General features: G+C 58.6%; 95 protein-coding genes and 5 pseudogenes (2 of these 100 only partly in view). 57 read left to right on the forward strand and 43 right to left on the reverse strand.

Going from position 1 to position 115,343, the window contains the following annotated elements; translation table 11 throughout:
* Positions 1 to 1,274: the 3' portion of an ABC transporter substrate-binding protein gene (locus tag F3H58_RS12455; protein WP_031233411.1), read on the forward strand. 7 nt of this gene lie to the left of the window's left edge; the window shows 1,274 of its 1,281 coding nt (coding positions 8–1,281); the start codon falls outside the window, past its left edge; it ends in the stop codon at positions 1,272 to 1,274.
* 253 nt (positions 1,275 to 1,527) lie between these two features.
* Positions 1,528 to 3,510, forward strand: a complete 1,983-nt coding sequence (locus F3H58_RS12460; RefSeq protein ID WP_149742403.1) for a phosphatase PAP2 family protein — start codon at positions 1,528 to 1,530, stop codon at positions 3,508 to 3,510.
* Between the two features lie 56 nt (positions 3,511 to 3,566).
* Here the strand turns inward: F3H58_RS12460 and F3H58_RS12465 are convergent, their stop codons facing one another.
* The 5 genes and pseudogenes from F3H58_RS12465 to F3H58_RS12485 form a co-directional block, all read right to left on the reverse strand.
* Positions 3,567 to 4,790 carry an MFS transporter gene (locus F3H58_RS12465; protein WP_149742404.1) on the reverse strand — a complete coding sequence of 408 codons (1,224 nt, stop codon included), beginning with the start codon at positions 4,788 to 4,790 and terminating at the stop codon, positions 3,567 to 3,569.
* Positions 4,790 to 7,220, reverse strand: a pseudogene (locus F3H58_RS27725) (TonB-dependent siderophore receptor). The gene F3H58_RS12465 and the pseudogene F3H58_RS27725 overlap by 1 nt, the downstream one beginning before the upstream one ends.
* 109 nt (positions 7,221 to 7,329) lie before the next feature.
* The gene (locus tag F3H58_RS12475; protein WP_149742405.1) at positions 7,330 to 8,298 is read right to left on the reverse strand and encodes a FecR family protein; all 969 of its coding nucleotides are present in this window, start codon (positions 8,296 to 8,298) and stop codon (positions 7,330 to 7,332) included.
* An 84-nt stretch (positions 8,299 to 8,382) separates the two neighbouring features.
* Entirely contained in the window at positions 8,383 to 8,889 is a 507-nt protein-coding gene (locus F3H58_RS12480) for a sigma-70 family RNA polymerase sigma factor (protein ID WP_020808834.1), read from the reverse strand.
* A gap of 197 nt (positions 8,890 to 9,086) precedes the next feature.
* On the reverse strand, positions 9,087 to 10,235 hold the full coding sequence (locus F3H58_RS12485; RefSeq protein WP_149742406.1) for an ROK family transcriptional regulator: 1,149 nt from the start codon (positions 10,233 to 10,235) through the stop codon (positions 9,087 to 9,089).
* A 212-nt stretch (positions 10,236 to 10,447) separates the two neighbouring features.
* Here F3H58_RS12485 and F3H58_RS12490 point away from each other — a divergent pair, with 212 nt between their 5' ends.
* Positions 10,448 to 11,344, forward strand: a complete 897-nt coding sequence (locus F3H58_RS12490) for a glycerophosphodiester phosphodiesterase family protein (RefSeq protein WP_149742407.1) — start codon at positions 10,448 to 10,450, stop codon at positions 11,342 to 11,344.
* A gap of 133 nt (positions 11,345 to 11,477) precedes the next feature.
* Here F3H58_RS12490 and F3H58_RS12495 read toward each other — a convergent pair whose 3' ends face one another.
* Positions 11,478 to 12,227 carry an SDR family oxidoreductase gene (locus F3H58_RS12495; RefSeq protein ID WP_149742408.1) on the reverse strand — a complete coding sequence of 250 codons (750 nt, stop codon included), beginning with the start codon at positions 12,225 to 12,227 and terminating at the stop codon, positions 11,478 to 11,480.
* A gap of 95 nt (positions 12,228 to 12,322) precedes the next feature.
* Between F3H58_RS12495 and F3H58_RS12500 the strand changes: the two genes are divergently transcribed.
* Positions 12,323 to 13,231 carry an AraC family transcriptional regulator gene (locus tag F3H58_RS12500; RefSeq protein ID WP_149742409.1) on the forward strand — a complete coding sequence of 303 codons (909 nt, stop codon included), beginning with the start codon at positions 12,323 to 12,325 and terminating at the stop codon, positions 13,229 to 13,231.
* A 60-nt stretch (positions 13,232 to 13,291) separates the two neighbouring features.
* On the opposite strand, the gene F3H58_RS12505 is transcribed toward F3H58_RS12500, so the two are convergent.
* The 3 genes from F3H58_RS12505 to F3H58_RS12515 form a co-directional block, all read right to left on the reverse strand.
* Positions 13,292 to 13,861: a flavin reductase family protein gene (locus F3H58_RS12505; protein ID WP_188128900.1), complete on the reverse strand. Its 570-nt coding sequence runs from the start codon at positions 13,859 to 13,861 to the stop codon at positions 13,292 to 13,294.
* 11 nt (positions 13,862 to 13,872) lie between these two features.
* On the reverse strand, positions 13,873 to 14,208 hold the full coding sequence (gene fdxA / locus F3H58_RS12510; RefSeq protein ID WP_065655313.1) for a ferredoxin FdxA: 336 nt from the start codon (positions 14,206 to 14,208) through the stop codon (positions 13,873 to 13,875).
* A 104-nt stretch (positions 14,209 to 14,312) separates the two neighbouring features.
* A complete protein-coding gene (locus F3H58_RS12515) occupies positions 14,313 to 14,912 on the reverse strand; it encodes a superoxide dismutase (RefSeq protein ID WP_065655312.1) in 600 nt (199 codons plus the stop codon).
* Positions 14,913 to 14,996: 84 nt separating this feature from the next.
* On the opposite strand from F3H58_RS12515, the gene F3H58_RS12520 reads away from it, so the two are divergent.
* Positions 14,997 to 15,188 (forward strand): hypothetical protein, encoded by a 192-nt coding sequence (locus tag F3H58_RS12520; protein ID WP_149742410.1) that lies wholly within the window; start codon positions 14,997 to 14,999, stop codon positions 15,186 to 15,188.
* Positions 15,189 to 15,204: 16 nt separating this feature from the next.
* A complete protein-coding gene (locus tag F3H58_RS12525) occupies positions 15,205 to 15,564 on the forward strand; it encodes a VOC family protein (protein WP_149742411.1) in 360 nt (119 codons plus the stop codon).
* 221 nt (positions 15,565 to 15,785) lie between these two features.
* Here F3H58_RS12525 and F3H58_RS12530 read toward each other — a convergent pair whose 3' ends face one another.
* Positions 15,786 to 16,853, reverse strand: coding sequence for a linear amide C-N hydrolase (locus F3H58_RS12530; RefSeq protein WP_149742412.1), 1,068 nt, complete (start codon positions 16,851 to 16,853; stop codon positions 15,786 to 15,788).
* Positions 16,854 to 16,992: 139 nt separating this feature from the next.
* Between F3H58_RS12530 and F3H58_RS12535 the strand changes: the two genes are divergently transcribed.
* The gene (locus tag F3H58_RS12535; protein ID WP_149742539.1) at positions 16,993 to 17,793 is read left to right on the forward strand and encodes a hypothetical protein; all 801 of its coding nucleotides are present in this window, start codon (positions 16,993 to 16,995) and stop codon (positions 17,791 to 17,793) included.
* An 80-nt stretch (positions 17,794 to 17,873) separates the two neighbouring features.
* Positions 17,874 to 18,824 carry a bile acid:sodium symporter family protein gene (locus F3H58_RS12540; protein ID WP_020808814.1) on the forward strand — a complete coding sequence of 317 codons (951 nt, stop codon included), beginning with the start codon at positions 17,874 to 17,876 and terminating at the stop codon, positions 18,822 to 18,824.
* A gap of 49 nt (positions 18,825 to 18,873) precedes the next feature.
* On the opposite strand, the gene F3H58_RS12545 is transcribed toward F3H58_RS12540, so the two are convergent.
* Positions 18,874 to 19,929, reverse strand: a complete 1,056-nt coding sequence (locus F3H58_RS12545; RefSeq protein ID WP_149742413.1) for an aldo/keto reductase — start codon at positions 19,927 to 19,929, stop codon at positions 18,874 to 18,876.
* A gap of 185 nt (positions 19,930 to 20,114) precedes the next feature.
* On the opposite strand from F3H58_RS12545, the gene F3H58_RS12550 reads away from it, so the two are divergent.
* Both F3H58_RS12550 and F3H58_RS12555 read left to right on the forward strand, forming a co-directional pair.
* Positions 20,115 to 21,020 (forward strand): LysR family transcriptional regulator, encoded by a 906-nt coding sequence (locus tag F3H58_RS12550; protein ID WP_149742414.1) that lies wholly within the window; start codon positions 20,115 to 20,117, stop codon positions 21,018 to 21,020.
* A 30-nt stretch (positions 21,021 to 21,050) separates the two neighbouring features.
* A complete protein-coding gene (locus F3H58_RS12555) occupies positions 21,051 to 21,371 on the forward strand; it encodes a hypothetical protein (protein WP_149742415.1) in 321 nt (106 codons plus the stop codon).
* A gap of 13 nt (positions 21,372 to 21,384) precedes the next feature.
* On the opposite strand, the gene F3H58_RS12560 is transcribed toward F3H58_RS12555, so the two are convergent.
* The 4 genes and pseudogenes from F3H58_RS12560 to F3H58_RS12575 form a co-directional block, all read right to left on the reverse strand.
* Positions 21,385 to 22,755, reverse strand: a complete 1,371-nt coding sequence (locus tag F3H58_RS12560) for a hypothetical protein (protein ID WP_149742416.1) — start codon at positions 22,753 to 22,755, stop codon at positions 21,385 to 21,387.
* Between the two features lie 386 nt (positions 22,756 to 23,141).
* The gene (locus F3H58_RS12565; protein ID WP_149742417.1) at positions 23,142 to 23,927 is read right to left on the reverse strand and encodes a 2-keto-4-pentenoate hydratase; all 786 of its coding nucleotides are present in this window, start codon (positions 23,925 to 23,927) and stop codon (positions 23,142 to 23,144) included.
* Between the two features lie 22 nt (positions 23,928 to 23,949).
* Positions 23,950 to 24,768: pseudogene (locus F3H58_RS12570) on the reverse strand (fumarylacetoacetate hydrolase family protein).
* 277 nt (positions 24,769 to 25,045) lie between these two features.
* Positions 25,046 to 26,809 carry an ABC transporter ATP-binding protein gene (locus F3H58_RS12575; RefSeq protein WP_149742418.1) on the reverse strand — a complete coding sequence of 588 codons (1,764 nt, stop codon included), beginning with the start codon at positions 26,807 to 26,809 and terminating at the stop codon, positions 25,046 to 25,048.
* Positions 26,810 to 27,372: 563 nt separating this feature from the next.
* On the opposite strand from F3H58_RS12575, the gene F3H58_RS12580 reads away from it, so the two are divergent.
* On the forward strand, positions 27,373 to 29,133 hold the full coding sequence (locus F3H58_RS12580) for a glycosyltransferase (protein ID WP_149742419.1): 1,761 nt from the start codon (positions 27,373 to 27,375) through the stop codon (positions 29,131 to 29,133).
* 4 nt (positions 29,134 to 29,137) lie between these two features.
* Entirely contained in the window at positions 29,138 to 31,051 is a 1,914-nt protein-coding gene (locus tag F3H58_RS12585) for an HAD family hydrolase (protein WP_149742420.1), read from the forward strand.
* 180 nt (positions 31,052 to 31,231) lie between these two features.
* Here F3H58_RS12585 and F3H58_RS12590 read toward each other — a convergent pair whose 3' ends face one another.
* On the reverse strand, positions 31,232 to 33,109 hold the full coding sequence (locus F3H58_RS12590; RefSeq protein ID WP_149742421.1) for a glycosyltransferase family protein: 1,878 nt from the start codon (positions 33,107 to 33,109) through the stop codon (positions 31,232 to 31,234).
* 232 nt (positions 33,110 to 33,341) lie between these two features.
* On the opposite strand from F3H58_RS12590, the gene F3H58_RS12595 reads away from it, so the two are divergent.
* The 9 genes from F3H58_RS12595 to F3H58_RS12635 all read left to right on the forward strand — a co-directional run bounded on the left by F3H58_RS12595 (position 33,342) and on the right by F3H58_RS12635 (position 44,582).
* Positions 33,342 to 34,811, forward strand: coding sequence for a UbiA family prenyltransferase (locus F3H58_RS12595; protein WP_149742422.1), 1,470 nt, complete (start codon positions 33,342 to 33,344; stop codon positions 34,809 to 34,811).
* A 59-nt stretch (positions 34,812 to 34,870) separates the two neighbouring features.
* Positions 34,871 to 36,145 (forward strand): FAD-binding oxidoreductase, encoded by a 1,275-nt coding sequence (locus F3H58_RS12600; protein ID WP_149742423.1) that lies wholly within the window; start codon positions 34,871 to 34,873, stop codon positions 36,143 to 36,145.
* A 10-nt stretch (positions 36,146 to 36,155) separates the two neighbouring features.
* Complete coding sequence (locus tag F3H58_RS12605; RefSeq protein ID WP_286169466.1) at positions 36,156 to 36,893, forward strand: SDR family NAD(P)-dependent oxidoreductase; 738 nt, start codon at positions 36,156 to 36,158, stop codon at positions 36,891 to 36,893.
* A complete protein-coding gene (locus F3H58_RS12610) occupies positions 36,893 to 37,825 on the forward strand; it encodes an NAD-dependent epimerase/dehydratase family protein (RefSeq protein WP_149742425.1) in 933 nt (310 codons plus the stop codon). The genes F3H58_RS12605 and F3H58_RS12610 overlap by 1 nt, the downstream gene beginning before the upstream one ends.
* A 12-nt stretch (positions 37,826 to 37,837) precedes the next feature.
* A complete protein-coding gene (locus tag F3H58_RS12615) occupies positions 37,838 to 39,121 on the forward strand; it encodes an NAD(P)/FAD-dependent oxidoreductase (protein ID WP_149742426.1) in 1,284 nt (427 codons plus the stop codon).
* Positions 39,118 to 39,531 carry a GtrA family protein gene (locus F3H58_RS12620; RefSeq protein ID WP_149742427.1) on the forward strand — a complete coding sequence of 138 codons (414 nt, stop codon included), beginning with the start codon at positions 39,118 to 39,120 and terminating at the stop codon, positions 39,529 to 39,531. The genes F3H58_RS12615 and F3H58_RS12620 overlap by 4 nt, the downstream gene beginning before the upstream one ends.
* 96 nt (positions 39,532 to 39,627) lie before the next feature.
* Entirely contained in the window at positions 39,628 to 40,365 is a 738-nt protein-coding gene (locus tag F3H58_RS12625) for a methyltransferase domain-containing protein (protein WP_149742428.1), read from the forward strand.
* A 221-nt stretch (positions 40,366 to 40,586) separates the two neighbouring features.
* Positions 40,587 to 43,637 (forward strand): glycosyltransferase, encoded by a 3,051-nt coding sequence (locus F3H58_RS12630; RefSeq protein WP_149742429.1) that lies wholly within the window; start codon positions 40,587 to 40,589, stop codon positions 43,635 to 43,637.
* Between the two features lie 30 nt (positions 43,638 to 43,667).
* Positions 43,668 to 44,582: an NAD-dependent epimerase/dehydratase family protein gene (locus tag F3H58_RS12635; protein WP_149742430.1), complete on the forward strand. Its 915-nt coding sequence runs from the start codon at positions 43,668 to 43,670 to the stop codon at positions 44,580 to 44,582.
* Between the two features lie 26 nt (positions 44,583 to 44,608).
* Here the strand turns inward: F3H58_RS12635 and F3H58_RS12640 are convergent, their stop codons facing one another.
* The 10 genes from F3H58_RS12640 to F3H58_RS12685 all read right to left on the reverse strand — a co-directional run bounded on the left by F3H58_RS12640 (position 44,609) and on the right by F3H58_RS12685 (position 55,074).
* Positions 44,609 to 45,454: a glycosyltransferase family 2 protein gene (locus F3H58_RS12640; protein ID WP_149742540.1), complete on the reverse strand. Its 846-nt coding sequence runs from the start codon at positions 45,452 to 45,454 to the stop codon at positions 44,609 to 44,611.
* Between the two features lie 120 nt (positions 45,455 to 45,574).
* A complete protein-coding gene (gene rfbA / locus F3H58_RS12645) occupies positions 45,575 to 46,441 on the reverse strand; it encodes a glucose-1-phosphate thymidylyltransferase RfbA (RefSeq protein WP_149742431.1) in 867 nt (288 codons plus the stop codon).
* Positions 46,438 to 47,331 carry a dTDP-4-dehydrorhamnose reductase gene (rfbD, locus tag F3H58_RS12650; RefSeq protein ID WP_149742432.1) on the reverse strand — a complete coding sequence of 298 codons (894 nt, stop codon included), beginning with the start codon at positions 47,329 to 47,331 and terminating at the stop codon, positions 46,438 to 46,440. Before rfbD ends, rfbA begins: the two co-directional genes overlap by 4 nt.
* Before the next feature lie 4 nt (positions 47,332 to 47,335).
* Complete coding sequence (gene rfbB / locus F3H58_RS12655) at positions 47,336 to 48,391, reverse strand: dTDP-glucose 4,6-dehydratase (protein ID WP_149742433.1); 1,056 nt, start codon at positions 48,389 to 48,391, stop codon at positions 47,336 to 47,338.
* 2 nt (positions 48,392 to 48,393) lie between these two features.
* Complete coding sequence (gene rfbC, locus F3H58_RS12660) at positions 48,394 to 48,963, reverse strand: dTDP-4-dehydrorhamnose 3,5-epimerase (protein WP_149742434.1); 570 nt, start codon at positions 48,961 to 48,963, stop codon at positions 48,394 to 48,396.
* 231 nt (positions 48,964 to 49,194) lie between these two features.
* On the reverse strand, positions 49,195 to 51,261 hold the full coding sequence (locus F3H58_RS12665; protein ID WP_149742435.1) for an ATP-dependent helicase: 2,067 nt from the start codon (positions 51,259 to 51,261) through the stop codon (positions 49,195 to 49,197).
* A gap of 322 nt (positions 51,262 to 51,583) precedes the next feature.
* Positions 51,584 to 52,321 carry an ABC transporter ATP-binding protein gene (locus F3H58_RS12670; protein WP_149742436.1) on the reverse strand — a complete coding sequence of 246 codons (738 nt, stop codon included), beginning with the start codon at positions 52,319 to 52,321 and terminating at the stop codon, positions 51,584 to 51,586.
* The gene (locus F3H58_RS12675; protein WP_137454043.1) at positions 52,318 to 53,163 is read right to left on the reverse strand and encodes an ABC transporter ATP-binding protein; all 846 of its coding nucleotides are present in this window, start codon (positions 53,161 to 53,163) and stop codon (positions 52,318 to 52,320) included. Before F3H58_RS12675 ends, F3H58_RS12670 begins: the two co-directional genes overlap by 4 nt.
* A complete protein-coding gene (locus F3H58_RS12680) occupies positions 53,150 to 54,049 on the reverse strand; it encodes an ABC transporter permease (protein WP_149742437.1) in 900 nt (299 codons plus the stop codon). The genes F3H58_RS12675 and F3H58_RS12680 overlap by 14 nt, the downstream gene beginning before the upstream one ends.
* Positions 54,046 to 55,074 (reverse strand): ABC transporter permease, encoded by a 1,029-nt coding sequence (locus F3H58_RS12685; RefSeq protein WP_003521789.1) that lies wholly within the window; start codon positions 55,072 to 55,074, stop codon positions 54,046 to 54,048. The genes F3H58_RS12680 and F3H58_RS12685 overlap by 4 nt, the downstream gene beginning before the upstream one ends.
* Before the next feature lie 206 nt (positions 55,075 to 55,280).
* Between F3H58_RS12685 and F3H58_RS12690 the strand changes: the two genes are divergently transcribed.
* The 9 genes from F3H58_RS12690 to ligD all read left to right on the forward strand — a co-directional run bounded on the left by F3H58_RS12690 (position 55,281) and on the right by ligD (position 67,354).
* The gene (locus F3H58_RS12690; protein WP_003521787.1) at positions 55,281 to 55,994 is read left to right on the forward strand and encodes a FadR/GntR family transcriptional regulator; all 714 of its coding nucleotides are present in this window, start codon (positions 55,281 to 55,283) and stop codon (positions 55,992 to 55,994) included.
* A gap of 67 nt (positions 55,995 to 56,061) precedes the next feature.
* Positions 56,062 to 57,042 (forward strand): mannonate dehydratase, encoded by a 981-nt coding sequence (locus F3H58_RS12695; RefSeq protein WP_003521785.1) that lies wholly within the window; start codon positions 56,062 to 56,064, stop codon positions 57,040 to 57,042.
* 126 nt (positions 57,043 to 57,168) lie between these two features.
* Complete coding sequence (locus tag F3H58_RS12700; RefSeq protein WP_286169497.1) at positions 57,169 to 58,707, forward strand: ABC transporter substrate-binding protein; 1,539 nt, start codon at positions 57,169 to 57,171, stop codon at positions 58,705 to 58,707.
* 279 nt (positions 58,708 to 58,986) lie between these two features.
* Complete coding sequence (locus F3H58_RS12705) at positions 58,987 to 60,090, forward strand: hypothetical protein (RefSeq protein WP_149742541.1); 1,104 nt, start codon at positions 58,987 to 58,989, stop codon at positions 60,088 to 60,090.
* A 189-nt stretch (positions 60,091 to 60,279) separates the two neighbouring features.
* Positions 60,280 to 62,619, forward strand: coding sequence for a bifunctional diguanylate cyclase/phosphodiesterase (locus F3H58_RS12710; RefSeq protein WP_149742439.1), 2,340 nt, complete (start codon positions 60,280 to 60,282; stop codon positions 62,617 to 62,619).
* A gap of 184 nt (positions 62,620 to 62,803) precedes the next feature.
* On the forward strand, positions 62,804 to 63,697 hold the full coding sequence (locus F3H58_RS12715) for an SDR family oxidoreductase (RefSeq protein ID WP_149742440.1): 894 nt from the start codon (positions 62,804 to 62,806) through the stop codon (positions 63,695 to 63,697).
* Positions 63,698 to 63,740: 43 nt separating this feature from the next.
* Positions 63,741 to 64,028 (forward strand): hypothetical protein, encoded by a 288-nt coding sequence (locus F3H58_RS12720; protein ID WP_031233563.1) that lies wholly within the window; start codon positions 63,741 to 63,743, stop codon positions 64,026 to 64,028.
* Positions 64,025 to 64,858, forward strand: coding sequence for a non-homologous end joining protein Ku (gene ku / locus F3H58_RS12725; RefSeq protein WP_149742441.1), 834 nt, complete (start codon positions 64,025 to 64,027; stop codon positions 64,856 to 64,858). Before F3H58_RS12720 ends, ku (F3H58_RS12725) begins: the two co-directional genes overlap by 4 nt.
* 3 nt (positions 64,859 to 64,861) lie before the next feature.
* The gene (ligD, locus tag F3H58_RS12730; protein ID WP_149742442.1) at positions 64,862 to 67,354 is read left to right on the forward strand and encodes a DNA ligase D; all 2,493 of its coding nucleotides are present in this window, start codon (positions 64,862 to 64,864) and stop codon (positions 67,352 to 67,354) included.
* Between the two features lie 12 nt (positions 67,355 to 67,366).
* Here the strand turns inward: ligD and ku (F3H58_RS12735) are convergent, their stop codons facing one another.
* From ku (F3H58_RS12735) to F3H58_RS12745, 3 genes are all read right to left on the reverse strand, one after another.
* Positions 67,367 to 68,158: a non-homologous end joining protein Ku gene (gene ku, locus F3H58_RS12735; RefSeq protein WP_149742443.1), complete on the reverse strand. Its 792-nt coding sequence runs from the start codon at positions 68,156 to 68,158 to the stop codon at positions 67,367 to 67,369.
* Between the two features lie 90 nt (positions 68,159 to 68,248).
* A complete protein-coding gene (locus F3H58_RS12740) occupies positions 68,249 to 69,250 on the reverse strand; it encodes an inorganic phosphate transporter (protein ID WP_149742444.1) in 1,002 nt (333 codons plus the stop codon).
* A complete protein-coding gene (locus F3H58_RS12745) occupies positions 69,250 to 69,894 on the reverse strand; it encodes a DUF47 domain-containing protein (RefSeq protein ID WP_080858014.1) in 645 nt (214 codons plus the stop codon). Before F3H58_RS12745 ends, F3H58_RS12740 begins: the two co-directional genes overlap by 1 nt.
* 113 nt (positions 69,895 to 70,007) lie before the next feature.
* Between F3H58_RS12745 and F3H58_RS12750 the strand changes: the two genes are divergently transcribed.
* Positions 70,008 to 70,550 (forward strand): NUDIX hydrolase, encoded by a 543-nt coding sequence (locus F3H58_RS12750; RefSeq protein WP_059758602.1) that lies wholly within the window; start codon positions 70,008 to 70,010, stop codon positions 70,548 to 70,550.
* Between the two features lie 238 nt (positions 70,551 to 70,788).
* Here the strand turns inward: F3H58_RS12750 and F3H58_RS12755 are convergent.
* Positions 70,789 to 73,096, reverse strand: a pseudogene (locus tag F3H58_RS12755) (efflux RND transporter permease subunit); the annotation flags it as partial.
* On the opposite strand from F3H58_RS12755, the pseudogene F3H58_RS12760 reads away from it, so the two are divergent.
* Together F3H58_RS12760 and F3H58_RS12765 are read left to right on the forward strand one after the other, a co-directional pair.
* Positions 73,086 to 74,015: pseudogene (locus F3H58_RS12760) on the forward strand (sensor histidine kinase); the annotation flags it as partial. The pseudogenes F3H58_RS12755 and F3H58_RS12760 overlap by 11 nt on opposite strands.
* Before the next feature lie 108 nt (positions 74,016 to 74,123).
* Entirely contained in the window at positions 74,124 to 75,002 is an 879-nt protein-coding gene (locus tag F3H58_RS12765) for a DUF3313 domain-containing protein (RefSeq protein ID WP_149742445.1), read from the forward strand.
* Positions 75,003 to 75,004: 2 nt separating this feature from the next.
* Here the strand turns inward: F3H58_RS12765 and F3H58_RS12770 are convergent, their stop codons facing one another.
* The 7 genes from F3H58_RS12770 to F3H58_RS12800 form a co-directional block, all read right to left on the reverse strand.
* The gene (locus F3H58_RS12770; protein WP_149742446.1) at positions 75,005 to 75,877 is read right to left on the reverse strand and encodes a sugar phosphate isomerase/epimerase family protein; all 873 of its coding nucleotides are present in this window, start codon (positions 75,875 to 75,877) and stop codon (positions 75,005 to 75,007) included.
* Entirely contained in the window at positions 75,877 to 77,082 is a 1,206-nt protein-coding gene (locus F3H58_RS12775) for an NAD(P)/FAD-dependent oxidoreductase (protein ID WP_149742447.1), read from the reverse strand. The genes F3H58_RS12770 and F3H58_RS12775 overlap by 1 nt, the downstream gene beginning before the upstream one ends.
* A 57-nt stretch (positions 77,083 to 77,139) precedes the next feature.
* Entirely contained in the window at positions 77,140 to 78,084 is a 945-nt protein-coding gene (locus F3H58_RS12780; RefSeq protein ID WP_149742448.1) for a substrate-binding domain-containing protein, read from the reverse strand.
* 75 nt (positions 78,085 to 78,159) lie between these two features.
* On the reverse strand, positions 78,160 to 78,471 hold the full coding sequence (locus F3H58_RS12785; RefSeq protein WP_149742449.1) for a MocE family 2Fe-2S type ferredoxin: 312 nt from the start codon (positions 78,469 to 78,471) through the stop codon (positions 78,160 to 78,162).
* Positions 78,468 to 79,502, reverse strand: coding sequence for a sterol desaturase family protein (locus tag F3H58_RS12790; protein WP_149742450.1), 1,035 nt, complete (start codon positions 79,500 to 79,502; stop codon positions 78,468 to 78,470). Before F3H58_RS12790 ends, F3H58_RS12785 begins: the two co-directional genes overlap by 4 nt.
* A 171-nt stretch (positions 79,503 to 79,673) precedes the next feature.
* Positions 79,674 to 80,675, reverse strand: coding sequence for a LacI family DNA-binding transcriptional regulator (locus tag F3H58_RS12795; RefSeq protein WP_149742451.1), 1,002 nt, complete (start codon positions 80,673 to 80,675; stop codon positions 79,674 to 79,676).
* Positions 80,676 to 80,709: 34 nt separating this feature from the next.
* A complete protein-coding gene (locus F3H58_RS12800; protein ID WP_080853470.1) occupies positions 80,710 to 81,615 on the reverse strand; it encodes a hydrogen peroxide-inducible genes activator in 906 nt (301 codons plus the stop codon).
* A 211-nt stretch (positions 81,616 to 81,826) separates the two neighbouring features.
* On the opposite strand from F3H58_RS12800, the gene katG reads away from it, so the two are divergent.
* Positions 81,827 to 83,998: a catalase/peroxidase HPI gene (gene katG, locus F3H58_RS12805; protein WP_149742452.1), complete on the forward strand. Its 2,172-nt coding sequence runs from the start codon at positions 81,827 to 81,829 to the stop codon at positions 83,996 to 83,998.
* A gap of 107 nt (positions 83,999 to 84,105) precedes the next feature.
* Here the strand turns inward: katG and F3H58_RS27235 are convergent, their stop codons facing one another.
* Positions 84,106 to 84,282, reverse strand: a complete 177-nt coding sequence (locus F3H58_RS27235; protein WP_188128901.1) for a hypothetical protein — start codon at positions 84,280 to 84,282, stop codon at positions 84,106 to 84,108.
* Between the two features lie 216 nt (positions 84,283 to 84,498).
* Here F3H58_RS27235 and F3H58_RS12810 point away from each other — a divergent pair, with 216 nt between their 5' ends.
* A complete protein-coding gene (locus F3H58_RS12810) occupies positions 84,499 to 85,392 on the forward strand; it encodes a helix-turn-helix domain-containing protein (RefSeq protein WP_210246914.1) in 894 nt (297 codons plus the stop codon).
* 204 nt (positions 85,393 to 85,596) lie between these two features.
* On the opposite strand, the gene F3H58_RS12815 is transcribed toward F3H58_RS12810, so the two are convergent.
* Entirely contained in the window at positions 85,597 to 87,717 is a 2,121-nt protein-coding gene (locus F3H58_RS12815) for a TonB-dependent siderophore receptor (protein ID WP_149742454.1), read from the reverse strand.
* Positions 87,718 to 87,938: 221 nt separating this feature from the next.
* Here F3H58_RS12815 and F3H58_RS12820 point away from each other — a divergent pair, with 221 nt between their 5' ends.
* From F3H58_RS12820 to F3H58_RS12845, 6 genes are all read left to right on the forward strand, one after another.
* On the forward strand, positions 87,939 to 88,949 hold the full coding sequence (locus F3H58_RS12820) for an iron-siderophore ABC transporter substrate-binding protein (RefSeq protein ID WP_149742455.1): 1,011 nt from the start codon (positions 87,939 to 87,941) through the stop codon (positions 88,947 to 88,949).
* A gap of 2 nt (positions 88,950 to 88,951) precedes the next feature.
* Positions 88,952 to 89,989, forward strand: coding sequence for a FecCD family ABC transporter permease (locus F3H58_RS12825; protein ID WP_502706417.1), 1,038 nt, complete (start codon positions 88,952 to 88,954; stop codon positions 89,987 to 89,989).
* Positions 89,986 to 91,026, forward strand: a complete 1,041-nt coding sequence (locus tag F3H58_RS12830; protein ID WP_149742457.1) for a FecCD family ABC transporter permease — start codon at positions 89,986 to 89,988, stop codon at positions 91,024 to 91,026. Before F3H58_RS12825 ends, F3H58_RS12830 begins: the two co-directional genes overlap by 4 nt.
* Positions 91,023 to 91,832 carry an ABC transporter ATP-binding protein gene (locus F3H58_RS12835; protein ID WP_149742458.1) on the forward strand — a complete coding sequence of 270 codons (810 nt, stop codon included), beginning with the start codon at positions 91,023 to 91,025 and terminating at the stop codon, positions 91,830 to 91,832. Before F3H58_RS12830 ends, F3H58_RS12835 begins: the two co-directional genes overlap by 4 nt.
* Before the next feature lie 75 nt (positions 91,833 to 91,907).
* Entirely contained in the window at positions 91,908 to 92,189 is a 282-nt protein-coding gene (locus F3H58_RS12840) for a type II toxin-antitoxin system RelE/ParE family toxin (RefSeq protein WP_149742459.1), read from the forward strand.
* 54 nt (positions 92,190 to 92,243) lie between these two features.
* Complete coding sequence (locus F3H58_RS12845; protein WP_020009806.1) at positions 92,244 to 92,543, forward strand: HigA family addiction module antitoxin; 300 nt, start codon at positions 92,244 to 92,246, stop codon at positions 92,541 to 92,543.
* A gap of 21 nt (positions 92,544 to 92,564) precedes the next feature.
* Here F3H58_RS12845 and F3H58_RS12850 read toward each other — a convergent pair whose 3' ends face one another.
* Entirely contained in the window at positions 92,565 to 93,437 is an 873-nt protein-coding gene (locus F3H58_RS12850) for a helix-turn-helix transcriptional regulator (protein ID WP_149742460.1), read from the reverse strand.
* Between the two features lie 134 nt (positions 93,438 to 93,571).
* On the opposite strand from F3H58_RS12850, the gene F3H58_RS12855 reads away from it, so the two are divergent.
* From F3H58_RS12855 to F3H58_RS12880, 6 genes and pseudogenes are all read left to right on the forward strand, one after another.
* The gene (locus tag F3H58_RS12855; RefSeq protein ID WP_149742461.1) at positions 93,572 to 94,786 is read left to right on the forward strand and encodes an amino acid ABC transporter substrate-binding protein; all 1,215 of its coding nucleotides are present in this window, start codon (positions 93,572 to 93,574) and stop codon (positions 94,784 to 94,786) included.
* Positions 94,787 to 94,856: 70 nt separating this feature from the next.
* Positions 94,857 to 95,728: pseudogene (locus F3H58_RS12860) on the forward strand (branched-chain amino acid ABC transporter permease).
* A complete protein-coding gene (locus tag F3H58_RS12865; RefSeq protein WP_149742462.1) occupies positions 95,725 to 96,633 on the forward strand; it encodes a branched-chain amino acid ABC transporter permease in 909 nt (302 codons plus the stop codon). The pseudogene F3H58_RS12860 and the gene F3H58_RS12865 overlap by 4 nt, the downstream one beginning before the upstream one ends.
* Positions 96,630 to 97,358 (forward strand): ABC transporter ATP-binding protein, encoded by a 729-nt coding sequence (locus F3H58_RS12870; RefSeq protein ID WP_149742463.1) that lies wholly within the window; start codon positions 96,630 to 96,632, stop codon positions 97,356 to 97,358. The genes F3H58_RS12865 and F3H58_RS12870 overlap by 4 nt, the downstream gene beginning before the upstream one ends.
* Positions 97,351 to 98,073 (forward strand): ABC transporter ATP-binding protein, encoded by a 723-nt coding sequence (locus F3H58_RS12875; RefSeq protein ID WP_149742464.1) that lies wholly within the window; start codon positions 97,351 to 97,353, stop codon positions 98,071 to 98,073. The genes F3H58_RS12870 and F3H58_RS12875 overlap by 8 nt, the downstream gene beginning before the upstream one ends.
* Positions 98,074 to 98,089: 16 nt before the next feature.
* Positions 98,090 to 99,541: an aldehyde dehydrogenase gene (locus F3H58_RS12880; RefSeq protein ID WP_149742465.1), complete on the forward strand. Its 1,452-nt coding sequence runs from the start codon at positions 98,090 to 98,092 to the stop codon at positions 99,539 to 99,541.
* 23 nt (positions 99,542 to 99,564) lie between these two features.
* Here F3H58_RS12880 and F3H58_RS12885 read toward each other — a convergent pair whose 3' ends face one another.
* Positions 99,565 to 100,461: a choline sulfate utilization transcriptional regulator gene (locus F3H58_RS12885; protein ID WP_149742466.1), complete on the reverse strand. Its 897-nt coding sequence runs from the start codon at positions 100,459 to 100,461 to the stop codon at positions 99,565 to 99,567.
* A 94-nt stretch (positions 100,462 to 100,555) separates the two neighbouring features.
* On the opposite strand from F3H58_RS12885, the gene choX reads away from it, so the two are divergent.
* On the forward strand, positions 100,556 to 101,509 hold the full coding sequence (choX, locus tag F3H58_RS12890; RefSeq protein ID WP_149742467.1) for a choline ABC transporter substrate-binding protein: 954 nt from the start codon (positions 100,556 to 100,558) through the stop codon (positions 101,507 to 101,509).
* Between the two features lie 14 nt (positions 101,510 to 101,523).
* Positions 101,524 to 103,038: a choline-sulfatase gene (gene betC / locus F3H58_RS12895; protein ID WP_149742468.1), complete on the forward strand. Its 1,515-nt coding sequence runs from the start codon at positions 101,524 to 101,526 to the stop codon at positions 103,036 to 103,038.
* A 61-nt stretch (positions 103,039 to 103,099) separates the two neighbouring features.
* On the opposite strand, the gene F3H58_RS12900 is transcribed toward betC, so the two are convergent.
* Positions 103,100 to 103,567: a hypothetical protein gene (locus F3H58_RS12900; RefSeq protein WP_149742469.1), complete on the reverse strand. Its 468-nt coding sequence runs from the start codon at positions 103,565 to 103,567 to the stop codon at positions 103,100 to 103,102.
* A gap of 77 nt (positions 103,568 to 103,644) precedes the next feature.
* Positions 103,645 to 104,532: an AraC family transcriptional regulator gene (locus F3H58_RS12905; protein WP_125146201.1), complete on the reverse strand. Its 888-nt coding sequence runs from the start codon at positions 104,530 to 104,532 to the stop codon at positions 103,645 to 103,647.
* A 198-nt stretch (positions 104,533 to 104,730) separates the two neighbouring features.
* Between F3H58_RS12905 and F3H58_RS12910 the strand changes: the two genes are divergently transcribed.
* The 8 genes from F3H58_RS12910 to rbbA form a co-directional block, all read left to right on the forward strand.
* Entirely contained in the window at positions 104,731 to 106,197 is a 1,467-nt protein-coding gene (locus F3H58_RS12910) for an alpha-glucosidase/alpha-galactosidase (RefSeq protein ID WP_149742470.1), read from the forward strand.
* Positions 106,198 to 106,305: 108 nt separating this feature from the next.
* A complete protein-coding gene (locus F3H58_RS12915) occupies positions 106,306 to 108,393 on the forward strand; it encodes an ABC transporter substrate-binding protein (RefSeq protein ID WP_149742471.1) in 2,088 nt (695 codons plus the stop codon).
* Between the two features lie 87 nt (positions 108,394 to 108,480).
* Positions 108,481 to 109,488 carry an ABC transporter permease gene (locus F3H58_RS12920; RefSeq protein WP_003521727.1) on the forward strand — a complete coding sequence of 336 codons (1,008 nt, stop codon included), beginning with the start codon at positions 108,481 to 108,483 and terminating at the stop codon, positions 109,486 to 109,488.
* A gap of 1 nt (position 109,489) precedes the next feature.
* Positions 109,490 to 110,626, forward strand: a complete 1,137-nt coding sequence (locus tag F3H58_RS12925; protein ID WP_149742472.1) for an ABC transporter permease — start codon at positions 109,490 to 109,492, stop codon at positions 110,624 to 110,626.
* Positions 110,627 to 110,638: 12 nt separating this feature from the next.
* Positions 110,639 to 112,309 (forward strand): ABC transporter ATP-binding protein, encoded by a 1,671-nt coding sequence (locus F3H58_RS12930; protein ID WP_149742473.1) that lies wholly within the window; start codon positions 110,639 to 110,641, stop codon positions 112,307 to 112,309.
* 22 nt (positions 112,310 to 112,331) lie between these two features.
* Positions 112,332 to 113,705 carry an alpha-glucosidase/alpha-galactosidase gene (locus F3H58_RS12935; protein WP_078053907.1) on the forward strand — a complete coding sequence of 458 codons (1,374 nt, stop codon included), beginning with the start codon at positions 112,332 to 112,334 and terminating at the stop codon, positions 113,703 to 113,705.
* A 442-nt stretch (positions 113,706 to 114,147) separates the two neighbouring features.
* Entirely contained in the window at positions 114,148 to 115,212 is a 1,065-nt protein-coding gene (locus tag F3H58_RS12940; RefSeq protein WP_149742474.1) for an HlyD family secretion protein, read from the forward strand.
* A gap of 11 nt (positions 115,213 to 115,223) precedes the next feature.
* On the forward strand, positions 115,224 to 115,343 hold the start of the coding sequence (rbbA, locus tag F3H58_RS12945; protein WP_149742475.1) for a ribosome-associated ATPase/putative transporter RbbA. It continues 2,649 nt past the right edge of the window; only the first 120 of its 2,769 coding nucleotides appear in the window; the start codon lies at positions 115,224 to 115,226; the stop codon falls past the right edge of the window.

Consider the following 115,343-nt stretch of genomic DNA (forward strand, 5'->3'; position numbering starts at 1 on the left):
AATTGTTTTCGGGCGTCAGCGCCCTCGTAGTGGCCTCTGTCGCAGGTCTTGCGACGGCCCAGGCCGAGACCCGCACGATTACTTTCCTTTTTACGGATGACGACCAGGGTTATGTGCAACGCATGTCGGAACTCAGCAAGGAGTTCGAGACGGCCAATCCGGGTGTGAAGATCAATTTCGTGTCTTCGGGTTATGACGCGGTTTCCAAGCAGCTGCCGGTGCAGCTTGCGGTCGGCGAAGGTCCTGATATCGCCAAGATCACCGACTGGCAGCTTGCGCCCTATTATCTCGACATGCGCCCCTATATGAAGGATGCGGAAGCCTTCGCGAAGCTGCACGGTTCCAGCCTCAACCAGCTTCGCCTGCCGAATGTCAACGATCCGCAGTCGATCAACGGTTACATGGCGTCGCAGACGCTGAACCTGCCCTTCGTCAACAAGACGCTGTTCGAGCAGGCGGGCGAACCCTTGCCCGGCCCAACCGCGAAATTCAGCGAGATCGTCGAGGCTTCCGCCCGTGTCGCCAAGGCGACCGGCGTGCAGATTCCCTTCACCATGGACCGTTCCGGCCACCGCTTCTCCGGCGGCGCCTTTGCTTATGGCGCGACCTATGTGAAGGACGGCAAGTTCAGCTTCCCGGACGATGCGGCGAAGAAATATATCGCCGATATCTATTCATGGACGCAGAACGGCAGCTTCCCCAAGGAAATGTGGGGTGCGGCCGGCGGTTCGCAGTACAAGAACATGGGTGACGAATTCGTCAACGGCAATGTCGTGACCTATCTGGCCGGCAACTGGATGGTCAATCCGTTCCAGAACAAGATCGGCGACAGTTTCGAATGGACGGCGATCAATGCGCCCTGCGGCGAGGCCGGATGCTACGCCATGCCCGGCGGCACCGCCATTGTCGGCTTCAAGCGCACCAAATATCCCGAAGATGTGGCTCACTTCATCGAGTTCCTCGGCTCCGAAAAGGTGCAGCGGGAAATCGCCGAGAACTACGTCATCCTGACCGGCGCGGAGATCGTCGATCCGCAATACAAGCTGAAGAGCGAAGACGCCAAGGCGGCGATGAAGGTCTTCCTCGACAACAAGAAGAACGTGCCGCAGGCCGCCCGTGAGTTCGAACGCGCCAAGGGCGGCAGCGCCATGTATCAGCAGATCGTGCAGCGCATGAGCCAGCTCATCGTCGGCGAGTTGACGCTCGATCAGACCTACAAGGTTCTGGAGGATGACGTCGCCAAGATCAACGAGGCCGTCGCGGTCAAGAAATAACGGCCCGACCGTCCGCCTCCGGCGGAATGATGAAGCTCTCGAACGATATGCCCGGAGTGGTGCTCCGGGCATATCGCGCCGTTTCTTTCCGAAGGCGGCGCATTTTCGCTGGAGGAATTGCCGCAGGGAGCCGTTCCCGGCCGCCCATCGAAAAACTGAAATAGGCTCCGTTTAAACCTGACGATGAGGCGCGCGGAACGCCGCGCCGCCTGTTTTCGTCACGCGTCACTCGCTGAAAATCATAGGATTCGTCATGGCCAGACTGAAGATGTCGTCTTTCTTTTCCGCACGCTCGAGCCTGCTCGCCTCCGTCGCATTGCTGGTTCTGGTTCCGGGCGCGCAGGCGTTCGATCGCACCGGCCCGGCAGGTGAGGGTTATGCGATTACGGTGCCGGAACCAGCGGCGACATATCCGCTGCCGCTTGCCGACAATTATCGCAACCAGACCGGCAAGAATGAGAAGGGCGAGGCGGTTCGCGCCTATGATGACCGGGACAACCCGATCATTGAAATCCTCTCCGGTTTCAACCGCATCTGGACGCTTGGCGATGAAAAATGGGCGGATGGCGGCGCCAATGGCGATGGTCCGGCGGATTTCAGCCATGTAAAGATCGTCGATCCCGCCGTCTGGCAGGAAAACATGCGTTACGTGCTGTCCGTGACCGGTGAAAACCGCACGCGCGCTGCCGCTTTCGAAGCCTATATGAATGATCGCCGTTCGCAGGGTTACAGCGTCATCGACGGCATGGGGCCGCTTGCCGACTGGTATCGCGAAGGGGCGGGCGCAACGACGACGATCAATCATACGCTGGCTGATTTCGACCCGAACGAGGTCATCACCCGCAAGGAAGACGACAAGGGCACCGAGGCGGGTGCAGCCGATAGCGAGTTGAAGGATTTCGTCGCCTTCATGAAGGTCATTCGCGGCCCGGAGGGCACGACGTCGCCGGCGAAATATTTCTATTCCTCACCGCGGCCCTGGCGCATGAACGACAAAGGCGAGGTGATCGAGACCGGTAAGGAAACGATTGGCGACCGCAGCTTCGAAAGTCATGACAGCGATCCGGGCGTCATCGTGCCGGCGCTGAAATATGCGCGGGAAAATCGCGGGCGCGGCAAGGATGGCGGTTTTCCGAGCGGGCACACCAATGCCGCCTATCTGGCCGCCATTGCCTATGCCTATGCGGTGCCGGAGCGCTTTTCCGAATTGCTGACGGCTGCCTCCGAACTCGGCGAGAGCCGCATCGTCGCCGGCATGCATTCGCCGCTCGACGTGATCGGCGGCCGCATCACCGCAACCGCCATGGCTGCCGCCATGTTGCAGGACCCGAAAAATGCCGAGGCGAAGAAGGCCGCGCATGCGGCCTTGCAGGCCTATTTCACTAAGCGCCTGCCGCAGGGCCAGTCCCTTATCGATTTTGCCCATGGCGCAAAGCCGGATGTCGACCGCTTTGCTGATGCCGCAAAGAACGGGACGGACTATCGCAGGCGCATGACCTATTCCTTCAGCCGCGACAGGGCCGCAGGCGATGCGCCGATGATGGTGCCGAAGGGGGCGGAGGTCCTGCTGGAGACACGTTTGCCCTATCTCGATGCCGCCCAGCGCCGCGCCGTGTTGTTTTCCACCGGCATCGAGGCCGGTTATCCGCTGCTGGATGACAGCAATGGCTGGGGCCGCATCAATCTGGTCGCTGCCGCCAGCGGTTACGGCGCGTTTGACGGCGATGTCGAGGTGACGATGGACGCTGCCGCCGGCGGGTTCAATGCGACGGACAGATGGACGAACGATATTGCCGGGGCAGGGCGTCTCGTCAAATCCGGCAGCGGAGCGCTGACGCTTGGCGGCCATAACAGCTATGGCGGCGGCACCATTCTCAGGGAGGGAACGCTGGTGGCATCGTCCGCCGATGCGCTTGGAACCGGCGGCGTGCTGGTCAGCGGCGGTACGCTTTCGCTCGGCGGAGAGACGGATCTTGTCATCGGCGGCGACTATGCGCAGTCGGGCGGCACGCTGGCGGTCGATCCGCAGAAGGCTGCGCTTCGGATCAAGGGCAATGCGGTGCTGGACGGCGCTACGCTGAAGCTCGTTTTCGATGGCGACGCGCCAGCCACCGGCACGCGGTTCGACGTGATCACCGCCAACGGCCTGACCGGAACCTTTACCTCGATAGATGCGGGCAATGTGACGCTGCGGCCGGTCTATACCGGCTCGGCACTGTCGGTGGTGGTGGAATAGGCCGATGCACGAGGCCTGCCGGGCGCGGTTGAAGCAGCCGCGCCCGGAGGTTCGGTTCAAGAGTCCTGCCGCCGCATCAGCAGGAAGATGACCGGTGCGGCGAGCACCGAAACGATGGCGGCGATGATAAAGGAGGCCTGATAGCCGAATTTTTCGGCAATCGCGCCGGCGCCCAGCCCGCCGATCATGCCGACAACGCCGTCCATGCACTGGAACAGGGTGAAATCGACGCCTGCCTGCCGGGGGTCGGACCAGCCCATGAAGCAGGCGTAAAGCGCGACGAAGCCAATGGACATGATGCCCGACGAGCTTGCCACCGCAACCGCCATGACGACCCATTGCGAAATATCGCCGTGAACGCTGAAATAGGCGAAAAGGCACAACAGCGCCGTCTGCACGAAGATGGCGATGAGCAGGGTTCGTGATGCCCCGTAGAGGCGCACCAGCGTGCCGCCGAGCAGCGCGCCGGCGAAACCGACGATCATGCTGCCGACGCCATTCAGCGCGCCGATGGTGGCGAGATCGAAGCCGTAATCGACCAGAAACGGGCCGAGCATGGCGAGACCCCATTTCTGCGCGGCGACATAAACGGCCGCGACCAGAAGCCCGGTGCGGACTTCCCGTCGCCTGAGCGCGTTTTTGATCGATGGCAGGTGGTCCCGTGTTTGCGTGACCGTTCTTGCCGCCGGGCCGAGCAGGAAGGGGAGCGCGAGCAGGATGACGAGCCCGGCCATGACCAGCGTGGCGCTCGTCCAGCCGGCGCGCTCCACCAGCACCAGAAACAGGCCGGCGCCGATGGCGGAGCCGAGATAGGAGCCGCCCACCTGTGCGGCATTGCCCCAGCCATGATGCTCTTCCGCCAGCGTTTCGACCGCATAGCCGTCGCAGGCGATGTCGACTGTCGCCGTCACCAGCGCGATCACCGACAGGATGGCGATTGCGACGGAAACCGGCGACGGGCCGGTGAAAGCAAGAACAGCGAGGCCGCAGGCGCAGGCGGCGATGCCCGTGCCGACGATCACCCGCGACCGGTTCCTGCCGACGGGCGGCAGCCGGTAACGCTCCACATGCGGCGACCAGAGGAATTTCAGCGCCCAGGGCAGAACGACGAGATAAAGCAGGCCGATCTGGTCCAGCGGCAGTCCGGCGGTTCTGAGCACCGCCGGCAGGCCGAGAAAGGTCAGCCCGCCAATCACGCTCTGGCCGACATAAAGCCCGCCGACCGCCACGAAGACGGCGGCCGGCGACGGCTTGGTTGTGGCAGGGTTCTGCTGCAGCATCAGAAGCGATACCGGATGCTGCCGACGACCTTGCGGCCTTCGTCATAATAGCAGAAGCCCGTGGTGCAGACCTGTTTCACCTCGTCGAGAAGGTTGGTGGCATTGATCTGCAGTTTCACGCCTTCCAGCGAGGGCAGGGCCTTGCCGAGATCGTAGCGCAGCGAGGCATCGACGAAGGTGCGGGCCTCATTGTCGAGAATGGGCGTGTGCTGGTTGTCGCCGAAGCTCGATCCGAAATAACGCAGGCCCGCGCCGATGCCGAGACCTTCAAGCGCGCCGCTCTGGAACTCGTAATCGGCCCACAGCGAGAAGGTGTGATAGGGCGAGGAATTGAGCTGCTTGCCCACCGTTTCCGACGTCAGTTTGGTGATTTCAACGTCGTTATAGGAATAGGAGCCGATGAGGCTCCAGCCATTGTCGAGCGAGGCCGTGGCTTCGAGTTCCACGCCGCGCGAGCGCAGGTCGAGCTGGCGCAGCAGGTTGATGCCGGATGAGGTCTCGTAGACCGTCGCATTGTCCTGATCGAGATTGAAGAAGGCGGCGCTCAGCAGGGCGTTATATTGCGGCAGGGCATATTTCACGCCGAGTTCATATTGCTTGCCGACCGTCGGCTGCGCCTGGCCCGTAACCGTTCCCGTGGTGATGATGACGCCCGGATTGGCGACGAAGGAGGTGCCGTAGCTGACATAGGGCATCACGCCGCTGTCAAAGACATAACCGAGGCTGGCGCGGCCGGTCGTCTTGGTTTCATCGCCGTCATAGGTGGGGGCCGTTGCGTCTCCGACGGTCTGGGCCTGATATTCGGTGTCCAGCCAGTCGTGGCGGATGCCGGCCGTCAGGCGCCAGCGGTCGATTTCGACCTGATCCTGCGCATAGATGCCGAGCGTGTTCATCCGCTGGGTCAATATCAGCGATACATCAGGCGTATAGGTATAGGTGTCGGTGAACAGGCCCGGCCCGCTGCCCTGTTTCGAGGTGTAGGACATGTGGCTGAAGTCGATACCCGTCAGCAGCGTATGTTTCGCCGGGCCGGTGTCGAATTCGGTCTTCAGGTAATTGTCTGCTGAGACGCCTGCATTGTCCTCGATGGTGATGCCGGGATAATTGGCGAAGACCCATTGCTGGTCCGCCGAAAGGGCCGAATAACGCGCCTTGCTGTAGAAGGTGACGTTGTCGTTGATTTCATGCTCGAACTCATAGCCGGATACGCCATTGTTTCTGCTCGAAATCATTAAAACGGGAATCGCCGCCATAAACCGGCGTCGCGCCGATCGACTTGCCGTCGCTGCCGTAATTGTTGATGTATCCCCAGGTGCCGCCGGTGGTGCTGTCCATATATTCGCCGAGCAGCGTCAGCCTGGTGCCGGCATCCGGCTGGAAGGTGAAGGCGGGCGCGATGAACAGCCGGTCGTCCTTGATGGCGCTGATTTCGTTGCGGCCGTCGCGGGCCACCCCGGTCAGGCGGTAAAGCATGGTCTTCTCGTCATCGACGGCGCCGGAAAGATCGAAAGCGCCCTGCACGCGGCCGAAGGAGCCATATTGCAGCTCCACGTCGCGCAGCGTCTCTTCGGTCGGGCGTTTCGAGATGATATCGACAATGCCGCCGGAGCTGCTGGCACCATAGATGGAGGCGGCCGGGCCGCGCAGGATGGAAACCGCTTCCACGCCATAGGGCTCAAGCCGGGCGCTGCCGTTCTGGCTGCTGACCTGCCGCAGGCCGTCGCGGAAGATGCCGGTGGTGCTGAGATCGGTGCCGCGCACCTTGAAGGCGTCGAAACGCGGCTCCGCGCCATATTGGCCGATGCGCGCGCCGGGCGTGTAGTTCAGCGCTTCCGAGAGGTTCTGCGGCTTCAGGTCATCGAGCTGCTTGCGGCTGACGGTGGTGATCGACTGGGCGGTTTCGGCAACCGGCGTATCGGTCTTGGTGGCGGTGCGGCCGGATTTGCCGACATAGCCATTGCTCTCGATGATGCCCCTGGCGCCTTCAAGGCCGGTGCCCTGCACGGTGATCGGCGCAAGCAGGGTGCTGCCGGCGGCAGCCGAACCGCCGCTTTCGCCGGTCTGGCTGGCGGGATCGAAAATGCGGACGGTATTGCCGCCGGCCAATGCGTAGTTCAGTCCCGATCCGGCCAGAAGCCCGCTGACGGCCGCCGATACGCTGAGCGTGCCCTTGACGCCGGCCGTGCTGCGACCCCTGGTGATCGCAGAGGGGTAGACCATGCGCAGATTGGCCTGGCGGCCGAAGCTGAGAATGGCGTTTTCCAGCGGCCCTGCGGGAATGGAGACGGTGACAGTGGCGGGTGCGCCGCTTGCGGCGGGCGGTGTCTGCGCGCTGGCGGTCGTGGCGCCCGGACCTGCGGCGACGATACCCCCGATGATCGCCGTCGTCGTCAGCCAGAACCAGCCGCGTGCCTGCTTGCCCAAATTCATGTCATTCCCTCTCACTCGTGATCTCATGCCGCCCGCTGAAACGGGTCCTGATTGCCTAGAGTGAAAAGGCGGGCCGACTCCTGACGTCGGATTTGCGAAAAAAGTTATTTTATCGCGAGCGGACGAAAACCAGCATTCCGGAAAGCCGCGATACGGAAACGGGAAGGCTTTCTTCGAGAATGGTGAGCGCCTGATCCGTGTCCTTCAGGTCGAAGATGCCGGAGACGTGCTGCCTCGCCGCCGCCTCATCGAGGATGACGATGCGACCCCGGCGATATTGCGAGAGAATATCGAGAACCTCGCGCAGCTGCTGGCCGGAAAAGACGAGCTTGCCTTCGCGCCAGGCCATGCTGTTGGCGACATCCTTGCGGGCGCGCACCAGCCGGCCGTCACCGCCAAGGGTCACGGTCTCTCCGGGTGTCAGCACGGCGATCTCGGCGCCTGTGGTCACTTCCACCCGGCCTTCCTCCACCTGCACTTCCTGCGGCAGCGCGCCATTGCCGGTGCGCACCGAATAATGGGTGCCGAGCGCCTTTGCCGTCAGCGCTCCATCCTCGACAATGAAGGGCCGCTCCGGGTTTTTGGCGACATCGAAATAGGCTTCGCCGCGAAGAAGGGTGATGCGCCGTTCCTTTTGCGAATAATGAACCGCAATCGCCGTGTCGGTGTTCAGGCTGATGCGGCTGCCGTCTTCCAGCGAAAGCATGCGTGTTTCGCCGATTTCGGTGTAATAATCCGCCTGCCAGCGGTTCTTCAATCCGCTTTTCTCCGCAAACAGCGCCGCAAGCCCGATGAGGCAGAGACCGGCAATACCCGCCAGCATTGCCCGGCGAGGTCCGCGCCGTTTTCGCTGCTCGACCGGTGCAAGCTCTATATCGCCAAGCTCGCCCCAGAGGCTCTGCATGTCCTCATAGGCGCCAGCATGGGCGGCATCGGCCCGCAGCCAGACATGAAACGCCTCGCGCTCCGCTTCCGTCGCGTCTGCCGATTGCATGCGCGCCACCCACAGCGCGGCCTCTTCGGCCAGAGCGTCATCGGTCAAGCCGTTATCCTTCTGACCGTCCGGGCGCTTGTTCATGTCCTGATCTGCCGTTTGTTGCGTGCTGAGATGTGGTCCTTTTCCCTTATAGAGTGAAAAAGGATGCGAACACCTGATGCCGGTCTACATTTTTATTTGCGCGCGAACCTGACGGCAGTGCAGCAGCGCCTTGATGATGTGTTTTTCCACCATGTTGCGGGAAATGCCGAGACGGGCGGCGATTTCGCCATTGGAATGTCCATGCAGGCGGCTGAGCACGAAGACCTGCTGGCAACGCTTGGGCAGGGCCTCGATGGCCCGCGCCATTAAAATAAGGTGCTGCCGCCCGGCGACGATCCGCTCCTGCCCCGGCTCTTCGCAGGCAACGGCAAAGCCCGCTTCGTAAGGTGCGAATAACGGCCGCTCGCGCGACTGGCGAATGGCGGTCAGGCGGGCGACGGACCGGGCGATCTGGAAGAGATAGGCCTGTGGATTGTCGATCAGCGTCGCATGAGAAACCTCCAGCGCCCGCAGCAGGGTTTCCTGCATGGCGTCGGCGGCGTCTTCCCGGTTCTGCAAGCGCCGGCGGAAAAACCGCATCAGGCGGCTTTCCTCCTCGGCATCGAGAACCTGTAACAGGGCTTTGCTCATCAATCGACCCGGTGACGTATTGGCTTGGCGCATGAAGCAGCCGGATATGCTGCGTCATGTCGCGATAAACATGATAGTTGTAATCATATTTATCGTCTTCGGATGCAAGCTGCCAACCAGTAAAAAACCGGGGGCGAAATCAGGCTCAGGTTTCCGTGATGATTGTTGCGGGATTACATCAGGCCGCCTGGGCTGAGTTACAGGAAATAACGCACCCTGAGCGGCAACAGCGCTGCGCCGAGAGCCGAGGGATCGCCCTTAGTCTCGCCGAGAACCAGCTTCGCCTCCTTTGGCCCGACACCATAACGATGTTCGCGCCGGGAGGGCATGTGCGCGCGTTCGATCATCATCTGGCCCAGCGCACGCGGCAATTGCCCGCCAAAGACGATGGCCTGCGGATCGAGAACCGCGATCAGGCTCGCCACCAGCCTGTCCACCTGCGGCATCGTCTCGGCGAGCCACTCCTCGACGCCCGGCCATGCGGGGTCGAATTGCTGATAGAGCGCTTCGATGGAATGGATGTCGACGCCGTTTTTCTGGAGCGCGGCGATCAGATATTGCAGGGCCGGGCGTTTGGGCGATTCATCCGGGCTGTATATGCCGCTGAATTCGCCGGCATTGCCATGAAAGCCGTGAAACGGCTGGCCACCGAGGATCAACCCGCCGCCGAAACCGTAATTGAAGGACAGATAAGCGAAGGTCTGGCACCAGGAGCCGACACCGCGAAGGCTTTCACCGATCGCACCTGTGGTGGCATTGTTCTCCAGCCAGACCGGCAGCCGGAACCTCTCTTCGAGGATCGGCTTCAGGTCCATCAGCGACCAGTCGCGCAGGGGCTCCGGCGCATTGAAGGCGCGGTCCTCAGACACGAAGAAGCCGGACATTGAAAAGCCGAGGCCAAGCAGGCGCTCGCGCGGGATGCGATGTTCCGAGAGCAGCCTGTCGAGGGCCAGAGACAAGGCCGCAAGCGTCTCCTCCCTGTCCTCCGGAAGCATCTTCAGTTTTTCCTCGACAATCACGTCGCAGCGGAAATCGGCGATGCAGATCACCACGGAATCTGTGTTGATGGAAATGCCGAGCGAATAGGCTGCCTCCGGCACCAGTTCGATGGTGGGGCTCGGCTGGCCGCGGGTGCCCTTGAGCGGCGCCCCGGTTTGCAGAAGCCCGCGCTCCAGCAGGCCTTCGATCAGCCGGTGGACGGATTGCTGCGTCAGGTTGGTGTGACCGGTGATCGATGCGCGGGCGATGGGGCCGTGGCGGCGGATGATATCGAGAACGAGACGCTCGTTTTCGCTGGCAAGCGGCTGGCGGTCGAAGGTCTGGGGCTGGGTCTGATCCATGGTCATGGCTCTGGATAATGGCTGTGCGGGACGGCTGCAATGCGGACCACCGTGGCTGACATAACTTTTCATGGATCCTGTTATAAATATTACACTATGAGTGTATTAAATCCAGGCGGTCAACAACCGGTTCGCAGGAGCCGCCTCGGCCGCGGACAAGGGGAAAGTCTGACACCTGCAACCAGCGCCGGTAAACACAACGTCTGAAAGTGAAAATCATGCATCAAACCCTTGCCGCCTCTCGAAATACCTCCAGCCCCTGCAATGTCCTTGCGCTCTGCTCGCGCGACAATCCGGCCATTCTGACCATTGCCCATCGCGGTTTCTGGACCGCAACCGCCGAAAATTCGCTGGCTTCCGTCCGTGCCGCGGTTGCGGCGGGGGTAGAGATGATCGAGATCGACACGCAGGCGACGGCCGATGGCCGGCTGGTCGTCATTCACGACGGGACACTCGACCGCACGACGACGGGGAAGGGCGTCGTGAATGCGCTGCCCTTCGAGGTGGTCCGCGCTGCAAGACTGAAGGCCGGTGCGGGTGGCGATGCGGCCGAGGTGACCGATGAATGCGTGCCGACGCTGGAAGAATTGCTGGAAGAGGCGCGCGGCAGGATCGCCGTCAATATCGACACCAAATTCGCCCGCGATCTGCCGCTGGTCACGGAAACCGTGCTGCGGCTCGGTATTCAGGATCAGGTGCTGGTGAAGACCGATGTCGACCCGGAAGCCGCCCGTTTCGAGGTGCTGGATGCGCACTGGTTCGGCAAGATCCCGCATATGCCGATGTTCCCGGTGCGGAAGGGCAAGTTTGCGGAGGATTTGCGCCGTATCGAGGCGTTGCGTGCGCCGATGATCGAGGTGAAATTCACCGATATAGCCGATCTGGCCGAAGGTCGTGCGGAGATGGAGCGCCAGAACATCCGTCTCTGGATCAACACGCTCGACGTCGCCCATTGCCTCGATTTCAATGACACGTGCGCGCTGGCGGACCCTGAAGCCGTGTGGGGCGCTCTCGCTGAGGCCGGCGTCGGAGCGATCCAGACGGATGAGGTCGAAGCTTTTACCGGCTGGCTGAAGACGGCCCCCGGCGCGACGGGTAGAGCATGGGCAAGATGAGCAAGCGTCTCGAAGCGCCGTCGCCATCGTCCTGGTAAAGTCGATGGCAGATGTGTTGAAACATCTGCCATCTGCATATCAGCCGGCTGAAACGCCGCAACCGAGCAATGTCCGGTCAGGCCGCCATCGGTCGTCAGTTCGCCCGGGACAGCGCAATTGCATCAGGACCTGCGGGAAAACGAAGCTGGCCGGATAGGTCATGGACGGCGCTCCAGATCGCGTCGGCGACATCGCCTTCGCTGGTCGTCATGGCCGGTTTGGCGAAGCCTTCAAGGATTGGTCCTGCAAAGTCCATGTAGTCTTCCGGCAGCAGTTGCTCCAGCGGCAGGATGGCGTTTGTCGTGAAGCGGGTGGTCGGGGCATAACCCGGTTCCACCAGCTTCACCCGGATGTTGAAATGACCGAGTTCATGCGCGAGCGAACCGGAGAAACCCTGGATTGCCTGCTTGCTGGCGGTGTAGGCGGCGGCGAGCGGGAAGGAGGCGAGCGTCGCGCTGGATGTGACATTGATGATCGTGCCGGATCGGCGCTTTCGCATCTGCGGGATTATCGCCTGCGTCATCGCCATCACACCGAAGCTGTTGGTGTCGAAGATCGTGCGGATTGCCGACACGGGTGTCGCTTCAAAAGCGCCGACCATGCCGATGCCGGCATTGTTGACCAGCACATCGACCGGACCTGCCGCATCGATCAGCGCCGCGATGCTTTGTTCGTCCGTCACATCCAGCGGCAGGACGCGCAACCGGTCGGTGTCGCCAACGACGCGGTCGGGATCCGGATGCCGCATGGTGGCAACGACATTCCAGCCGCGCGAAAGAAAGAGCTCTGCAGTTGCCTTGCCATAGCCCGATGAGGTGCCGGTGATGAGGATCGTTCTGGTCATCATAATCTCCATTGTTCGATAGGACCGGAGATAGACGACCTGTTCTGGATGATATATGCTACGAACTCCGCAATTTATTATTGATCGTCCAGACAATGGATCCTCTTAGCGATATCATCGATCTTCTGCGGCCGAGCGCCGCCGTTTCGAAGCCGATTTCCGGACGTGGCCGGTGGGGCGTGCGTTACCGCGCCTATGACGCCCCGGGTTTTGCCGTGGTGCTGGCCGGTGCGGCGTGGCTTATGATCGATGGCCGGGAACCGCTGCGGCTGGCGCACGGCGATTTCCTGCTTTTGCCCTCCACGCCCGCCTTTTCGCTTTGCAGCGATACCGACGTCGACTGCATTCCGGTCGAGCCGCAAGATCAGGCGGTGCGGCATGGGGAACAGCAAGGGGAACCCGATTTCGTTGCGCTGGGAGGAAGTTTCACGTTCGAGCGGGTCAATGCGGCGCTGCTGCTTTCGTTGATGCCCGAGCTGATCCATGTGCCGGCGGGTGAGGGCGGAGCATCCCGACTGGCGCGTCTGATCGAGTTGCTGGCGGAAGAATGCACGCGCGAGGATGCGGGCAAAGAACTGATCATCCGGCGCATGCTGGAAGTTTTGCTGGTTGAAGTGCTGCGTCGGCCGAACGCGGGCAACGAGGCTATTCCGGTGGGACTGGTGAAGGGAATGCGTTTGCCGGGGCTTGCCCGCGCATTGTCCGCCATGCACGCCAATATCCGCGCGAACTGGACCGTCGGCGAACTGGCCGGCATCGCCGGCATGTCGCGCTCGGCCTTCGCGGCGCGTTTTCATGAAATGCTCGGCTGCGCGCCGATTGAATATCTGGCCCGCTGGCGGATGGCGCTTGCCAGGGACGCGCTGATGCGCGGGGTGAAGTCGCTCGACGATATTGCGGAGGAGATCGGTTATGAATCCGCCAGCGCATTCAGCACCGCTTTCCGCAGGAGAACGGGTGTCGCTCCGGGCAGCTTTGCCCGTGCGAACAGCGACAGGCACTGACTGCGCGGATTTTCTGCAGCCGTGCCGGTCATGGCGGCGGCGGGAGCCTTTTCGGACCATCTAGAGAGAGTGACGTTGATCCGTGCCGGTATAGGCGCGTTCGCTCCAGAGCAGGGCTCTGCGCAGCCGATCCGACATCGCTTCGGTTATGGCGCCCACGAACAGGATATGGTCTGCGGCGTCGATGGAACCGACAAGTTCGCAGTCCATGGACAGGAGCGCATCGGCAAGTCTGGGGCTTCCTGACGGCCAGGCATCCCAGTCTCCGATGCTGAACCGGTCCGGGTGATTTCCCTTGCCCGCAAAGACATCGGCAATCTCCTCCTGTCCTCTGGCCAGTGCCGCAACGGAGAAGCGTCGGCTCGCTGCGATGAGATCGACCATGCGGCTGCTGGCGTCGATGGAGATCATCAGAAGCGGCGGTTCTGCGCTGAGCGGCATGAAGGAGGTGATTGTGCGCCCAACCCGCTCTCCGGCGTGGCAGGCCGCAGCCACCGCCACGGTGAAGGTTAGGCCGGCCATTGAATCCTTGAATTCACGCGGGGAGATCATCGGAGAGGCGCAAGCTTTCAGCGGAACATGCGCGTGATTGACCACACCGCCATCGATCAGCCTGAGATTATGAGACATGGTGTGCCGGGCTAACCGCCCGCTCCCGGATTTTTCGAAAAAATGGACATCTTCGCTGCAGCGCCATTCATAATGTCGGCATTGTCAGGCGGTGACTTTTTCTCATGCACGCGCGGCCAGATGCCGGAATAATGGCGGTTGAGGTCGAGCCAGACATGCAGCCCCGCTTCGGTATCCGGCCGGATCGCCGCGGCGGGACATTCGCCCTCGCAAATCCCGCAGTCGATACATTGATCGGGGTGAATGACGAGCATGTTCTCGCCTTCATAAAAACATTCGACCGGACAGACTTCCACGCAGTCCATGTATTTGCAGGCGATGCAGTTTTCGGTGACGACATAGGGCATTGAGACGCTCGAAGGGAGTTGCAGCCGGACGGCGGCTGTCCGGCTGCGCCTGATCCGGCCGGCCGCCCAGGGCAGCGGGACCGGCCGGATCGGTGGGGCTCAAATCAAAGGCGGGCGGCGACCGCCTGCCAGTTCACCAGATTGTCGAGGAAGTTTTCGAGGTAAGCGGGGCGCTTGTTGCGGAAATCGATGTAATAGCTGTGTTCCCATACATCGCAGCCAAGAAGCGCCTTCTGCCCGAAGCACAGCGGATTGACCCCGTTTTCGGTGCGGGTGATCTTTAGCGAACCGTCGGTATCCACCACCAGCCACGCCCAGCCCGAACCGAACTGGGAGGCGCCGGAGAGGGCGAAATTCTGCTTGAACAGCGCGACCGAGCCGAAGGACTGCGTCAGCGCATCTTCCAGCACCTTGGGGATCGCATGATTTTCCGGCCCCATGATTTCCCAGAAGAGATTGTGGTTCCAGTGCTGGGAGGCATTGTTGAAGATGCCGGATTGCGCCACTGCACCCTTCTCATAGGTGCCCCGGACGATCTCTTCGAGGCTCCTGTTTTCCCATTCGGTGCCGACGATCGCCTTGTTGAGATTATCGACATAGGCCTTATGGTGAAGATCGTGATGGAACTTCAGCGTCTCCTCGGACATGCCCGAGGGGGCGAGCGCATCATGGGCATAGGGGAGGTCGGGAAGCTGGAAAGCCATGGAGTATCCTTTGTCAACTGTTCGCTCAAGAGCATGGAAAGAGCCTTGCGAAAACAAGGTGACAGTACTTCTAGGACCTCAACCATGGTTCAGGTCAAGAGGTTTTTTAAAGGCCACGCGACGCTGACGGGCAAGCGGGAAGAAAGCGCTTTTGGATCCGGTAGAGCGGCTCCGGCAGAGCAGAGCCACTATGCTCCACCGGTCTTAATGGCCTCTAAGACTGCCGTTCTGCTTGATATTTTGGCAGCGACTGCGCAGCATGCTTTCCGTTATTGATGAGAGGGAGAAAGTCTTGGCCAGAGCCGTTGGAATTGGTGGCGTATTCTTCAGAGCAGCAGATGCTGCCGGTCTGGCCGAATGGTATGAAAAACATCTCGGCATCGACGATCTGCATAAATCCGTGTGGCATCAGGAGGCCGGAATGACGATTTTTGGGCCTTTCGACAGAAATAGCGAATACTTCGGTCGTGCTGAACAGCAATGGATGATCAATTTCCGGGTGGATGATCTCGATGCTCTTATCGTGAAGCTGACGGCAGACGGCATCGAGGTTGAAACCCGCGCCGAATGGGATTCAGCGGTGGGGCGCTTCGCAAGGATACATGATCCGGAAGGTAATCCGGTGGAATTGTGGGAGCCCGCTCGGAGCTGACATTATTTGTGCGCCGCCGGATCGCCTCGAAGGTGAGTGCTTTACCTCGCGCCAGGGTTGACGCCGGATCGGTGGCCGCGCTGTTTCGACATGGGCTTCCGAGGAGGGCGGTCGCTCAGATTGCGATAAGCACAAGTCTGACCGACAGATTCTGATCCCTGTCCGGCGCGTCATGCCTTCTCAATCAACTGCTCATATGCCTTGCGGCACGATCGGCGCCCTCAAAGCCCGAGGAACTTGAAGGGTTTGGTGTCCTTCAGGCTCTCATTCGCCATACCCGAATAGATATGGATCTGATTGGGGCCGAGATCGAGTTTCTTGACCGCACCGGTTTCTTTCGAGAGATCGAGTTTCGTCATGTCGATCCAGAAGATATTCGGCGTCAGAGCCGATTCGAAGAAATAGAGTTTGCGTTTGTGATCTATCACCGTGCGCCAGCGGGTTGAGGAAATATTCGGCTGGTCTGGTGTGGTAATGCCGTAGGGAACGGAGACGTTGCGGATCACGCTGAAGACGCTCGCGATGGCTTCGACAGGATTCTCGCTCTTTGGAATGGCGTTGGCGTAGAAAGAGGCGCGGGCAAACCGGTCCGATGCGCGGTTGGTGCCCGGCAGCATGACAGTGCCGCCGATCTGCTGCCAATATTCGTTGAGCGCCAGCTGGTGGTCGAAGGTCGGCGAATTGGTCATCACCTGAAACTGACGCCCGTGATGGATGACCTGCTTGCCATCGATATATTCAACGATCGCGCTGTCGCCGCTCGCATCCGAAAGGGAAAGGTGCAAAGTTGCCAGACGCTCTTCACCGGGCACATTGTCGGTCACGATTGTGAAGGGGTTTTTCTCGAGCGCAGCGACTGCCTCTTCCACCGTCGCGAAATTGTCGAGTGCATATTGCGCCCAGGCCGCGATAGACAGACCCGGCGATTTGCCGTCATAGGCGGGATAGCTCGACTCAACCAGCCAGAGGACGTTTGCAGCAAGCCCCGCCTCATTCATGCCGTCCGTCGTGGAAATATCATAGCCCGATGCAATGACGCTGCCGTATTTCGAAGTCCATTTGACCGAATTCGGCCCAGCCTCGCCAGAGCGCTCCATGCCGCGGGGGAAGACCCAGATATTGGTTCCTACATCCGTTTTCCAATCCATCGACCGGGCCGTCATCACCTGATCATTTTCGCCCAGATAGACGAACCGCGTGCAGGCCTGCGCGACAGAGGTTGTGAGCGTCGCGATGGAAAAGATCGCGGCGGTGCAGGCGGAAAAAAACGGAAGGGTGCTCTGGCGCATGGGAACGTCTCCGGGTCTCGCGGTACAAATACAGCGTATGATAGAAGATCGGACTTGTTGGGGCGTGTCAAATAGGTTTAGCTGCAGGCGATCGGTTGGGGAGACGTCGTTGCTAAAATTATCAGCTTTTGCGGCCCTTATGGCTTTTTCTGCAAGCGCGGCCTCAGCCGCGGATCAACTCGGCTCCCTGCCCGCGAGGGTTGATGGCGCGGATTGGGCGTTTCAGGCAACGGGTTATCTGTGGGCGACGGGTTTGAACGGCAACATTTCGCCCTTCCGTCGAGCGCCGACGCTGCATGTCGAAAAATCTTTCTCCGACGTCATGGAGGATCTCAACTTCGGCGGGTTCTTGAACATCTGGGGCCGTTATGACCGCTTCGTCCTGTCCGGCGATCTAATGTATGTCGACACCACGGACAGCAAGGCGGCCGGGCCGCTGCCGGCGCTGCAAATCCCGGGTTTGCCCACCCTTCCGGCTGGCGCCACAATCGATGCGAACGTCGATACGCAGGAATTCATGGCGACATTACAGGCCGGTTACCGGATCGTGGATGCAGATGGATTTTCGCTCGACGCCTTGGCGGGAGCCCGCTTCTGGCATATCTCCAACGCGGTGGCGGTCACTGCCAGCCATCCCCTGATCGGCAGCGTATCCGCCACGTATAAGGAAAGCTTCGGGTGGGTTGATCCCGTGATCGGCGCGCGCGCCTTTTTCAACCTCACGGATAAACTCTCCGTGCAGGGACAGGTCGATATCGGCGGCTTTGGAGCGGGGTCGGATCTCACCTGGTCTGCGCTCGCGACGGTGAACTACATCTTCACGGACACACTGTCCGTCTCGGCAGGTTACAAGGTGCTCGACGTGGATTATTCAGACGACGGTTACGTTTTTGATTCGAGGCTGAGCGGGCCGGTGGTCGGTCTGACCTATCGGTTCTGACCCTTTTTCCCCCACTATGACCTTGACACGACACCCTTGCAGTCTAGACGGGGTCGCATGATCATATTGGGAGTATAGACATGAAAACACTGGCAGCCGTTTCGGCTTTTGTAGGCAAGACCTTTGCCGCCTGGGTCATCCTGTTCGCCGTGCTCGGCTTCTTTTTTCCGGATACGTTCAAGCAGATTGCGCCGTGGATCGTCACGCTTCTGTCGATCATCATGTTCGGGATGGGGCTCACACTTTCGGTCGACGACTTCCGGGAGGTCGTAAAAAGGCCGTTCGATGTGACGATAGGCGTGCTCGGCCAGTTTCTCATCATGCCACTTCTGGCGGTGCTGCTTACCCGCATCATTCCCATGCCGCCGGAAGTCGCGGCGGGCGTCATTCTGGTCGGCTGCTGCCCGGGCGGCACCTCTTCCAATGTCATGACCTATCTCTCCAAGGGCGATGTCGCCTTGTCCGTCGCCTGCACCTCGGTCACCACGCTTGCCGCGCCACTGGTGACGCCATTCCTCGTCTGGCTGTTTGCGAGCCAGTTCCTGCCGGTTGATGGCTGGGCCATGTTCCTCAGCATCGTCAAGGTCGTTCTGGTTCCGCTCGCCCTCGGCGCCGCCCTGCAGAAGCTGCTGCCCGGTCTCGTCAAGACCGCCGTTCCGGCATTGCCGCTGGTGAGCGTCATCGGCATCGTCCTCATCGTTTCGGCGGTGGTGGGAGGATCCAAGGCGTCCATCGCCCAGTCCGGACTGATGATTTTTGCCGTTGTCGTCCTGCATAACGGGCTTGGTTATCTCCTCGGTTACCTCGCGGCGAAGGCAACGGGCCTGTCACTTGCCAAGCGCAAGGCCATTGCGATTGAGGTGGGCATGCAGAATTCGGGCCTTGGCGCGGCACTTGCCACGGCTTATTTCTCGCCTCTCGCCGCGGTTCCGAGCGCCATTTTCAGCGTCTGGCACAATATTTCCGGCGCAATCCTGGCAAACTGGTTTTCCGGCCGGGTGGACGCAGGCTCCGCCAACAAAACCGCCTGAAGCTCACCATCTGTCAGGCCGCCCGTCGTTCAGGCGGCCTGACCCTGCCTTAGAACGGCATGTTCTGACGTGTTACGGCCGGTGGATTAAGCCGGGCAAACCCCTCCTGGCGCTGATACGGGAAGTGCGGATAGGGAGCAGTCGTCGCGCTTGCCTCGTCCAGCTTCGCTACCTGTGCGGACGTCAGTTGCCATCCCACGGCGTCGAGGTTCTGGCGAAGCTGTTCCTCATTGCGCGCGCCGATGATGACCGTGGAAACAGTGGGGCGTCTGAGCAGCCAGTTGAGGGCGACCTGCGGCACCGTCCTGCCGGTTTCTTGCGCGACAGCGTCGAGCGCATCGATGACGCGGTAGAGATCTTCATCATTAACCGGCGGGCCGAAGCTGGCAGTCTCATGCAGGCGGCTACCTTCAGGCAGCGGTGTGCCGCGGCGGATTTTTCCCGTCAATCGCCCCCAGCCAAGCGGGCTCCAGACCATTGCACCAAGACCCTGATCGGTGCCGAGCGGCATCAGATCCCACTCGTAATCTCGGCCAATCAGGGAATAATAGACCTGATTGACCACATAACGCGGCCAGCCATATCGATCCGCGACGGCAAGCGATTTCATGATCTGCCAGCCGGAAAAATTCGAGACGCCGGTATATCGCACCTTGCCGGAGCGGACGAGCGCATCGAGCGTCGACAGCACTTCCTCAACCGGCGTGAAGGCATCGAAGGCATGAAGCTGAAGGATGTCGATATAGTCGGTCTTCAGGCGGCGCAGGGCGTCATCCACCGCGCGCAGCAGCCGGAAGCGGGACGACCCGGCCTCGTTCGGCCCGTCGCCCATCGGCAGGCTGGTCTTGGTTGAGATCAGAACGCTGTCGCGCCTTCCCTTGACGGCTTCGCCGAGCACTTCCTCCGATGCGCCGTTGGAATAGACATCGGCGGTATCGAACAGGTTGACGCCGGCTTCCAGACAAATATCGATCAGGCGCCGGGCTTCCGTGGCGTCTGAATTGCCCCAGTTGCTGAAGAGCGGGCCTGCGCCGCCGAAAGTTCCGGTGCCGAAACTCAAGACCGGCACTTTCAGGCCGGAGTGGCCGAGATGACGATATTCCATGGGGCGTTCCTTTGTTGCTTCGAAATGGTCGCGGGCGGGGCTTTGGTAGCGCCGCGCTCTGTCCATCCCGTCATGATCTGGCAGATGAAGATTGCGATGCGTTTCAATCGCCGCCTGAAGATAGACGCTCACTCTTCAATGAAATAGAATGCCGAAAATACTATCACTTGTGAGATGAAGTCATCATGGCGCGACTGGAGATCAACCGGGCAGGGGAGATGGAAATCTTCGTGCGGGTCGTCGAACTCGGCGGTTTTTCCCGCGCGGCCGCGGCGGCGAACATGACGCCTTCGGCGGTGAGCAAGCTGATCGCACGACTGGAAAGCCGCCTGGGCGCGCGCCTGCTCAACCGTTCCACCCGACAGCTTCAGATCACGCCGGAGGGCTGCGCCTTTTATGAAAGGGCTACCCGCATCCTCGCCGATCTCGAAGAGGCCGAACGCGCCGCCGGTGAGGGCGAGCAGCCTGTCGGCCGCGTGCGGATCAACACCAGCGCGTCCTATGCAACGCATATTCTTGCGCCCATCCTGCCACGGTTTCTGGCGCTTCATCCGGGCATCACGCTCGATATCGTCCAGACGGATATGGTGGTTGATCTTCTTGCGGAACGCGTGGATGTCGCGGTGCGCGCCGGGCCGCTCAAAAGCTCAACTCTCGTTGCCCGGAAACTCGGTGAGACAGGGATGATCATTGCTGCCGCCCCGGATTATCTGGAGCGCTGCGGCGTGCCGCAAACCATCGCCGATCTGGAAGATCATAATCGGCTCGGATTTGGTTATGCCCGGTCAGTGGACGGGTGGCCGTTGCGGGATGCCGGGAAAACCGTCGTCATTCCGGCGACGGGGCGCGTGCAGGTCAGCGACGGCGAGGGCCTTCGCCGTCTTGCCCTTGCCGGTGTCGGGCTGGTTCGCCTTGCCGCCTTCACCGTGCGGGAGGATATCGCCGCCGGCCGGCTTGTCTCCGTACTCGATCATCTCGATACGGGTGAGACGGAGATGTTTCATGCCGTTTATGTAGGCCAACGGGGACCGCTTCCGGCACGTATTCGAGCCCTGCTTGATTTTCTCGGCGAATACGGGCGGGTGAAGTGACCTTCCCGGGATATTAAAAGTGCGGCCCGGATGGAGGCGGTATACTTTTCCACCAGTTACCGGAATCTCTGGGACACGATCAAAATCACCGATAGGATAAACATGATGGGACCGGTGACTGACAGCTTGCTGCCAACATCTGGAAGCGGATGGTCAACCCCGTTTTGGTGTATGGATGAGAAAGATTTGTGGAGCTTCCGCGATCACTCGGCAGCGCAAATTCAGAAGGCTGGGGCTGACGGAAAGGCGCACGTTATCCAGTGCCAGACCACTCTCGATCGCCTCGTGGAACTCGTCAATAATGCGACCTCCGAAGAAGCGATCGTCGTTGGTGAGTGGCCTTCCACGTGAAAAAAAACGAACTCTACGGTTTCCCACCGTAGAGTTCAGCGTGCGCTTTACGAAATGCGGCTATTCCTTCGGTGACCTCATGAATACCCGGCATTCCAGCGTGAAATTGCGTAATGTTTTCCTTCGCAATTTCCTCAATGGGCTTCTCGGATGCTAAATCCTGCAAGGCCTTCGCCTGAAGCGGATTATTGTGGTTGACATACCACATTCTTGTCTCGACATTCACCTGAAAGACCCAGATTCCGATGGTTAAGAGGATCGCACCAAGCAGCTCAACTGTATACTTTGGCGCGTTCTTCGAAACGATAATCCAAGAGAGGATCGGCACGAAAATTGTAAGTACCCCATAATGGATTGCGGACCCTGCCTCCCAACCACCTTGCATTTTTGCCCGACCGTAAGAGATCGCGGCCAACAGACAGACATAAATGGCAAGACATGCAAAGACCAGCAAGTCAGCGTCATCCAATTGCCTGCGTTTGAGCCGGACCACGATCGATATGATGGCAAAGATCATGAGAGATGTGACGACAACACGGGCCAGTGTCTCGTAACTTTGCAGGAAGAACGCAAACGATCCAGTGGTTAGGCCCATGGCATAGTCCAAGAACTCATAAGCGTTCACTGAAGACTGATCCCCGCCAGCGTAAGGGGTCCATGTTGCCAAGATGTGAGACGCGACGATCAAAGGGACGGCAAAGAGAAAGACTGTACCGAACGGTTTCCTTCGCCAAATTGCCCAAGCTGTAAATGCAATGCCGGCACCTAAGGCTGGAAGAACGCCGTTCATGCCGGTCAAGCACGCGATCGTCAGACTGAAGACTGCAAGAAACGCATGCGTGTTACTCTGGCTCCGAAGCCACAATAAAGTGGCTAGGAGGAACCCGGATAAACAAAGAATGGACGAAGTGAATTGGAAGTGGAAACCCCACTGGGTGTAGCCCATACCAAAGTTTAGGAAGATGAAGGGAATGGCCACATCGCCAATTGACCTTCTGCCTCGATAAACTCTTGCCGCTTCCACGATAAACACCGTGCTTATGAGAGCCATCAAAAAGTTGACGCCGACGAGCCATCGATAATCAAACCCGGACCACGACAAGATGAAAAAGTTTGTAAGCTTTTGGATCGGGATACGGTGGTCTACGTGCTGCTGCCAAAGCCACACCCACCATTCTCGCTGCGTTGTGAATTCGAGTGGCCGTGCATAAATCCAGTCATCCACCCAAGCGTACGGTCGAAAATAGGGAAGGATGTTGGCATAAAACAAATAGGCAATCGTTATGGCCACTGCATAAGGAGCAAGCGCCAGCAGACCACTTGCCACAGGAGTTGCCTGTGATCGAAAGCGTTCCGTCGCGCCATACAAGTTACTTTTATTCATTATTGCCCCCAACAAGCAAAAAAACGTAAAAAGCCCAGTCAATTGAGAATTGAATCAAGACGCTCCTTACCATCCGTAAGCTGCGTTTTCTACTTAAATGGTGCGCGCTCCCCACATTCATAGTGTGCCAATCGCAAAACGTTTCGTGGGCTCAGGAGGACACGAACAGCACGACATCCGCACGGCTCATGCTCCTGATCTAACGGCGTCGGATTTGAGCCGCAGAAGAGTTCAACGGGCATCCAAAAATGGATTTTTGGCGACAGAAGACGCCTTTGACCCGCTAATCTGGGGTTCTCAGAAACTCCGATTTTTCGTGTCAAAATTCCGAAAACGGGATAAAGGCGGTCGGTCGCAGGACACGGAATTAGTTGGAGGGCGAACGTCTATTCTCTCGGACCTGAGAGCGTGAAGGTTTCAACCGGTTCCAGCCTTATGTGTGTCTCACCGGCAAGTGTGCTTGGTATCGCACCGCAGAGACTGCCTGTCGTTACGACGTTACCAGCCTTGAGCATACTGCCCCTGTTGAACGCCGAGTTGGCAAAGGCGACCAGCGGCGCGAGCGGATCACCATTCGGATGTTTTACCACAGCATCGAACAGTGATCCCGGCCCCTCGGTAACGGTGAGCTTTGGCAGGTTCTCGCCATTTCCAGCAAAGACGTCCACGATGCCTTTATCGACTTTCGGGCCGATGACGAAGCCGTGGTTGGCGAGGCGATCCGCAAGAAAAAGCGGAAACGGCACCTGGTTTTTCTCCGCCAGCCTGTAGCGGAGAAGTTCAGCGCCGAGATGGACCTTGTCGATAAATGCCATCAGGTCGGCCCTCGCCAGCGGCCTCGCCGCCGCCGCAGGAATATCCGCCGAAAGCGTAAAGCAGATCTCGACCTCGATGCCTTCGGTGCCGCCATGGGGAAAAGAAGCGGCATTGGCTTCATCGACCCGCACGCAATCGAACATGGGCGCCCCGACGGCCTCGCCGTCCGGGCGAATCGCCAGTTTCCAGCCGGCAACCGGTTTTGCCCAGCTCTCAGCAAAAGCCCGCTGGACCGCCATAGCCTCTGCAAGCGTACCCGGGATGAGACCCTCCGCCTGCACCGCCGCTAGAGATATTTTCGCCCCGCCTCGGCTCGCGGTGGTAAAGCGTCCAGCCAGTTTCTCGATTGCGGTCATTCACTCATGTCTCCTGATGATCTCACGCGCCGGATGCTGTCACGATTTGACGTTGTGTGCCAAGGCCATCAATGCCGAGTTCGACCATATCGCCGGCTCTTAGGAAAATGGGCGGTTTCATTCCAAGGCCGACCCCCGGGGCATGCCCGTGGTGATAACGCCGCCCGGCATAAGGCGCATGAAGCGGCTGATATAAGAAGCGTTGCGATCGGGAAACTTATCTTGGATGTCGAACCGCTCTGCATACGTTGACCGCTGAAGTCGAGCCCCAGGCCCAGATTTTGCAGGTCGCCGATTTCGTCCGGCGTGCCAGCCATGGTCCGCTTTTGCCTTTGGCCTATTGGCCGCCGCGTTCTATCTGGAAGGCGCGCTCGGAGACGTCACGGCAGATGCAGAAGCCCGCCATGACGGAGGGCGCATCTTCTTCCCGCAGATGATAAGCGCGTTCACCAATAACGAAGGTGATCTTCACCACAAAGTTAGTCTTTTCCCAATGCTTTAGCAGGCAGATCGGATCATTCGGGCCGGAAATGCAGGACGTGTGTTTGTTAAAAAGCACCGGCTCTTCCGGGATGGGTGTGTTCGTTTCCAGCGCATGGTCGATGTAATTGAGACCGATTGCCACAAATTGCCGACAGCACTTGCGAAGGAGCCGATCCGTACATCAGATGATATGGCCGGGAGCGCCGAAAGACCAATTTCGCCAGCTTTCAAGAGAACCGTGTGAGAGGTTCTGTCCAGCAATGGCGGTGACGACGGAAGGAAGATCTCGGATGTTATCCTCCGCATCGAGTGCTGCGGGCTTTTCATGGCCGGTGGAACCATAACGAACAGGTTTCATTGTGTTTTCTATGCAACTGATTGCAAAACGGCATTGTCGCTGAGCGCGAGTTTAAGGCGATAAAGTCCGAGCTCCGCAGGGCCGGCGGCCTCTGTTCTGGAGAGGAGTTGTGCCAAGCTGTCTGAGGCAGCGGAGACGGAAGAGGTCGAGCCGCCTTGGATCATGATGATCCAGGTGGGCATGGAAATCGCCTAGTAGCGAAATCGGCTCCTTTTCGCCCAAATATGGCAGCTGAAGTAAAATTCGGGCGGCAATGGCCGCCCGTTTTATTTTGGTGTCAAGCGACGTCTGCGTCGAACTGGATGCTGTGTAGTCGTTTATAAAGACCGTCATTCGCCAGCAATTCACGCCGGCTTCCCTGTTCGGCCACTTCACCATTATCCATCACGACGATCTTGTCGGCGCGGTTGATTGTGGAAAGACGATGGGCGATCACGATGGATGTCTTGTTGAGCGTCAGGCGTTCCAGCGCATCACGCACGAGAGCCTCGGATTCAGAATCCAGTGCACTTGTCGCTTCATCGAGAATCAGGATATCCGCATCCCGAAGCATCGCGCGGGCAATCGCCAGCCGCTGTCGCTGGCCGCCCGACAGACCGGAGCCGTTTTCGCCCAGCCTGGTGTCGTATCCGTCCTGCATCTTCATGATGAAATCATGCGCATTTGCAGCCTTTGCTGCCGCTATGATCTCTTCCTCTGTCGCGTTGTCGCGGCCGACGGAAATGTTGTGCTTGATCGTCCCGGAGAACAGGAATGTTTCCTGGCCGACGTAAGAAACATGTTCGCGCAGGCTTGCAAAGGAAACATCGCGCAGATCCATGCCGTTGATTTCAACGGAGCCGTTCTGTGGATCGTAAAGACGCATCATGAGGTTGATGATCGTCGATTTGCCGCTACCTGAGGGGCCGACCAGCGCCGTCATCTTGCCGCCTTCGAAGAGGACGCTGACGTCCTTGAGAACCGGCTGGCCGGGCACGTACTCGAAGCTGACGTTCTTGAGCTCGACATCGCCGCTTGCCTTGGGAAGCGGGACTGCATCCCTTTTTTCGGTCAGCGTTAGCGGAGCGTCCAGCACCTGAAACATCATGCGCACGCCGATCATCCCGCCCTCAATCTGCACGCGCATGCGGGCAAGTCGCTTGGCAGGCTCGTAGGCAAGGAGAAGGGCCGTAATGAATGCCATCAAATCGCCGGGGGAACCGCCTTTCTCGAGTACGGTGTAGCCAGAGACGGCAATGACCACTGCAATGGCAAGGCCAGACAAGGTTTCCATGATTGGGCTAGTCGCGGCTTCCAGTCTGGCTATGCCATTGGCCCGCTGCTCGACATCGGAAACCGCTTTGTTCATGCGTTGCGCCATCAGCTTTTCCAGGGAGAAAGCCTTGATGACTCGCACGCCGATGCTGGTTTCCTGGACGACGTTGACGATTTCGCCTAACGAAGCAAGTTCCGCCTCCATGATCTTTCGGACGCGCCGCAGCACGAGACGAACGCTGAAGATTGCCAAAGGGCCGATAATCATGGAAATCGCGCTCAGAAGGAAATTCTGGGCGAACATCACGATGATCAAGCCGAGGAGGGAGAAGAGGTCGCGGACGAAGGATGTGACGATCGTGTCGATGACGCTGCGGGCAGCCTGGGCGTTGTAGGTCACGCGGACCAGGAGTTCTGAAGATGGCAAATTTTGGAAGAAGGATACGCCTTGCTTCAGGAGCCGGTCGTAGATTTTGCGCTGCTGCTCGGCGACGATGCTATTGCCCGCCTTGCTGAGATAATAACTCTGAACAAAGGTAGCGAGACCTTTCACTATGAAAATGGCTGCAACTGCAAACGCAATCTCAAGAACGACATCGAAACCTTGCTTCAGATAGACGCTGTTGACGATATCACGCATTATCCACGCGCTAAGAGATGTCATGCCAGCGACAACGAGCATCGCTGCGATTGCCGCAGAATACCAGCCAACGTGTTTTTTGAAGTTTTCCTTAAATAGCCGCGTTAACAGCTTTTTGTCGTCTGGCGACAAAAATGATCCGATCACTGCAATATCCTTGCGAATTCAAGATAAATAACGTCACAAAGCAAGACCTGCTCATCGCCCCAAGGCAAAGGTAATTGTAGTGTCACCTAGTCAGCATGTCACTCGTATTCACCTTGTTACATCATCAACCCGCGCTGCACGGCGATGTGCGGAACTCGGATCAAGATAGTCCGGCAACGACTTGCGTTTGCGAGGGCCGAAGCCCCATTCCAGGCCATGTGTGGCCCACATTAGTGGCTAGGAAATAGTCTTCCTCATTCTGTCTGTCAATATCGGCGCGTTGGCATCGATCGCGGGATATGCGCGATCATCCCTGCCGTGTCTGACTGCGCAAAATAATAATATTAAATGGATGTGAGGAATGCATATTGTTTTATATTTATTGCATTTTAAATATTTATTTCTATTAAAATAATTAAATTTAATATATTAAATTAGATATTATCAAATATTATTCCAGCAATGAAATTTATATAGACTAATCTTATCGTTATGGATTATTTATTTGTTATGTTTTCTCGGAATAAATATTTATTGATATACAATGATTTTTAAGGTGTTTCTTGAGAAATAGTTTCGTTTATGATGAAATTAATATGTTTGGAATTAGTGTGCCTGATATCGAAGTGTTGGCGCAAAGATATTATTCACAGTGCGCAGAAGATATTATTGTAATTAGTATACTCAAAGCGCTGTCCATGCGTGGATCTTTCGATCTTTCTGCAGAGCGATATCTTGAGATTGGCGCCAATCATCCTATTGCCACCAGTGCGACGTATCTTCTTTCTCTCGAATTGGGGATGAGCGGGGTCCTCGTTGAGGCAAATCCGGCACTTATAGCCGATCTGGAGAAAGTTCGAAAACAAGATCTTGTTTTGAACAGGGCGATGATTGTCGGTGATTCAGATACCGCAGAACTTTTCGTATCAAATCAAAATGAACTCTCGTCTTTATCGAGGCGATTTGTCGAAGATTGGCAAGACGGTGCCGTCGGATTGAAAGAGGTCGTCACGGTTCAGGCGTCTCGTATGAACGATGTGCTTGAGGAGTTTTTTTCAGAGCGCGCACCCTTGTATCTGTCGATCGACACCGAAGGTTTGGACCTCGACTTGCTGAAGGACGTCGATTGGGACCGTTGGCGTCCTGCCGTTGTCCAAGCGGAGCCCTCTGAGCATTTTATTGAAAACAATGCTGAGCTGATCTCTCAGTTGCTGGAGAGCAAAGGCTATGTTCTTGTAGCGAAGACAGCGGTCAATCTGATATTCATGGATAACAGTCTAGCCTCGAAAAGTAGCGCATCTCCAGTTGGCGAAAATGGACTGGGCAAAGAAAGCGCCTCTGGCCCTACTGGTGTGGGAATTGTGACCCGGACAAAGGATCGCACCGTACTGCTTCGAAGGGCGCTGGAAAGCGTAAAGCACCAGACATATGAAGATTGGAAACTGGTTGTCGTAAATGATGGCGGGCAGGCTGAGCCCGTTGATTGGCTCGTTGGGCAGATCTTCCAAGGAGACGCGAGAGTGAGCGTTCTTCATCACGAGGTGTCCAAAGGGATGGAGGCGGCATCGAATGCCGGACTCGCAACGTTGGATACGGAATATGCCGTTATCCACGATGACGATGATAGCTGGGCGCCTGAGTTTCTCGCTTCGATGACCTCAACCATCGCTCGTCGTAAGAAAACATTTAACTCAATCAAAGGTATAGTATGCCGCATCAACACCGTATTTGAAAGTGTTGTCGGTAATGAAATAATAATAGAGCGCGTCGAACCATTTCGATCGTGGCATTCCGACAACCTCGATGAAGGTTTGCTCTCCGTCCAAAAAATGTTGGTTCGTAACCAATTTCCTCCAATTGCATTTATGTTCGACTTACCTGCGGCTCGAGAGATCGGGCTTTTTGAGGAGAGTCTGCCTGTTCTCGGTGACTGGGATTTCCATACGCGTTTTCTCCTCAAGCATGATGTCTGGGTGGTCCCTGAGTTTTTGAGCTTTTACCATCATCGGGTTTCATCGACGGGAGCGTTGGGAAATACGGTGCATGCCGGTGCAGATCGACATCGTCTTTATAACCAGAAAATCCGTAACGACCTCATACGCAAGGTCGCCGGACAAAATGGGGAAAACCGGATGGCGATCACAATTCCGATGGAAGTACAAGAGCTTACGCAAAACGAATTCAATCATGTTCTATGGCGATTGTGGCAAATGGAAGAGGCTGTAAAAAGTCTTCGGTACGAGCGTCCTCGTTGGCGTCAGACTATTTCCCGTTCGTTCCGGCGGTGGAGAAACCGCGTTCTCGGTCGTGCGATCGAAGGATAAGTCCATGTATGATTTGGTGACATTCGATATTTTCGACACGTTGGTACATCGTAAATTGCGTGCGCCTGTAGATGTATTTGAAGCGGTGCGCATAGCGGCGCTGCAGAATAATATCGCGCTTCTCAACCACGACATTCTCGCTTCATTTAGCCACCATCGTATGCGGGCAGAAAAGGAAGCACGAGATATTTTTGCTGCGACCTCTAACGCTGAAGGCGAAATCAACCTCGATGAGATTTATCATCGTTATGAAGTGCTCAGTGGATGTAGTTCCGAGCTGAGGCAATTGCTCCAAACCAAGGAGCTCGAACTAGAAAAAAAAATCCTTTTTGCCAGTAAAAAAGGTCTGGAGATTTTCGATGAGCTCCGCAAAAAAACAAAAAAGCTCGCATTTATTTCGGACATGTACTTGCCATCGTCATGGTTGAGGGAGATGCTTGAAGAAAAAGGATTTGCGGACCTGCGCGATGCTCCTGTTTTTGTTTCGGGAGAACTCAGGAAAAGCAAGCATAGTGGGGGGATATATCCGGAAGTTAGAGCCAGCCTAAACATTCCTCGAGACGCGAACTGGTTGCATGTCGGCGATAACGAGTGGTCTGATGTCAAACAGGCAGAGAAATATTCAATCAAAACCCGTTGGGCGGATTGGGCGAAAGTCGACAATCAACGAATGCTTTGTGCTCGTCCGCGAAGTGACTATGTGATCAATAGCCTGATCGAATTTCTTGCCATGCCGCAGTCCCAGCAATTCGTGCCCGAGGACGCCTATGAACGTGTTGGGTATCGGACATTCGGACCTTTGATTTTCGGATTCATGCTGTGGCTGTGCGCAAAAATTCTTGAATCAAAAGTCGAGCGGGTTGCTTTTGTCGCCCGAGATGGATGGCTTCCCCACCATTTGTTTGAAAATCTAAAAAAGGATTTGGGCTTGGACCACATCACGAGTTCCTATGTGCATTTTTCCAGGCGTGTTGGTCATCAATTCGGCATAAGAGAGTGGGATACTGAAAAGACTTGGGCGCCATTTGCAGGTAAAGTCTCTCGGCCAATAGAGTATTCCCTTGAGACCGTTGGATACGACGTAGGAACCATACCGCACCTGCTGGACCAATTCGGACTGACTGGTAGTGGCCCGGTTTTACATGAGAAGATTCGTGCTGGACGGGATATGCTTGCTACAACTTTTGAGGTTGGACTGAAAGCGGCGTCCGACAGGCGACGTAAATTTCGTCCGTATTTCGATCGTCATTTTTCGCCGGGGGTGAAAACGGCGCTGGTCGATATTGGCTGGAATGGTAATATTCAACGTTACCTGTTGGGGGCGCTCGATCAGAGTTATTCGAAAGAAGACTTTATCGGACTTTATTTGGGACTCCACTCATCCGCGACGACCAATCGAGATCTTGGGTTTTCGATGCAGGGCTGGTTGTCCCATTATGGCAATCAGCCGGATATCCAAGAGTATCTTCAGTCCGGCGGTGTGGAACTTCTTGAATTCGCGTTGACCGCGGACCATGGAACGACGTTGGGTTACGAAATGACCGATAATGGCGAAATCGTTCCCAAACTCGAGGATATTCTGCCGGAGGAACGAGACTATCGCGAGAAGGCGATGAAAGTACAGCAAGGCATAAAAAAGTTTGTAGAGGATAACCGGTATCTTCTGAAAATCTATAGTCCTGCGGTGATTTCGTCACCAGCTTGGGCGGCTCCTTTCCAGCGGCTTGTTACCAATCCCCAGCAAGACGAATTGGATTTGCTCGCAGGACTTTCCCATTCTGACACTGCTGGCGTTACCTCGACGCGACTTGTCCTTGCGGCCCGACAGCCCGACAATATTCGAAAGTCGAAACGGCAGATGCGTTTAGCGAGAGATAACGCATTTTGGAAGGTCGCTTTTGATCGATTGAACAAGTGAAAATGATTGCACGATGCAATATTTGCGTCATTGGCAGAATGGTATTGTGTGGCGACCTCGTGACAGAGGCGCCACAGCAACCCTGGCGGTGATGGTGCTTGACGACCGCCAAAAGCACCGGACGTCCAGCAGTCAGTGAGAAATCGGTCCGTCAGTCTGTCACCGATATTGGAAGTTTTTCTAATGAGTGAGGCGGCAGATGTTTTTGACGTCTCCTCGCGAACGAATGATCACGACGTCTTTTGTATCCTGACCTTGCTGAAGCGGAACCAAAACTGAAAACCCGCTCAAATTTTCCGGCGACATTTTCAACTGCGAATTAATATCGTCTCTAGGTGTTCTCAATGCCTCGACATATGTCGGCTTTCCATTAGATCCAGGGAGTTTAATGTAAACCCGTTCGCGAATTTTCTTGTCACCATCAACCGGGATAACCCAGCCCTCCAGCCTAGCAACGCGAGCGCCGCGTTCCTCCGTGATCTCGTTAATATCAATCACGCCGTGGCATTCCATGGAAATGGCACCATCATCCTTGAAAGCAGTTCCCGGGAAAGCGATTTTACAGCCGCTAACAATAGCAGTATTCCATTCTTTCCGCGCGACAAAGTTAGAGAAAAGAGCAGGGTTCAGAGTATCGCTGCCGCAGAAGACAAAACCGCTAAGTTGATCTGCATCCAGATATTTTTCAGGATGCGTCAAAACGTCATCGGTTTGTGTGAGCCAGTCGGGAATTGTAAAAGATTTACGCTCTGCGAAATAGGAAAATGTCGAACTCCAGTCGTTACCCAGTGCAATAAACTGCCCGCCTTCTGTGGTGGCATTTTTAATCGATTTCCCAACCGCAATGTCGCGATCGTGGCTGCTGAATTGTTGAGATATGGCCGGGTAGTATTTTATTCCGAAATAGACGTAGTTTGACGCTAAGATAAAAAGAAAAAATCCCGTTACTGCTTTAGGAGCCTGATTGTAGATCGTTCCAAGTGCTAAGGCCGCAGCGAAAAGGAGGAAAGCAAGGTTGGCCGTCTGATAGTAGGCGTGGACTATGTGGAGATTGGGGAACATAAAAAACGGCAGGAAACCAAGGGTAAGCGCGATGCAAAATAGCGTCAGCTCAGTTCTTCGACCGTGCTTCTTGCACCATACTGGAAAGTAGATGAACAAGCCTAACCCAACGACAGCACCGAGATTCCCAACGAACACTCGCAGCAGAATGACGTTATCGTAAAGCGCGGGTTCAAATCTATGAGCGAACGTGCCCCAGTTCCAGTAGCTCAAGCGAGCGGACGTCAGATACTCGCCGAGTATATTCAGCGATTTCTGATCGTCGGTAAATTTTACCCACACGTAAGCGACTGCGACGGGAATCAAGAAGCCGAAAACCGGGACAGCAAGTATTTTTAATTTGAAGAGCGATTTAAATCGTTCCGCCTGACGCAGGGTCACATAAGCATAGATTAACGCTGCCACGATCATCACGGGCAATGCGGTCGTTGACTTCTGCAGCAAGGCGAGCGTTGCACACAAAAGCAGAAATGCGTTGCAACGGATGCTAAAACCATAGCGCATGCCGATTGAAAAATAGTATAGAAACGCGATGCTGAAGAAAAGTGCCGTTGTCTCGATCATGAGGGACCGCCCCCAGTACAAATATACGGGGGATGATAATAGTAAGGCCGAAAATATATAAAATGTCTCGCGCTTAAGCTTAAATATTCTAAATATTCCAGCGACAGGCCAAAGGCATGCTAGTAAAAATAGATAGCTCACAAGCCGCCCAACGGCATCAAGCGACAGGTTAAATGTTTTCGCTATTAAGGCTACTATCCCTTGGTAAAGCGGAAACTCAAAGGGTATGGCCCAGGGTCTTCCACCTACCGGCGTTTGATAAGCGAGGGCGAATCCTTCCTTAATAAACCAGTAAGACGTTATAGCGGTCTGCGTCTGACGAAACGCATACATATCGAGCGGCTGTTGAGTTAAGTAATAAAGCGAAAAAAAGGCAGATATACACAGTGTGACAAGTGCTATTAGCACCAGACGTTGATTGATGATTTTCATTATAAAACTTCTGCCTCTGCTTCAAACGCGCTGAGCTATCCCGTTTGGGCCGAAAATTGTCAAGCTGGTTGCATACCGGTCGGTTATGGGTTGGCGATGTCATACCCAAGCCCGCAGCGTTGCCAGGAAAGGGTCTGCTGGCGCATTTCCAATTCTGCAAATGAGCGGATAGCAATGGGATGGTTATTTTCGTATAGGCTGTAGCGACGCGACGTGAGAGAGCAAGGGCATTATGAGTTTAAACCTTCCATCAGAGAGACAGAGTTCCAAAGCTGACGAGGCCCGGTCCGCTTTACCCATTGTCGTTGATTTGGATGGAACGCTTCTTTTATCGGATACGCTTTATGAGGCCGCGGCACTCTCATTGTTCCGAAAGCCTTTCGCACTGCTGTCGGCGCTGCCAACCCTTTCACGTGGCCGCCATGTCCTTAAAGCCTCCATCGCAAAACACTTGGATCTCACCTCGCTTGTTTTGCCATTCAGGGAAGATCTGGTGAATTGGCTGCGCCAGAAAGCAGGTGAGGGGCACGCTCTGCATTTGTGTTCTGCTGCGGACCAGTCGATCGTTGATGTTGTTGCAGCGAAGGTTGGAATATTTGATTCCGCAGTTGGATCCAGCCAGAGCAACCTGAAAGGCCCTGCAAAAGCGAACTATCTGGCCTCGCGTTTTCCAGAAGGGTTCATCTATGTCGGCGATAGCAATGCGGATTTGTCGGTTTGGGATGCAGCGGATGCAATAGTTTTGGCTGGTGCGAGTAGCGGCGTTGCTGCAAAGGCCAGGAAGCTGAACAAACCCGTGATTGCCGAGTTTTCTACCGCTCCTCTCGGTGTAAAAGAGTTTTTGAAGGCAATTCGTGTTCATCACTGGACAAAAAACGTTTTGATTTTTGTTCCGCTAATTCTCGCTCACCAATGGTCAAACGTATCTTTGATTGTCGAAACGCTTCTCGCATTCGTCTGTCTTCTGGCGGTGACATCTGGTACGTATCTTTTGAACGATATTGCCGATCTGCACGCAGATCGACAGCACTGGTCGAAACGTAACCGGGCGATGGCCAGCGGCCGCTTGTCGATCAGATTAGGCTTCGTGCTTGCGGTAGCACTTATTGTCGCGGGCTTTGTTGCTGCAGGCCTGCTTTCATTGCAATTCGCTTCGGTGCTTCTGGGGTATTTTGTTGTCACGGGCGCCTATTCACTGGGGCTTAAGCGTATTCCTCTGCTCGATACACTGATAATCGGCGTCCTCTTTACATCACGTGTGGTGATGGGCGCTGTTCTGCTCGAGCACTCGCGTCCGGCTTGGCTGTTGACATTTGCCGTGTTCTTTTTCTTTTCCCTCGCTGTGGCGAAACGCCATACCGAGATTGTTCGTGCGTCCACGAGTGGCGCCGCAAGCCTTAAGAGCAGAGGTTATGAGGTAGGGGATGCGCCGCTCACACTTTCGCTCGGCGTGAGTGCGGCGATGGCGTCGCTTGTCGTTCTGGTTATTTTCATCTTGATGGAAATGCTGGCGGGCAATGACTATGCGCGTCCGGAATTTCTATCCGCCATTCCTGTCCTGTTGTCGATATGGCTAGGTCGCATTTGGATATTGGCTCACAGGGGAAGAATGAACGACGATCCCGTCAGTTTTGCTATCAGGGACAATGTAAGCATCGGCCTCGGTGCGGTTATTGCGATCGTTTTTCTGGTGGCGCTATGAGCCGTTTTGCGTCCGCTTTTGGAGTTAGTTCGTGGGGCGGCGTGCTTAGGGCCCGGCATATGCTGTCGCGGCCGACCTGGCGAGACGAATTGCCGTCATTGATGAATGAGGCTCTTAAACTGGATATTCCCTTGTTAGCGTGTGGTCTGCGCCGTTCCTATGGCGATAGCGGACTAAACCCAAACGGAGGGTTGATCGACATGACTTCCCTTGACAGGGTGGTTCACTTCGATCCTGAAACAAGGCTCCTGCGTGCAGAGGCAGGTTTGTCTATCGACACCATCCTCAGGATCATTGTTCATCAAGGGTATTTTATACCTGTCACCCCCGGCACCCGTTTTGTAACGATAGCCGGCGCTATCGCAAACGACGTGCATGGTAAAAACCATCACAGAACCGGCACTATAGGCCGTTGGGTAAGGCGCATCGGCCTCTTGCGATCCGATGGAGAAGAAATCGAGTTGGCTGCGGACGACGCGACCGGGCTGTTTGCCGCGACCGTCGGCGGATTGGGGCTGACAGGGCTGATAACATGGGTCGAGTTTGAGGTGATACCCATCCAGAGCGCTATCATTGACGTTGAAAACATTCCATTTGGTAATACAAAAGAGTTTTTTCACCTTGCTGAGGCGAGCGAGGCAGATTTCGAATATAGTGTCTCCTGGATTGACTGCCTTTCTGGCGGAGACAGGCTCGGGCGGGGAATATTTACGCGTGGAAATCACGCAAAACTTGGTTCCCGTCTGCTGGACAGCGGCAATACAGCGTTCACCATGCCCGTTAGCTTGCCGGCTGTGGCGATGAACAGCTATTCTATTCGTGCCTTCAATGCCGCTTACTTCTACCGGGGCAGCAAGAAAAGCGGGAAAGGCAGGACGGGTATTTATCCTTTCTTTTATCCGCTGGACTCGATCGGTCGCTGGAACCGCATGTATGGCAGGAGGGGCATGTATCAATACCAGTCCGTCGTCCCCCCGTCTGTCCAGGAAGACGCGACGAATGAGATGTTGAAAACGATTGCCGCGAGTGGACAGGGCTCGTTTCTTGCTGTCCTTAAGACATTCGGTTCAATCCAGTCTCCAGGACTTCTTTCGTTCCCGCGCGAGGGGACAACTCTGGCGTTGGATTTTCCGAATCGGGGAGAGACGACGCTGAAGTTGATGGATCGGCTGGATGCTATTGTAATGGAAGCTAAAGGACGGCTTTATCCCGCCAAGGACGGAAGAATGCCGGCCAGGATATTCCAGGCTGGCTATCCGGACTGGCGTCTCTTCTCAAAACATGTCGATCCGGTATTTCGTTCAGGTTTTTGGACGCGCGTGACTCAGGATTAAAGGAAAAAAATTGCGAATTATTCTCTTGGGAGCCACTTCCTCGATCGCTATGGCGACAGCGCGTATCTATGCCGCCGAAGGCGCATCCATTGTGCTTGTCGGTCGCGATAGGGGCCGTTTGGAACAAACGTCGGCCGACTTGAGGAGCCGCGGTGCAGGGCAGGTTGAGATTGCTACCTGTGATCTCGCAACACCAAATGACGCTGCTGGTCAACTGCGGGCTTTCGCCGACCAGATCGGCGGAGTCGATCACATCATTCTCGCCTACGGCATTCTGGGTGATCAATATGAGGCTGAGCGCGACGCAGAAATTGCGGAAGAGATATTGAGGGTAAATTTCAATTCCGCTGCCGCCTGGTGCCTGGCGTCTGCAGATTTGCTCGAGCGACAGGCGAGGGGCACGCTGGTAGTTATCGGATCGGTTGCGGGAGATCGCGGGCGGCGCGCCAACTATGTTTATGGTGCAGCAAAGTCCGGACTGGCCGTGCTTGTGCAAGGGATTGCGCACCGTTTCGCCAATAAAGGGCCGCGCGCTGTCCTGGTGAAACCTGGTCCGACGATAACGCCAATGACAGAGGGCATGAACAGGAACGGCCTTCTTTGGGCGCGGCCGGAGCAGATTGCGGCGGTGGTTCATGCCAGCGCGCTTCGCGGCGGGCCAATTGCTTATGCGCCGGGATTCTGGCGCTACATCATGCTGATTATCCGCAATATCCCCAACCGTATCTTCAATCGGATGGAGATCTAATGAGAAAGATTCTTATAACGGGCGCTGCGGGTCTGGTCGGCCAAAATATAATTGCGCGCCTCAAGGGTGTCGAAGGGCTTAAGATCGTCGGCATTGACAAACATCCCAGCAACACAGCTTTGCTGCGCCAGTTGAACCCTGAGATCGAAGTCATAGAAGCAGATCTGGCCGAACCTGGGGAATGGCAAGATGCGTTCCGGGGTGTCGACACCGTGTTGCTAAATCAGGCACAGATCGGTGGTCTGGACGAACGCGAATTCATAGAGAACAACGTCACCGCGACGGAAAACATCGTAGCGGCGATGCGTAAGCACAAAACGCCTTATTTCGTGCATATCTCATCTTCGGTGGTGAATTCAAAGGCTGATGATTTCTACACGCGATCAAAGACGGCGCAGGAACAGTTCATCGACACAGTGACGGATATTCCGCATGTGATTTTGCGGCCTACACTGATGTTCGGCTGGTTTGACCGTAAGCATCTGGGCTGGCTTCGCCGGTTCATGGATCGCGTGCCGGTCTTCCCGATTCCTGGTGACGGCAAGTTCATCAGGCAGCCTTTATATGTCGGGGATTTTGCGGCGATCATCATCTCTTCCATGGAGAAAATGCCCACAGGTACCTACGATATTTCTGGGCTGGAGCAGGTATATTATGGCGATCTGATTAATCTGATCCATACCACGGTGAAGCCGAAGGCCCGGATTATCCATATCCCTTACACGGTGTTTTGGTGGCTTCTTTTCGTATACGGAAAGTTGAGTTCCAAGCCACCTTTCACAACGAGCCAACTTGAGGCGCTCGTGATACCCGAAACATTTCCAGTCATTGATTGGCCGGCGGTCTTTGGGGTGGAGGCCACCCCATTGCGTAACGCAATCACCGAGACCTATCTGCACCCAACATACAGCAAGATTGTGTTGGATTTTTAGGAGACAGTACCAATGAGCCGCATTGTGGTGATCGGGGCGGGGGCCATGGGGCTTGCCGCAGCACATCGCGCCGTAAATTTGGGGCACGAGGTCGATTTGATCGAAAGCGACGCGGTAGCCGGTGGAATGGCCGCCCATTTTGATTTTGGCGGATTGTCGATCGAACGTTTTTATCATTTTGTCTGTAAATCCGACGAGCCAACCTTTGCGCTGATGCGGGAACTCGGCATCACCGACCGGATGAAGTGGCGTGGAACGTCAATGGGTTACTTCATGAAGGGGAAAATTCATCCTTGGGGCGATCCGATCTCCCTGTTACGGTTCCCGCATCTGAGCTTGATCGCAAAATTCCGGACGGGGCTTCAAATGTTCCTGACGACGAAAGCGCGCGATTTCTCCAAGATTGAACACAAGACTGCGCGGCAGTGGCTTGAACAGGGTTCCGGCAAAGAAGTGTATGGCACACTTTGGAAGCGTTTGATGGAATTGAAGTTCTACGAGCTTGCCGACGATATTTCCGCCTCCTGGATCGCAACACGCGTGCGTCGTATAGGCAACTCCCGGCGCTCGATATTTCAGGAGGAACTTGGCTATATTGACGGTGGAAGCCAGGTCTTGGTCGATGCGCTTGTCGAAGCCTATATGGAAAAAGGCGGACGCCTGCATCTCGGCGCTGCCGCCGAACGAATAGAATGCGCGGATGGCAAGGTGGCAGGAGTACGGACGAAGGAGCGGTTTTTTCCCGCCGATGCTGTCATTTCCACCCTGCCGACGCCGTTGGTCTCCCGCTTGGTACCTGATCTCCCCGAAGCGTCGAAAAAGAAGTACGATGATATTCGCAATATCGGCGTGGTTTGCCTTCTCTTCAAATTGAAGAAGTCCATCAGCCGCCATTTCTGGATCAATATCGTTGATGACACCATCGAGATACCCGGGCTGATTGAGTTTTCCAATCTTCGCCCCGTGAGCGACACTGTCGTTTATGTGCCGTATTACATGCCGACGACGAATCGCAAATGGAGTTGGACCGACCAGCAGTTCATCGATGAGGCTTTGGGATACATTAAAAAAGTAAATCCCGATGTAAGCGACAACGATGTTATCGAAGCGAAGGTTGGCCGGCTCGCCTATGCCCAGCCAGTTTGCGAGCCAAATTTCTACGATAAATTGCCGCCTGTTCAGACGCCCATTTCGGGGCTCCAGATTGCCGACACTTCCTATTATTATCCTGAGGATCGGGGCATTGCGGAAAGCGTGAGGCTTGGCAGAGCGATGGCTGAAGCCGTGCCGAAATGAGATCGATTTCCGGAATGATCTCATCACCTTTCGTTCGCTTCGTATTGTCAGGTGGTATAGCTGCCGGCGTTAATGTTCTTTCGCGGGCAGCGCTATCCACAATCACCAGCTATTCTGCTGCAATCGTGATAGCCTACCTCATCGGCATGACAACGGCCTATGGCCTCATGAAACTATTCGTTTTCGAGGAATCAGGTCGACGACCTGAGGCGGAATATCTGCGCTTCGGTTTGGTGAACATGGTTGCGTTGGCCCAGGTCTGGCTCGTGAGCGTCGGATTGGCCAGATGGCTGTTCCCACTCGTTGGGTTCGGGTTTCATCCAGAGGCGATAGCGCATGTGATTGGTGTTTTGAGCCCGGTTGCAACGAGTTATTTCCTGCATAAGTACTTTACCTTTTCATCAAGCTGAACCTGTAGAGCGAAAATACCAGGAAGCACGGTGTTTCCGAAAGTAACGCGATACAAGGGATCGTCGGTTTCGATGTTTTTGAAGTGGTGAAAAAAAATGAAATGTGTGGTTTGCGGCAGCGAAGACTTCGTCAGTAACAACGTCATTTGGGACGAGCTAGCTGAGGAATGGGGGATAGATCACCTAGAGCGGTCATATATCGATCGACAACAGGGAACACAGTGTTCGGATTGCGGCTGCAATATTCGCAGCCAAGCGCTTGCACGCTCTATTATGCGTCATTGGTCTTGGAGTGCAAAGTTCGCAGACTTTGTTGTTGCAAGTAAAGATAAAAAAGTTCTCGAACTCAATGAATGCGCACAGCTGTCTAGCTACTTAAAGAGGATGCCTGGTCGTATCCTTGCGGAATATCCAGAGGTCGATATGCATTCGCTCCCATACGCGGATGAAACCTTCGATTTAGTTGTTCATTCAGACACTCTCGAGCACGTCGACAACCCGGTAAAAGCGCTGTCAGAGTGCAGACGGGTTCTGAAACCGGGCGGTCTTTTAGCTTACACTGTTCCCATAATTGTAGGCAGGTTGACCCGCGATCGTACGGGACTGCCCAAGAGCTACCACGGTGCCCCAAGCTCCAATGCATCCGACTTTCTCGTCATCACCGAATACGGAGCTGATGCGTGGAAACATGTCATCGAGGCTGGGTTTGATGAAGTCTCCCTAAGCACTTTCGATTATCCTGCGGGGATAGCAATTAGCGCATCACGATCAAGCGATCAGTCATCCGGCAATTTTTGGTTGGGAAAACTCCTTTCACGAGGAAAAAAGTCGTAAGTTTTTTCTGGATACCCGTCATGGGGAAGGGCCAGTGATTTCTTGAGGTATCTTGCTGTTGGCGTAGGCGTCGGAAAATAAGCGGGTCGTCGGACCGTGCGCGTTATCACCTCATATAAAGCCATTGGTTTTTAGTGGCTGGATCATTGTCTCGACTTGAGCCTGAGAATAGGGTATCGGCCTCAAAACATAATCAGCTACGCATCTTGCCGAGGAAAAATATGGCCGACGATCTTGATTTCACCGGCGAACGCTATCTACCGACAATTGGTGGGAATATCTACCTCGAGCACATGCACCGCTATCATCTGGCGAAGAATTTCGTCAGAGGCAAAGATGTTCTCGATATCGCAGGTGGTGAAGGTTTCGGCTCCGCACTTCTTGCGGAAACTGCCAGGTCCGTGATCGGCGTGGATATTTCAGACGAAGCGGTCCGTCACGCACAGTCGAAGTACAAAGCTGAGAATATTTCCTTCAAGGTTGGATCCTGTGAAGACATTCCCTTGCCGTCGGCTTCGGTGGATGTCGTCATTTCCTTTGAAACGCTTGAACACATCGAGGCCCATGATCGCTTTATGCAGGAGATCAAGCGCGTTCTGCGCGCGGATGGAATATTGATCATTTCCACTCCGGAAAAGTACGCCTACACTGTCGCGACAGGGCTGGTTAATCCCTTTCACGTCAAGGAGCTTTTAAAGTCTGAATTTGACGAACTCCTGGGGCAATATTTTACTCATGTATCGATGCATGGTCAGAAGATCGGTTTTGGCTCAATTATCGCATCTGAAAACCAAGCTACGCGTTTTTTTGAAACGGACTCTAGAAGTGGCGCAACCACAGCGGGTGTCGAATCGCCGATGTACATGATCGGTGTCGCATCGGATCGGCCGGTTGATGATGTGAGCATGAGCGGCGTCTTTTCGCAGGATATTCAAGCGTCCGAACCAGTCCTCAAGCGAGTAGAGTTCGAACAGGCTCACTGGGCCGAAATTCTGATGAAGGACATTGATCAGATTTCGGGCAAAGTCGACGCGCTTCAGCGCAACAACTGGATGAGCCGGGCTTCTTTGACAAAGTTTCTGAAGCGTTTGATTTATACTCGTTTATTGTACGCCTTGTCGGAAGTCAGTGTCTTCAGCACTCGAAGGCGAAAAAGGTTTCTGAAATCGGCTGAAAAGCGCGATCCGATGTTGCTGTCGCGTAAGGTCGATCAGTTCTGCCTCGACTATTATCAGAGGATTGCTTCAAACAGGATTATTGCGGCGAGCCGCTCCAGTATCAGCGCCCAGACCGGCGTGAGGGTGACTGCGATCGTGCCGAACTTCAATCACGCGCGGTATCTTCCTCAGCGTCTGGACAGCATCCTGGCGCAGACCTATCCGCTTATCGATATTCTGGTTCTTGATGACTGCTCCAGTGACGACAGTCGCTCGGTAATCGACGCATATGTCAAGCGTTTCCCTGAGCGTATCAGAGCTGTCTATAATACTGAGAACTCCGGAAATGTGTTCCGTCAATGGCAGAAGGGTCACTCACTGGCAAAAGGTGATTTGGTCTGGATTTGCGAAAGCGACGATTTTTGCGAGCCGACTTTCGTTGAAAGAATGATCAATGCATTTCGTGACCCAAGCGTGATGATGGCGTTCGGGCGAATCCAATTTGCGAATAGTCAGGGAGAGTATTTTGCCGGGCTGGATCATTACCGTGAGGATAGTGAGCCAGGGATCTGGGAAGCGCGCCGGACTCGTCCGGCTGCCGAGTGGTTTCGCGGCGGCTTTGGCGTCAAAAATGTGATTGCCAACGTCGGAGGAAGCCTCTGGCGGCGTTTTGAGATTTCCGATCAGGTATGGGAAGAGGCCAGAAGTTACAAAATCATGGGCGACTGGTATCTCTATTCGGCTATCGCAGCGGGTGGACAGATCGCATACGAGCCGAGTTCTGTCAGCTATTTCCGTATTCACGATAGCAATACGTCCGGTAGCAGCGCTCAATCGAAACCAGAATATTACAAAGAATATGCGCGACTGATGACATCGTTGAAGAAACGATGGGACATTCCAGACGGTACCCTCAAACGCTTTATCGATGTCTGTCGCAGCGTCTCGAAAAGTGCTGGAGTCCAGACCGAAGAATTTCAAAAGCTGGTGAATTACCAGAGCCTTAGTGCGGTCCCGCGTGAACATATTCATGTTCTGGTCGGCATTTTGGGCTTTTCGTTCGGCGGTGGAGAAATATTCCCGATTCACCTCGCGAATGCACTTCGCCGCAAGGGGATCATGGTTTCCATTCTTCAGATGCACGACGCGGACGATCATAAAGACGTGCGGCGTATGCTCGACCCTGGTATCCCTGTCTATACGGCCAATGCGGTTCGCGACATGGGGATAGATAATTTTATCACGAATGCAGGAATCTCGGTGGTTCATTCGCATGTTGCCAATGTCGAAGGGTTCTTGCTCGACGGACAAGGCATCTCAGCCCCCTTTATTTCGACACTGCATGGCTCCTATGAGGCGATGGATGTTTCGACGAGCAGGATCGACCGCTGGAGCAAGAAAATTGATAAATTCGCCTATACTGCCGATCGGAACCTGGGGCCGTTCGATAATCTTCAGATCGGTAAAGAAAAATTCGTAAAAGTAAAAAATGCGATGCCTGTTGATGAAGTAGCGTTCCCCAAAACACGTGCTCAGCTGGGTGTGGCAGAGGATGCTGTCGTATTTTCGCTTGTTGCACGAGGGGCTGAAGGCAAAGGCTGGGTAGAGGCCGTCAGGGCATATCGTTTATTGCGGGAGCGCCGACCTGATGTCCCGATGGCGATGCTTATGGTGGGGGAAGGGCCAGCCACGGACGATGCCAAGCTCTTGGCGGCGACGGACGGGAGTATTCACTTCCTTGGTTTTGTTAAGGAGATTTATGGCCTCTACCGTATTAGCGACGTGGCTCTGATACCGACACGCTTTCCAGGTGAATCTTATCCCCTGTGCTTGATACAGGCGCTTCAAGTTGGGGTCCCTTGCGTGTCCACGGATGTCGGTGAGATCAAAGCAATGTCACAGATCGATGGCCAACAAGCCGGAATTATAATCGCCAATGACAGCGACAACGACCGATTTGTTAATGAATTGAGCAACGCCATGGAAAAAATCTTGGAGAAAGATGTCCGTGACGGCTTTAGAGAAAAAGCGCAAGTCCTTGGAGCGACATATGATATTGATGTACTCGCTGGTGAGTATCTCGATCATTATCGTTCTGTGCTCGCAAGGAAGTGAAGTTGGCAGCAGTAAGGTGGTAGGCTTTTTATGAAGATATTGGTTCTCGGCGGCGGTGGGTTCATCGGTTACCACCTTGTCGAAGATTTGGTAGTCGCGGGACATGAGGTGAAGGTGCTGGGAAGAAGCCGTCTTCCTGGTCGTCCGCTACCGGCAGGTGTACAGTATGTTTCGGGAGAGTTGGCTGATAGCCAGCTGATGCGCGAGCTTCTGGTGGATGTCGGTGCTGTGGCGCATCTTATCAGCGGGACGGTGCCGTCCACGGGCGATAAGGATCCCGGCAAGGATGTTGAGCTTAATCTTCTCGGAACCTTGAGCCTCCTCGAGGATATGGCAGCATGCAATGTAACCCGCATTCTCTATTTGTCGTCGGGTGGAACTGTCTACGGCAAGCCGCAGGAGGTCCCAATTCCGGAGGGACATATACTCGATCCGATATGTTCGTATGGAGTAGTGAAGGTTGCGATAGAGTCCTATCTTAAACTCTATGAGATCAAGGCCGGTATACGTCCTGTTGTGATCCGAGCATCCAATCCTTACGGTCTTTATCAGGGTAACCTGGGCGTCCAAGGCATAATAGGCACATATCTCAACCTTGCCCTGAAGCACCAGCCCATCGAAATATGGGGAGATGGCTCCACAATTCGCGACTATATTCACGTCAAAGACCTTAGCAGCCTATGCGTCACCGCGCTTCTCAGTGACAGGGTCGGCGTCTACAATGGGGGTAGCGGAACGGGGACTTCCGTCCTCCACATCGCGGAAATCGTACAGGAGATTACGGGTAGTCCCATTCCAATAGTCTATAAACCTCATCGAAGCCTCGACGTTCCGGTGTCCGTTCTCGACATAGAGCGGGCAAAAATGGATTTTGACTGGGAGCCAAAGATAGGTTTGAGAGAAGGGATTGCCGGCGTCTGGTCGTGGCTGAAGGAACACGAATAGCCATTGCTACTACGCGCTCGTTCGCTTCATGATTGATGTTTGATAGATTCGACTGCGCCCTTGAGAAATCCGGCGGCCTTGGCGCGCCGGCGGGCTGAGAATAGAGCGCTGGGCGACATGATCAGCGCGAGGGCTTGAGCGAAAGTCGAAAGTCTTGGAAGCGGCCGCTGGTGCTTGATACCGGTATAAATTCTCGATTGCGCCATATGAAACGCCTTGAGCCGAGCGATTTCTGGAGATCGGCCTGACGAGTGCCCCGCCGCGTGGGAAACAAGGGCATCGCGTGCAAATACGAGTTGCCCCAGTTTTGCAAGGCGCAATGATAGGTCATCATCTTCATGATAAAGAAAGATATCTGGATCAAAGCCATCCACCGCGTCGAATTTTTGTTTTGAAACAAAAAATGCAGCCCCGCTCAAAACGGGAACGACGGTATCCACTGCGGGCCAGCCCTTTTTCATATAGCGGCGGCGTGGCAATAACCAAGAACGTCGCTTGAAATATTCACTCCCGTCCGAGTTGGAAATTCGTGGATTAAATGCAACGCCTGACGGGTGACGCTCAATGGCCTCGAGCAGCGCTTCAATCGCGCCTGCAGTCAATCGGGCGTCAGGGTTTAAAAACAGGATCCACGGTGTCTGCGCAACAGCCGCGCCCGCATTGCAGCCGCGGCCGAAGCCCTGATTGTCCTCCAACTGAACAATCTTTATGTTTCTACGGGCAGGGAGCTTCGCAAAACTGTTTGTTTTTCCGTTATCGACGAGAACTATTGGTGATTCGTCAGGCACAGTCGCGATCATGTCCGCTATGAGCGCATCACTCTTATAGCAAACAGAGATCACCGTTACGTCTGAGAGTGACAAATTAGCCATTTTTACTCCAGAGACTAGGCGCGCCATCATGCGTCGACTCGGCAAACTTTGATGAGCTGCTATAGCAGAAGGCGGTAATACCGTTCGCTTTACTCGGTGTGGACGCATGTTTCAGCGCACTTACGAGGAGGCGAGTCTCCTCAGATAAACGCCATAATCGCCTTTGCCGGCATTTTCTGCTAGCGCTGAGAACTCGGATTTCGTGATAAAGCCCTTGCTCAAGGCGATTTCTTCCGGGCATGCAATCTTGAAACCCTGTCGCTTCTCCAGCGTCCGCACAAATTCACCGGCTTCAAGAAGACTCTCTGGCGTGCCAGTATCAAGCCACGCGTACCCGCGCCCCATGATGGATACTTTCAGCTTGCCACGCTCGAGATAGGTTCGATTTACATCCGTAATCTCGTATTCGCCGCGCGCGGACGGTTTGAGATTGGCGGCGATATCGACCACATCGGCATCGTAAAAATAAAGACCGGTGACCGCCCAGTTGGATTTGGGTTTCGCCGGTTTTTCCTCGATGGAGAGGGCGCGCATTTCACTATCGAAATCGACCACGCCATAACGTTCGGGATCGTTCACATGATAGGCGAAGACCGTAGCGCCGTCGTTAACGCTTGTACCAGCCTGCAGAAGTTCTGGTAATCCATGGCCGTAATATATGTTGTCACCCAGGATAAGGCAGGACGGCGAACCCGCCACGAAGTCCGCGCCGATCATATAGGCCTGCGCCAGCCCATCCGGGCTCGGCTGGACCGCATATTCAATGGAGAGACCCCATTTCGAGCCATCACCCAGAAGAGACTGGAAAAGCGGCATGTCATGGGGTGTCGAGATAATGAGAATCTCGCGAATGCCGGCCAGCATCAGCGTGGTCAGCGGGTAATAGATCATCGGCTTGTCGTAGACCGGCAGGATCTGCTTCGAGACCGCCAATGTCATCGGATGCAGGCGCGTGCCACTGCCTCCGGCCAGAATGATACCCTTCATGGCATTTCCTTTTTGCTCTGCGCAAGAGCGGTGACCACCGCGCGCGTTGATGTTTGCCAGCTCGGCAGCTTTATGCCGTAAACCTCTTCCAGCTTGCTGCAATCAAGCCGCGAGTTTGCCGGGCGCCGGGCCGGGGTAGGGTATTGCTCAGTCGTGATGTCGTTGACGACAATGGACTTCCCGCCGTTTTCCGCGGAAAGGGCGAATATCTGTTTCGCGAAATTCGCCCAGTTCGTTTCACCCGTTCCAGACAGATGAAACACCCCACGAAGACGGGCCGAGGAATCTTCCACGAGCTTTCTTGCGATTGTCACGACCGCGGCAGCGATATCGTTGGCCGAAGTAGGGCATCCGAACTGGTCCGCAACGACATTGATTTCGTCGCGGTTCTCGCCGAGCCGGAGCATGGTCTTCACGAAGTTGTTGCCATACTCCGAATAGACCCAAGCGGTCCGCAGAACCACATAATTGTCGGTGGCCTCCGAAACAGCTCGTTCGCCTTCGAGCTTCGAGCGGCCGTAGACGGAAGTGGGGCCTGTCGGATCACTTTCGACATAAGCGGTGTCCTCGGTGCCGTCGAAAACATAATCCGTAGAAAGATGAATGACGGGAATGCCGATGTCACTTGCCGCTTGTGCAACAGCCCTTGCTCCATCCCGATTAACGGCAAAAGCGATATCCTGCTCGCTTTCTGCCTTGTCAACGGCTGTATAGGCTGCAGCCGATACCACGACATCGGGTTTTACCTCGCGTAGCGCCTTCAAAACAGTTTCAGGCTTTGCAAGGTCGAGTTCCGGCCGACCAAGAGGCACGATCTCCAACTCGTCACTCGCCAGTGCCTGGAGGGCGCTGACGACCTGACCATTTTTGCCCGTAACTGCCAGCCGCATTCGCTCAGCCCTTTGTCAGAACGCCGAGGCGTTCTCCGGCGTAAACACCCTCGCGAAGCGGCTGCCACCACCACGCATTGTCGAGATACCATTGCACCGTCTTGCGGATACCGGTAGCGAAGTTTTCCTGCGCTTTCCAGCCGAGTTCGGTTTCGAGCTTGGTCGCATCGATGGCATAGCGGGCATCGTGGCCGGGGCGATCCGTCACATATTTGATAAGCTCGGCATAGGGCTTAGGTTGCGGGCGTAGCTCATCGAGAATGGAGCAGATGCAGTTGACCACATCGATGTTCTTCTGCTCGTTTCTGCCGCCGACATTGTACTTCTCGCCGGCAAGACCTTTCTGGACGATGAGCCACAGGGCGCGGGCATGATCCTCCACATAAAGCCAGTCACGGATGTTCGCGCCGTTTCCATAGACCGGCAGAGGCTTGCCTTCCAGCGCGTTGAGAATGATCAGCGGAATGAGTTTTTCCGGGAAATGGAATGGTCCGTAATTGTTGGAGCAATTGGAAATGACGACCGGAAGGCCATAAGTACGCTGCCAGGCCGTAGCAAGATGATCGCTTGCGGCTTTCGAGGCGGAGTATGGCGACGAAGGGTCGTAGGGGGTTGTTTCTTCAAACAGGCCGTTGTCCCCGAGTGAGCCATAGACCTCGTCGGTTGACACGTGGAGCATGCGGAAATTCGCCTTGGCGTCTTCCGCAAGGCCGCTCCAATATTGGCGCGCCGCCTCCAGCATCGTGAAAGTGCCGTTGATATTGGTTTGAATAAAATCGGCGGCGCCGGTTATGGAGCGGTCGACATGGCTTTCAGCGGCCAGATGCATCACGTAGTCCGGCTGAAATGCCGCGAATGCCTCATTCATCGCAGCCCGGTCACATATGTCGGCCTGAAGAAAGCGGTGGTTCGGCGCATTTTCGATCGGCTTGAGGGACGCCAGATTTCCTGCATATGTCAGCTTGTCGACAGTGAGAACATCCGCGCCAACCTCGCTAACGAGATAACGTACGAGGGCTGAGCCGATAAATCCGGCGCCGCCGGTAACTAGAACGCGCATCATCAGTTCCCAGTGTTTTGGTAGGTGAAATATTCAGGCAATTCCGACAGAAGCGGCTGCTTTGCATCCTTGTCGGAAAGGACGCAGCCTTCCAGCTTCGGCCAGTTGATGCCGATGGCGGGGTCATCCCATTTGACGCCGCGGTCACTGGCTGCGCTGTAAGGGGCCGTCACCTTGTATGAGATGACCGTGTTATCAACGAGCGTCATGAAGCCGTGGGCAAATCCTGCCGGAACCCAAAGCTGCTCGCCATTTTCGGGTGACAGCTCGACAGCCGCCCATTGTCCGAAGGTGGGCGATCCTGTTCTGATATCGACAGCGACATCCAGCAGCCGTCCCCGAATGCAGCGAACGAGCTTGCCCTGTGCAAAAGGCTCTGTCTGGAAATGAAGCCCTCGTACGGTTCCGGCCTGCGCGGAGAGGGATTCATTGTCCTGCACGAACTCCACATCCGCTACATTTTCGCGAAACCAGTCTTTCTTGAAAACCTCGCTGAAGTACCCCCTGCTGTCGCCGAAACGAGCTGGAGTTATCTTTTTCAAGCCTGATATCGAGAATGCTTCTAGTTGCACTATGCGGATCCTGTCTGGTCTGCCTACTCAGGGTGATATGGCTTTATCGGTAGGGACAGTCAATAACGCTTTATTGATCGCCCACACAAGAGCGCCGGAAACTCCATCGAACAGCGTCTGTTTTCACGTTTAGAGAGTGATCGGGTGTCAGAAAGAACCTCCAGAAGTTAAGCCCGCGCCGGCCCCGTCCGTTCGCGCATCGTGGAGGTCGATATTACCGGGACACCGCTCTTACTTCCACATCGCCCGCATCCGCGCACCCACATCGATGCGGATCTGCTGCGCGCTGCGTTCGGAAGCGGCGGCCGACACCAGTGGCCAGGTTGCCGTTTCGAAGAATTGCAGCAATGTCGCCGGGATGAAGCGGGTTCTTGCGGCGTAAACATGCCGGTCGCCCTGCTGGTTCTGCCCGCCGGTGAAGAAGCGTTGCGGCGTGATAAGTGACAGGCTGTCCTTGGCGCGCGTCATGGCGACATAAAGCAGCCGGCGTTCCTCCTCCAGTTCCTGGGTGGTGCCGACCCCGAGATCGGAGGGAATGCAGCCATCGACCACATTCAGGATAAAGACGGAACGCCATTCCTGGCCTTTTGCCGAATGGATGGTGGAGAGGCTGAGATAGTCCTCGTCAAGCAGCGGCACGCCGGCCTGATCGCTGGTGGCGTCCGGCGGATCGAGCGTCAACTCGGTCAGAAAGCGCTCGCGTGAGGGGTAACCGCCGGCGATCTGCTCGAGCTGCAGCAAATCGGCCTTGCGGGTGTCCGCATCCTCATGGATGCGTTCCAGATGCGGTTCGTACCACAGCCGCGCCTGCCCGATCTGGCCCGGCCAGTCGTTCGGCGCCTGTCGCAGGCCCACCAGCATTTGCGTGAAGGCTGTCCAGTCGTCGCCGGTCTTCGGCGGCGGCGGAATTTCGGCAAGGGCAAGCAGCGGCTCGGGGTCTGTCGCAATCGCATCGAGAATATTGCCGGCCTTCTTCGGGCCGATGCCGGGCAGCATCTGTAGCAAGCGAAAACCGGCGACGCGGTCGCGCGGGTTCTGCGCGAAGCGCAGCACGGCCAGCATGTCCTTCACATGGGCGCTGTCGAGGAATTTCAGGCCGCCGAATTTGACGAAGGGGATGTTGCGGCGGGTCAGTTCCACCTCGAGCGGGCCGCTATGGCTGGAGGTGCGGAACAGCACGGCCTGCTGTTTCAGCATCATGCCGGTTTCGCGGTTGGCGAGAATCTGGTCGATGATGAAATTCGCCTGTTCGGTCTCGTCCTTCACCGTCACGAGTTTCGGGCGCTCCAGCGACTGCCGCTCGGTCCAGAGGTTCTTGGTGAACCGCTCGCGCGCCAGATCGATGACGCCGTTGGCGGCCGCAAGGATCGGCTGCGTCGAGCGATAATTGCGGTCAAGCGTGATGATGTCGGCGGCAGGGCTGAAGGAAGCCGGAAAATCGAGGATGTTTCGCACCGTCGCCGCCCGGAAGGAATAGATCGACTGCGCATCGTCACCCACCACGGTCAACCCGCGGCCACCGGGTTTCAGCGCCATCAGCACCGATGCCTGAAGCCGGTTGGTATCCTGATATTCGTCGACCATCACATGGTCGAAGCGGTTGCCGATATCGTCCGCAAGGACGGGGTCGCTGACCATCTGGGCCCAGTAGAGCAGGAGATCGTCGTAATCGAGCACGTTCTGGACCTGCTTGGCCTCCACATAGGCTGCGAACAGCTCTTTCAGTTCGCTCTCCCAGTTGGCGACCCAGGGATAATGCTGGCGCAATATCTCCTTGAGCGGCGTCTGGGAATTCACCACGCGCGAATAGATCGCAAGACACGTACCCTTCGTTGGAAAGCGGCTTTCGGTTTTGGAAAAACCCAGCTCGTGCCGGGCGAGGTTCATCAGGTCGGCGCTGTCCTCGCGGTCGTGGATGGTGAAATCGATGTTAAGCCCGATCTGCTCGGCATAGATACGCAACAGGCGTGCGCCGATGCCGTGAAACGTGCCGGACCAGGCCAGCGCGTCTGTCATGATTGCCGAATTCGCCCCGATAACGTGTTTGCAGATACGCTCGACCCGCCGCGACATTTCCGTGGCGGCACGTCTGGAAAACGTCATCAGCAGGATGCGGCGAGGATCTGCGCCATTCACGATCAGATGCGCAACACGGTGGGCGAGCGTATTGGTCTTGCCCGAACCGGCCCCGGCGATGATCAGCAGGGGTCCGGCCGTGTGCCCTTCCGCCAGCCCAACGCCATGCTCCACCGCCCTGCGTTGCTGTTCGTTGAGCTTTTCCAGATAGGCAACCGCCATGCCAGCAATCCTTAGATAACCTGCCTGTCCCCACGGGTGAGAACCTTGTTCAGAGATGGCAGTCGTCGGAATGTCCGGCCATTGTCTGCCCTGTCGTCGCAATGATTAGCAAAGACTCAAACAGCAATCCAGAACAAATGCTGAACGCATTGTTCCGGTGGTTTGAACGCAGTTGGTGGTGAAATTTATCGGCCCAAAAGATCGCCCGTCCCCTGCCGGCGATTGGCCGCTGCCGGGCAGGCGAAATCGCCGAAATTGCGCCACGGGAGAAGGCGGGGCGGCCGTGGATGGGCCGCCAGGTGTTGCCGTCGGGCGGTGATCGTTACAGGAAACTGCTTTCGAACAGCTCGCCTGAATAGGCCGAATGGGTAACGCCCGCTTCAAGATCGGCCTTGGTCAGCTCATCGACAAAATCGCCGTTCTGCATGACCAGCACACGGTCGCACATATGGGCGATGACCGCGAGGTCGTGGCTGACGAGAACGAAGGTGAGGTCGCGTTCTTCGCGCTGGTCTGCAAGCAGGTTCAGGATTTCCGCCTGGATGGAGACGTCGAGCGCGGATGTCGGCTCGTCGAGCAGCAGGATCGGCGGTTCGAGGATCAGCGCGCGGGCGATTGCCACGCGCTGGCGCTGGCCGCCGGAAAGTTCATGCGGGAAGCGCTCGGCGAAATGTGGGGGCAAGCCCACCTGTTGCAGGGCGGCAGGCACTTTCGACCAGCCATCGCCAAGTCCCATGGCGCGGATCGGTTCGGCGAGAGCCCGGCCGATGCGGTGGCGCGGGTGCAGCGAACCGTAGGGGTCCTGAAACACCATCTGCGCCAGTTTCAGTTCGTCGCGACTGCGGGGCTTGCCGACCGGTTTGCCGTTAAAGCTGATGGAGCCGGTCCAGCCGGCCTCCAGCCCCGCCAGCGACCGCAGCAAGGTCGACTTGCCGCAGCCGCTTTCGCCGACGATGCCGAGCGTTTCACCCCTGTTGACCGTGAGGCTGACGCCGCGCACGACGTGATTGCGGTTTTCCCTTGCGCCGTAGACGACGTCGAGCTTGTCTACCGTGATCATCGCATCACCTCCGCATCGATGGCCTGACGGTCCAGCACCTTGAGACGCCGCACCGGATTGCGGGGATCTGGCATCGCCGCGATCAGGCCCCGCGTATAGGGATGTTGCGCTTCCTCCAGCTTCGTCAGCGTTTCCACGACGCGCCCGCCATACATGACCAAAACGCGCTCACAGAAAGCCGCAACCATGCGGATGTCATGGCTGATGAGGATCAGGCCGGAATTATTCTCGCGCACCATCTCGTCCAGAAGCAAAAGCACATCCTTGCGGACGCTGACATCGAGGGCCGAAGTCGGTTCGTCGGCAATGACCAGCTTGGGCTTGGCGAGCAGCATCATGGCGATCATCACGCGCTGGCCCATGCCGCCCGATATCTGGTGCGGATAAAGCGCCATCACGCGGTCGGGATCGTTGATGCGCACGCGCAGCAACATGTCGCGTGCTGCACCTCTCGCCGCCTTGCCGGTCAGCGCCAGATGCAGTTCGGCGGCCTCCGCCACCTGCTTTCCGATGGGCAGCACCGGGTTCAGCGAATAACGCGGGTCCTGCATGATAAGCGCCATCTCGCTGCCGCGGATCGCGCCCATCTGCCGCTCGGATTTTTCGAGCAACGGTTCGGACAGGAAATCCATCCGCTCCGCCGTCACCGTTGCGCTTTTCGGCAGGAGCCGCATGGCGGCCCGGCCGGTGGTGGATTTTCCGGAACCGGACTCACCGACTATGCCGACCCTTTCGCGCCCGACGTCGAAATTGACGTTGGACACCGCCGGAATGGTGTTGCGGCCGAAACGGACATTGAGGTCGCGGACCGAGAGGATGGGGGAGCTATCAGGAACGGGCATGACGCGGATCCAGAAGGTCGCGCAGCGTATCGCCGGCGATGTTGAAGGCAAGGCTCGTCAGCAGGATGGCGATGCCTGGCATGACGGCGACCCACCAGTAGTCGAGCATGAACTTACGGCCGCTGGAGATCATCGCGCCCCATTCCGGCAGCGGCGGCTGGGCTCCGAGACCAAGGAAGCCGAGTGAAGCGGCCGTCAGGATGATGCCGGCCATGTTCAGCGTCAGGCGAACGATGACCGAGGGAATGCACATAGGCGCAATGTATAGAAAAAGGATGCGCAGCGGCGAAGCGCCATAGAGACGGGCGGCGGCGACGTAGTCGGTATTGCGCACGACAAGCGCTTCCGCCCGAGCAAGACGCGCAATCGGCGGCCACGCGGTCAACGAGATCGCAATGATCGCCGTGCCGAGGCCGGCGCCCATGGCGGCCGCAAAGGCAAGCGCCAGCACGAGCGAGGGGAAGGACAGGACGATATCGGTCGCGCGCATCAGGATCGCGTCGGTTCGCCCGCCGAAGAAACCGGCCATCACGCCAATGGCAAGGCCGATAGGACCGACGATGACCGAGACCGACAGTACCGTCTGGATGGTGATGCGGGTGCCGTAAACAAGCCGGCTGAAAATATCGCGGCCGAATTCGTCGGTTCCGGCGAGATGCGCCCAGCTGGGAGGCTGAAGCGCGTTTTCGAGAGCTTGGCGCGCAGGATCGTAAGGCGCGATGAGCGGAGCGAAAATGGCGACCAGAATCAGAATGGCCAGAATGGCGAAGCCGAACATTCCAAGCGGTTCGTCCGCGAGCTTTCGAAGTGTCCGCACGGTGGTAGTCGAGATGCGCGATAGGGCGCTGGGACGATCAACGGTATTGTTATGCGCGATATCGGTCATCGTGCGGCCTCCCGTGTACGGGGATCGAGCGTGGTGTAGGCCAGATCTGCGAGGAAGTTGAGCAACATGAAAATGAAGCCGATGACGATCGTGGCGGCCAGAATCGCATTCATGTCGCCGATGAGCAGCGCATTCGTCATGTATTGGCCGATGCCGGGCCAGGAGAAGACGATCTCCGTGACCACGGCGCCTTCCAGCAGGTTGCCATAGGAGATAGCCAGCACGGTGATGAGCTGCACGGCGATGTTGGGCAGCACATGGCGCGTTATGGTGCGTGCTGGGCTGACACCCTTGGCCCGTGCCGCGATGACATAATCCTGGCTGAGCTGTTCGAGGGTGAAGGCCCTCGTCATGCGGGTGATGTAGGCCATGGCCATATAGGCGAGGATGATCGCCGGCAGGATGATGTGTCCAAGCGCGTTCCAGAAGATTTCCGTCTCGCCCGCAAGGAGCGTGTCGACGAGCATCAATCCCGTCTTCGGCTCCACAAGGCCTTCGTAAAAGACATCGACCCGGCCGGGCCCCGCGACAAGGTTGAGGTTCGCGTAGAAAATCACCAGCCCGACGATGCCGAACCAGAAGACCGGTATCGAATGTCCCACCAGCGCAAACACGCGCGCGAACTTGTCGATGAAGGTGTCGCGGAAGAGGGCGGCGGCGAGACCGAGTGGGACGCCGACGACCGTCGAGATGATGATCGCCAGCGTGGCGAGTTCGAAAGTGGCGGGGAAAGCCTGCGCCAGATCGCGGGTCACGGGGTTGCCGGTCAGGATTGCAATGCCGAAATCGCCATGCAGCAGGCCGCGCAGATAGATGAAGAATTGCTGGTAAAGCGGCAGGTCGAGCCCCAGCCGCGCTCGCATGGCCTCATAGGCCTTGGGATCGGCAAGTTCGCCGACGATTGCCCCGACCGGATCACTCGGCATGACCCGGCCGATGATGAAGGTGATGCAGAGCAGGATGAAGAGGCTGACGATCAGTTGCAGAAAACGATGTCCAAGCCCGCGCAGTGAGATTTCCGTCATTGCTGGCCGCACTTCCCTGTGAGAACGCTGTCGGCAGTGGAGCCTTTGCACGCTGCTCGCCGCAGACGCGCAATTCTCCTTTGCAAAAACTCTTGATGGTACTTCATCCCAACTCCTCCCTGAGCTAACATGAAAACATATGATGTGCGGCCGTGTCATCATATGAGTAGCGAAGGGATTCGTATTCTGCAAGAGGGAAGAGTGGCATGATGGGCGACAAAGCGAGGCCGCGGGAGAGGCGGGCACAACAGATCATCGATAATCTCAGCGCAGAAATTCGCAGTGGAAAACTGAAAAACGGTGATCAACTTCCCACCGAACCGGAGCTTGAGCGCAGCTACGGCGTGAGCCGCACCGTGGTTCGCGAGGCGATCGCGGATTTGCGTTCCGCCGGCTATGTCGTTCCCATCCAGGGCAAGGGGGTTTTCGTCAGCAATGCCAGTGAATGGGCTGGCGTGAAACTGACGCAATCCGAAGTCGGAACCATTGCGGAAACGCTGGAAATGCTGGAGTTCCGGCTTGCGACGGAAGGGGAGGCGGCGGCAATCGCCGCCTATCGCCGCACCGCCCAGCAGGAGGCCGCAATCTCTGCGGCGCACCGGAAAATGGCCCGCGCCATCGATGCGCGTGAAACCACTGTCGATGCCGATTACGAGTTTCACACGGCCATCGCGATCGCCACGAACAACCGCTTCTATCTGGAGGCTCTGCGTCAGTTCGGTTCGCGCTCGATCCCGCGCGGGCAGTTCCCGACGCTGCCGGAAACCGGTGACGCGAATTATCTTCGGAAAGTGCAGGCCGAGCACGAGGCAATCCTGCGCGCCATCGTCGAACAGGATCCGGAAGCGGCGCGAAAAGCCATGCGCGAACATATGCTTGCGAGCCAGCGCCGATACAGGTTGCTGTCAGAAGCGCAATAGCATCTCGACACTCATCTTATTTCATGCGATGTCATATGATGACTTGCATGGAGAGAGGAGAGAATCGATGTATGTCGGCACCCAGGTTGCTGCGCGCGATGACGAGGATTTTAAGGTTTGGGCGCAGCTCGGCGTCAAAAATATCAACGCGGATCCGCCCGGAAAGCCCGCGAGCTGGACTTTCGAGGACTTTGAGCGCCACCGTGACAAGGTCGAAAGCTTTGGCCTCGTTCTCGACATGGTGCAATTGCCGCTGCCGTCGCGGCCCATCGAACAGGCGTCCTATCCCGATATCCTGCTTGCCGGCCCTGATCGCGACCGGCAGATCGATGCCGTCTGCACGATGATAGAGAATATCGCCAGGGCCGGAATCCCTGCCGCGAAATACAATCTCAACCTCATCGGCATTCCGCGCACCGAAATGGAGCGCGGCCGCGGCGGCTCGCTCAACGAGGCCTGGCGCTGGGACAAGGCGGACCATGATGCAGCGCCGGGTCTCGCGGGCGTTCTTTCCGAAGACGAGAACTGGGAACGCATCGATTACTTCCTCGAGCGTGTGGTGCCGGTGGCCGAAAGCAACCGCGTGCGCCTGGCATGCCATCCGCATGATCCCTATACACCGCCGGGCTACCGGGGCGTCACCCGCGTTCTCGGCACGGTCGAAGGGCTGAAGAAATTCGTGCAGATGCGCGAGAGCCCCTATCACGGCCTGAATTTCTGCCAGGGGTCTATCGGCGAAATGCTCGACAATCCGCGCGAGGAAATCGACGACATCATCAGGTGGTTCGGCAGCCGCGACAAGATCTTCAACGTCCATTTCCGCAATATCAGCGGCGGCAAACTCTCCTTCATGGAAACATTCCCCGATGAGGGCGACATGGACATGGTGCGTTCGCTGAAACTCTATCACGAACTCGGCTATCGCTACATGATCATGCCGGACCATGTCCCGACGATTGCCGGGCGCGATGCCGTCGGTGTCGCTTTCGCCTTCTGCTACGGCTACATCGCCGCGCTGATAGAAGCGCTTGATAACAAACATCTTTGACCGTTCTGGCCCGCGACGCCCCGCTGCGTCGCGGGCTTTTTCCCAAACGTGAATTACCGATCTGTAGGAGGAGCAGGTATGAGAAAATCATTGATCCGTCTCGCATTCACCACGGCCCTTGGCGCCATGCTGGTGCAGGCAGCGCCGGCCGTGGCCAAAACACCGAATGACCAGCTTGTCATCGGAACATCGCTGGCTCAGGTGCTGTCGCTTGATCCGCATCAGGCCACCGAAGGAAAAGCCAACGAAATCATGTCCAACCTCTATGACCGTCTGATTTCGGTCGATGGTTCGGGCAAGGTTTCACCGCAGCTTGCCGAGCGCTGGGAGATAGATGACAAGGGCATCACCTTCCATCTTCGCGAGGCCAATTTCGCCTCGGGCAATCCGGTAACCTCGGCAGACGTCGTCTATTCGCTCAGCCGGCTGTTGAAGATGAACCAGGCGGCCGCAGCCAACCTCAAGCGCGTTGGTTATAATGCCGATAATGTCGACAAGCTGGTGAGCGCGCCGGATGAAAAAACGGTACGCATCGATCTTTCCGGCGAAACCACGTCCGAGCTGCTCCTTTACCGTCTGGCCATGGTCATCGCCAGCGTCGTCGACAGCAAGGAGCTCAAGAGGCATGAAAGCAGTGGCGACTGGGGCAATGGCTGGCTGAGAACCAATTCCGCCGGTTCCGGTCCCTTTACGCTCAATCGCTGGTCGCCAAATGAGATCATCATTCTCGAGGCCAACAAGAATTATGTGGCCGGCAGCCCGAAAATGCGCCGCGTCATCGTGCGGCATGTGCCGGAAAGCCAGGTGGAGCGCCTGATGCTGGAGCGTGGCGATATCGACATCGCCAGTGCGCTGACGGCTGCCGACCTTGCAACCTTCAACAACAAGGAAGGCTTCCAGATTCAGCGCGTGCCGACGGGCGGCTTCTACGTCCTGTCCATGAATGCCGGCAAGGAACCTTTGTCCAACCCCAAGGTCCGCGAAGCGATTGCTTATGGCATCGACTACAAGGGCATGGAAAAGACCATCATGGGTCCCTATGGCCGGGCGCGCACGGTGCCGGTGCCGGAAAACTTCGAATACGCCATTCCGAGCCCGGACTGGAAGCTCGATGTGGAGAAGGCGAAGGCTCTCCTCAAGGAGGCCGGTTATGAGAACGGCTTCACGCTTAATCTGAAGACGATCGCGCAGACGCCGCGCATCGACCTTGCCACCGCGATCCAGGCCTCACTCAGCCAGATCGGCATCAAGGTCAATATCCAGCAGGGTAACGGTTCGGACGTGATTGCCGCCCACCGCGCGCGGGATTTCGATCTGCTCATTCCGCAGACCGGCGCCTACATGCCGAATGTGCTGGGCTCGATGGAGCAATTCTCCAGCAACCCCGACAATTCGCTGGCCGCCAACAACGCCGGCAATTTCGTCTGGCGCTCGGCCTGGGACATTCCGGAACTGACGGCGCTCACGGCAAAGGCTTCGCTGGAGCCGGACGCCAAGAAGCGTGGGGAAATCTACACCCAGATGCAGGAAATGTTCGTCGCCCAGAAGCCGGCGGTGCTGCCGATGTTCGAGAGGTTCGAGCCGATCGTGCTGAATGCGCGCGTGAAGGATTATGTGGGTCATCCCAGCCAGACGACCCGGCTGGAAAAGGTCACGAAGGATTAAGGGCAAACTATAGTCTTTGGAACTTGCGACGGGCGGTTTTACCGCCCGTTTTTTTATTGGTGGTTAGGTCCGTACCCCTGAAAGCGTCCTCCATGACGCTCCTCCGGCTCTTAGCGGAAACGAAACTAGTCGCAGCAGGTGGTTGTCGCACGCCATCCAGTAATTTCAGGGGGTTTTCTCAAGGACTTCATCGGTTTAGACCGACCGATGACTATTCCTTCCATCGGGCGAGAGTCGTGAACTCCGCTCACCCACCTCCCGAAGAATGCGTTGATGACCATGAACCTTGCACAGATAAAACTTCCGTCTCGGCCGCTGAGCCTCAAACGTGGCGTCATTTCAGTGCCGGCAGCCTATTATTTTTCCATTCCGGTGCTTCTGGTCATCACGGCCGTCATGCTCGTCGCCGAAGGTCCGGGCATATTGCGCGACTATCAGATCAGCAAAGATCCGCTGGAGATTGAAAACGGCGATATCAGCGGTAGCTGCAAGACGCGCAAGGCGATCTTCACGACCTGTGAGGCGGATCTTTCCTATGACCATGCGGGCGTGAGCTACAAGAAGGATGTCGAGGTCATGTTCGTCGATTTCCATTCCGGCGATTATGAAACCGGACTGGTCATCTCCGCGAAGAACCCGGAACTTGCTACGATTTCGCTGGGCCTCGACATGCTCTGGAACCGCATCATCACGCTCGGCGTGTTCGTTGCCCTGCTCGGCTTCGGCAGTTTGGCGATGCTGTTCACGCTTATCCGGGTCCTGCGGGTTCGCCTGCAGTTGCGCAAGCCCGCACCGTTGACCGTCATTCCGGTGGCGCTGACGGCGGTTGCCGAAAAACGCAGCCGTCTCTTCGTCACCTATGCCGATACGGTCAGAGAAGACAAGACCAAGCGGCAGTCCTTCACCCATCTGGAGAGGGGGCGAATCCCGGTCGTCGTTGGCCATAACGGAAAACACGATGTTGCGCTGGCGGTGTGGCACGGCAAGACCGCGCTGCCGGTTCTGCTCGACGACCGGCTGGAGCGGATCGAGCTGTCGGAGCAGGAAAGGGCGGAGGCTCTCGCATCGCTTGCCCCGATGCTTGCGAACCAGACACCGGAGGGCGCCTCGGCTCCGGGTGCGACGAGTGCGAAAGGACCGGGCCTCCTGCGCAGACTGGGGACTTTCGTTGCCATCGTGGCTGTCATCTTCGTCGCGGTTATCGGTTATTGGCTGTGGTACGTCACCAGCGCCCCGTCGCAGTTCAACTCGCCCGGCATGGACATCAACAACATGTTGCCGGCAGCGCTCAACGAGTGGGGATGTGCCCGTCTGCAGGAGCGTTTCGCCGATGGCCCGGCGCCTTTCGGATGCACCGCAGCCGATTATCGAAGCTGGAAATAAACGGCCTTTCCTATAGTCCTGGCCCGGCCGCGCGCGAAAAAGCTTACGGGCTGCCGCGTGCGGCCCGTTCCTTTCTGCACGTTGCAGAACAGATCGTTCCATTTATCATTAGTTGCATTAGAGATTTATAAATAAACCACTCCCATAGTGCCACCGTGAGCGGTTCTTCAGAGGCTGGGAGAGTGCGTCATGTTCACGGTTCTGGAATGCGTTGTCGTACAACACGACCGGGCGGTCGTGCTTCTTGCGGCTGTTATCTGCCTGCTTGGCATGTTTGCTTTTTTTCATCTTTTATTGCGCGCGGAGGAAAGTCCGGCTGGCCGCAAGCCCTATTGGGTGCTGGTTGCCGCCTTTGCTGGGGGACTGAGCGTCTGGGCGACGCATTTCGTCGCCATGCTCGCCTATAAGGGCGCGGTCCCGATCGGTTATGATTTCGCCTTCACGGCGTTTTCGGCGGTTCTTGCGGTTTTCGGTTTCTGGCTGGCGCTCACCAGCCGTTCGCAGGCCGCTTACAGCCCTGCGATCGCCGGCACGCTGGTCACGCTGTCGGTTGCTGTCATGCATTTCGTCGGCATGGCGGGAATGGATGTCGCCGCCACGATCAGCTATCGGTGGGGGCCGGTGCTGGGCGGTTTTGCGGTTGCCTGGGCGTTTTTTCTCCTCGCCTTTTTCCTTTTTCGCCGCCTCGGCTCCTGGCAGCGCATCGCCGCGCCGGCCGGATCGGCGATTTTCGCGATCTGCGCGCTGCATTTCACGGCCATGTCGGCCACGGTGCTTTCGCCGGATCCGTCCGTATCGGGGCCTGATCCCGACAATGTCGCCCGGCTGATCATGATCTGCGCCATTTCCGGCGTCACGTTCCTGATCCTGTCCACCACCGCCGCCGCTGCTCTTGTGGATCGTTACCTTGTCGATCTCAAGGGTCTTGTGGATGCGACGCTCGATGGTCTCGCCGTCGTTCGCGATGGGCGGATCGTGGAGCTTAACACCCGTTTTGCCGGCCTTCTGGGCCGGGAGGAAGCGTCGCTGGTCGGACAAAACCCCGACGATCTCTTCAAGGCCATCGACGGGCAACCCGCCTATCTGCCGCGCCATGCACCGGTGGAGGCGGTGCACGAGCGCGCCGGGCAGGCGCAGATATTCGAACTCGGCGTACGAACGATCGAATATCGCGGCCGCCCCTGCGAGGTGATGGCCATTCGTGACCTGACGGAAAAGCGCGCAGCGCAGCGGGAAATCGAATATCTCGCCCGCCACGACGTCCTGACGGGCCTTTCCAACCGCACCATGTTCCAGACCCGTCTTCACCAGCAGATCGAGCATTGCGACGAGGAGGACGAATTCGCGCTGCTGGCGCTCGACCTCGACCGGTTCAAGGCGGTCAACGACATATTCGGCCATGCCGAGGGGGATCGCGTCCTGAAAAAGGTCGCCGCCATTCTCGATGAATGCGCAAGGGCAGGCGATGTGGTCGCCCGTCTCGGCGGCGATGAATTCGTCATCCTGACTACCCGGCACACCAGGGCGGAAGAGGCGCGCCTGCTGGCCGAGACGATCCTTGGCATGTTCGCATTGAAGATGAATGTTGCCAACGATCCGACCTCCGTTGGCGTCAGCATCGGCATCGCCGTCTTCCCGCGGGACGGGAAGGACCATGAAAGCATCATGCACGCCGCCGATCTGGCGCTTTACCGCGCCAAGATGGGCGGACGCGGCATACTGGCCTTTTACGATCCGGTGATGGATCAGGAGGCGCGCGAACGCCGCCAGCTCGAGACGGATCTGCGGCTTGCCATCAATCGCAACGAGCTGCTGCTGAATTATCAGCCGGTCCTTTCGGTCGAATGCGGCCAGGTCGTCGGTTACGAGGCGCTGGTGCGCTGGCAGCACCCGACAAGAGGCGTGGTGCCGCCGGACGTCTTCATTCCAATTGCCGAAGAGAGCGGCATCATCATCTCGCTCGGCGAATGGGTGCTGCGCGAGGCCTGCCGTCAGGCGGCCGGCTGGGCGCCGCACCTGAAGATCGCGGTGAACGTTTCGCCATTGCAGTTTTCGCTGGCCAATCTCGGCCATGTCGTCTGCACCGTGCTGATGCAGACCGGGCTTTCGCCCAACCGGCTGGAACTGGAAATCACCGAAGCCGCGCTTCTGAAAGACCGCAAGGCGACGTTGATCATCCTCAACCAGTTGAAGGCGCTCGGCGTCGCCATCGTCATGGACGATTTCGGGACCGGTTATTCCTCGCTCAGCAACCTGCAGAGCTTCCCCTTCGACAAGATCAAGATCGACCGCAGCTTCATCGCCGCCATGAGCGACGATGACAATGCCCGCGCCATCGTGCGTGCGGTGATCGGCCTCGGCCGCAGCCTCGATCTGCCGGTGACGGCGGAGGGAATTGAAACGGATGCGCAATACCGCATGGTGGTCGACGAGGGCTGCGCGCAGGCGCAGGGCTATCTCTTCGGCAAACCGGATGTCGCGCCCGCACAGGTCGTCAGCGCCACCACACGGAAGAAACATTCCGTTTGATAAAAGATACGGCGGCACAACGGTGTCGTCGCCCTCCTTTCCCATGTCCGATGGAACGAGAGCCAAGGCAGATCGTTAGGTTAGCGTGTGGCGCGTCCATGCCGCTGTCAGCCCGACCGGGCGGTATGCCTGCTGGGTCAGCGAATGCGCCACGGATGGACATCTATCTATGGGAGAGACCGCGATGACAGACCGCCTCGAGCCACAGGACCCGCGCAGCCAGTATCCGCGCCCGCCTTTTTCGACCCCGACTCAGGAAATGCCGGGTCTGGTGACGAATATGACGCCTTTCCCGGACCATGGTGAAAAGACCTATCGCGGCACCGGCAAGCTAGCAGGGCGCAAGGCGCTGATAACCGGTGGCGATTCAGGCATTGGCCGTGCGGTCGCCATCGCTTTTGCAAGGGAAGGCGCGGATGTGGCGATCTCCTATCTTCCGGAAGAAGAATCCGACGCGGAGGAAGTCGTGGCGCTCATTGAGGCGGAAGGCCGCGTGGCGGTCGCGCTGCCCGGCGATATTACCGACGAGGCCTGGTGTCGCGAACTGGTCGAGAAAGCGGCCGGTGATCTCGATGGGCTGGATATTCTGGTTATCAACGCGGCAAGGCAGCAATATCGCGACGATATAAAAGAACTGTCGACCGACGATTTCGACCGCACCATGAAGACCAATCTTTATGCGCTGCACTGGATTGCGCAGGCGGCGGTTCCCCATCTCAAGCCGGGGTCGTCGGTAATTACCACGGCGTCGATACAGGCCTATGAGCCCTCCGCCATCCTGCTGGATTACGCCACCACCAAAGCCGGTATCGTCGCTTATACGAAAGCGCTTGCAAAGCAGCTTATCGAAAAGGGTGTGCGCGCCAATTCCGTCGCTCCCGGCCCGTTCTGGACGGTTCTTCAGCCGAGCGGCGGCCAGCCGGACGAGAAGGTGAAGAATTTCGGCAAGGACAGCGATTTCGGCCGCCCGGGACAGCCGGTGGAACTGGCGCCCGTCTACGTGCTGCTGGCATCGCAGGATGCGAGCTTCATCAATGGCGAGGTTTATGGCGTGACCGGCGGCAGGGGCATTGCCTGAGGCGATGTCCGCCAATGCCGGATGGGCCTTTGAGGATTTCGAGATGAAACGGCAGGCAGAACGTTCAGACAGAAGTTTGAAGAGCTTCGATGTTCGCGACCGCCTGATATTGGCGCTTTACGCGCAGTTGAAAGCGGAGCGGCAGACCCGCGAGGCCATGGAATGGGTTATTCGCAATGGCGGGCTGTCGCCGGAGGTGCTGGAAGCCATGGCGTCCGACCCGGTGCCGGTTCTGGCGGAGGCGGATGTGCCCGCCATCGAACGCATTCTGGCCAAGGGCCGACGCGGAGACATGTCCTCCCGCAGCGATGACGAGGGACGACGGACATGAACCGGAGAGCGAGCTGGAGGGGCCATCTGGCCTTTGCCGATTTCAACTGCGAAGTCGGCCTTTATTCCGCACTGACTTCGGCGGAGAAAATCTCCTTCAATATCGTCAACCGCAAGACCGGCCACCGCGTCGAGCGGCAATATGTCGATAGCGACACCGGCGAGGCGGTGCTCCGCGAAGATCAGGTCAAGGGATACGAACTCGACAATGGCGACCATATCGTCATCGAGGGAGACGAGATTGCGAAGCTGATGCCGGAAAGCGACAAGGTCATCCGCGTCAGGCACTTCCTGCCTTGTGACGAGATCGACAAGCTTTATTTCGACAAGTCCTATTATCTCGCGCCGAGCGGGGAGGACGGCGAAGAGGCGCTGACGCTTCTTGCCAGGGCAATGGACGACGAGAATGTCGCAGCTCTCGGCGAAGCGGTGCTTTTCCGCCGCAACCGTGTCCTGCTGATCCGTCCGAGCGGTAAGGCTCTCGTCGCTACGACGCTGAATTTCAGCTACGAGGTCCGTTCGCAGACATCCGTCTTCAAGTCGATCCCCGATATCGAGTTCGATGAGGAAATGCTGGAGCTTGCCGGTCACATCATCGAAAAGCGTGCGGGCACATTTGACCCGGCAGACTATAGCGATCGGTATAATGATGCACTCGCAGAACTCGTGAAAGCCAAGATCGAAGGCCGGGAAATCGCCAAACCGCCGCCGCGCAAGGAAGACAATATCATTGATCTCAAGGAGGCCCTGCGTCGCAGCGCGGGGGCCGAAGCGAGCAGCAGAAAAAGGGCGACGGCAGCGGGCCGGAAGGCCCCGCGGAAAGCGAGCTGATCCATGGGATTGCAGACCTATAACGCCAAGCGCAGTTTCGACAATACGCCGGAGCCCAAAGGGACGACGGCCGAACAGCAGGGATCGAGCTTCGTGATACAGAAACACGATGCCCGCCGTCTGCATTATGATTTCCGGCTGGAAATGGACGGGGTGCTGAAAAGCTGGGCGGTGACGCGCGGCCCGAGCCTCGATCCAGAGGACAAGCGCCTGGCCGTGCATGTCGAGGACCATCCGCTCAGCTATGGCGATTTCGAGGGCGTCATCCCGAAAGGACAATATGGCGGCGGCACCGTGATCGTCTGGGATCGGGGCACCTGGCAGCCGATTGGCGACGCCCGGAAAGGTTATCGCAAAGGCCATCTGGAATTCGAACTGGAAGGCGAAAAGCTCAAAGGCCGATGGCATCTGGTGCGCATGCACGGAAAGCCTGGAGAAAGCCGGGAGAACTGGCTGCTTATCAAGGGCGATGACGAGGAGGCGAGGCATAAGGGCGGCGCGGATATTCTCGAAGAACGGCCCGAATCCGTAAAGACGGGGCGCAGTGTCGAGGAAGTTGCAGCCAAACCGAAGGATACATGGAACTCCAAAACGGTATCGAAAAAGACCGTGGCTTCGGTCTCCGGCAGGAAACAGGCGCATGCGCTGCCCAAAGGCGCACGCAAACTGGCCATGCCATCTTTCGTGCCGCCGGCGCTCGCCACGCTCAAGCCGAAACCGCCCAACGGAGATCGCTGGCTGCATGAAATCAAATTTGACGGCTATCGTCTGCAGGCGCGCGTCGATCAGGGCAAGATTCAACTGCTGACCCGCAGCGGGCTGGACTGGACGGATAAATTCGGCCGGGCCGTGACAGGAGCGCTCAGGGCGCTGCCGGTGGAAACGGTGTTGATCGATGGCGAAATCGTCGTCGAACGCGATAACGGTGCCTCCGATTTCTCCGCCTTGCAGCAGGATCTGAGCGAAGGGCGCAGCGACCGCTTCGTATTCTATGCCTTCGACCTTCTCTATATCGATGGCAGCGATCTGCGCGGTGCGGCATTGAGCGAGCGAAAGGCGCTGCTCGAAAAGTTGCTGCCGGCGGGTGACCCCCATCTGCGTTACAGCCAGCATTTCGAAGAAAGCGGCGCGCTTGTTCTGGACCATGCCTGCCGGCTCAGCCTCGAGGGTGTCATTTCCAAAGTCAGGAACAGCACATATGTTTCGGGCCGCAAGGGCGAGTGGGTAAAATCCAAATGCTCGATGCGACAGGAATTCGTCATCGGCGGTTATACCGTCTCCTCGACATCGGACCACGCCATCGGATCGCTGGCGCTCGGCGTTTATGAAAACGGCAAGCTGCGCTATGTCGGCCGTGTCGGAACAGGTTATACGGGTGAAGTGGCGGAGATGCTGCTTGGCCGGCTCAAGCCGCTTGAGCGCAAGGAAAGCCCGTTCGGTGAGAAACTCACCGCGCTTGCCCGCCGCGATCTTCATTTCGTCAAGCCGGAACTGGTGGCGGAAGTGGAGTTTCGTGCATGGTCTGGAGATGGCAATCTGCGTCACGCCTCCTTCCGGGGGTTGCGCGAAGACAAGCCCGCAGCAGAAATCGAACGCGAGGAGAAGGCCGTGTCCGATACTCAGGCGCCGCAATCGAAGATCAAGTTCACCCATCCGGACCGGCTTTATTGGCCGGAGGACGGCGTGACGAAGGAGGGGCTTGCCGACTATTATGCGCAGGTCTGGCGGCACATGGCGCCCTTTGTTGTCAACCGGCCGCTGGCATTGTTGCGCTGCCCGGAGGGCATAGAGGGGCAGCGATTTTTCCAGAAACATGCCTGGCGCGGTATCAACAAGGCCGTCGAGCAAATCAAGGATCCCAAGGACAAGGGCGGTGAACCGCTGATCCGCATCACCGATTTTGATGGCTTGATGGCGCTCGTGCAATCCGCCGCGCTCGAAATCCACCCATGGGGCACGACCACCGCCAATTGGGAAAAGCCGGACATGATCACCATGGATATCGACCCCGGCGAGGATGTGACATGGGAAGAGGTGATCGAAGCGGCGCTGGAGCTGAAGCGGCGTTTCGAAGAAGCCGGGCTTGCCGCTTTCGTCAAGACCTCCGGCGGCAAGGGCCTGCATGTTGTCGCACCCTTGAAGCCGCAGGCGGGCTGGGCTCCGGTCAAGGCCTTCGCCAAGGCCATGGCGGCGGATATGTCGAAGGCCGAGCCGGAAAAATATCTCTCCGTCGCCACCAAGGCGAAACGGCAGGGCCGCATTTTCATCGACTATCTGCGCAATGGCAGGGGCAATACGGCGGTTGCGGCCTATTCGACACGTGCCCGGCCGGGAGCCGCCATTTCAGCGCCGCTCGAATGGTCGGAACTCACCGCCGAGGTCGGCCCGGCCCATTTCACCGTCAACAATATCGGCGCGCGTCTTTCCGCGCTGAAAAAAGACCCGTGGGATGGATTTTTTGCCGCTGCCGAGCCGCTTCCAAAAAAGGCCCGCTGAAGGCATCGAGCCTCAGCTTCTCTTTTCGGAAGCAAGGCTTTTCTTCAGGGCATCCATGATGTTGATGACATTGCCGCCGGTGCGTGCCTTCGTGCCGGTTTTCTTTTTCGAGGAGGAGACCTCGTCGCCCTTGGTCTTCAGCAGGGACTTAATCTTCTTCTGAATGGGGTCCTGCACCAAAGCCGGTTTCCAACCCGTCACCTGTTTGCCGATACGTTTTTCCATGGCGTCCAGCAGCGGCCGGTCGATTTTCATCTTCGGCTCCAGCGCGTCGATGCTTTCGCGCACCTCTTCGCCATAATGCAGCGTCCACAGGATGATGCCTTTCCCCGATGGTTCGAGGAGCACAGCCCTTTCACGACGGTAGATCACCAGACGCGCGATGCCGAAAACATCGTTCACCTTCATGGCTTCGCGAATGACGCTGAAGGCTTCGGTGCCGATCTTGTCTTCCGGGCGCAGAAAATGCGGACGGTCGTACCAGATCCAGTCAATCGATCCTTTCGGCACGAAGGTCTTGATATCGATGGTGCGGGTGCTTTCCAGCGCCACCGCATCGATCTCGTCGTCCTCCAGCAGAACGTAATCGTCCTCGGCGCGTGGAAAACCCTTAACCTGGTTTTTGGCGGCGACCGGTCGGTGGGTGACGCTGTCGACATACCGGCTTTCGACCCGATTGCCGGTTTTGCGATTGAGGATGTGGAAACTGTATTTGTTGCTTTCGGTCGTTGCGGGCGTCAGCGAGACGGAAGCCGTCACCAGCGACAGCTTCAAATAACCCTTCCAAAAAACCTGCCGTGCCATGTCCGCGATCCACGTTGATCTCCCGGAACAACAGCCAAGGGGCGGCGTTTGTTCCGGGAGAAGCGGCCCGTAGCGGCAGTAATGCAGCTATCAGAACAGCGACGTCAGCCCGTAGACCGCGGCGGAGATCAGCGCAGCCGCCGGCATGGTGACGATCCAGGCGATGACGATGTTGCCGGCAAGGCCCCAGCGCACGGCCGAGACGCGGCGGGCAGCGCCGACGCCGACGATGGCGCCGGTGATCGTGTGGGTGGTGGAGACTGGAATGCCGAGCCATGTCGCACCGAACAGCGTCAGCGCACCGCCGGTTTCGGCGCAGAAACCCTGCATGGGATTGAGCCGGGTGATCTTCGATCCCATCGTATGGACGATGCGCCAGCCGCCGAACAGCGTGCCGAGCGCCATGGCCGACTGGCAGGAAATCACCACCCAGAAGGGCACGTAGAAGCTCTCGCCCAAATGTCCCTGGCTGAAGAGCAGCACGGCAATGATGCCCATGGTTTTCTGCGCGTCGTTGCCGCCATGTCCCAGCGAATAAAGCGAGGCGGAGATGAACTGCATCACGCGGAAGGTGCGGTCCACGGCAAAGGGCGTCTGCCGCACGAACAGCCAGGAGACGGTGAGCACAAGAAGCAGGGCGAGGAAGAAGCCGATGGCCGGCGACATGAAGATGGCGCCCACGGTTTTCAGCAGGCCCGACCAGACGATGGAATTGAAACCCACCTTCGCAAATCCAGCACCGACGAGCCCGCCGATCAGCGCGTGGGACGAGCTGGAGGGAATGCCGAAGATCCAGGTGACGATGTTCCAGACGATGGCGCCGATCAGCGCCGCGAAGATCACCTGCGGCGATACGATGGCCGGATCGATGATGCCGGTGCCGAGCGTTTCTGCCACATGCAGGCCGAAGAACAGGAAGGCGATGAAATTGAAGAAGGCCGCCCAGGCGACCGCATATTGCGGGCGCAGCACACGGGTGGAGACGATGGTGGCGATGGAATTGGCGGCATCGTGCAGGCCGTTCAGAAAATCGAAGAACAGCGCGATGGCGATAAGGCCGATTAGCAGCGGCAGGGCAAGTGCGACATCCATCAGACGTTCTCGATAACGATGCCGCTGATCTCGTTGGCCACATCCTCGAAGCGGTCGACGACCTTTTCGAGTTCGCCGTAGATCTCGCTGCCGATCATATAGGCCATGGCATTGCCGCTTGCGCCGTGGCGGCGGAAGAGGTCCTTGAGACCCAGATCGTGAAGTTCGTCGGAGCGGCCTTCAACGCGGGTCACCTCTTCGGAAATGGATGACAGGCGATGCGCATTCGTGCCGACCTTGTTGAGAAGCGGAATGGCTTCCGCGATGAGGCCGGCTGCGCGCACGATCTCATGGCCCATTTCCTTCATCAGCGGATCGAATTCCGTTTGCTCGAAAAGACGGATGGTCTTGACGGTCTTGTGCATCATGTCGATGGCGTCATCCATCGACTGGATGAGATCCTTGATGTCGCCGCGGTCGAAGGGGGTGATGAAGCTGCGCCTGACGGCGAGCAGCACCTCGCGGGTGATGTCGTCCGCCTGATGTTCAAGGGCGACGATGAGGTCGCAGTTCTTCTCAACGTCGATGCCGCTCAAAAGTTGGTCAAGGGCCTCGGCCGCTTTGATGACGGTTTCGGAATGTTTGCTGAACATGTCGAAGAAACGGTCCTCGCGCGGCATCAGCTTGCGAAAAATACTCATCATGCGAATTGGCCCTCAATGGCGCTTTATTAGTTGTGGGGGGTGATTGTCATAAAACTGTCATAAATGCACGCGGGGCATTGATGCAACCCGGAAAATCAGCACTATCAACGGATATGAAACCCACCAAGAAAAGCCGGAAAACCCGCCCGGCTCGTGCACTGACATTGCTCCAGCAGCTTGCTGCGGTTCCGGAAAAGCTCTTCACCGGCGCTTTCCGGCAGCAATATGCCGCGCTCTGCTTCCGTTATGCCGGCAATGGCGAGGATGTCGAAATCCTCCTCGTCACGTCCCGTACCAGCGGACGCTGGATCATTCCGCGCGGCTGGCCGATGAAACGCAAGAAGCCGCACGAGGCGGCGGCAATCGAGGCGTGGGAGGAGGCGGGCGTGCGCGGCCGGGTGAAAAAGAATGCGGTTGGCCGCTATACCTATCTCAAGATGCTCGACAATGGCGATGTCGTTCCCTGCATGGTCGATGTGTTCCAGATAGAGGTGACGGAGGCGGAAACCAGTTTCAAGGAGCGCGGTGAACGCCTGCTGGAATGGGTGCGCCCGGATGAGGCGGCAAGGCGCGTTCGCGATATCGAACTGAAGTCGCTTCTTGTCGATTTTCGCCCGAAGGGCAAAAAGAAGCGTCAGGGCAGCGAGAGGCCGTAACCGCACGCGTCACGCATCCGCTCCTGTGGCCAAGATTGTAATGCCGCCGCAATGGGTGATCTCCAACCTTGCCTGATGATTGTCGTCAGGTGCCGTTGCATGAAACCATGTCGTCCCGCTCTCCGTTTTTTATTGCGTTATCTCCATCCCATCATCGTCCTTGCCGTGCTTCTGGCGGGGCCAGCCGCTATTCTCCTGCTGAGGTGACGGCAGCCCCATAGATGCAAAACCGGCCTTTTCAGGCCGGCTGCTTTTGGGAAGGTTGCGTCTGATGGTTCGAATGCCCCGTTTCATCGGGCGCTTTCGGTAACAGGCGGGCAAAACGCCTGACGATGCTGTCTATATAGGACAGGATGGTCGGCACCACGATCAGGGTCAGCAGCGTGGAACTGATGAGGCCGCCAACCACCGCATGGGCCATCGGCGCACGCTGCGCGCCACCGCCGCCGACGGCGAAACCGAGCGGGATCATGCCGAAGATCATCGCAAGCGTCGTCATGATGATCGGGCGGAAGCGGATGACGCCGGCATTTTCTAGCGCCTCGTTCAGCGAAAGCCCACGCCGCCGCTCGCGATTGGCGAAATCGACCAGCAGGATGCCGTTTTTGGTCACGAGGCCCATCAACATGATGAAGCCGATCAGCGAGAACATGTTGATCGTGCTGCCGGCCACCATCAGCCCGATGAGGACGCCGACAAGCGAAAGCGGCAGGGACGCCATGATGGCGAGCGGTTGCATGAAACTGCCGAATTGCGAGGCGAGCACGATGTAGATGAAGATGACGGCCATGGTAAGCGCCGTGACCATGTGGCCGATGGTCTCCTGCATGGTTTCGGCGTCACCGCCGAAGCGGATGCGATAACCGTTCGGCAGGTCAAGACTGGCGGTCAGGCCCTGCAACGTCTCCGTCACCTCGCCAAGCGTGCGGCCGGCGATATTGGCCGAAACCAGTATCTCGCGGCGATTGTCGATGCGGCGGATTTCGGCGGGAGCCGGCATGATGCCGATATCGGCAACCTGATCGAGGCGCACCATCAGCGGTGCACCGTTCGCGGCCGTGCGGCCGGTTGCGATCATCAATTCACCGAGACCTGCCGCGTCAGACCGCCGCTCGACGGGCAGGCGGATGACGATATCGTAGCTGTTGCCGTCCGCATCCGTCCATTTCGACACATCCTCGCCGCCGATGAGGGGGGAAAGCGCTGCTGCAAGATCGGAGCGGGCGATGCCGAGATCGCTCGCCGCCGCAGGCTTCAGGCGGACCGAAAGAATGGAAGTCACATCCCTGGCGCTGGAGGTCACATCCACGAGTCCGGGGATTTTTTCATGTCTTCGACCAGACCGGTGGCGATTTTTTCGAGGACCGCCCTTTCGTCGCCGAGGATGCTGAGCTGCACCGGGCTTTCGCCGCCGCCAAGGCCATTCTGCAGGATCGTGACCTCTATGCCGGGTATGGCTGACAGGCGTTTGCGAACCGGTTCGGCAAGGGAGAGCGGAGTTCGGCTCCGCATGTCGAGCGGCACCAGCCCCACCAATATGGCGGCGCGATGCTTGCCGGCGGCGCCGCCGGTATTGACGGTGGAATAAAGCGTCTCGACTTCCGGAAATTCCTTCAGCGCCTTTTCGACCTGCCGCACCTTCGTTGTCGTATAGTCCAGCGAGGAGCCGACCGGCGCGGTAATATTGACCTGAAAGCGGCCCTCATCGGCATTCGGAACGAATTCCGTGCCAACCAGCGGCACCATGAACAGGCTGCCGATAAAGACGCCGGCCGTGGCAAGCAGGGTGACGAGCCGGTGCCGCAGGGTCCAGCCGATTGCCCGGCGATATTGCCCGGCCATCCATTCGAAGCCGTGGTCGAAACGGGCGATCAGGCGGCCCACCGGCCCGCGCTTCGCATCGGGCTGGGCGTCCGGATCGTACCAGACGCTGGACAGCATCGGGTCGAGCGTGAAGGCGACGAAGAGCGAAATCAGGACGGCGGCGGAAACGGTGACGCCGAATTCGTAGAAGAACCGGCCGACAATGCCGTCCATGAAGGCGACCGGCAGGAAGACTGCCACGATTGTCGCCGTTGTTGCGATTACCGCAAGCCCGATTTCATTGGTGCCGTCGAGGGCCGCACGCAGATGCGATTTACCCATGTGAAGATGGCGGGTGATGTTTTCGCGCACCACGATGGCGTCATCCACCAGAATGCCGATGGAAAGCGTCAGCGCCAGCAGGCTGAGCGTATTGAGCGTGAAGCCGAGGAAATGGATCACCGCGAGCGTGCCGATGATTGCTATCGGCAATGTCAGCCCGCTAATCACCGTGCTGCGCCAGGAATTTAGAAACAGGAAGACGATGGCGACGGCGAGCGCCGCACCTTCGATCAGCGTCGTCTGTACCTGACTGACGGATTCGCGGATGGGTATCGACGCATCCGTGACGATGCGCAATTGCACGTTCTGCGGGGCAAGCTCGGCGTTGAGCGCATCGAGGCGCTTCCTCACATCGGTCGCGACCTGAACGTATTGGCGTCCTGAACCTTGACGATGGAGACGAAGTGGGGTTCCGTCAGGGTCATGTTCGGCGGAACCACGCATATGAGGGGGCAGTTTTTGACGCTCCTTGCCGAAACCTACAAGATTTACGTTCCTCTCCTGGCTGTCATCTTGCCCGCCGTGTTCTTCTCGGTTCCCCGCATCGTGCGCGAGGCGCTTGCCGGCCTCAGTTCCGTCGTCAAAAAGGCTCCTGAGATCGATCCGCGCCGGCCGGGCTCGAAACTTCCGGTCGAGGATGTGCCGCGGGAGGTGGTGCCCCTGATCCTTGCCTTCAACGGCATCCTCGAACGGCTTGAAGAGCAGTTTCGGGCGCGGCAGCGTTTTCTCATCGATGCGGCGCATGAGCTGAGAACGCCGATTGCGATCATGCAGACCCGGATAGAGGGCCTGCCGGGGCCGGAGCAGCAACGCCTGATGCAGGATGTCGCGCGGCTTGGGGAGACCACCGAACAGCTTCTCGCCTTCGAAAGAAACGATCAGGTGAACGACCGGCGCGAAACGCTGGACCTCGTCGAGACGGCGCGCACCGTCGTTGCCGATCTCGCCCCGCTCGCGCTTGCGGCGGGCTACGATATCTCCTTCGAAACGCAGGTCGCGCGATATGAAATACTGGGCAACCCGTTCACCCTGCCGCGCGCCATCAGCAACATCGTGCGCAACGCCATCGACCATGGCGGGAACAGGGGGATGATCCACGTCTCGATTCTCGCCAGTGGCGAGATCGCGGTTTCCGATGAGGGACAGGGAATAGCCGAAGATCAGCGGGAACGGATTTTCGAGCCCTTTTATCGCGTTACACCGCGCAGCACCGGGGCAGGCCTTGGCCTCAGCCTCGTCAAGCAGATCGTCGCCAACCATAACGGGCGAATCTTTCTGGACAGCAGCGCCTTCGGGAGCACCTTCCGGTTACGTTTCTGATCCTGCGTTGCGCGCGCTTTCAGGGGCGGGCAATTGTAATGTTGCCGCAATTTTCGCTGTCGTACCGTGTGGGGCACAGGATCAACCATGCCAACTGGAGTACGTGCAGTGAAACAACAGTGCAGTCTGTTTGCCCGGGCTTCCGGCGACAGGGCCTCCCGCAGTCGCGGCGTCGCCTTCGCCACCTTGCCCTTTGCCATCATCATGTCCGGCTGTACTTCCGTGCCGCTCAAGGAAGGCGGTACGCTGACCTCTTATGCGCAACTCAGCCCGGTCAAGGGCAAGTTCACCAAATCGCGCACCTTCGTGGACGCTATCGGGCTGGCCGGCGTCAAGACCGTCGCCATCGTGCCGACCACCTTCTCCTTTGCGGCCTCGTCACGGGTCACATCGGAAAAGGACCGTGTCCTTGTTTCGAATGCGCTGGATCGCGCCATCTGCGTGGCGCTCAGCGATAAATACCGGATTGCCGCGCTGGGCCAGCCGGCGGACATGACGGTGCGTACGGTCATCACCGATCTGGTGCCGACCGACAAGACCATGGCCGGGGTATCGACGGCCGTGACGCTCGGCAGCGGCTTCGTCCTGCCGGTCAGCGTGCCGCGTCTTCCATTCGGGCTTGGCGGCCTTGCCGTCGAGGCGGAGGCGGTGGATAGCACCGGCGTCCAGCGCGCCGCAGCCGTCTGGTCCAAGGGAGCGAATTCCATCACCGGCAACGCCCGCGTCTCGGAAATCGGGGATGCCTATGAGCTTGCCGCCGATTTCTCCAACTACTTCTCGCGCATTCTGGTGACAGGCAAGGTCTCGGACGGGCTGAACCTCTCTATCCCCTCCGGCCATCGAATCCGGTCCGCCCTGGGTGGAAAGCCGAAATATGTCGAATGCGATGCCTATGGCCGGTCGCGCGGTCTGCAGGGCATGGTGGCCGACAAGTTCGGTGCGCCACCCGAATGGACCGACAGATCCGCAAAGGCCGCGTCGCGATAAGATCAGCGGTTGATATCGGAGACGGTCGCGATCCCGCTCGCAGAATGAGCGGTTTGCGCCCATAGTGTCTGCGCCATCGTCTTGAGTTGCAGCGATTCCACCCATCTGTCGGTGGAATCGCTGCCGTCCCGGCCGGTGATGGCATAGGGGCTGGGGCCGAGTTCACAGGTGAAGACCAGCTCACCATTATCTGGCGCAAGCGATCGCCAGTGGCGGAATCCATAGCCCCACCAGTCCAGAAACAGATCGACCCATGGGCGGTGATGGGAGAAGGAAATCTCGATCTGGATTTGCTCGCAGGAGCCGACACGTCCGTGAAAGGCCTGCGCATTGCGAAGGATGCGGCGGATCTGCCGCTGGCTTTCATCTTCGACTGGAAAGGCGAATTCGCGGGCAACAAGATAGTGGGACAGATCGGCCAGCAGCGGCAGTTCGGGCCGGCGTTCCAGAAGGTCGAGCGTGAACAGAAGATCGCTGGTCATCCGGTTGCGATGGGTTTCGATGAAGACGGGAACGCCCGCCTCTTCGGCAAGTCGCATCCAGCCGTCGAGAAGCGGCAAGCAATCTTCCACCCCGCGCGGACGAATATCCGCCTGCAGATCGATATGGCTGACGGGAAACTCCTGCGCCAGCGCCAGCGTGTGGCGCAGATCCTCGATACTGCGCGGAAAGCAGACGCCTTCGATCCGAAGGCCCATGCCACGGATCGCCCTGTTGAGACACAATACATCCGCACGGTCGGTATAATGCGCGCTGACGCCATCGAAACCCGCTGCGGCGATCCGGGCTATGTTTTCCTCTAGGCCGGGTTCATGGCTGTCGCCGGAGAGCCTTTCCATGGCCCACAGCGATTGAAAGACGAGCAGCTTCTGCATCAGGCCACCCGTGCGCTTTTCAGCAATGATTTGAGATTGACGCCGGGGTCGGCAAGGGCCGCCGGATCGGGATTGATGCCGGCGGCGATCAGCATCTCGGCCAGTTTGATGTCCCTGGCGACGCTGTTGCCGACGCCCAGCCCGGCGGCGGCGACAAGGCGGCCGTCCTGAAGGTAGAATTCCAGTTCGCCATCGCCCAGCGGTCGGGTGACGCTCTGATGCTCCGGCTGCGGCAGGCCCGCGACCTGAAGGCCGAGATCATATTGATCCGACCAGAACCAGGGCAGGACGGCGAAGTCCTCGTTTGCGCCAAGAATGTTATGCGCTGCGACCTCCGCCTGGCTGCGGGCATTGCTCCAGCTTTCAAACCGGATATGTCCGACGCCAGGCTGGGAGACGGCCGCGCAATCGCCCGCCGCGAAGATATGGGGATCGCTGGTGCGCAGGAAAGCATCGGTCAGAATGCCGTTTCCGGTCGCAAGTCCCGCCGTTTGCGCCAATGTGACATTGGGCAGGACGCCGATGGCGGAGACGACTATATCGGCCGGTACGCGCGCGCCTTCGGTAAGCAAAACTACTTCCGGCGTGATTTCCGAAACGCCCTTTCCCAGATGGAAATTCACGCCCTCTTCGAGATGGCGCTTGTGTATCCTTTCGGCAAAACGCGGGGGAACCGCGCGGCCGAGCGGCCGTGTTGCGGCCTCGATGATGCTGACCGCAAGCCCCTGGCCGCGCAGAACCGCCGCAAGTTCCATTCCGATCAGCCCGCCGCCGATGATCGCGATCCGGGCGCCGCTATTTGTGCGGGAGAAAATCGCCTGTGCATCCGCGTGGGTGCGGAAATCCAGCGCCAGCCCCGCGCCGGGGCATGTTAATTTTCGCGGCTGTGCCCCGGTTGCAAGCAGCAGCCTGTCATAGCCGAGCGTCCGCCCGTCATCGAGCGTCACAAGACGGTCTTTCACATCGATCCGGGTCGCCGATACGCCCTGACCATAGGAGATGCGGGCAGCCTCCAGCGCTCCGTCGGCGCAGATGGGTTTCATCCGCACCGCACCTTCGAGCGGTTTGGAGAGCGGCGGCCGTTCATAGGGTGGGTGCGGCTCCGTGCCGACCAGCGTGACGTTGCCTGCAAAGCCCGCTTCGCGCAGCGCAAAGGCGGCACGCGTGCCCGCCTCGCCGGCGCCGATGATGACGATTGCGTCCATGGTATCTCCGTGAGAAGGGGCTGGCGCGCTTTTCACGGCGCACCGGCTGGGGGAGGGTCAGTTTCGACTGGCGTAGTCGGTCATGTTCTTTCGCGTCACCAGTTCGAACGGAACCATGACCTGTTTGTCGACCGGCGTGCCGCGTATCAGGGCGACGGCGGCATCGAGCGCGCTTGTCGATTGCCCCTTGGCGTTCTGGAATACCGTGGCGTCGAGATCGTCAGCGGCCATGGAGGCGAGACCGTTCGGCGTGGCATCGATGCCGATGACGATCACATCGTCCATCGAAACGCTGGCCGCCTTCAGCGCCTGAACCGCGCCGATCGCCATCTCGTCATTATTGGCGAAGACGACGTCGATGGGCCGGCCGGCGGTGATCCAGTTAGTCGTCATGTCCATGGCGGTCGTCCGTGTCCAGGCGGCCGATTGCTCGTCGGCGATGGTGACGGCCCTGCAGTCGCCGGATGTGAGCGCCTGCTTGAAGGACGAGGTGCGGTCGCGCGAGGCCTGATGGGCCAGATCGCCCATCAATATATAGGCCTGCGCGTCGGCGGCCTTTCCCTTCTCCTTGAGCAGTGAACAGGCCGCTTCGCCGGCCAGCCGCCCCGCATCGGTTTCCCGTGAGCCGACATAGGCCTGCTTTTCCGGCAGTTTGGCGACATTGTCCGGTTCGAGATTGAGGTAGACCAGCGGAATGCCCGCCTTGGCTGCGGCATCGCTGATGCCGGGTGCGGCCGAGGTGTCTGCCAGCGTCACGATGATCGCGTCGACGTTTGCGGCGATGAAATTATTGACCTGGTTGAGCTGCTTGGAAATATCGGCCTGCGCGTCCTCGACCTGGATCTTGACGCCGTCGACTTCAGACGCCCGGGCGCCAAGCCCTTCGCGCAGCAGGGTCTGGAAATTATTGTCGAAGCTCTGCATCGAAACGCCGATGGTCTCGGCCGACGCAGTGCCGGCGAAAAGGACCGCCAGAGCGGCCATGGTACAGATGGATTTCATGTTTGTCCTCCCTTGGGGCGCCGGGCCGCCCGGGTGCATTCCGGAGGCCCTTTCGGGCCTGCTCGAAAGCCCGGCCTAGCCGATGGTGACGCGCACTTCGCCGTCCACCACCTGCGCCGGATAGGTTTTCAGGTTCTCGCAGGCGGGCAGCCGCAGCGCCTCGCCGGTGCGATAATCGAAGGCGCCGGAATGTTTGGGACATTCCACCTCGAAATCCATCACCAGCCCTTCGGCAAGATGGATCGCCTCGTGGGTGCAGAGGCCGGCTGTGCAATAAACGCTGTCGTCAGGACCGCGGTAGATCGCATAGGTGCGTCCGGCGTGGTCGAAGCGGATCGCGCCTTCCTGCTCGATGTCTTCCAGTTTGCAGGCTGAAACCCAGTTCATTCGGCTGCCTCCCCGATGGTGTTGCGCGCCTTGCGGGCCGCGAGTTTTTCTTTGCGTTTGCGATAGCGTTCCTGCATGCGGGCTTCTCCCTCGGCCGAGCCGTCGTGCCAGGTGCCGAACCACCTATCGAGCGGGATGAGGGCGTCGCCGTAATTCACCTCGAAATATTTGTGGTGGAGGTAGTGCGCATAGGCATGGCTATCGACCAGCTTGTCCTCGCCGATCTCGACCTTGTCGAAGCCGACATGGCCGGGGATCGCGCCGAAACCCGCATAATGCAGCTGGTAAAGCATGAGGACCGGGTTGGACGGCAGGATCAGGTGATAAAAGGCGGTACCGAAATAGAGCAGATGCTCGACCGGATGCATGGAGAGCGACGACCAGGGCGACGGGTTCACCGAATTGTGGTGGACGGAATGCACCCATTTATAAAGCAGCGGCGTGTGGATGAGCCGGTGAATGCAGAAGAAATGAAATTCGTGGATGATCGGCACAACAAGCGCCACGGCGGCGAGCGTCCATGGATTTTCGGCAAAGCTGAGCCATGGCGCATAACCATTGGCATAGGCCCACAACATCGCCACTTCGATGGCGGTCCAGATCGTCACGCCGGAGAGGAAGGTGCGCAGGATGTTGTCGAGGTTCTGGCTCTCGAACCAGAAGGCCTTGCTCTTCTGTTCGGCGGGAAATTTGCCGTTATATTTGAAGCGGTTCTCCTGCCGCTTCAGAATATAGAGATGGAGTTCGAAACCGCCGTAGAAGAGAAAGACGCAGACCGCATTGACCGCATAAAGCCAGGCGATCCAGCCGAAGCCAAGCGTGGCCATGGTTTCGACGGGCGGAATGACAAAAGCCCAGTAGCCGACTGCAGAAAGCGCGAAGATCGCATTCCACGGAAAAAAATAATGCGGCAGCCACTTTAAAAGCGCCACGAGGCGCGGCGGAAAGGCAAACAGCGGTGCTGTTTCCACCGGCTGGTTGGGCGCCCAGTCGCCGCGCTTGTTACGCGTTCCATATTTCAGATCGTCCATAGCGCTCTCCTTCGGACGATCGCTCTCGATGCGCCCGCGCAAGTTCTCATGATGAAGAAGGGCGTCTGAACGCCATGGCCGCCGGCACTCTCGCGCTCTGCGGCTTTCCTCCCTGAAGAGAAATTAGCAGGGCGGGCGGTGAACGCCGAAGCCTTCCTTGATCAAATCAGATCAAAGGTTTTCGGCGGTGATGGTGACGAAGCGAATGGGCGCGTTATCGGGTTCGATATCGGTGAGACCGATCCGGCGAAGGACGAGATCCAGCGCCCGGCGGGCCTGCGCCTCGGGGGCCTGATCGAGCACGATATCCATGATGCCGTCATTCAGCGCCTTGCGGGTATAATCGGTCAATTCATGGCCGACGAAGAATATCTCGCTGCCGCGCGGATGCCGGCGAAGAACGTCGATCAGGGCGGCATTCGCGCCGCCGGCATTATAGAGTCCGGCCATGTCGGGATAGAGATCGAGCGCCATGCGCAGAGCCTCGGCGCCGTAATATTCGTCGTCGCGGGTAAAGCCCAGCCATTCGAAGCGATGTTCGCCGGGATGATCGCGAAAGTAATCGGAAAGGCCGCCGATACGGTCGCGGTGGACCTGATAGATCGGATGGCAGAGCGCGATGACCGGGCCGGGCTGGCGCGCCATGCGGGTGATGAAATGCGCCGCCGTCCGTCCCGCCGCGCCGTTGTCTATGCCGATGAATTCGCCCTTTTCCGCCGAAGCGCGCGTGACGACATGCACGACCGGCACGCCGCGCGCCACCGCCGCCTCGACGGCGGCGCTGACCGCCGGGCTGCTCGGACTGGCGAGGATAAGGCCGGCGCGCGCCTCTGCGGCGGCGGTGATGCGGCTCGCCAGCTCGTCCGGCTTCATCTCTTCGGCGAAGCTGCGGTGGACAACGACGAGAGGGTCGAGCGTTGCCGCAATTCTTTCGAAGGCCTTGGAAAGCCGCCGGTAAAAGGTGGTGTCCGGGCGTACCATCAGCACTTCTATGCGCAAGAGGCCTCGGTGGGTCTCCGGCAGGGTGCGCGGATAATCCAGTGTGCGTGCGGCAAGAACGACCTTTTCCACGAGTTCGGCACGAACGCCGCCGCGCCCGTTTAGCACCCGCTCGACCGTGGCGGTTCCAACGCCTGCGAGGCGGGCGATATCGCGGTAATTCGGCCTGCTCACATTCGCTTTCCTAATATTGATGTGTCTGTCGTCTTCAAGACAGGCCGAGTTTCTGAAGGCCGCATTCGCGGACGATTTCAGCGATATGGCTGAACTGCGCCGAGAGCGGATTGCTCTTGCGCCACACGATGCCGATGGTGCGGGAAGGACGAGGCTCCGCCAGCCGGAACACAGAGACGGTGGATTGCCGTGTCTCCATGTCGACGGCCATCTGCGGAATGAGCGTGACGCCGATGCCGGCGCCGACCATCTGCACGAGGGTGGAGAGCGAGGAGCCTTCCATCAGCACGCGCGGCGGTGCATTGGTCGTGCTGCAGAAGGAAAGCGCCTGATTGCGGAAACAATGGCCTTCTTCCAGCAGCAGCAGGCGCATTTCGCCCAGCTTGTCGGCGCTTGGCACGGGCATGCCCGCATCCTCCATCGGCCGCACCAGAATGAATTCCTCTGAAAATAGCGGAACCTCCTCCAGCGCGGGTTCCGAGACGGGCAGGGCGACGATCGCCATGTCCAGCCGGGCTTCCAGAAGGTCCTCGATGAGTTTCTGCGTCACCGCCTCGCGCGGGCGGGCCTCCAGTCCGGGATAATGCCGCGTGAGTGTCTTGATAATCTGTGGTAAAAGATAGGGTGCAACGGTGGGAATGACGCCGATGCGCAGCCGGCCGCTCAGCGGCCCATGCCGCGCCCGCGCCAGATCCTGCAACTCATCCACCGAACGCAATATCGAGCGGGTGCGTTCGGCGAATTCCTCGCCAAGCGCGGTCAGCCGAATCTGGCGGCTGCTCCGTTCGACGAGCGGCGCGCCGATCAATTCCTCCAGTTCCCGGATCTGCAAAGATAGTGCAGGTTGGGAAATGGCGCATGCCTCCGCCGCCCGGCCGAAATGACCGATTTTGGCCAGAGCGTCGAAATAACGGAGATGTTTCATGGAGAGCGCAATCATAAGCTCAGCATATCGCAGCCTTTAGAATATACAATTGGAAATTATGGAACCCGGCTGTTAGTCATCTTCATGACAGAAAGAAGCTGTAGCTGTGAGAGGTTACCAGCGTCGCTGCACGGTTTTCCCATGACCTGCCGCTGGCTCTGGCTCTCAACGCTGCACATGTCGAATTGATTATTTCGTTTAATTGTTAAACCCATCGGAGGGCGAAATGGACGCAACTTCAAAACCGGCTGGCAAGTGTCCTGTTATGCATGGAGGCAACACGGCCTCGGGTAAATCGGTGACCGAATGGTGGCCGAATGCGCTGAACCTCGACATTCTGCACCAGCACGACACCAAGACCAATCCGCTCGGCACCTCCTTCAACTATCGTGAAGCCCTGAAGACGCTCGATGTCGAAGCGTTGAAGGCCGATCTGCGCGCGCTGATGACCGACAGCCAGGACTGGTGGCCGGCGGACTGGGGCAGCTATGTCGGCATGATGGCGCGCGTCACCTGGCATGCGGCGGGCTCCTACCGCGTGACTGACGGCCGCGGCGGCGCCAATACCGGCAACCAGCGTTTTGCCCCGCTCAATTCCTGGCCGGACAATGTCAACACAGACAAAGGCCGCCGCCTGCTGTGGCCGATCAAGAAGAAATACGGCAACAAGATTTCCTGGGCAGACCTGATCGCGCTCGCCGGCACCATCGCCTATGACGTCGCCGGTCTGAAGACCTTCGGTTTCGCTTTCGGCCGCGAAGATATCTGGGCTCCGGAAAAGGACACCTATTGGGGTGACGAAAAGGAATGGCTGGCGCCGAGCGACGGCCGTTACGGCGACGTGACCAAGCCCGCGACGCTGGAAAACCCGCTTGCCGCCGTGCAGATGGGCCTCATCTACGTCAACCCGGAAGGCGTGAACGGCAAGTCCGATCCGCTGGCGACCGCCGCACAGATGCGCGAGACATTCGCCCGCATGGGCATGGACGACGAGGAAACCGTGGCGCTGACCGCCGGCGGTCACACCATCGGCAAGTCGCATGGCAATGGCAGCGCCGCCAACCTCAGCCCCGATCCGGAAGCCGCCGGCCCGGAATATCAGGGTCTTGGCTGGATGAACACCAAGGGTCGCGGCATCGGTCGCGACACGGTGGTATCCGGCATCGAGGGCGCGTGGACGAGCGAGCCGACCAAGTGGGACAACGGCTTCTTCAAAATGCTGTTCAAGCATGAGTGGACTTTGACCCACAGCCCCGCCGGTGCATCGCAATGGGCGCCGATCACCATTGCCGAGGAGGACAAGCCTGTCGACGTCGAGGATGCCTCCATCCGCACCATCCCGATGATGACCGATGCCGACATGGCCCTGAAGGTCGACCCGATCTACCGCGAGATTTCGCTGAAGTTCAAGGACGATCAGGACCATTTCTCCGAGGTCTTCGCCCGTGCATGGTTCAAGCTGACCCACCGCGACATGGGGCCGAAGTCCCGTTATTTCGGCCCGGACGTTCCGGCGGAAGACCTGATCTGGCAGGATCCCATCCCCGCAGGCTCCACCAGCTACGATGTCGCCGCCGTCAAGGCGAAGATCGCGGCTTCTGGCCTTTCTATTGCCGATCTGGTCTCGACCGCCTGGGACAGCGCCCGCACCTTCCGCGGTTCGGACAAGCGCGGCGGCGCCAATGGCGCACGCATCCGCCTTGCACCGCAGAAGGACTGGGAAGGCAATGAGCCCGCCCGTCTGTCCCGTGTGCTCTCGGTTCTGGAACCGATTGCCCGTGACACCGGCGCGAGCATTGCGGATGTGATCGTTCTGGCCGGCAATTACGGTGTGGAGCAGGCGGCGAAAGCGGCCGGCTTCGACATTGCCGTGCCTTTCGCGGCCGGCCGTGGCGATGCTTCCGCCGAGCAGACGGATGCCGACAGCTTTGCCCCACTTGAGCCGCTGGCGGATGGTTTCCGCAACTGGGTCAAGAAGGACTATGTCGTCAGCCCCGAAGAACTGCTTCTGGACCGTGCACAGCTTCTCGGCGTGACTGCGCCGGAACTGACAGTGCTGATCGGCGGCCTGCGCGTCATCGGCGCCAATTATGCCGGTACGGCGCATGGCGTGTTTACCGACAAGCCCGGCGCGCTGACGACGGACTTCTTCACGACGCTGACGGACATGGCCTATTCCTGGGTTCCGACCGGCAACAATCTCTATGAGATTCGTGACCGCAAGACTGGGGCAGCCAAGTACACGGCGACCCGCGTGGATCTCGTCATCGGTTCGAACTCCATCCTGCGCGCCTATGCGGAAGTTTATGCGCAGGACGACAGCAGGGAGAAATTCGTGCGTGATTTCGTCGCCGCCTGGACCAAGGTGATGAACGCCGACCGTTTCGACCTTCTGTAAGCAAAGGCCGACTGTTTATTGATAATGCACCTCCCTGAGCGATCAGGGAGGTGTTTTCCTATTTGTAGATTGGCGAAGACGCATCGGCGACCGCTTGATCCGGCATGCTACCGCCGGTCAGAAGCCGCAACCGGTTTGCCCGATGAAGATTTTTCCGCCTTTGCCGAGGGAGCTTTGCCGCCTTTTTCGTTTTCGTGCGCATCCGGCCCGGCCACGATAACGCCGCGGCCCTTTTCTTCGCGTTTCTTGTCGGCGAAGTTGCCCGGTTCCTTTTTGCTGTCCATTGATGAATCTCCCGTGTTGCGTTCCTGTCAGGAGTTCAACGGACGTTTCGCTCAGAGGTTCCAGAGCCGTCGCGTCAGCGAAGGTTTCTCTTTATAACGATCTTTGCTATTAACATGAATTGATAAGTCATGTTATTTGGGCAGAGCGCGATGACTGGCGTGGCGCGCGTCTTTCCATACGCTCACCCCAGACCCGACAACCGGACGGTACCCGCATTGAGTTTCTGGCATTCCATGACCTGGCACACCGAAGGGATCAGCGTCACTGCGCCGGTGAAGTGGCGCCAGTTCGACGGGCTGGTCAGTGCTTTCTGGGAAGCGGAAAGCCAGATGGGAGCCAAGGGTTATTATCTGGCCGCCGATCCGCGTATCATGATCTTTTTCAACGATGTCTCCTCGCGCATCAGCATGTCCAACCGCAATGGCGAGTTCAATAACCATTCGCGGCCGATGACGCGGGCGGTTTATGTGCCCGCTGGCGTGCCGATGTGGACGAGCAGCAGCGCCACGCACCGATTCTCGCATCTTAACCTGCATATTCACAAGGACCGCCTGTTGCGTTTCCTGTCGCCCTCGGTCGGCAGTTCGGCGGCGATGACGGCGCTGCGCCGGCCGGTCGAGATACAGGATATCGGCTCGGTGGAAACACTTGCCGGCCTACTGGTCGATGAGCTGGCTGAACCCTCGAAACATGCCGTCTATGCGGAAAGTCTTGTCGGCAGCATCGTTGCCGGCCTGCTGGATATTCCCGGCCCTGCGCCGGAGCAGGCCAATGGCAGGCTGACGCAGGCGCAGTTGAACAAGCTTCTTGCCCAGGTCGAAAAACGCGGCGACGACCGTATGACGGTTGCCGAAATGGCCGATATCGTCGGGCTTTCGGAAAGCTGGTTCGCCACCGTATTTCGCCAGACCACCGGCAAGACGCCGCTGCAATGGCAATTGGAGCGGCGCATCAATGCCGCCCAGAAACTTCTGCTGGAAGGCGATCTGACGGTGGCCGATATCGCCGCCCAGCTCGGCTTCTCCGATCAGGCCCATCTGACCAAGGCTTTCCGCCAGTCCGTGGGAAACACGCCGGCCGCCTGGCGACGGCTGCACAGGCTGCTTTGATAGCGGGTCGGCCCTGCGCCGCCCAGGTTCAGCGGTTTGGCGCATTCCTCCAGCCTCTCTCCACGTCATCCTCGGGCTCGTCCCGAGGATCTGCCAACTTCAGACTAGATGAGACGTGGTTAGATCCTCGGGACAAGCCCGAGGATGACGTGGTGTGTTAGGAAAAATATGCAATATATTGAAAAATATTGCTAATGTCGATTTTCACCATGTCTTTCGCAAAGTTACGGAAAACGCCCGGCCGGGATTGTAAAAGTCAGCGCCGAACCCGCCATAAGAGACGTGTTTTTCGTTGAAGATGTTGGAAACATTGACGTCCAGCGAGGCGGTTTCCTGAATCTTGTAGCTGAACGCCGCATCCACGGTCACGCTGCTTCCGGTTTCGACCTTGTTGGCATTGTCGAAATAATAAGCGCCGGTATAGCGGCCGCCGAGACCGAAGGTCATGTCACCGAAATGGTCGTTGCCCGCAAGCATGTAGTTGACCCACAGCGAGGCCTGATGCTCGGGCACGAATTGCGGCCGGTTGCCGACATTGCCACCGGTGCCGTTTTCAGTGATTTCCGCGTCGAGATAGGAATAGGCCGCCGTCAGGCTGAGATTGTCGGTGACTTCCGCCTTGGCTTCGAGATCGAGACCGCGCACGCGCACCTCGCCGATGGTCGTCGGCAGGCTGGTGATCGGGCTGGTGACGGTGATGTTGTTCTTCTTCAGATCGTATATCGAGGCGGTGAACAGGGCCGGGAAAGCGTCCGGACGATATTTCACGCCGAGTTCGATCTGTTCGCCGCGCTCCGGTTCAACGGTGAGCCCCGATGCGGGCACCACCGATTCGGCGTAGCTGATATAGGGCGCGATTTCATTGGTGACCTTGTAGGACACGCCGATACGCTTGGTCAGTTCGCTGATGTCGCCGCTCGCTGAGGTGCCGCGCAGGCGGTTGGTCTGCTCGGTGTCGATCCAGTCGTTGCGCAGGCCGGCGCTGACGATCAGCCTGTCGAAGAAGGTGAAGTCCTGCTGGAGATAGATCGCCTTGGTCTTCTGGTCCGTCAGGGAGTCGGCATAGAGCGGCACTGAAGCGGGTGCGCCGGTATAGACCGGGTTCATCCAGTTGATGCTCGGCGCGGCGCCGAAGTAACTTTTGCTGCCGGAGGTGTAGTCATTATAGAAGACGCCGACGAGGCTGCGGCTTTCGACATTGTCAAACCGCGTATCGTATTGCAGGCGCGTGTCGATCAGGAAGTTTTCGGTCTCGGTGTCGTTGCCGAAATAGGACCGGTCGGCGATTGTCGAACCATTGGTCGGTGTGGACGAGATATAGGCATAACCGAAGTCCGTGTTTGCCTTGCTGTAGCGGGCGTTGGAACTCAGCGTCAGGCCGGAGCCGAAATCGTGGTCGAACATCACGCTCAGCGAATTGCGGTTTGTGCCGCGATAATTGTAGTCCGGTTCGCCGAAGAAGCGGCTGCGATCGAAATGCGAGCCGACGGGATGACCGCCGCCGCCCGGAACGCCATCCTTGTTGAGATGATCGTAAACGACAGTGAGGCTGGTGGCGTCGGTCGGACGCCAGGTAAGGCCGCCCATGAAGAATTTCTCATCGTCGCGGGAATAGTCATATTCCGCATCTGCGTTGCGAAGCTTGCCGGTCAGACGATAGGACAGAGTGTCGTCGCCGGTGATGTTGTCGCCGAAATCGAAGCCGGTCTCGGCGCGGCCATAAGAACCGCCGGTCACATAGACTTCGCCGAAACGCGCATGTTTCGGCACTTTTGTGGCGTAATTTACCGAACCGCCGGGGTCCGAAACACCGAAGGTCGTGGAGTTGCCGCCCTTTAAGACTTCGACGCGCTCATAGGCATAGGTTTCTTCGCGCAGCGCGCCGAAGGGGCGGCCGAGCGTCAGGCCGTCGCGGTACATATAAGCGTCGAAACCGCGAATCTTGAAATAGTCGAAACGGTCGTCGGAGCCATAAAAATCCGTGGTGACGCCGGCGGTATATTGCAGTGCTTCTTCCACCGTCTGCACGCCGCGCTGCTGCATTTCCTTGGCGGTGATGACAGAGACCGAGGCCGGTGTGTCGAGAATATCGGTCGCCATCTTGCTGCCGCTCGTCGTGCGGTTGGCGACGATGGACTTCTGGTCATTGTCACCGCTTTCGATGGTGATTCGTTCCAGAACCGTGCTGCTGTTCGTGTCGGCAGCCTCCTGCGCCAGCAAGGTGCCGGGCAGGGTGGCGACAAGCGCCGTGCAGGCAAGTAGCGCCGCGTCCTGATAACGACGTCGCGCGGTTTTGCGGTGTCTGCCTTCGGTTTCGATATTCATTGGTATGTTCCAGAAGTTGATGCCCCGATCGCCGCTTCCACGGCCCACTCTCGAAGCGCCCAATAACTTGAGAGAGTTTGTCCGGTATTGTAACTTTTTGCGGTTTTGTACAAAACCCCGGAAATTTCACCGCTGTTGCGACGGCATTTCTTGCCTGGGCTTGACGGAGGCAATTGAAGCTGAGAGTTCAAGTCCACTTTTGAACTTTTGAGAGCTCGCCAATGCTTCGCCCGTTCCGCTGCCTCCTGCCGGTATTTGTGCTTTTCCTGTCGCTGAACGCGCCGAATATGGCCTCGGCGGAGGAGACGACCAGCTATCCCGTCGTCATCAAACATGCTTTCGGCACGACCACGATTGCGAAGAAACCGCAGCGGGTCGCAACTGTCGCCTGGGCAAACCATGAGGTGCCGCTGGCGCTCGGCATCGTGCCTGTCGGTTTTGCGGCGGCCAATTTCGGCGATGATGATGGCGACGGCCTGCTGCCATGGGTGGCAAAGCGGCTCACCGAACTCGACGCGGCAAAGCCGGTGCTGTTCGACGAGGGCGACGGCATCGATTTCGAGGCCGTGGCGGCGACGCAGCCGGATGTCATCCTTGCCGCCTATTCAGGCCTCAGCCAGTCCGACTACGATACGCTGAGCCAGATCGCCCCTGTCGTCGCCTATCCCGTCTCCCCCTGGGCGACGGACTGGCGCGACATGATCCGGCTGAACAGCGCCGGCCTTGGCATGGTTGCGGAAGGTGAGGCGCTCATCAAACGCATCGAGGGCGAGATCGCGCAGGTCGTTGCCGGCCACCCGCAGCTGAAGGGCAAGTCGGCCATGTTCGTCACCCATCTCGACGCCACCAATCTCAGCGTCGTCAATTTCTATACGGCCAATGACACCAGGGTGAAGTTCTTTGCCGATCTTGGAATTGCCTCGCCGAAAAGCGTCGTGGAAGCCACGAAGCCGGGGCAATTCGCCGCCGGCGTCAGCGCCGAGCGTGTGGATGCCTTCGATGATGTCGATATCGTCGTGACCTATGGCAGTGAGCAGCTGCTGAACGCCATGCGCGCCGATCCGCTTCTCGCCCGCATGCCGGCCGTTGCCAACAATGCCATCGTCATGCTGGGCCGCGACCCGCTCGGCACCGCCTCCAATCCCACGCCGCTGTCGATTTCGTGGGTGTTGAAGGACTATGCCGATCTTCTGGCAAAGGCTGCGGATAAATCCTCCGGTAGATCGCAGTGACGATGTCTGGACCCGGCAAAGCGACGGCCGTGCTGCTCGCCGGCCGCTCCAACCGCGTGCGAACGGCATGGCTCGGCGCGGTGCTGGCGCTTCTCGCGCTGCTTTGTGCGCTGTCCGTCGCCATCGGCACGCGTGACGTCGCTTTTGCGGATATTGTTGGCGGGCTCAGCGGCCGCGTCGAGACGGTTGCCGAGGCGGCGGTTGCCGTGCGTTTGCCGCGCACGCTGCTTGCCCTGCTTTCAGGCGCCGCACTCGGGCTGGCCGGGGCCATCATGCAGGGTGTCACGCGCAATCCGCTTGCAGATCCCGGCATTCTCGGTGTGAACATGGGGGCGTCGCTCGCCGTCGTCATCGGCATCGTCTGGTTCGGCATCGCCTCGGCTCAGGCCTTCATCATGGTCGCAATTGCCGGGGCGGGGGTATCGGCGGTTTTCGTTTATGTTGTCGGCTCGCTAGGCCGAGGCGGGGCGACCCCGCTGAAACTTGCACTTGCGGGTGCCGCCACCTCCGTCGCCTTTTCCTCACTCGTCATCGCCGTCGTTCTGCCGCGCAGCGATATTGCCGGCGGCATCCGCTCCTGGCAGATCGGCGGCGTCGGCGGGGCGACTTTCGAGCGTATCGGGACCGTGCTGCCCTTTCTGGCCGCCGGCTTCATCATCAGCCTGCTTTCGGCGCGCAAGCTGAACTCTCTGGCGCTTGGAGATGAACTCGCTGCCGGGCTCGGCGAGAATGTTGCCGTGGCCAGAGCCGTGGCCTCCTTCGGCGCCATCCTGCTCTGCGGTGCGGCCACCGCCATGTGCGGGCCGATCGGTTTTGTCGGGCTAGTGGTGCCGCATCTCTGCCGTCTGCTCGTCGGTGTGGACAATCGCTGGCTGCTGCCATTTTCTGCGCTCGGCGGGGCGTGTCTGCTGCTTGCCGGCGATATTGTCGGGCGCATCGTTGCGCGGCCGTCCGAACTCGATGTCGGCATTGTCACCGCCCTTGTCGGTGCGCCTTTCTTCATCTGGATTGTCAGACGCCAGAGGGTGCGTGAATTGTGACCATATACGCTCCCGTCATCGAAAATCTCGTCTTCAATCGGCACGCCCGCCAGCGCCGGCGTCGCCTTGTCATCGCTGCCCTCTCGGCGCTTCTGATTGCCGCTTTCGCAACGACGCTGATGCTCGGGCAATCCTTCACGCCGCCCGGCCATGTCGTTCGCGTTCTGCTGGGGGAGGACATTGCCGGGGTAACCTTCACCGTCGGGCAGTTGCGCCTCCCGCGCGCGCTGCTGTCGATTCTGGCAGGCCTGAGCTTCGGGCTTGGCGGCGTCGCCTTCCAGATCATGCTGCGCAACCCGCTCGCCAGCCCCGATATTATCGGCATCAGTTCCGGGGCGAGTGCGGCAGCCGTTTTTGCCATCGTCGTCCTGCAGATGAACGGGCCGCTGGTCTCGGTCTTCGCCGTCGCGGCCGGTCTTGGCGTCGCGCTTCTCGTCTATCTCCTGTCCCTCCGCAACGGCGTGGCCGGAACGCGGCTGATCCTCGTCGGCATCGGCGTATCAGCCATGCTGGAAAGCTTCATCGCCTATATCCTCTCCGTCGCGCCGGCATGGACGCTGCAGGAGGCGATGCGCTGGCTGACCGGCAGCGTCAACGGCGCGAAAATCGCGCAGTTGCTGCCGCTCCTCATCGCGCTTATCCTTTTCGGCGGCCTGCTCCTCAGCCGTGCGCGTGATCTGGAAGCGTTGAGACTGGGGGACGACGCTGCCGCAGCGCTTGGCGTGCGGGTGGGGCGAACCCGCATCATCGTCATCATCGCCGCCGTGGGCATGATCGCATTTGCAACGGCGGTGTCGGGTCCCATCGCGTTTGTCGCTTTCCTCTCCGGGCCGATTGCGGCGCGCATTGTCGGCAGCAACGGCTCGCTGCTCCTTCCTGCGGCGCTGGTTGGGGCGGCGCTGGTGCTGGTTGGCGATTATTGCGGCCAGTTCCTGTTACCGGGCCGTTACCCGGTCGGCGTCGTTACCGGCGCGCTCGGTGCGCCCTATCTGATTTACCTTATCGTGCGGGTCAACCGCAGCGGAGGCTCGTTATGACCGGCCACTCCCTTTCCGTGAATGGCCTGTCGGCCGGCTATGGCGAAAACCTCATCATCGACGGGCTGGATCTCACCGTTCCGCGCGGGAAGATCACCGTCATCGTCGGCGCCAATGCCTGCGGCAAGTCCACTCTGCTGCGCAGCATGTCGCGGCTCATTGCGCCGCGCGCCGGTCAGGTTCTGCTCGATGGAAAATCGATCCATCGTCTTCCCTCACGCGATCTCGCACGGCGCATGGGCCTTTTGCCGCAATCGCCGATAGCGCCGGAGGGCATCGTGGTTGCCGATCTCGTCAGCCGTGGCCGGCACCCGCATCAAGGCCTGTTCGCCCGCTGGTCGCGACAGGACGACGAGGCCGTTGCCGCAGCCCTTGTCGCCACCGATACGGTGGAACTGGCCGAGCGGCCGGTGGACGAGCTTTCCGGCGGCCAGCGGCAACGCGTCTGGATCGCCATGGCGCTCGCCCAGCAGACAGACATATTGCTGCTGGATGAACCGACCACCTTCCTCGATATCAGCCACCAGGTCGAGGTGCTGGACCTTCTGACCGACCTCAACCACGCCCGCGAGACCACCATCGTCATGGTGCTGCACGATCTCAATCTCGCAGCCCGTTATGCCGATCATCTCGTCGCCATGAGGGACGGGAAGCTGCATGTCTTCGGCACGCCGGAGGACGTATTGACGGAGGAGAATGTCCGCCACGTCTTCGGCATCGAAAGCCGGGTCATCGAAGATCCGACCTCGGGCAAGCCGATGATGCTGCCGATCGGGCGGCATCGAACGGTGGCGGGGTGGCAATAGGTGTATCTCTTTAAGATACGGTTCTGTTGACTTCTGTGCGTATCTGTTTATGATACCAACATCACGAGGCCAGCAATGATCCGTTCTTTCAAAAACAAGCTGACCGCATCGATTGACGACGGATCTGTGAAGAAAGGCTTTCCCGCCGATCTCGTACGCCGCGCCCAGCAGCTGCTCACGATCCTGGATGCGGCGACCACGGTAGAAGACCTTCGCTCATCGCCCGGCAATCGTTTGGAAAAGCTGTCCGGCGATCGCGAGGGCCAATATTCGATCCGGATCAACAAGCAGTGGCGCATCTGCTTCGTCTGGACGGAAGCAGGGCCGGAAAGCGTGGAAATAACCGACTATCACTAGTCTGGAATTCTCGTGGAGAGCCTCATGAAAAATCGGCCAAGGAGGGCCAGCGGCATGACAATCAGTAAATCGCCTCCGATCCATCCGGGCGAAATCCTGCGGGAACTCTATCTTGAGCCGCTGGGGATGTCGGCTTACGCTCTTGCAAGGCACCTCAATATTCCGCGCACCCGCATAGAACGGATTGCGGGAGAGAAACTGGGTATCACCGCCGACACCGCCTTGCGCCTTGCAAAGTTTTTCAAGACCACACCGGAATATTGGCTGAACTTGCAGAATGCCTTCGACATTAAGGCGGCGGCTGTGAGGCTGGAAGCGGACCTTGCCAATATCAAGGAACTGGAAGCGGCCTAATTCTCAGCCCCGCCTGTCAGGTCACGGCCAGGCCGCATAAGATGGCGGCGGCACGTTCTGCATTCGCGTTGCCGTTCTCCTGAAACGGCCGGGAGACGTGCCCTCGTTACGGGTGAAGAAGCGATTGAAATAACCGGGGTCCTGAAATCCCAATCGGAACGCGATTTCAGCGACTTGCAGCGATGAGTTCAGAAGAAGGTCACGCGCTTCGGACAGCAGTTCCCGGTGAATATAGGCCTGCGGCGAAAGCCCCGTCGCCTTGCGCACCGCAAATCCAAGGCGTTCGCGGTTGACGCCGAGTTGCCTCGCATAATCTTCCACGCCCCATTGATCGCGTTTGTGCTGGCTGACCAGTAGGACGAAACGCTCGGTGAGGCTGCCGGGCGTTGAGACGGCTGCGGCAATATCGGCTATGGCGTGCTGGCAGATTCGAATGAGGGTGACGGAGAGCAGGCTGGCGATGATCGTGTCCGAACCGGTTGTCGCGCGGACATTTTCGTTGGCGATGGTCTCGAGATAACCCGCAAGTTCCTGCCGGTCCCTTTCAGCCGGCGCCTGCGTCAGAACACGCTGCAATATATTGCGCACGGCGCTTGCGCTCGTGCCGGTGGGCATCGCATGGGCAAGCCCGATTTCCGTCGTGCTCAGCAGGGATCCACGGCTTCCGGCAGTCAGCCGCAGGCGGCCAGTGGGGCCGATGGGCAGCCAGACGAGCCCCGGTGCCGGCACAGGCAGCGTCTTTTCACCCTGTATGATCTCCGCTTCCCCGGCGGACAGGAGAAGCAGATGGGCGCTGTCCGATTCCAGCCGGAACTCGGAGATGCGCAGCGTCGAGGCGAGGGTGCGCGCGGTGATCTCCACGCGATTGCCGGCAATCTGGCCATGCAGCGGCATTCATCCTCCAAAAGTACAATAATGCACTACACTAGTGCATTTTATATGTGGCTGTCATTGCTAAACTTTGATCAGCGCAGGGGAAAGCCTTGAGGAGAACGGCAACCCCGCTAAGGCGCTTTGGGAGGAACATCATGAATAGTCTGAAGCGCAGAACGCTGTTCTGCCTGCTCTCCGGTGCTGCCTTGTCGGCGGTATCTTTCGGTCACGCCATTGCGCAGGACCGTACCTCGGTGAAGATCGGTTATGCCGTCTCAAAAAGCGGCGCCAATGCCACGGGTGCTGGCATCACCACCATTCCGAACTACAAATTATGGGTGAAAGAGGTCAACGACGCCGGTGGCCTGAGCCTGCCGGATGGCAAGCGCCTGCCGGTGGAAGTGGTGGAATATGACGACCGCTCCTCGGCCGAGGATGCCGTGCGGTTCACCGAGCGTCTGGCGAGCCAGGACAAGGTCGATTTCATTCTGCCGCCCTGGGGCACGGGCTTCAATCTGGCCGTTGCACCGCTTTACGACCGTTTCGGTTATCCGCAGCTTGCGGTTACCGGCGTTACCGACAAGGCGCCCGATTTCGCGGCGCGCTGGAAAAAGAGCTTCTGGATGCTGGGCGGTGGTCATGACTATGCCAATGCGCTCGCCGACGTTTTGAAAGCTGCGCGCGATGCCGGCCAGATCAACGACAAGGTCGCGGTGATTTCCGTGGCCGATGGTTTTGGCATCGATCTCATCAAGGCCGCGCGGCCGGCGCTGAAGGAAGCGGGTTTCACGCTTGCCTATGACAAGACCTATCCGGTCGGCACTTCCGATTTCGCAGCACTTGTGAACGAGGCGGCGGCGAGCGGTGCGGACAGCTTCATCGCCTTTTCCTATCCGCCCGATAGTTTTGCGGTGACGAAACAGGCGCAGACGTCGAAGTTCAACCCGAAGGTCCTTTATGTCGGCGTCGGCGGTGCTTTCCCGATCTTCCCGAAGGTTTCTGATGGCAAGCAGGAGGGCGTGATCAGCATCGGCGGCGTCGATGGCAGCAGCGACAAGATCGAGGATTATTTCAAACGCCACGAAGCCTTCATCGGCACCAAGCCGGACAGCTGGGCAAGCGCCATCACCTATGCGAGCCTCGAAATGCTGGCCCAGTCCATCCAACGCGTCGGCCTCGACAAGGCGGCGGTGGCAAATGAACTTTCGACGGGAAGCTTCGACACCGTCATCGGCCCGGTCAAGCTTGAAGACAACCAGCTTCGCCAGCTCTGGTGGGCCGGGCAATGGCAGGGTGAGCGTTTTGTGGCGATTGCGCCCGCAGACCGCGCAGGTGCGGCCAAGCCGGTCGTTCCGAAGCCGCAATGGTGAACCTTTGCCGGCCGGGGTCGTACTCCCCGGCCGGAAGGCTTTGGCCATCTTCCATACTGGAGACATTCCCTTGTTCTTATCCACCCTCATCTTCGGCTTGATGCTGGGAGGGACCTATGCGCTGATCGCGCTTGGACTTTCGCTGCAATATGGCATTGCCCGCATCATGAACCTTGCTTATGGCGAGGTGCTGATTGCGGCTGCCTTCATCACCTTCGTGTTGTTTTCCGTCTATGGCCTTTCGCCGCTCTGGTCGCTTTTCATCATCGTGCCGCTCGGTTACGCCCTGTCTTTCGTGATCTACCGGGTCATGATGCGGCCGCTGGTGCGCCGTTCGGGCGGCTCCGGCCGTCTGGAAGTCGATTCCATTCTGGCGACCTTCGGGCTGCTCTTCGTTATCCAGGGCATCATGCTCGTGGCGTTCGGCGGCAACTACCATTCCTATTCCTATCTCTCCGATGGCGTCGACATCTTCGGCACCACAGTGGCGCTGAACCGGCTGCTGTCCTTTGGCCTGTCGGTCGCGATCGGTGGCGGGCTTTATCTGGCGCTCACCCACAGCCGCTGGGGCCTCAACCTTCGGGCGGTGGCGCTTGCGCCCAAATCTGCGCCGCTGGTTGGCATTGATGTGAACCGTGTGGCCTCGATCGCTTTGCTCTTGGTGGTGCACTCGCCGTGGCCGGCGGGGTGATGATTTCGATGTACCAGACCTTTTCCGCCTCCTATGGCGTGGTCTTCACCATGAAGGCGCTTGTCGTCGTCATCATGGGCGGTGTCGGCAATCTGCTCGGCGCTCTGGTGGCTGGCCTGCTGCTCGGCCTCGTGGAAACCTTCGTGCTTGTTTATGTCGATCCCGGCCTCACGCTTGCCGCCACCTATCTGCTCTTTCTCGTGGTGCTGCTCTGGCGTCCGGAAGGCATCTTCGCAAGGAGGGGCAAATGATCCCGCTTCTCATCGGCCTTGCCGCAGCTGCACTGCTGGCGCTTTCCCCCTTCTTTTTCGATGCCTATGGCGTCGGCGTCATCATCAGCCTTCTCGGTTACGCGACGCTTGCCTCCGCCTGGGCGATGTTCTCCGGCCCGACGCGCTATATTTCGCTCGCCACCGTCGCCTTCTTCGGTGTCGGGGCCTATACGGTCGCGGTGCTGAGCGAGGTTCTGCCATGGCCGCTGGTGCTCCTGTGTGCGGCCCTTGTCGGCGCGGCGCTGGCGCTTGTCGTCGGGCTTTCCACGCTGCGCGTCGCCGGCATTTATTTCGTGATCTTTTCCTTTGGCCTTGCCGAACTCATCCGCCAGCTCATCACCTGGTATGAGGTGAATGTGACCGGCACGCTCGGGCGCTATATCTTCCTGCCGCTGGAGCCGCAGCATGTGCTGTGGCAATTGCTGGCGCTGGCTGTCGTCACCCTCTTGCTGGCAATCCTCATCGACCGCAGCAAGCTCGGACTGGCATTGAAGGCAATCGGTGACGACGAGGTCGTGGCCGCCCATGCGGGCATTAATCTCGCCCGCACCAAGCTGACGCTCTTCGTGCTTTCCGCCACGATCATCACGCTGGTCGGCGCCATTCAGGCCCCGCGCTGGGTCTATATCGAGCCGGCCATCGTGTTTAATCCGCAGGTATCGTTCCTCACCGTCATCATGGCGTTGCTTGGCGGAGCCACGCGCCGCTGGGGGCCTATTCTCGGTGCGGTGCCCCTGTTCCTGCTGTTCGAGTGGCTGGGCGCGAACTTCCCCAACCATTTTTCCATCATTCTCGGCGCTCTCTTCATCCTCATCGTCTTCGTGCTGCCGGATGGCGTGCTGGCGGCGCTCGAGAAGTTGCGCAAAAAGGAGAAAGCCGCATGAGCGCCGTTCTCGAAATCACCGATATCCGCAAGACCTTCGGCGGACTGAAGGCGGTGGATGGCCTTGGCCTCACCATCGAGGCTGGCGAGGTCGTCGGGCTGCTCGGCCCGAACGGTTCCGGCAAGACGACGCTGATGAACCTTATCTCCGGGGCGCTGAAGCCCACTGAAGGGTCTATCCGACTGAAAGGGCAGGAGATTGCGGGCAGGCGGCCGGATGTGATTGCACGCGCCGGCGTGGCGCGCACCTTCCAGCTTGTGCGGCTTTTGCCTTCGCTTTCCCTGCTCGAAAACGTTGCCGTATCGGCCATGTTCGGCCCACAGCGGCTTTCACGCTCCGAGGCGGAGAAGGTCGCGCGCGCCTGCCTCGAAAGAACAGGCCTTGCCGGGCGGGAAACCATGCCGGCCGGCGATCTCACCTATATCGATCAGAAACGCCTTGAACTGGCGCGTGCGCTGGCGGGCGAACCGAAGCTTCTGCTTCTCGATGAATGGCTTGCAGGTCTCAACCCCACGGAGCTGCAGGAAGGAATAGCGCTGATCCGGAGGCTGGCATCCGAGGGAACGACGATCCTGCTGGTGGAACATATCATGGCCGCCGTGCGCGCCCTTTGTTCGCGCTCCGTGGTCATGGCGGCGGGTCGCAAGATCGCTGACGGGCCGACGGCAGCGGTGCTTGACGATCCGCAGGTCATTTCCGCCTATCTGGGAGCGCCACATGCTTGAAATAGATGCACTGACAATTCGCTATGGCAAACATCTCGCGGTTGACGGCATATCGCTCAATGTCGCCAAGGGCGAAACGGTGGTGCTGCTCGGCGCCAATGGTGCGGGCAAGTCGTCACTGCTGAAAGCGGTCGGCGGCATGGTGGCTGCGGTCTCCGGCGACGTGCGCGTCAATGGCGCGTCGCTTGCCGCCGTCCCCGCTCATCAGATTGTAGAGCGGGGCGTGGCGCTGGTGCCGGAGGGACGCGGAATTTTCGCGGCGCTGACGGTGGAAGACAATCTCCGTCTCGGGGCCAATCCCCGCCATGCCCGTTCAGCGGAGAAAGCGACACGAGAGCATATTTTCTCGCTTTTTCCGCGCCTTGCGGAGCGGCGACAGCAGCTCGCCGGCACCATGTCCGGCGGCGAACAGCAGATGGTCGCCATTGGGCGGGCGCTGATGTCGGCCCCGGATTATCTGTTGCTGGACGAGCCGAGCCTTGGCCTTGCGCCCATCGTCACGCAGGAGCTTTTTGCCGCTTTGGCGGAGATCAAGAAGACCGGTCTTTCCATTCTGCTCGTGGAGCAGAATGTGCGCGAAAGCCTCGCACTTGCCGATCGCGGATATTTGCTGGAAGCAGGGCGGATTGTCGGGGCAGGCACGGCTGAGGCCCTGTCCGCCGATCCCGCCGTGCAACGTGCGTTTCTTGGCGGTACCACCGCCGCCATTGTCTGAATTCAGGAGGAAGACCATGCAGACTGTCAATCTTTTCATCGGCGGCGACCATTGCCCGGCAACAAGCGGCAAGTGTTTCGAACGCAGCAACCCCATTACCGGCGATGTGGCGACGAATGCTGCGGCGGCAACGGTGGAGGACGCCACCCGTGCGGCCGATGCCGCGGCGGCCGCGTTCCCGGTCTGGTCGGCAACGCCGCCCGGTGAACGCCGCCGCCTGCTTCTGGCTGCCGCGCAGGCGCTTCTCGCCGCCGGGCCTGACATTACCCAGGCGATGAAGGAAGAAATCGGCGCAACCGATGCCTGGGCCGGGTTCAACGTCAAACTGGCAAGCGACATGCTGGTGGAGGCGGCAAGCCTGACCACCCAGATCAAGGGCGAGATCATCCCCTCCAACCGTCCCGGAACCATGGCGATGGCGCTGCGCCAGCCCGCCGGTGTCGTGCTGTCCATCGCGCCGTGGAATGCGCCGGTCATTCTCGGCGTGCGCTCCATCGCCACGCCGCTCGCCTGCGGCAATACGGTCGTGATGAAGACCTCGGAACTGTGCCCGCGCACCCATGCGCTGATCATTGAAGCCGTCGCTTCGGCGGGTCTGCCCAAGGGCGTGCTCAACGCCGTCTCCAATGCACCGGAGGATGCGGCAAAGATCGTCGATACGCTGATCGCACACCCCGCCGTCAGACGTGTGAATTTCACCGGCTCGACCCGCGTTGGCCGGGTGATTGCCGAAACGGCCGGCCGTTACCTGAAACCGGCGCTGCTGGAGCTTGGCGGCAAGGCGCCGTTCATCGTGCTTGATGACGCCGATATCGATGCGGCTGTCGCGGCTGCCGCTTTCGGTGCCTATATGAACCAGGGCCAGATCTGCATGTCGACGGAGCGCATCATCGTTCTCGACAGCGTTGCCGATGCATTTGTGGAGGCCTTCGCCAAAAAAGCGTCGAGCCTCACTGCCGGCGATCCGCGTGAGGGCAAAACACCGCTCGGCTCGCTGGTCAGTGCGGAGGCGACATCGCGCATTCGGGCGCTGGTGGATGACGCTGTCTCCAAGGGCGCTCGGCAGGTTGCCGGTGGCGGCGGCAACGGCACGATGCTCGATGCGATTGCCGTCGATGGCGTCACCCCCCCCATGCGGCTCTATGCGGAGGAAAGCTTCGGTCCTGTCGTCTCGATCATCAGGGCCGGCAGCATCGATGAGGCGGTGAGCATCGCTAACGAAACCGAGTTCGGTCTTTCCGCCGCGATTTTCGGCAGGGATCAGGCACGGGCGCTTGCCATTGCCGCCCGCATTGAAAGCGGCATATGCCACATCAACGGCCCGACCGTTCACGATGAAGCGCAGATGCCCTTCGGCGGGGTCAAGGCTTCCGGTTACGGCCGCTTCGGCGGTACGGCGGGCATTGCGGAATTCACTGAGTTACGCTGGGTCACGCTGCAGGACGGGCCGCTGCATTATCCGATCTGAACCAAGAGCGCTGGCGGGCGGCGTCATCGCCGCTCGTCGATCAGCCAGCCGGTGAGTTTCCTCACCGCGCTGTCGCTGCTTTTCGGCCGCATCAGCCAGTAGCCGCGTCCCGGTGCGTCAAGGCTTGGGCCTGCCGTCACCAGCACGCCGGCCTCAAGCAACGGGTCGACCAGTCCCGCCCAGCCGAGCGCGAAACCCTGCTCACCGATGGTTGCCTGCACCACCATGGTGTAATTGTTGAAGCTGATGTCGCCGCCATCGTGTTCGGCGCCTCTCTGCACGCCGAAATGCTTGAAATAGGTGGACCAGTCGAACCAGTGCGCCTGCGATGTGTTTTCGAGGTGGATGAGTTTCCGCCGCGAAAAATCCGCAACGGTTGCGGGTGCCGGTGTCCCGGCCAGCAGGGCAGGCGAGCAGACCGGCGTGATCTTTTCCGAAAGCAGCAATACCGCCCCGTCGCCCGCCTCCTGCCGCGTACCGAAAATCACCATCACGTCGCTATCGTGTTTGCCCTGGCCAAGCGGGTCCTGCGTTGCGACGATCTGGATATTGATGTCAGGATTGAGCGCGCGAAAACCATGCATGCGCGGGATGAGCCATAAGGAGGAGAAGGCATAGTCCGTGTGCAGACGGATGGTCTGTCGTTCCTCCGTCCGGCGCAGCTGTTGTGCGAGAAGGTCGATGGCGTCGACATTGCGAGAGACGACCTCGAACAGCCGCTGGCCCTCCGTCGTCAGTTCGATACCGCGATGTTTGCGGCGGATGAGGGTTACACCCAGTTCCTCCTCCAGCCGGCGAATCTGATAGCTGACGGCCGGCTGGGTCAGACGCAGGGATGCCGCCGCCGCCGTCAGGCTGCCGCGGCGGGCAACCTCGGTGAAAATGCGCATCCATCCCAGGTCAAGCGGCCTGTCTGACATTAAAATTCCTTATATCAACCATCGAAAAATACCCGCTTCACAGGCAAAAGCAACGTGGTGTTCAATAAACTGGATTGATAAAAGGGGAGCCGCAATGAAAACCGTTTCTCATCTGCATCGCATCGCCGCCGGTCTCATTCTGTCCGTGGCGGCCTTCTCCACCCCGCTTCAGGCGGCCGATGACGCGGCCTGCAAGACCATCCGCCTCAGCGATCCCGGCTGGACCGACATTACTGCCACCAATGGCGTCGCTTCCGTGCTGCTCGATGCCTTGGGTTATGAGGCCGACGTCAAGACGCTGTCGGTGCCGATTGGCTATCAGGCGATGAAAAACGGCGAAATCGACGTTTTCCTTGGCAACTGGATGCCGGCGCAGAAATCCTTCGTGGACGATCTGAACGCCGCCAAGGCGGCCGAGGTGATGACGAAGAACCTTGAAGGCGCAAAGTTTACGCTGGCAGTGCCTTCTTACATGGCGGAAAAGGGCGTGAAGGATTTCGCCGATCTCGCCAAACATGCCGTTGAGTTCGAAAGCAAGATTTACGGGATCGAGCCGGGTGCACCGGCCAACCAGAATATCCAAAAGATCATCGACGCCAATGATTTCGGCCTGAAGGGCTGGCAGCTCGTCGAATCCGGTGAGCAGGCCATGCTGGCGCAGGTTGAGCGGGCGGGCAGGGATAAGAAGGCCGTGGTATTCCTCGCCTGGGCGCCGCATCCGATGAATGAGAAGATCGATATCGCCTATCTCTCCGGCGGCGACGCCTATTTCGGCCCGAATTTCGGCGGCGCGGAAGTCTATACGCTCGCCCGCACCGGCTGGCCGCAGCAATGCCCGAATGCGGCGACGCTGTTCAAGAACCTGAAATTCGATATCGGTATGGAAAACAGCCTGATGGGCTCCATTCTCGGTGGGGAGGATTCGAAAGCAGCGGCAGCGGCATGGCTGAAGGCCAATCCGCAGGCGCTGGATGGCTGGCTGCAGGGTGTCACCACGCTGGATGGCAAGCCGGGTGCGGACGCCGTCAAAGGCAAGCTTGGTCTCTAAGCCGGAAAGTGGAAATGCCGCGTCCCAATATCCTGATCCTGATGGCCGACCAGTTCAACGGGACGTTTTTTCCCGATGGCCCGGCCGATTTTCTCCACGCACCTCATCTGAAAGCCTTGGCGGAGCGGTCTGTCCGCTTCGCCAACACCTATACGGCAAGCCCGCTCTGCGCACCGGCTCGCGCCTCCTTCATGTCCGGGCAATTGCCAAGCCGCACGCGGGTTTACGATAATGCCGCCGAATTTGCTTCCGATATTCCGACCTATGCGCACCACCTGCGGGCGGCGGGTTATTACACCGGCCTTTCAGGAAAGATGCATTTCGTCGGCCCGGACCAGCTGCATGGCTTCGAGGAGCGCCTGACGACGGATATTTATCCCGCCGATTTCGGCTGGACACCCGACTATACCAGGCCGGGTGAGCGGATCGACTGGTGGTATCACAATCTCGGTTCGGTCACCGGCGCAGGCGTCGCCGAAATCACTAATCAGATGGAATATGATGACGAGGTGGCCTATCACGCCACCCGCAAGCTCTACGACCTGTCGCGCCGCCTCGATGACCGACCGTGGTGCCTGACGGTCAGCTTCACTCACCCGCACGACCCCTATGTGGCGCGGCGCAAATTCTGGGATCTCTACGAGGATTGCCCGGCGCTCGATCCACAGACCCCGGCGATTGCCTTCGACGAGCAGGACCCGCATTCGAAACGGTTGCTGGAAGCCTGCGATCACGAAGCTTTCGATATTTCACCGGAGCAGATACGCCGGGCACGGCGCGGATATTTCGCCAATATCTCCTATATAGACGAGAAGATCGGCGAAATCCTTCAGGTGCTGAAGGCGACGCGGATGGAGGAGGACACGATCATTCTCTTCCTGTCCGACCATGGCGATATGCTGGGCGAGCGCGGGCTGTGGTTCAAGATGTGTTTCTTCGAAGGTTCCGCCCGCGTGCCGCTGATGGTGGCCGCACCCGGCTGGCAGCCGACCCTGATCGACACGCCGGTCTCAACGCTCGATGTCACGCCGACGCTCTGCGGTCTGGCGGGGCTCGATATCACCTCGCTCAAACGCTGGACGGATGGTGAAGATCTGGCGGCGCTGGCAGCGGGAACTGGCGAGCGCGGCTCGGTGCCGATGGAATATGCCGCCGAAGGCTCGATAGCACCGCTCGTCGCCCTTCGCGACGGGCGCTACAAGCTGTCGGTCTGCGAGGCCGATCCGCCGCTGCTCTATGATATCGAGGCGGACCCCGAGGAACGCACGAACCTTGCCGGCGACCCTGCTTTCAGCGCCGTCCTCTCATCGCTTTCCGCTGAAATCGACCGGCGATGGCAGCTCCCGGTTTTCGACGCGGCGGTGCGGGAAAGCCAGGCACGGCGCTGGGTGGTCTACAAGGCGTTGCGCAATGGCGCTTATTATCCGTGGGATTACCAGCCTTTGCAGAAAGCCTCCGAGCGCTATATGCGCAACCACATGGACCTCAACGTGCTGGAGGAAAACCAGCGTTATCCGCGCGGGGAATGAAGCGGGTAGGGCGGATCGCGCCGCATTTTTAGGTTCGTCGCCAACGGAAACGACCTGCTTTTCATCGCTGCGACGCGAGAAGCCGGAGCCTGATCCAGTTCAGTGCCGCAAGTTTGAAGCGGTCGTAAAACGAACGCGCGAAACGTACATAGCGCATGATCCATGCGAGCCATGGATAGGTGAGGAGCTTTTCCCGGCCGGCGTGATAAATGCGCTCGACGATCAGGAATGTCGCGAGATGGGCAAGGACCGTCAGAACCAGCCCCACTTTTACGGCGCCATGGGCAATGAGGACGAGGCCGATGATCTTCATCGGTTCGGCGATGGCGAAGGGCACCGCGAGGCAAAGGAGAATGGCAAGACGCGGCAATCGCGCGATCCGGCTTTCCAGTCGCTCGATGAATGTCAGTCCGGATATGGCCCTGATGACGGGCCGGTAAAGCGGGCGGAAAATACCGTCGAGGATCAGGGCGAAAACGATGATCGCCCTAAGCGGAAAGACGAGGATCGTCCGAATTTTGCTCTTCACCTCGGCGGGTCTCCAAAAAGGGCGTAACGCCCATCCTTAATCGCCTGAAACATGTCAAAACGAAGTCGTTTTGTCGTTCAGCCCTGCCGCACGCTCGCATACATGCCGGTGGTGCGGAATTCGCTCGGATTGGTGCCGTAGAGCCTGCGAAAGACCTTGGAGAAATAGTTCGGATCCTCGAAACCGCACAGCACCGACACCTCCTTGATGGGAAGGTTGGCCGCCGAGGTGAGAAGCTTCGCAGCCCGGCGCAGGCGTCGCTGCAGCACGAATTCCGCTGGCGAAAGGCCTTCGCTTGCCGCGAAGATGCGGGAAAAATGCGCGCGGCTGAGGCCTGCCACCGCCGCAAGGTCGCTGACCGAAAGCCGTTCGCCGAGATGGCTGTCGATGTAGCTCAGCACCTGTTGCATGGTGCGATATTCGCCGCCGAAAGAAGGATGAGAACCGAAGACATCGTCATAAAGCGTCATTGCCGCTTCATAAGCCACGGCGGAGGCGGCGCCTGGCGTTTCCGCGCCATTGACGAGGCGCGAGCAGCATTCGGCAAGATGATCCACGGTTTCGGGCTGGAGCTTGAGGATCGGGCCGGTGACGGAGAGGATATTGCGGTGAATGCGCAGGGCTTCCTCGCCATTCATGGAAATCCAGAAGAATTCCCATTCTTTGCCTTCTTCCAGCCAGTAGCGGTGATTGTGCGGGATAAGCAGCAGCAGGGTTTCGCCGGGCCTCACCACATAGTGGCGGTTCTCGTAACGCAGGTTGCCCTGTCCGGCGATGCAATATTGCAGCACGGTAAAAGGCGTCTGGCCGCGTTTGCGCCCATCCCAGTCGTAATTGCCACTGCGGCGGATTTCATAACCGCTGCTGGTCGGCATGGTGTGCAGCGTCTGGCGGCCGCGCGGCAGCGAGACGGTGCGCATGCCGGGTCCCTGATCGATCAAATCTCGCAGCACAAAATTACCCATGAAAGCATAATCCTTCTCTGGTCCTTACCGATATTATACGCATAATCCCGATCCGAGGAGACAGCCAGCGGGATATTGCTGCTGAAAAATTGGGAGTAAGGCCGGTTTTCCGGGATTCTTACGGGTATTTTTCTGTGGTGCCATATTTACGATCCTGCGGCCCGTTTCACCCGTTCGATTTGCAACAGAGGTGGCGTTATGAGTTTCAAAATCGCTATTATTGGCGCAGGCAGCGTCGGTTTCACGAAAAAACTGTTCACCGATCTCCTGTGTGTGCCGGAGTTTCGCGATATTGAAGTCGCGCTGACGGATATCAGCCAGCACAATCTCGATATGATCAGGGCGATCCTCGAAAAGATCGTTGAGGCCAATGGTTTCCCCGTCAAGGTGACGGCCGATACCGACCGCAGGCGGGCGCTGGAGGGCGCGAAATATATCATCAGCTGCGTGCGTGTAGGCGGTCTCGAAGCCTATTCGGACGATATCCGCATTCCGCTGAAATACGGCATCGACCAGTGCGTGGGCGATACGATCTGCGCCGGCGGCATTCTCTACGGTCAGCGCAACATTCCCGTCATTCTGGATTTCTGCAAGGATATCCGCGAGGTCGCCGCACCGGGTGCGAAATTCCTGAACTATGCCAATCCCATGGCGATGAACACCTGGGCGGCCATCGAATATGGCAAGGTGGATACGGTCGGCCTCTGCCACGGCGTTCAGCACGGCGCGGAACAGATCGCCGAAATTCTCGGTGCGAAAAGCGTGTCCGAGCTGGATTACATCTGCTCCGGTATCAACCACCAGACATGGTTCATCGATCTGAGGCTCAACGGCCGCAAGATCGGCAAGGACGAGCTGGTCGCGGCCTTCGAGGCGCATCCGGTCTTCTCGCAGCAGGAGAAGCTGCGCATCGACGTGCTGAAGCGGTTCGGTGTCTATTCGACGGAAAGCAACGGTCATCTGTCCGAATATCTGCCGTGGTATCGCAAGCGGCCGGAGGAAATCGCCCGCTGGATCGACATGTCCGACTGGATTCACGGCGAAACCGGCGGTTATCTCCGCCACTCCACCGAAACACGCAACTGGTTCGAAACCGAGTTCCCGCAGTTTCTTGCCTCGGCCGCCAAGCCGATCGATCCGGCAAAGCGCTCCAACGAACATGCAAGCCATATTCTTGAAGCGCTGGAGACGGGGCGTGTCTATCGCGGCCATTTCAACGTCAAGAACAATGGTGTCATCACCAATCTGCCAGCCGATGCCATCATCGAATCCCCCGGTTTTGTTGACCGTTTCGGCATCAACATGGTCTCGGGCGTGACCCTGCCGGAAGCCTGTGCGGCCACCTGCATGGCCTCCATCAACGTACAGCGCATGTCCGTGCATGCGGCGGTGAGCGGCGATATCGATCTTTTGAAGCTGGCCGTGCTGCACGATCCGCTGGTCGGCGCCGTCGCCACACCGGAGGAGGTCTGGCAGATGGTGGACGAGATGGTCGTCGCGCAGGCGCGCTGGCTGCCGCAATATGCCCATGCCGTGCCGGCGGCGAAGGAGCGACTTGCGAAATCCAGCGTCAAGACCCGCGACTGGGCCGGTGCCGCCCGCCGCAATGTGCGCTCCATCGAAGAACTGCGGGCCGAAAAATCGGCGCTGAAAAAGGCTGTTTGAAGGAAAAGGCATGGGAACAGGCCGGGCGGCGGAAGGGAGTTCGCCGCCACGGCCAGAACGATCACAGAGGGTGGGCGGTCGAAGAGCTGCCATTTGGGAGGAATGACGATGTTACTTCAACGCAGGATCGGTATCATCTCGGCACTGGGTCTCGGTGTTTCGATGATCGCACTCAGTGCGAATGCCTTCGAGACCACCACGCCGCCGGAGCCGCCGCAATTTCCGGCCGAAGGCAAGATCAATTATGTGGCGCGCGACTCGATCCTCGAATTCAAGGCGCTGCCGAGCTATAGCGAGCCTGACTGGGTCAGCCAGAAATTCGAAAAGACCGGCAAGCTGCCGCCCTTGAAAGAGCGCCTGCCGGAAGAACCGCTGGTCTACAAGACCGGCAATATGCCCGACGGTATGGGCGTTTACGGCGATACGATGCGCCATGTGGTCGGCGGCAGGCCCGAGGGCTGGAACTATATTGCGGGCCAGAGCCAGGGCTGGGGCGGCATCGATATCGCCCTTTCCGAATGCCTGACGCGCACGGCACCACTCTTCCAGGTGGATGCCAAGGATACCGAGCCGCTACCCAATCTGGCCAAAAGCTGGGAATGGTCCGAGGATGGCCACAAGCTGACGATGCATCTCGTCAAGGGCGCCAAGTGGTCGGACGGCGAGCCCTTCAATGCCGATGACGTGATGTTCTACTGGGAAGATGCGGTCATCGATCCCAATGTTTCACCGCTTGGCGGCGGCGCATCGCCCGAGGCTTTCGGTGAGGGAACGACCCTTAAAAAGATCGATGATTACACCGTCGAATGGACCTTCAAGGCAGCTTTTCCCAAGCAATATCTCTACACCATGGCCTATCCGAGTTTCTGCCCCGGGCCGTCGCATATTCTGAAACCGCAGCATCCGAAATATTCCAAGAATACCTATAACCAGTTCAAGAACGCTTTCCCGCCGGAATATATGAACATGCCGGTCATGGGGGCATGGGTGCCGGTCGCTTATCGGCCTGATGACATCATCGTGCTGCGACGCAATCCCTATTACTGGAAGGTGGATGAGAAGGGCCAGCAGCTGCCTTATCTCAACGAGGTGCACTACAAGCTTTCTACCTGGGCTGACCGTGATGTGCAGGCCGTGGCGGGATCGGGCGATTTCTCCAACCTCGAACAGCCGGAAAATTTCGTCGCCTCGCTGAAACGCGCCGCCGACCCCAATGCGCCGGCCCGTCTTGCCTTCGGGCCCCGCCTCATAGGCTATAATCTGCAGATGAATTTCTCCGCCAATGGCTGGGGCAATCCGGATGAACGTGGGCAGGCCATTCGTGAACTGAACCGCAACGAGGTTTTCCGTCAGGCCGTCACATCGGCCATCGACCGCAAGGCAGTCGGCGACTCGCTGGTGAAGGGGCCGTTCACGGCGATCTATCCGGGCGGCATTTCATCGGGCACCAGCTTCTATGACCGCGCCTCCACGGTCTATTACCCCTTCAACCTCGAGGCCGCCAAGGCCGCGCTCGCCTCGATAGGCCTCAAGGATACGGACGGCGATGGTTTCCTGAATTTCCCGAAGGAAACGCTGGGTGGCCGCAATGTCGAGATTACACTTCTGGTCAATAACGGTTACGCGACGGACAAGAGTCTCGCGGAAGGTCTTGTTGGCCAGATGGCGAAACTCGGCCTGCGCGTCGTCATCAACAGCCTCGATTCCAACCAGCGCGATGCCGCCCATTATGGCGGGCAGTTCGACTGGCTGGTGCGCCGCAACTCCACCGAGCTTTCATCCGTGGTGCAGAATACCGAGCAGCTTGCCCCTGTCGGCCCGCGCACCAGCTGGAACCACCGCTCGCCCGAAGGCAAGGAACTCGATCTGATGCCGTTCGAGAAGGAGATGGCCGATCTCGTTCGCAAGTTCATTTCCTCGCAGGACAATGCCGAGCGGGCCGAGCTGATGAAGCAATATCAGAAGGTCTATACGCAGAACCTCTATACGATCGGTCTCACCGAATATCCCGGCGCTCTGATCGTCAACAAGCGGTTCTCGAATGTGCCGCAGGGCACGCCGATCTTCATGTTCAACTGGGCCGAAGACTCCATCATCCGCGAACGCCTTTGGGTCGCAGCGGATAAGCAGGGCAAATACGAACTCTTCCCGCAGCAGCTTCCCGGCAAACCGGGTGAGGGCGGGCCGATTAACTAGAACTCCTCCCGGAGAAAACCCGGTACCGGTCGCGCGTGAAGCGCGGCCGGAGATACACGGCCCATCCAAACCGAGGAAGACCGTTCGATGCTGAGATTTTTGACGATACGCGTTGCATCCGCCATTCCGGTATTGTTGATCCTGAGCGTGGTAACCTTCGCCATCATTCAGGCACCGCCCGGCGATTATGCCGACTACATTCGCTCGCAGCTGATGAACCAGGGCGGCGCGTCTTTCGAACAAGCGGAAGCGCAGGCTCAGGCTTATCGCATCGAGCACGGCCTCGATAAGCCGCTCGTCATTCAATATTTCAACTGGATCGGCGGCATCGTCACCCGCGGCGATTTCGGCTATAGCTTCTATTACAACAAGCCGGTCGCCGATGTGGTTGGCGAACGCCTGCCGCGCACCATTGCGCTGGCGCTGGTCTGCCACATCTTCGCGTCCGTTCTCGGTATCGCCTTCGGCATCTGGGCAGCCACGCGGCAATATTCCTGGGTCGACAACCTGCTCTCCACCATCGCCTTCCTCGGCATGACGATCCCCCGCTTCCTGATGGCGCTGATCCTCGTCTATCTCATGGTGTTTCATTTCGACGTGTCGGAGATCGGCAGCTTCTTTTCGCCGCAATATGGCGGTGCGCCGTGGTCGTGGGGTAAATTCGTTGATCTGGTCAGCCATGTCTGGCCGGTGGTCGCCATCGCCGTCTTCGGCGGCCTCGCCTACAACATGCGGGTGATGCGCGGCAATCTGCTCGATACGCTGAATGCGCAATATGTCGAGACGGCCCGCGCCAAGGGTCTTTCGGAAGGCGCTGTCATCATGCGCCATGCGGTGCCGAACGCCGTGCACCCGCTCGTCATGTATCAGGGCGTGGTGCTGCCTTACATGCTGAGCGGTGAGATCGAGACCGCGATCATCTTCGCGCTGCCGACCGTCGGCCCCGCCATTGTCGGCTCCATGGCGGTGGGCGATGTCTATGTCACCGCGACCTTCATGATGGTGCTGGCCGCCACGCTGATCGTCGGCAACATCATCGCCGATATGCTGCTTGCCATGCTCGACCCGCGCGTCCGCGAATTCGGGAGGGCCTGAGATGATGGCGTTTGACGAGATGAAGACCGAAACCGCCGCCCCCGCAAAACCCGACCGTTCCGCCCATGGCAACGAGACCTATCTCGCGCTGGTCTGGCGGCGTCTCAGACGCTCCTTCACAGGCATGGTCGGGCTGGTGCTGGTGGCGCTGTTGATCCTGATCGCCATCTTTGCGGATTTCTTCGCGCCGATGAACCCGCTCGAAACCCACGGCAGCTTCTCGCCGCCACAGGTGGTGCGCTTCACCGACAAGGACGGCAATGTCAGCCTTGCACCGCGCGTCTATGCCATCGCTGAAACGGAAGAGCTTGATCCTGTCACCTTCCAACCCATCGTCGGGCCGGATTACGACAATCCCGTCTATCTCGGCTTCTTCGTCAAAGGTGCGGAATACAGACTGCTGGGCCTTATCCCGATGAGCCGTCACTTCTTCGGCTCGACTGACGGCCAGCCGGTGCATTTTCTCGGAACCGACAAGTTCGGACGCGACGTGCTGTCGCGCGCCATTTATGGCTCGCGCATCTCGCTTGCCATCGCCTTGAGCGTCGTCGCCATCGTCACCGTCATCGGCACCAGCGTCGGTCTGATTTCAGGCTATTTTGGTGGGCCGCTGGATGCCTGGGTGCAGCGCTTTGTCGAAGTGGTGCTCGCTTTCCCGCAATTGCCGCTTTACCTCGCACTGACCTCGCTCATTCCGGTAACCGCACCCACTACCGTTTTCCTTGTCTTCGTGGTCGGTGTCATGTCGGCGCTTGGCTGGGCGCAGATGTCGCGCGAGGTTCGCGGCAAGACACTGGCGCTGGCGCGCATCGATTATGTGCGGGCGGCGATTGCCGTCGGGGCGACCGATCGGCGCATCATCTTCCAGCACATCCTGCCGAATGTGATGAGCCATGTGATCGTCGCCGTGACGCTGCACATTCCAAGCGTCGTGCTGCTCGAATCCTTCCTCGGTTTCCTCGGTTTTGCGGTGAAACCGCCGCTCATCTCCTGGGGGCTGATGCTGCAGGATACGGCGACCTATTCCGTCATCGGTTCCTATCCCTGGATTCTCGCGCCGGTCGGTTTCGTGCTGGTCACAGTCTTCGCCTTCAACGCGCTGGGCGACGGCCTGCGCGATGCCGTCGATCCCTATTGAGAGGAGCGTAACATGGTTGCTGCTGCACAGAACAACACGTACGCGCCCGCCATCCGCTTCGATGCCGATGACCGAAATGACGACGCCATCATCGATGCCCGCAACATCGCCGTGACCTTCAGGGTGGAGCACGGCACGGTGGAGGCGGTGAAGGACATTTCCTTCCAGCTTTACCGGGGCGAGACGATTGCCATCGTCGGCGAATCCGGTTCGGGAAAATCCGTCACGGCCCGCACCATCATGGGGCTTTTGACGAAGCGGGCGTCCGTTTCGAAATCCGCGACCGTGCGTTTCAACGGCGACGACATATTGAAGTTTTCCAGCCGCCAGCGGCGGGCGCTGCGCGGCAACCGCATCTCGATGATCTTTCAGGAGCCGATGAGTTCATTGAACCCGATCTATACGATCGGCAGCCAGATCGTCGAGGCGATCCGTGTCCATTCCAAACTCAGCCGGAAGGAGGCCGAGGCGAGGGCGCTCGATCTTCTGCGGCAGGTGCAGATACCGGAGCCGGAAGCGAGGCTGAAACAATATCCGCATCAGCTGTCCGGCGGCCAGCGGCAACGTGTGATGATCGCCATGGCGCTTTCCAACGATCCGGATGTGCTGATTGCCGATGAGCCGACCACCGCGCTCGATGTGACGGTGCAGGCGCAGATCCTCAACCTCATCCGCGATCTTCAGAAGAAGCGCGGTATGGCCGTGGTTCTCATCACCCATGACCTGACGATCGTGAAGCAGTTTTCCGATTACGTCTATGTCATGCAGCATGGTGAGATGCGTGAGCACAACACCACGGAAAAGCTCTTCGAAGCGCCGCAGCACCCCTATACGAAAAAGCTGCTTGACTCCGAACCGCATGGCACGGCAAAGCCGCTGCCGGAAAATTCCGGCGTGCTGCTGACGGCAAGCGGCGTGCGGGTCTCTTTCATGATGCGTTATGGTGGGCTGTTCAAACCGGAACTGAAGGAGCTGATCGCCGTCGACAGTCTGGGGCTTACCCTCAATCGGCACGAGACGCTGGGGCTCGTTGGAGAATCCGGTTCCGGCAAGACGACCTTCGGCCAATCCCTGCTGCGGCTGAACGAGCCGGTCGCCGGCGAGGTGATCTTTGACGGGGAGAGGGTCGATGGCCGTTCCCGCGCTGAAATGCGGCCTTTGCGTTCGCGTATGCAGATCGTCTTTCAGGACCCTTTCGCCTCACTCAATCCGCGCATGACCATCGGCCAGATCATCGAGGAAGGCCTCATCATTAACGGCCTCGGGCGAACCAAGGCCGAGCGGCTGGACCGGGTGCGCGATGCGCTCGAGGCGGCGGGCATGCCCGGCAACATCCTCTCACGTTTTCCGCACGAATTTTCCGGCGGTCAGCGCCAGCGCATCGCCATTGCCCGTGCGGTGGCGCTGGAGCCGGAATTCATCCTGCTCGATGAGCCGACCTCGGCGCTCGATCTTTCCGTGCAGGCGCAGATCATTGATCTCCTGCGCAAGCTGCAGGATGAGCGGGGCCTGAGCTACCTGTTCATCTCACACGACCTGAAAGTGGTCCGCGCGCTCTGCCACCGCGTCATCGTCATGCAGCGCGGGCAGATCGTCGAGCAAGGGCCTGTTGAGGATGTGCTGACCAATCCGAAAACCGAATATACTCAGCGGCTTGTACGGGCCGCCTTCGAAATCGCTTGAATTCCCAATGCTGGAGGTAGACATGGCAAGAGATCCCAAGATCACATTCATCGGCGCAGGCTCCACGGTGTTCATGAAGAACATCATCGGCGACGTACTGCAGCGTCCGGCCCTTTCCGGCGCCACCATCGCACTAATGGATATCAACCGCGAGAGGCTGGAAGAAAGCGCCATCGTCGTCAACAAGCTGATTTCGACGCTTGGCGCAAAGGCGAAGGCCGAGACCTATACGGACCAGAAAAAGGCGCTCGCCGGTGCGGATTTCGTCGTCGTCGCCTTCCAGATCGGCGGCTATGAGCCATGCACGGTCACTGATTTCGAGGTGCCGCGCAAATATGGCCTGCGCCAGACCATCGCCGATACGCTCGGTGTCGGCGGCATCATGCGCGGCCTACGCACCGTGCCGCATCTGTGGAAGATTTGCGAGGACATGCTGGCCGTCTGCCCCAACGCCATCATGCTGCAATATGTGAATCCCATGGCGATCAATACCTGGGCGATTGCCGAGAAATACCCGACGATCCGGCAGGTGGGTCTTTGCCATTCGGTTCAGGGCACGGCCATGGAACTCGCCCATGATCTCGATATCCCATACGAGGAAATCCGTTACCGTTCGGCCGGCATCAACCACATGGCGTTTTTCCTCGAATTCGAGCACCGCCAGCCAGATGGAAGCTACAAGAACCTTTATCCCGATCTTGTGCGCGGTTACCGCGAAGGTCGTGCACCGAAGCCCGGCTGGAACCCGCGCTGCCCCAACAAGGTGCGTTACGAGATGCTGACGCGGCTTGGTTATTTCGTCACCGAAAGCTCGGAGCATTTTGCCGAATATACGCCCTATTTCATCAAGGAAGGCCGCGAGGACCTGATCGAGAAATTCGGCATCCCGCTCGATGAATATCCCAAGCGTTGCATTGAACAGATCGAGCGCTGGAAGGGACAGGCGGCTGCCTATCGTTCGGCCGAGAAGATCGAGGTCAAGCAATCCAAGGAATATGCCTCTTCCATCATCAACTCGGTCTGGACCGGCGAACCCTCGGTGATATACGGCAACCAGCGCAATAATGGCTGCATCACCTCGTTGCCATCGGATTGCGCGGCGGAAGTGCCCTGCCTTGTCGATCATAACGGCGTGCAGCCCACCTTCATCGGCGAATTGCCGCCGCAGCTCACCGCACTTATGCGCACCAACATCAATGTGCAGGAACTGACGGTGCGGGCGCTGATGAGCGAAAACCGTGAGCACATCTTCCACGCGGCGATGATGGACCCGCATACGGCGGCGGAACTGGATCTCGACCAGATATGGTCGCTGGTGGACGATCTGCTGCTGGCCCATCGCGACTGGCTGCCGGAATGGACGCAGGTGGAGGTGAAGCGGGCGCGGGCGGTGTAAGGCGCGGTTGCTGCGACAAAATACGAAGGTGCAGACCATCTCCTCCGTCATGCCGGACTAGATCCGGCATCCAGCCACGACGCGTCTGCGTCGTGAGAAGACTCTTTCGCGATCAAGGACTTGATCGCGCTGGACCCCGGATCAAGTCCGGGGTGACGGGGTGCGGATGATGCGGCTTTGCCAAACGAGGCCGTTTCATAGGGCTTTGCAACCCATGAGGCTTGCCATCATCAGCCGGTTTAGGCGTCTGTCCGAAACCCTCAAAGCATTTGACTTGTGTCAAGGCTACAAATCACCTTGACGTCTAGACATCACCTGAACCCGATCTATCTCCCTCTCAAACAGGAGAAATGTCGGGTGCGAATACTAAACGCAATGGTGGCTGGCTTCTTTGGTTTCATCGTATTAGGGTTGAAATTCGAAGGGTTCATGGGGAAGACGGATGTCTAAAAAAGGCTTGCTCGTTGGTCTGGTGATTCTGGTTATTGCCGGTGTCGCCTATTTCTCCTGGTCAAAGCTGAAGGGTGAGGGGCTTCCCGCCGGTTTCGTGGCCAGCAACGGCCGGATCGAGGCCGTCGAGATCGACATTTCCACCAAGACCGCCGGTCGCCTTCAGGACATCATGGTGCGTGAAGGCGATTTCGTGAAGGCCGGGCAGGTGCTTGCCCAGATGGATACGGCGCAACTGGAGGCGGGGAAGCGTCAGGCGGAAGCACAGTTTCGCCGTGCGAAAATAGCAATCGATACGGCCCACAGCCTTGTCGCCCAGCGGGAGGCGGAAAAGACCTCGGCGCTGGCGGTGGTGGAACAGCGCAAAGCCCAGCTCGATTCCGCCTCCAAGACCTATGCGCGCTCGAAACAGCTGCTGACCGGCAACGCTGTCTCGCAGCAGATTGTCGATGACAGCGAGGCCGCCGAGCAGTCCGCCCGCGCCACGCTCGCTTCCGCCGAGGCCTCGCTTGCCGCCTCCGATGCCGCAATCAACGCCGCCAAGGCGCAGATCGTCGATGCCGAGGCGGCGGTGGATGCCGCGCAGGCCGATATTGAAAGCATCGAGACTGATATTGCCGATGCGACGCTGAAATCGCCCCGCGATGGCCGCGTGCAATATCGGATCGCCCAGCCCGGCGAGGTGCTGTCCGCCGGTGGACGGGTTCTGAACCTCGTCGATCTCGGCGACGTCTATATGACGTTCTTCCTGCCGACGGCCGAGGCCGGTCGCACGTCCATGGGCTCGGATGTGCGCCTGATATTGGATGCCGCCCCGCAATATACCATCCCCGCCAAGGTTTCCTTCGTCGCCGATGTCGCGCAATTCACGCCGAAAACGGTGGAGACCGAAGAAGAACGCCAGAAGCTGACATTCCGGGTGAGGGCACAAATCCCGCAGGAGCTGCTGCAGAAATATATCCAGTATGTCAAAACCGGGCTGCCCGGCATGGCCTATGTCCGGCTTGATCCGCAGGCCGTCTGGCCGGAAAACCTCGAACGCAATCTCGTCAAGTGACGGTGGCCACCATGGTCGCGCCTCCCGCAACGAATGACAGGAACGCACCGGTTGCGCGATTGGCCGATGTGCGGTTGACCTTCGGAAGCACCATTGCGCTGGCCGACATATCGGTCGAGATCCCCGCCGGG

The organism is Rhizobium sp. NFACC06-2 (assembly GCF_900101425.1).
In the GTDB taxonomy this organism is placed as follows: domain Bacteria; phylum Pseudomonadota; class Alphaproteobacteria; order Rhizobiales; family Rhizobiaceae; genus Agrobacterium; species Agrobacterium leguminum.

Coding starts and splice junctions, on each gene's coding strand:
- F3H58_RS12800 (WP_080853470.1), bottom strand. CDS start 81,615: ATGATTGCGCTCTCCATGAAACATCTCCGTTATTTCGACGCTCTGGCC.
- F3H58_RS12865 (WP_149742462.1), top strand. CDS start 95,725: ATGATCCCGCTTCTCATCGGCCTTGCCGCAGCTGCACTGCTGGCGCTT.
- katG (WP_149742452.1), top strand. CDS start 81,827: ATGGACGCAACTTCAAAACCGGCTGGCAAGTGTCCTGTTATGCATGGA.
- F3H58_RS12695 (WP_003521785.1), top strand. CDS start 56,062: ATGTATGTCGGCACCCAGGTTGCTGCGCGCGATGACGAGGATTTTAAG.
- F3H58_RS12640 (WP_149742540.1), bottom strand. CDS start 45,454: ATGGCTAATTTGTCACTCTCAGACGTAACGGTGATCTCTGTTTGCTAT.
- F3H58_RS12835 (WP_149742458.1), top strand. CDS start 91,023: ATGACCGGCCACTCCCTTTCCGTGAATGGCCTGTCGGCCGGCTATGGC.
- F3H58_RS12700 (WP_286169497.1), top strand. CDS start 57,169: ATGCTGGTGCAGGCAGCGCCGGCCGTGGCCAAAACACCGAATGACCAG.
- F3H58_RS12670 (WP_149742436.1), bottom strand. CDS start 52,321: ATGATCACGGTAGACAAGCTCGACGTCGTCTACGGCGCAAGGGAAAAC.
- F3H58_RS12675 (WP_137454043.1), bottom strand. CDS start 53,163: ATGCCCGTTCCTGATAGCTCCCCCATCCTCTCGGTCCGCGACCTCAAT.
- F3H58_RS12555 (WP_149742415.1), top strand. CDS start 21,051: ATGGAGGCGGTATACTTTTCCACCAGTTACCGGAATCTCTGGGACACG.
- F3H58_RS12530 (WP_149742412.1), bottom strand. CDS start 16,853: ATGCGCCAGAGCACCCTTCCGTTTTTTTCCGCCTGCACCGCCGCGATC.
- F3H58_RS12820 (WP_149742455.1), top strand. CDS start 87,939: ATGCTTCGCCCGTTCCGCTGCCTCCTGCCGGTATTTGTGCTTTTCCTG.
- F3H58_RS12665 (WP_149742435.1), bottom strand. CDS start 51,261: ATGGCGGTTGCCTATCTGGAAAAGCTCAACGAACAGCAACGCAGGGCG.
- F3H58_RS12465 (WP_149742404.1), bottom strand. CDS start 4,790: ATGCTGCAGCAGAACCCTGCCACAACCAAGCCGTCGCCGGCCGCCGTC.
- F3H58_RS12630 (WP_149742429.1), top strand. CDS start 40,587: ATGGCCGACGATCTTGATTTCACCGGCGAACGCTATCTACCGACAATT.
- F3H58_RS12595 (WP_149742422.1), top strand. CDS start 33,342: ATGAGTTTAAACCTTCCATCAGAGAGACAGAGTTCCAAAGCTGACGAG.
- F3H58_RS12925 (WP_149742472.1), top strand. CDS start 109,490: ATGATGGCGTTTGACGAGATGAAGACCGAAACCGCCGCCCCCGCAAAA.
- F3H58_RS12475 (WP_149742405.1), bottom strand. CDS start 8,298: ATGAACAAGCGCCCGGACGGTCAGAAGGATAACGGCTTGACCGATGAC.
- F3H58_RS12790 (WP_149742450.1), bottom strand. CDS start 79,502: ATGGACGATCTGAAATATGGAACGCGTAACAAGCGCGGCGACTGGGCG.
- F3H58_RS12870 (WP_149742463.1), top strand. CDS start 96,630: ATGAGCGCCGTTCTCGAAATCACCGATATCCGCAAGACCTTCGGCGGA.
- F3H58_RS12480 (WP_020808834.1), bottom strand. CDS start 8,889: ATGAGCAAAGCCCTGTTACAGGTTCTCGATGCCGAGGAGGAAAGCCGC.
- F3H58_RS12940 (WP_149742474.1), top strand. CDS start 114,148: ATGTCTAAAAAAGGCTTGCTCGTTGGTCTGGTGATTCTGGTTATTGCC.
- F3H58_RS12780 (WP_149742448.1), bottom strand. CDS start 78,084: ATGAAATCCATCTGTACCATGGCCGCTCTGGCGGTCCTTTTCGCCGGC.
- F3H58_RS12610 (WP_149742425.1), top strand. CDS start 36,893: ATGAGAAAGATTCTTATAACGGGCGCTGCGGGTCTGGTCGGCCAAAAT.
- F3H58_RS12775 (WP_149742447.1), bottom strand. CDS start 77,082: ATGGACGCAATCGTCATCATCGGCGCCGGCGAGGCGGGCACGCGTGCC.
- F3H58_RS12600 (WP_149742423.1), top strand. CDS start 34,871: ATGCTGTCGCGGCCGACCTGGCGAGACGAATTGCCGTCATTGATGAAT.
- F3H58_RS12750 (WP_059758602.1), top strand. CDS start 70,008: ATGAAACCCACCAAGAAAAGCCGGAAAACCCGCCCGGCTCGTGCACTG.
- F3H58_RS12845 (WP_020009806.1), top strand. CDS start 92,244: ATGACAATCAGTAAATCGCCTCCGATCCATCCGGGCGAAATCCTGCGG.
- F3H58_RS12770 (WP_149742446.1), bottom strand. CDS start 75,877: ATGCAGAAGCTGCTCGTCTTTCAATCGCTGTGGGCCATGGAAAGGCTC.
- F3H58_RS12705 (WP_149742541.1), top strand. CDS start 58,987: ATGAACCTTGCACAGATAAAACTTCCGTCTCGGCCGCTGAGCCTCAAA.
- F3H58_RS12930 (WP_149742473.1), top strand. CDS start 110,639: ATGGTTGCTGCTGCACAGAACAACACGTACGCGCCCGCCATCCGCTTC.
- F3H58_RS12460 (WP_149742403.1), top strand. CDS start 1,528: ATGGCCAGACTGAAGATGTCGTCTTTCTTTTCCGCACGCTCGAGCCTG.
- F3H58_RS12710 (WP_149742439.1), top strand. CDS start 60,280: ATGTTCACGGTTCTGGAATGCGTTGTCGTACAACACGACCGGGCGGTC.
- F3H58_RS12560 (WP_149742416.1), bottom strand. CDS start 22,755: ATGAATAAAAGTAACTTGTATGGCGCGACGGAACGCTTTCGATCACAG.
- F3H58_RS12745 (WP_080858014.1), bottom strand. CDS start 69,894: ATGATGAGTATTTTTCGCAAGCTGATGCCGCGCGAGGACCGTTTCTTC.
- rfbB (WP_149742433.1), bottom strand. CDS start 48,391: ATGCGCGTTCTAGTTACCGGCGGCGCCGGATTTATCGGCTCAGCCCTC.
- F3H58_RS12615 (WP_149742426.1), top strand. CDS start 37,838: ATGAGCCGCATTGTGGTGATCGGGGCGGGGGCCATGGGGCTTGCCGCA.
- ku (WP_149742441.1), top strand. CDS start 64,025: ATGAACCGGAGAGCGAGCTGGAGGGGCCATCTGGCCTTTGCCGATTTC.
- F3H58_RS12935 (WP_078053907.1), top strand. CDS start 112,332: ATGGCAAGAGATCCCAAGATCACATTCATCGGCGCAGGCTCCACGGTG.
- F3H58_RS12585 (WP_149742420.1), top strand. CDS start 29,138: ATGTATGATTTGGTGACATTCGATATTTTCGACACGTTGGTACATCGT.
- F3H58_RS12500 (WP_149742409.1), top strand. CDS start 12,323: ATGGATCCTCTTAGCGATATCATCGATCTTCTGCGGCCGAGCGCCGCC.
- F3H58_RS12920 (WP_003521727.1), top strand. CDS start 108,481: ATGCTGAGATTTTTGACGATACGCGTTGCATCCGCCATTCCGGTATTG.
- F3H58_RS12515 (WP_065655312.1), bottom strand. CDS start 14,912: ATGGCTTTCCAGCTTCCCGACCTCCCCTATGCCCATGATGCGCTCGCC.
- F3H58_RS12680 (WP_149742437.1), bottom strand. CDS start 54,049: ATGACCGATATCGCGCATAACAATACCGTTGATCGTCCCAGCGCCCTA.
- F3H58_RS12885 (WP_149742466.1), bottom strand. CDS start 100,461: ATGTCAGACAGGCCGCTTGACCTGGGATGGATGCGCATTTTCACCGAG.
- F3H58_RS12715 (WP_149742440.1), top strand. CDS start 62,804: ATGACAGACCGCCTCGAGCCACAGGACCCGCGCAGCCAGTATCCGCGC.
- F3H58_RS12690 (WP_003521787.1), top strand. CDS start 55,281: ATGATGGGCGACAAAGCGAGGCCGCGGGAGAGGCGGGCACAACAGATC.
- F3H58_RS12485 (WP_149742406.1), bottom strand. CDS start 10,235: ATGACCATGGATCAGACCCAGCCCCAGACCTTCGACCGCCAGCCGCTT.
- F3H58_RS12620 (WP_149742427.1), top strand. CDS start 39,118: ATGAGATCGATTTCCGGAATGATCTCATCACCTTTCGTTCGCTTCGTA.
- F3H58_RS27235 (WP_188128901.1), bottom strand. CDS start 84,282: ATGGACAGCAAAAAGGAACCGGGCAACTTCGCCGACAAGAAACGCGAA.
- F3H58_RS12825 (WP_502706417.1), top strand. CDS start 88,952: ATGTCTGGACCCGGCAAAGCGACGGCCGTGCTGCTCGCCGGCCGCTCC.
- F3H58_RS12495 (WP_149742408.1), bottom strand. CDS start 12,227: ATGACCAGAACGATCCTCATCACCGGCACCTCATCGGGCTATGGCAAG.
- F3H58_RS12855 (WP_149742461.1), top strand. CDS start 93,572: ATGAATAGTCTGAAGCGCAGAACGCTGTTCTGCCTGCTCTCCGGTGCT.
- F3H58_RS12875 (WP_149742464.1), top strand. CDS start 97,351: ATGCTTGAAATAGATGCACTGACAATTCGCTATGGCAAACATCTCGCG.
- F3H58_RS12535 (WP_149742539.1), top strand. CDS start 16,993: ATGGCTTTTTCTGCAAGCGCGGCCTCAGCCGCGGATCAACTCGGCTCC.
- F3H58_RS12915 (WP_149742471.1), top strand. CDS start 106,306: ATGTTACTTCAACGCAGGATCGGTATCATCTCGGCACTGGGTCTCGGT.
- F3H58_RS12590 (WP_149742421.1), bottom strand. CDS start 33,109: ATGAAAATCATCAATCAACGTCTGGTGCTAATAGCACTTGTCACACTG.
- ligD (WP_149742442.1), top strand. CDS start 64,862: ATGGGATTGCAGACCTATAACGCCAAGCGCAGTTTCGACAATACGCCG.
- F3H58_RS12880 (WP_149742465.1), top strand. CDS start 98,090: ATGCAGACTGTCAATCTTTTCATCGGCGGCGACCATTGCCCGGCAACA.
- F3H58_RS12540 (WP_020808814.1), top strand. CDS start 17,874: ATGAAAACACTGGCAGCCGTTTCGGCTTTTGTAGGCAAGACCTTTGCC.
- F3H58_RS12490 (WP_149742407.1), top strand. CDS start 10,448: ATGCATCAAACCCTTGCCGCCTCTCGAAATACCTCCAGCCCCTGCAAT.
- rfbA (WP_149742431.1), bottom strand. CDS start 46,441: ATGAAGGGTATCATTCTGGCCGGAGGCAGTGGCACGCGCCTGCATCCG.
- ku (WP_149742443.1), bottom strand. CDS start 68,158: ATGGCACGGCAGGTTTTTTGGAAGGGTTATTTGAAGCTGTCGCTGGTG.
- F3H58_RS12905 (WP_125146201.1), bottom strand. CDS start 104,532: ATGGGTAATTTTGTGCTGCGAGATTTGATCGATCAGGGACCCGGCATG.
- F3H58_RS12850 (WP_149742460.1), bottom strand. CDS start 93,437: ATGCCGCTGCATGGCCAGATTGCCGGCAATCGCGTGGAGATCACCGCG.
- fdxA (WP_065655313.1), bottom strand. CDS start 14,208: ATGCCCTATGTCGTCACCGAAAACTGCATCGCCTGCAAATACATGGAC.
- F3H58_RS12545 (WP_149742413.1), bottom strand. CDS start 19,929: ATGGAATATCGTCATCTCGGCCACTCCGGCCTGAAAGTGCCGGTCTTG.
- F3H58_RS12565 (WP_149742417.1), bottom strand. CDS start 23,927: ATGACCGCAATCGAGAAACTGGCTGGACGCTTTACCACCGCGAGCCGA.
- F3H58_RS12840 (WP_149742459.1), top strand. CDS start 91,908: ATGATCCGTTCTTTCAAAAACAAGCTGACCGCATCGATTGACGACGGA.
- choX (WP_149742467.1), top strand. CDS start 100,556: ATGAAAACCGTTTCTCATCTGCATCGCATCGCCGCCGGTCTCATTCTG.
- F3H58_RS12815 (WP_149742454.1), bottom strand. CDS start 87,717: ATGAATATCGAAACCGAAGGCAGACACCGCAAAACCGCGCGACGTCGT.
- F3H58_RS12505 (WP_188128900.1), bottom strand. CDS start 13,861: ATGTCTCATAATCTCAGGCTGATCGATGGCGGTGTGGTCAATCACGCG.
- F3H58_RS12685 (WP_003521789.1), bottom strand. CDS start 55,074: ATGACGGAAATCTCACTGCGCGGGCTTGGACATCGTTTTCTGCAACTG.
- F3H58_RS12625 (WP_149742428.1), top strand. CDS start 39,628: ATGAAATGTGTGGTTTGCGGCAGCGAAGACTTCGTCAGTAACAACGTC.
- F3H58_RS12550 (WP_149742414.1), top strand. CDS start 20,115: ATGGCGCGACTGGAGATCAACCGGGCAGGGGAGATGGAAATCTTCGTG.
- betC (WP_149742468.1), top strand. CDS start 101,524: ATGCCGCGTCCCAATATCCTGATCCTGATGGCCGACCAGTTCAACGGG.
- F3H58_RS12720 (WP_031233563.1), top strand. CDS start 63,741: ATGAAACGGCAGGCAGAACGTTCAGACAGAAGTTTGAAGAGCTTCGAT.
- F3H58_RS12910 (WP_149742470.1), top strand. CDS start 104,731: ATGAGTTTCAAAATCGCTATTATTGGCGCAGGCAGCGTCGGTTTCACG.
- F3H58_RS12785 (WP_149742449.1), bottom strand. CDS start 78,471: ATGAACTGGGTTTCAGCCTGCAAACTGGAAGACATCGAGCAGGAAGGC.
- F3H58_RS12520 (WP_149742410.1), top strand. CDS start 14,997: ATGGTTCAGGTCAAGAGGTTTTTTAAAGGCCACGCGACGCTGACGGGC.
- F3H58_RS12635 (WP_149742430.1), top strand. CDS start 43,668: ATGAAGATATTGGTTCTCGGCGGCGGTGGGTTCATCGGTTACCACCTT.
- rfbD (WP_149742432.1), bottom strand. CDS start 47,331: ATGCGGCTGGCAGTTACGGGCAAAAATGGTCAGGTCGTCAGCGCCCTC.
- F3H58_RS12740 (WP_149742444.1), bottom strand. CDS start 69,250: ATGGATGTCGCACTTGCCCTGCCGCTGCTAATCGGCCTTATCGCCATC.